Consider the following 111479-nt stretch of genomic DNA (forward strand, 5'->3'; position numbering starts at 1 on the left):
CGCCGCCGGCGTGAAGCAGGTCGAGGACGAGCTGGGCCCGGTCGCGGTCCTGGTGAACAACGCCGGCATCACCCGCGACGCCATGTTCCACAAGATGACCCCCCAGCAGTGGAAAGAGGTGATCGACACCAACCTGACCGGCCTCTTCAACATGACCCATGCGGTCTGGAACGGCATGCGCGAGCGCAAGTTCGGCCGGATCGTGAACATCAGCTCGGTGAACGGTCAGAAGGGCCAGGCCGGGCAAGCCAACTATTCCGCCGCCAAGGCCGGCGACATCGGCTTTACCCGCGCGCTGGCTCAGGAAGGCGCGCGCGCCGGCATCACCGTCAACGCCGTCGCCCCCGGCTATATCGGAACGGAGATGGTCCGCGCCATCGACGAGAAGGTCCTGAGCGAGCGCATCATCCCGCAGATCCCGGTCGGCCGCCTGGGCGAACCGGAAGAGATCGCGCGCTGCGTCGTGTTCCTGGCCGCCGACGACGCGGGCTTCATCACCGGCTCGACGATCAGCGCCAACGGGGCGCAGTTCTTCAGCTGATCGGGACCGCAGGATCCCGCCACCGAAAAGGGCCGGCGCATCGCGCCGGCCCTGCATCGTTCAGGCAAATGGTTTGTCGAACGCGATCAATGGCGGTCAGTGGCTCAGCCGGGCGATCTCCTCTTTCAGCCGCAGCTTCTCACGCTTCATCTCGGTCAGTGTCAGGTCGTCAGTTCCAGGCTGGCGCTGGGCACGTTCCACGGCATCGGACAAGTTCTGGTGCTTCTTGCGCAGTTCCTGGACATGAGAGGCAACGGACATGACACATGCTCCTGTTCTGGTGGTCAGTGTCACAAGTCCATCACATTAGACCCCGCCTGTCACCGGGATTTCGCCGGTCCGCAGGTCCAGTGGCGCGGCGTTGCGCAACACTGCCTGCGCCGCAGGCGTCAGGTCCTCGCCGTCGTGCAGATGGCGCGCCGCCGCATGCAGGACGAGGGGCGCCAGCAGCCGCAGCGGACCACGGGCGCCCTTGCGGGCGGCGACGATCACGCGGCCCGCGGCCCGGCCGGCGCGCGCCGCGATCGGCAGGATCACCACGTCACCCGCCCGTCCGGCAAGCGCCACCAGGATCGCGTCCAGTCGTTCGGCCCGATGGATCAGGGTCAGTCGTCCCCCCGGGCGCAGCCGCCGCAGCCCCGCGTCCACCCAGGCCGGCAACGGCGTGGCCTCGTGGCGGGCCGCGGCGCGATAGGGGTCCGGCGCAGGCGTGCCGGACCCGAAGAACGGCGCGTTGGTCACCACGTGATCGAAGCTTTCCGCCCGCAGCGCCACCGGCATCCGCTCGACCTCGCCGGTGACGATCCGCGCCGGCAGCCCGGCAGCCACCGCATTGGTCCGGGCGAGTTCCGCCACCGTCTCGTCGCGTTCCAGCCCGGTCAGTACCAGTCCCGGCACCCGCACCCCCAGGCACAACAACGCGGCGCCCGCCCCGCAGCCCAGGTCCAGCACCGACTGGCCCGTCCGGGCGGGGCAGGCCGCCGCGAGCAGTACCGCGTCGGTGCCGGCGCGGTATCCGGTGACGGGCTGCGTCAACCGCAGGCGCCCCCCAAGGAAATCGTCGCTCCGCGTCACCCGATCCCGTGATCGCGCAGGATCGCCCGGGCCATGAAGAGGTCGCGATCTGCGACCATCAGCCGCCGGGGCAGGATGCCGATCGAGCCCTCGAGCACGCTCATGTGCTGGTCCAGGGCGAATGCGGTGATCCCTTCGCCGGCCAGCAGGTCGGTGGCGCGAACGATGGTCAGCGGGTCGGTGGTGCGCAGCAATTCCTTCATGGCAGACGCACGGTAAGCCTCGGTTGCTAAACTGTCCACGCCGTGGCAATGGCTCTGCGGAAAGGATGCGCGCATGGGTCTGAACGACAACGTTGCCGAGCCGCTGGAGCGGTTGTCCCGCCTGCTGGAAACGGACATGGCCGCGGTGACCGCCCTGATCCACGCCCGGATGAGCAGCCGGTACGCCCCCCGCATCCCCGAGGTGACCGCGCATCTGATCGAGGCGGGCGGCAAGCGGCTGCGCCCCATGCTGACCGTCGCGGCGGCGCGGATGCTGGGCTATGAGGGCGTGCAGCATCACCTGCTGGCGGCGGCCGTCGAATACATCCACACCGCAACGCTGCTGCATGACGACGTCGTCGACGAAAGCCGGCAGCGCCGCGGCCGGCCCACGGCCAACCTGCTGTGGGACAACAAGTCCAGCGTCCTGGTCGGCGACTATCTGTTCGCGCGCAGCTTTCAGCTGATGACCGAGGCGGGCAGCCTCCGGGTGATGGAAATCCTCGCGAATGCCTCGGCCACGATCTCGGAGGGGGAGGTCCTGCAGTTGTCCGCGGCGCAGGATCTGGCCACCGACGAGGCCGTCTACCTGCAGGTCGTCCGCGGCAAGACCGCGGCCCTGTTTTCCGCGGCAACCGAGGTCGGCGGCGTCGTCGCCGGCGCGACCGAGCCGCAGGTCCGGGCCCTGTATGATTACGGCGATGCGCTGGGGATCGCGTTCCAGATCGTCGATGACGTGCTCGATTATGGCGGCATCGCCGACCGGATCGGCAAGAACACCGGGGACGATTTCCGCGAGCGCAAGCTGACCCTGCCGGTGATCAAGGCGGTGGCGCTGGCGGACGCCGACGAACGCGCCTTCTGGCAGCGCACGATCGAGCGGGGCGACCAGCGCGACGGCGACCTGGACCAGGCGCTGGCAATCCTCGGACGCCACGGCGCCATCCAGGCGGCCCGCGCCGACGCGGTTGCCTGGGCCGCGCGGGCCCGGGCGGCGCTGGCGGCGCTGCCGCCGCATCCGGTGCGCGACCTGCTGGCCGAGATGGCCGACTTCGTCGTCGCCCGCGTCGCCTGAGCGACCGGTTCGAAACGGAAAGGACCCGGCCAGGGGCCGGGTCCGGTTCCAAGTCATCCCACCGGGGGGCGGGGCCGCTCAGTTATAGGCGTTCTCGCCGTGGGTGGTCAGATCCAGCCCCTGCCGCTCGTCGGCCGCATCGACCCGCAGCCCGATAACGGCCCGGACCACGTGGATCGCCACGAACGACACCACCCCCGACCAGCCAATGCAGATCAGCACGCCCAGGGTCTGCGACCAGACCTGCCCGGCCATGTCATACTCCCCGACCGCCCCGGCCGCATAGTCGAACACCCCGCCGCCGCCAAGCGCAGGTGCCGCAAAGACCCCCGTCAGGATGGCGCCGACGATTCCGCCCACGCCGTGGATGCCGAACACGTCGAGGCTGTCATCGATGCCGACCCGGCGCTTCATGGTGACCACGAACCACATGCAGACCAACCCGGCGATCAGACCGATCGCGATGGCGCCCATGGGCCCCACAAAGCCGGCCGCAGGGGTGATCGCGACCAGACCGGACACCGCGCCCGACACCCCGCCCAGCAGCGACGGATGCCCGCGCAGGGCCCATTCGCCAAAGCTCCACGCCAGGGTCGCGGCAGCGGTCGCCACGGTGGTGTTCAGGATCGCCAGCGCCGTCAGGCCGTTGGCTTCCAGGTTCGAACCGGCGTTGAACCCGAACCAGCCGATCCACAGCAGGCAGCCGCCCAGCAACGTGAAGGTCAGGTTGTGCGGGGCCATCACCTCGCGCCCGTAGCCGATGCGCGGGCCGGCGACGAGGGCGGCGACCAGCCCGGCGATTCCGGCGTTGATGTGGATCACCGTGCCGCCGGCGAAATCGAGCGCACCATGCCCGAACAGATAACCGGACGGGGCGTCAAAGGCGCTGGGGCCGCCCCACCACCAGACCATGTGGGCCATCGGCAGGTAGGACAGGAAGAACCAGATGATCACGAACCCGAGCACGGCCGAGAACTTCATCCGCTCGGCGATCGCCCCGACGATCAGCGCGGGCGCGATGCAGGCGAACGCCATCTGGAAGATCACGAAGGCCAGTTCCGGGATGTAGACCCCGGTCGAGAACGTCTCGACCACGGACCCCGTGTCGACGCCGGCGAGGAACGCCTTGGACAGCCCGCCGATGAACGGCGTCAGCGGACCGGCATCGGCCGCGTCGCCCGCCCCGGTAAAGGCCAGCGAATAGCCGAAGGCGACCCACAGGATCGCCATCACGCAGAACGTCGCCATGACCTGCATCAGCACCGACAGGACGTTGCGCGAGCGCACCAGCCCGCCATAGAACAGCGCCAGACCGGGCAGGGTCATCATCATCACCAGAACCGCCGACACCATGACCCAGGTGGTGTCGCCCTTGTCGGGGACCGGCAGGTCAGGGACGGGCGTCGGCGGCACGACATCGGCCGCCGCCTGGGCCAGCGCGACGTCCGCCGTCAGCATCACGATCGTCACGGCTGCAGCCCCCGCCCAGGCGATGCAGGACAGGCGGGGCGTTGCCGGACGGCGTTTCGGAAGGGTCAGAGCGTGTGTCATGGGTCCTCGTCGATCTGCAGCGGGCCGGGGGCGACCCGCACTGACCCTTACTGGCGACGAAAAGGGCAGATCGGGTCCAGTCGCCACAGCACCGTTGCCCCGCCGATTCCGGAACTGCCCGGAAAACGGGCAGCGAACCGGGGCCGATGCCATGAAGATGATCAGGTCACGAGTGGGTCAGCGGCGCGGGCGCAGGTTCTCAATCCGCCCCGATTGCTGTATCCAGCCCGGGAACAAGGCCGACAAACGGCCGCAGGATGCAGGCATGAAGAAACCCAACGGCACCCGGCGCATCGTCGCCGACAAGCGCTTTGCAGACGCGTCGACGGGGGCACAGCCCCCGGCTGCAGACGCTGGCCTGCCGCCGCAGAAGGCGCGGCGCCGCGCTTCGACGAAAAAGGCGCCGCCCAGGCGGCGCGGGAACGTCGTGACGCGCGGGGTGGCAGGGACGGTGTCGCTGATCTGGCGGATCATCTGGGGCAGCTTCTGGCGGCTGGGCCTTACCGTCCTGCTGATCCTGCTGTCTGCCTCGGCCTACTACTACTCCACCCTGCCGGAGCCGCAGGCGCTGTTCGACGGGCGGGCGCGCGGATCCGTCACGATGCTGGACCGCGACGGACGGGTGTTCGCATGGCGTGGCGAAACCTTCGGCACGGTCAGCGCCGACAAGATCGCCCCGGTGCTGAAGGACGCGGTGGTCGCGACCGAGGACCGGCGATTCTACAGCCATCTGGGGGTCGATCCGCGTGGTATCGCCAGCGCCATCAGGATCAACCTGGCCGAAGGGCGCGGACCGCTGGAAGGAAACGGCGGGTCGACCATCACCCAGCAGGTCGCCAAGCTGCTCTGCCTGGGCGAAAGCTTCGACCCGACCCGCTGGAAATCCGAGGCCGAGTTCGAGGCGGAATGCCGCCAATCTTCGCTGTGGCGCAAGGTCAAGGAGGTTCCCTACGCCCTGGCGATGGAGACCAAGTACTCCAAGGAAGACATCCTCAACATCTACATGAACCGCAGCTATCTGGGCGCCGGGGCCCGCGGGTTCGAGGCGGCCAGCCAGCGCTATTTCGGCAAGCCCGCCGCGGATGTCAGCGCCCCCGAGGCCGCGATGCTTGCCGGGCTTCTCAAGGCCCCCAGCTATTTCGCGCCGACCGGGAACCTGACCCGGGCCCGCGACCGCGCGGCAGTGATCCTGGGGCTAATGCACGAGCAGGATTACCTCACCGACGAGGAATTCGCCCAGGCCAAGGCGAACCCCGCCGCGCTCAGCAAGGCGGCGGCGGCCCGCGCGGGCGGCTACTTCGCGGACTGGGTGATGGAATCCGGCCCGGGCTTCCTGACCAGCGAGACGACCGAGGACGTGACGATCACCACCACGTTCGACCAGCGCATCCAGCGCGCGGCCGAGCGCGCGCTGAACAAGGTGTTCGACGAGAAGGTCAAGCCCGGGTCGAAGGCGCAGGCCGCGGTGGTCATCATGTCCGCCGACGGGGCCGTGCGCGCGATGATCGGGGGGCGCGACAGCACGGTGAACGGGGCCTTCAACCGCGCCACCCAGGCGGTGCGCCAGCCCGGGTCGGCGTTCAAGCCGTTCGTGTACGCTGCGGCGCTGGACATGGGCTATGGCCCCGGCAGCACCGTGCTGGACGCGCCTCTGACGATCAACGTTCGGGGGTCGGGCCCATGGTCCCCGCAGAACTATACCCGCAACTATCGCGGCGAGATCACGCTGACCGCGGCGCTATCCAACTCGATCAACACCTCGACCATCCGCCTGCAGGAAGCGGTGGGCCGCGACGCGGTGCGCCGCGTCGCCCGCGATTTCGGCTTTGCCCATGATCTGGCATCCGGGCCGTCGCTGGGGCTGGGCGTGTCCGAATCGACGCTGCTGGAAATGACCGGCGCCTACGCGGGCATTCGCAACGGCGGCACCTCGGTCCGGCCCTACGGGCTTGTCGAACTGCGGATCAAGGGCGACGACACCGCGCTGATGGGGCAGGCCGGGGGTCTGGGCAAGCGGGTGATTTCGCCCAAGGCCGCCAGCGACCTGATCGGCATGATGCGCGAGGTGATCCGGACGGGCACCGGCACTCGCGCCCGCCTGCCCGGCGATCGCGACGTGGCCGGCAAGACCGGCACCACCTCGTCGTACCGCGACGCCTGGTTCATCGGCTTTACCCAGCAATACGTGGCCGGGGTCTGGATGGGTTATGACGACAACACCCAGATGACCGGCGTCACCGGCGGCGGCCTGCCGGCCGAGATCTGGCGCGAGGTGATGGCCCAAATCCACGAGGGCCTGCCGAACGAGCTGCTGGACACCACCGGTCCGGACGGCGGCGGCCCGGTGCCGCAGGTCGTGGCGGTCAGCGACGGCGATCCGCTGGCCGCGGCCCTGGCGCAGGCGGTGGCAGAGGCCGCGCTGGTGCGCAACGTGCCGGGCGGCGGGGCGCAGGCCCCGATGCCCGATCGCGCGGCCGGATCGCTGGATGCGGCGCTGGCCGATGCGATGGTCACCGCACAGGATGGGGCTGACGCCGCCGTGGCCGAGATCCTTGCGGCCGAAAACCTGGCGGCGCAACAGCTTGGCGGACAGGTTCAGATGGCGCCAATCCCCGAACTGCCCGACGCCGGCGCATCGCCGGCCGGCCCGGATGCGGGCGGGTCCGCGCCACCAGCGGACGTTCCGCCCGACGACGCCCTTGCGGCTGCACTGGGCGCGGCGCTGCAGACCAACTGAGCGGACCGACGCCGCCCGCCGCAATCCCGGGAGTGGAACACTCGCTTAACCCTTTCCGTCTAACGCGGACAGGTCTAGGACGCCCGCAGTGAGGGTGAGTCGGATCGCCAGCGCGACTGGCAGGAATGCGGGGCCATGAGGCAGGCGGCACAGGACGGACCATCCGAACTCCGCACGGCGCGCCGGGCCGGATGGCACCTGCTGCTGTCGGTCGGGGTGTTTTCTGCCGCGGTGAACCTGCTCAACCTTACCGGGCCGCTGTTCATGATGCAGGTCTATGACCGGGTGCTGGGCAGCCGGTCGGTCGAGACGCTGACCGCGCTGTTCGTGCTGGTCACGTTTTTGTTCCTGTTGATGGGGCTGCTGGACCTGGCCCGCAACCGGGTCATGGCGCGGATCGCGGCACGGCTGCATGACCGGCTGGAGGGACGGGTGTTCCAGGCGGCCCTGCAGGAAGGCGCGCAGACCGGCAACCGCGCGGCGACCCAGGCGGGGCTCGCCGATCTGGATGCGGTGCAGCGGCTGGTCGCCTCGCCGGTGCTGCTGGCGCTGTTCGATCTGCCCTGGGCGCCGATGTTCCTCGCGGGCCTGTTCATCTTTCACCCGCTGCTGGGGGTGGTGGCCTGCCTGGGCGGGACAGTGCTGGTGATCGTGGCCCTGCTTAACCAACTGATGGTCCGCGAGCCGCTGCAGCAGGCGCAGATCGCCGCGCAGCAGGCCGACCGCGCCGCCACCCTCTACCGCGACGAAGGCGAACTGGTCGGGGCCTTGGGGATGCGGAACGCCAGCTATGCCCGATGGCAGCGGCTGCGCGACGGGGCGATGCTGCACGGGGTGCGCGGCGCCGACCGGGCCGCGACATTCACGGTGTTTTCCCGTACCTTCCGCCTGTTCCTGCAAAGCGCGCTGCTGGCGGCAGGCGCATGGCTGGTCCTGCAGGACCAGATCACGCCGGGCGCGATGATCGCCGCATCGATCCTGATGGGCCGGGCACTTGCGCCCATCGAACAACTGGTCGGCGGCTGGGCGCTGGTGCAGCGGGCGCAGGACGGCTGGCGGCGGCTGGGCGTGCTGCTGTCGCGCCGTCCGGCGCCCGCGGCGCGGACCCCCCTGCCCCGCCCGGTCGGCCGCCTGCAGGTGACCAACCTGACCGTGGTACCACCGGGATCCTCCGCACCGACCCTGCGCGGGGTCAGCTTTACCCTGCAGCCCGGACAGGCGCTGGGGGTGATCGGGTCGTCGGGCGCCGGCAAGTCGACGCTGGCCCGGGCCCTGACCGGCACCTGGGCACCGGCGGCGGGCACGATCCGGCTGGATGGCGCGACGCTGGATCAATACGACCCCGACGTTCTGGGCGGGCTGATCGGGTATCTGCCCCAGCACGTGACCCTGTTCGACGGGACCATCGCGGACAACATCGCCCGGCTTTCCCCCAATCCGGACCCCGACGCGGTGGTGCGCGCCGCGACCCGCGCCGCCGCCCATCAGATGATCCTGGACCTGCCGCTGGGCTACGATACGCCGCTTTCGCAGGCCGGGGCGCGCCTCTCCGGCGGGCAGATCCAGCGGCTGGGCCTGGCACGGGCGCTCTACAATGATCCGGTGCTGTTCGTGCTGGATGAACCGAACTCGAATCTGGACAACGAGGGATCGCAGGCGCTGAACGTCGCGATCCGCACGGTCAAGGCCCGCGGGGGCTCGGTTATCATCATGGCGCATCGGCCGGCGGCCATCGCGGAATGCGACCTGCTGCTGGTAATGGAACACGGCGCCGTCCGGGCCTTTGGCCCCCGCGACGAGATCCTGAAGTCGACCGTGCAGAATGCCGGCGAGATCCGGCGCGCCCAGGGCGCCGCGGGGGGCACGGCATGACTGCGCGGGCGGACCCGTCCCTGCCGCAGCCCGCCGGCGACTCCGCCGCCGCGGCAGCATTGATCCGGCGCGGGGGCAGCGTGCCGCCGCTGGTGGCCGTCGATTCGGTGGCCGAATGGGCCGGTCCGTCCCCCCGTGCCGCCGCGACGCAGCGCCGGCCGCGCCGGTCAGGACCGGACCGTGCCAGCCCGGCCGCCCCAGCCCCAGCCCGGCCGAAATGGCCGGTAGGCAGCGCCTTGGCCTTGGGACTGGTCAGCCTACTGGTCCTGGTGCTGGGATTCGGGGGCTGGGCAATCATGTCGCGCATCTCCGGCGCGGTGGTCGCCCCGGGCCAGGTCGAGGTCGAGCGGCACCGCCAGGTGGTCCAGCACCCGGACGGCGGCGTCGTCGATCGCATCCTCGTGCGCGAAGGCCAGCGGGTGGCCGCGGGTGACCCCCTGATCACGCTGGACGGTCAGCTGCTGCAGACCGAACTGGCGATCGTCGAGGGCCAGTATTTCGAGATCCTCGCCCGCCGGGGACGGCTGGAGGCTGAGCGGGACGAGGCCCCGAGCCCGGTCTTCCCCGACGACCTGCGACGCAGTGCCGAGACGCGTCCGGACCTGCAGTCGCTGATTGACGGGCAGCTGGGCCTGTTTGCGGCCCGCCGCGACACCCTGCGGCAGTCGCTGGACCAGCTGGAGAAGCAGGCCGAGCAGGTCGCCCAGCAGATCGAGGGCATCGACGCGCAGGCGGCCGCCGTCGAACGGCAGCGCGGCCTGATCGAGCGCGAACTTGCCGATCAGCAAAGTCTGCTGGACCGCGGTCTGGCGCAGGCCTCGCGGGTGCTGGCCCTGGAACGCGAGGCAGCCAGCCTGGACGGGCGTCTGGGCGAACTGACCGCGGCGCGGGCGCAGGGCGAGACCCGGCTGACCGAGATCGGCATCACCCGCCTGCAACAGGTCGCCGAACGGCGCGAGAGCGCCGAGACCGAACTGGGAGATCTGGGGTATCGCGAACTGGAACTGGCGGAGCGTCGCCGGTCGCTGTCCGATCAGATCGCCCGGCTCGAGATACGCGCGCCTGTCTCTGGTGTGGTCCACGAGATGCAGGTGACCACACCCCGGTCGGTGATCCGGCCCGCCGACCCGATCCTGCATCTGGTGCCTCAGGACCGGCCGCTTGTGGTTGCCGCGCGCATCTCGCCGATCCATGTCGACGAGGTGCGCGCCGGGCAGGACGTCACGCTGCGCCTGTCCGCGTTTTCATCCCGGACCACCCCGGAAATCCGCGGCCAGCTGCAGCAGATCTCGCCGGACGCGGTGGTCGATCCGGCGACGCAGGTGCCGTATTTCAGGGCCGAGGTGACGATCCCCCGGGCCGAACTCGACCGGCTCGGCGATCTGGACCTGGTTCCCGGGATGCCGGTCGAGGTGTTCGTGCAGACCGGCGAGCGCAGCCCGATGGCCTATCTGCTGCAACCCCTCACGGATTACTTCGCGCGCGCCTTCCGCGAATCGTGAAGGGTTGGTTCCCGCACGGGCGGTGGGCACGCCACCCCAGGCGTGGCGCCGGACCTCCGGTGCCGGCACCTGGCCGCCGCCGGGATTGCCCCGCTCCGCCTTTGTCCCTAAGCCTGACCCAGGACGGAGCGCGGGCATGAAGATCATCATCTGTGGCGCGGGTCAGGTCGGCTGGCAGATCGCCCGGCATCTCGCCAGCGAGCACAACGACATCACCGTGATCGACACCGACCCGGAACTGATCCGGCGCGCCACCGACATGCTGGACGTCCAGGGGGTGACCGGCTTTGCCAGCCATCCCGACGCGCTGGCCCAGGCGGGTGCCGCCGATTGCGACCTGCTGATCGCGGCCACCCATTCGGACGAGGTCAACATCGTCGCTTGCGAGGTGGCCAACTCGGTCTTCCAGGTCCCGCGCAAGATCGCCCGGCTGCGCGCGGCATCCTATCTCGACCCCAGCTATGCCGGCATGTACCGCACCAGCCACCTGCCGGTCGACGTGGTCATCAGTCCCGAGCGCGAGGTCGCGCGCGCCGCCATGCAGCGGCTGCAGGCCCCCGCGACATTCGACGTCGACACGTTCATGCGGGGCAAGGCGTGGATGCTGGGGCTGGCGCTGACCGAGGATTGTCCGATCCTCAACGCGCCGCTGCGTCAGCTGGACGACATGTTCGCCGACAACCGTGCCGTCGTGGTCGGCGTCCGCCGCGCCGGCAAGCTGTTTGCCCCCGAGCCGAACGACCAGCTGTTCGCGGGCGACCAGATCTATGTGGTCTGCCCGGCCGAACAGGTGGAACGCACGCTGGACCGGTTCGGCAAGCCGACCGCCCTGCCCGAACGGGTGATCGTCGTCGGCGCCGGCAATGTCGGTCTGGCCGTCGCGCAGATGATCGAACGGGATGCCCCGCACCTGAACGCCAAGCTGATCGAACGCGACCGCCGCCGGGCCGAGGCGGCGGCCGACGGGTTGCGCCGGGTGGTCGTGCTGCACGGCGACGGCATGTCGGCCGAACTGATGACCGAGGCGGGGGTGTCCGCGGCGGATGCCGTCCTGATGCTGACCGAGGATGACAAGACCAACCTGCTGGGTGCCGTCCGGGCCCGGCAGCTGGGCGCCCGGATGGTCGTGTCGCTGATCAACGATCCCACGCTGATCTCGCTGCGTGGCGCCCTGGGCATCGACGCCTATGTCGACCCTAGGGCCGCGACCGTCAGCACCATCCTGCGGCACATCCGGCACGGCCGGGTGCGCGACCTGTATTCGATCGGCGACGCCGAGGCCGAGCTGATCGAGGCGCAGGTCCTGCCCAGTTCGGGGTTGGCGGGACAGCTGATTGCCGACCTGGCGCTGCCCGCCGGGGCCCTGATCGGCGCGGTGCAGAAGGGCGACCGGCTGGTCAAGCCGGTGCCCAACCTGCGGATCGAGCCGGGGGATTCGGTGCTGATCTTTTCGCTGACCGGCGATCTGGCCGAGGTCGACGGCCTGCTGCAGGTCGGCATCGACTATTTCTGACGCATCGCCGCCCATGCAGCGTCTCGCCCGCCTGCCGATCATCCTGCAACTCGCGTTCCTGGGCGCGATCGCGATGCTGGTGCCGGCAATCCATGCCGCCGTGACGCTGAACTGGCCGCTGGCCCGGATCTTCGTGCAATCAGCGGTCGGCGGGGCGGTCGTGACGGTGCTGATCGGACTGGCGCTGCTGGGGCGCCCCGCCGCCGATCGGGTGCGCGGCGTGCTGCCGACGATGCTGGGCGTGTTCGCGGTCCTGCCGGTGCTGCTGGCCATCCCGATGGCCGCCGCGCTGCCGGACACCGGCCTGTTCAACGCCTGGTGGGAAATGCTGTCCTGCCTGACCACCACCGGGGCCACGCTCTATGCCCCCGACCTGCTGGACCCCAGCCTGCATCTGTGGCGTGCCCTCGTCGGCTGGCTGGGCGGGCTGTTCGTGCTGGTCGCGGCGGTGGCGCTGCTGGCGCCGCTGCATGTGGGCGGGTTCGAGATCGTGGTCGACACCGAGCCGGCCCCCGCCGTTGGACCGGGCGGCCGGACCCGGACCGAACGCCAGGCCCGCCCGGACAGCCGGATCCGCCGCATCTCGGCCGATCCGGCGTTCCGCATGTGGCGGTCCGGGGCGGCGGTGGCCCCGCCCTATGCGGGCCTGACCCTGGCCTTGTGGTTGGGGCTTATGCTGACCGGCGACAGCGGGCTGGTGGCCCTGTGCCGGGCCATGGGCACCTTGTCGACCAGCGGCATTTCCCCGGTCGGCGGGCCCGTGGGGGCGCCGTCGGGAGGGGTTCCCGCCGAAGCGCTGATCGCGCTGTTCCTGCTGACTGCCCTGTCCCGCCGGATGTGGCCGGGCGGCAACGAACTGCGCACCACCCGCAGGCTGCGCCGCGATCCGGAGCTGCGGATGGCCGCGGCGCTAGTCGCCATGGTCACGCTGGTCCTGGTGATCAGGCCGATGCTGGGGGTGCTAGGGGCCGCCGACCCGGTCAGCACCCCGGAACCGGCCGCCTCGGGCCTGGTGGGGGGACTCGCGCGGTCCTTGGCCGCCGCCTGGGGCACGGCGTTCAGCGCGCTGTCGTTCCTGACCACGACGGGCTGGACCTCGGTGCATTGGGAAGGCGCCCGCGCCTGGTCGGGCCTGTCCGCGCCCGGGCTGATGCTGGCCGGCCTCGCCATCATGGGCGGCGGCGTCGCCACCACGGCGGGCGGGGTCAAGCTGCTGCGGGTCTATGCGCTTGCGCGTCACAGCCAGCGCGAGCTTGAACGGATCGTTCACCCGGCTTCTGTCGGCGGGGGCGGCACGCGTGAACGACAGCTGCGCGAGGGCGGCGCCTATCTGGCGTTCATCTTCTTCATGCTGTTCGCGATGTCGATCGCGCTGGTGGTAGTGATGGTGTCGATCCGGCCCATCGCGATCGAGACCGCGACGATGCTGTCGGTCGCGGCGCTGACCAACACCGGGCCGCTGGCCGAGGCGATTCCCCTGATCCCCGCCTATCAGGGCAGCGCCGGCAGCGCGGGCGCACCGTGGGCCGGCTGGGCCGGGCTGTCGGTGTTCACCAAGTCCGTCCTCGCCGGTGCAATGGTCGCTGGCCGGATCGAAACCCTGGCCATCCTGGCGATGTTTGCCCCCGGCTTGTGGCGCCGCTGACCGAGGGTCGGGCACGCTGCGCGGAAAGATGCTGATGCGATGCGCCTGACCGATCAAGCATTTGGCGTCCACTGGCGCCCGGCTTGCGCGAATCCAGCCGCTCGCCTAGATGTGAAATCAGCCCGTCCAGAACAACAACAAAAGGCGCCGCGCATGGCCAGCGACAAGCAGAACCTTCAGGACGCGTTCCTCAATCACGTTCGCAAGGCCAAGGTGCCGGTGACGATCTTCCTGATCAACGGCGTCAAGCTGCAGGGCGTGATCACATGGTTCGACAATTTCTGCGTGCTGCTGCGTCGCGACGGGCAATCGCAGCTAGTCTACAAGCATGCGATTTCGACGATCATGCCGGGCCAGCCGATCAGCCTTTACGAAAGCGAGGAGTGATTGGCCGAGAATCAGCCCACCGAGGCCCGGCCGACCCGCGCGTTCGTCGTCCATCCCGATCTGGGTGACCGCCGCAGCCAGCGTCGCGCGCCTGATCTGGCGCTGGAGGAAGCGGTCGCACTGGCCCGGGCGCTGCCGGCGTTGGAAGTGGTGGGCGCCACCGTCAGCAAGCTGCGCAATCCCTCGCCCGGCACCCTGTTCTCGTCGGGCAAGCTGGCCGAGATCGGGGCGGAACTGAAGGCGGCGGACGCCGAGCTGGTCCTGATAGACGGCCCGGTCACCCCGGTCCAGCAGCGCAACCTGGAAAAGGACTGGGACGTGAAGATCCTGGACCGGACCGGGCTGATCCTCGAGATCTTCGCCGACCGTGCCCGGACCCGCGAAGGCGTGCTGCAGGTCGAACTCGCGGCGCTGTCCTATCAGCGCACCCGCCTGGTCCGCGCCTGGACCCACCTGGAACGTCAGCGCGGCGGGCTGGGCTTCGTCGGCGGCCCCGGCGAAACGCAGATCGAGGCGGACCGCCGGGCGATCGACGACCAGGTGGTGCGCCTGCGCCGGCAACTCGATCGCGTGGTGCGCACCCGCACCCTGCACCGCGCCGCGCGGGCCAAGGTTCCCTACCCCATCGTCGCGCTTGTCGGTTATACGAACGCGGGGAAGTCCACCCTGTTCAATCGCCTGACCGGCGCCGAGGTGATGGCGGAGGACATGCTGTTCGCAACGCTGGACCCGACGATGCGCGCGATCAACCTGCCGAGTGCTGCCGGTGAGGCGCGCGGGCGGCGGGTGATCCTGTCGGACACGGTCGGCTTCATCAGCGACCTGCCCACGGAACTGGTCGCCGCCTTCCGCGCCACACTGGAGGAAGTGCTGGAGGCGGACCTGATCCTGCACGTGCGGGACATCAGCCACCCCGAAACCGAGGAGCAGGCCGCCGACGTGGGCGAGATCCTGGAAAGCCTGGGCGTCGACGAGGACGTCGCGCTGATCGAGGTGTGGAACAAGATCGACGCGCTGTCGCCCGACACCCGCGCGGCCCTGCGCCGCACCGACGCCCGCCGCGCGGATGTCCAGGCCGTCTCGGCGCTGACCGGCGAGGGGCTGGACGACCTGGTGGCCGCCATCGATGCCCGGCTTGCAGAGGTGCTGGACGAGCCGCGCAGCCCGGATGTCGTCACCATCGGATTCGGCGACGGGCGCCGGCGGGCCTGGCTTCATGCGGCCGGTGTCGTCGAACGCGAGGAATCGACCGAGGACGGACAGCGCCTGCATGTCCGGTGGACGGAACGCCAGAAGCTTGCGTTCCAGGCGCTGGACGGGGCCTCGGACGATCCGGCGGACGAGCTGGACCACGACGATGTGGACGAGCGCCTGCCCGGCGGCTGGGACCCCCTCGGACGCGAGACCTAGGCCCGCGGCCCGACCCGAGCTGGTAGTATGCTGCGCCGCGCGACTTCGACAGGAAACACGTGGCTTGCGTCCACGAGATGCGCGCGATTGATTGGGTTCGTAACCCGTTTTCTGTTGCCCTGGGAAGTTTGTCTCATGCGTTCAGTACTCCTGTCAGCCTCGGTTGTCCTCGGTTTGTCGGTCGGCATTGCCGCACGGCAAGCCCGCGCCCAAAGCGCCACAGTCGATCCGGACCACTCTGCGACCTTAAACGTGCTGCCCGAAGGCTATCGCCGCCCTGCCGAGTTCAGTGTCGATCGGAAGCTTAGCTACGACTTCTCGAAATACGACATGTATCTGCCGAACTGGTTCAACGGGGTGCAGACAACCGGCGATCCATCGCTGGTCGAGTGGAATGAGGACGGCTCTGCAACGCTGAATTTCGTCGGCCACCGCAAGGATGGCCGCAGCGGCATGCTGCAGATCATTCGCCCCCGCAAGGCAAAGGGGCGCTGGGGGGCCATCGTACAGGTCACCCGGCCCGAAGCCGTGGCGGCCTTTTTCCTCTACAGCAACGACAACGGGAAGGAAGTCGACTTCGAGCTGACCCGGCGCGATGGGGTTCTGGGCTGGTCACCGAACGTCTACATGCCGTGCGGCGAGGATGACCGCTCTGCCGTCACCTCCGAGCAGGAGCACATGCCGTTCCGCCCCGACGAACTGCAGAAGCTGGAGGTCGAGTTGACCGACACCGAAGCCGTGTTCTACGTCGATGACGAGGAAGCGGGACGGATCACGCCTGCCGACCTACCGGACAACTGCGAATGGGACGTGACGACACCGGTGAACCTCATCCTGTCGGTCGAAAGCCACGGACCCTGGGCCGGTCACCGCTACGAAGGTGGCCATGCGCAGATGATCGTCCACGCCATCCTGCCGTAGCCGGCCGACCTGCAGGGCGCCGGCCGGTCACTTCACCAGCGCCTCGTCGTCCACCCGCATCCCGCCGACTACGCCGAGCGATTTCAGCTTGCGGTGCAGGGCGCTGCGCTCCATGCCGACGAACTGGGCGGTGCGGCTGATGTTGCCCCCGAACCGGTCGATCTGGGTCAGCAGGTACTCGCGCTCGAACAGCTCGCGCGCCTCGCGCAGGGACAGGCCGGTGATCTGCGGTCCCAGCGCCAGCGCCTCGCCTTGGTCGCCGAACGCACTCTGCGGTTCCAGTTCGGCAGGAAGGATCGGCCCGCTGCCCTCGCCAAGGATCAGCACCCGTTCGATCACGTTGCGCAGCTGGCGGATGTTGCCCGGCCAGCGCATCGTCTGCAGGGCCGTCACGGCATCCTCGGGCAGGGTTCGCAGCGGCAATCCCTGCGAGGCATGGAACTGGGCGATGAAGTGCCGGGCCAGCAGGCCGATATCCTCGCGCCGGTCCGACAGGGACGGCACGGCAATCGGCACCACGTTCAAGCGGTCGTACAGCTCCTGGCGGAACCGGCCGGCCTCGATCTCGACCGGCAGGTCGCGTGTCGTCGAGCTGATGACCCGCAGCTCGACCCGCACCTTGTCGGAGCCGCCTGCGCGCTGGAACTGCTGTTCGGTCAGCACCCGCAGGATCTTGGGCTGGGTGCCCAGCGGCATGTCCGCGACCTCGTCGAAATAGATCACGCCCCCATGCGCCTGTTCCAGCAGGCCGGGCTCGACACCGCGCTCCGGGCTTTCGCGGCCGAACAGCACCTCCTCCATGCGCTCGGGTTCGATGGTGGCGCAGGGCACCGTGACAAATGCGGCGTCGGCCCGGGCGCTGTGGGCGTGGATGTAGCGCGCTGCCATTTCCTTGCCCGACCCCGGCTCGCCGGTCAGCAGGACGCGGCCGTTCGACTTGGCGACCTTGTCCAGATTGTCGCGCAGCCGCCGGAACGGCGCCGACTGGCCCAGCATCTCGGCGGCGGCGTTGTCACGGCGGCGCAGCGAGGCGTTTTCCCGGCGCAGCCGGCTGGTCTCCATCGCGCGCCGGATCACCACCAGCAGCTGGTCGATGTTGAACGGCTTCTCGATGAAGTCGTAGGCGCCCTGCTTGATGGCGGCCACCGCGATCTCGATGTTGCCGTGCCCGGAAATGATGACGACCGGGACGTCGGGATTGTTGACGCGGGCGTGCTTCAGGATGTCCAACCCGTCCATGCGGCTGTCCTTCAGCCAGATATCCAGGATCATCAGCCCCGGCTGCTCGGCATTCACCTCGGCCAGTGCCTCGTCGCTGTTCGCGGCGGTCCGGGTCGCGAAGCCTTCGTCCTGCAGGATGTCCGCGATCAGTTCGCGGATGTCGGGTTCGTCATCGACGATCAGAATGTCGCTCATGTGCCTGTGGCCTCCTGCTCGGTTCTGGTTTTGCGCGGCACGCCCATCCGGATCGGCTGGCGTTCGCGAGGTAGCCGAATCTCGGCCCGGGCGCCCCGGTGGCCGGTTGCGTCCGGTTCGGCATCCGTCAGGGTCAGGCTGCCGCCATGCTCCTCGACGATCTTCTTGACGATCGGCAGGCCCAGCCCGGTGCCGCCCTGCTTCAGCGTCACATAGGGTTCGAACAGCCGCGACCGGTCGCCCGGCAGGCCCGCCCCGTTGTCGGTGATGGTGATCGCCACCGCGTCCGGACCGGTCGTCATCGCCACCGCGACCTTGCCGGTCCAGTCACCCGCGGGCCGGTCGCGCACCGCCTCGGACGCATTCTTCAGCAGGTTGGTAAAGACCTGCCCCATCATCCCAGCGTCGCAATCCACGATCACCGGCTGCTCGGGCAGGTCGGCCGTCAGAACCCCCGGCACCGCGTCGCGCTGCAGCATCACCGCCTCGTGCAGCAGTCGGGCGAGGTCGGTTTCCTTGCGATCGGGTTCCGGCATCCGGGCAAAGCGGCTGAACTCGTCCACGATCCGCCGCAGGTCGTTGGTCTGGCGGATGATCACCTCGACATACTGGTCGACGGCCGCGCGCTGCGCGCTGTCGTCCGTCAGCCGGGCCACCTTGCGCCGGATGCGCTCGGCCGACAGCTGGATCGGCGTCAGCGGGTTCTTGATCTCGTGCGCGACCCGGCGTGCCACGTCGCCCCAGGCCGCCATGCGCTGGGCGCTGACCAGTTCGGTCACGTCGTCGAATGCGATGACATATCCCTCCACCTCGCCCGCCGCGCCACGCCGGACGGCGATGCGGACCAGCAGGCTCTCGATGCGACCATCGCTGGTGACGCGGATCTCGTCCTGGATTGATTCCACGACCGAAGCCCGAAGCCGCTGGAACAGCGGGCCGAACCCCGGCACGGCCTGGGTTAGCGGCCGACCGATGTCACGAACCGGATCCAATCCCACGAGCCGGGTGGCCGAGCGGTTCAGGAAGTCGATGCCGCCCGACGGATCCAGGCCGATGACGCCCGGCGTCACCGAGTTCAGCACGTTGTCGAACAGCCGCCGCTGCCCATCCACCAGACGGTAGCTGTCGACCAGTTCGGTGCGCTGCTGCTTAAGCTGCCGCGTCATCCGGTTGAAGCTCTCGCCCAGCGTCTGGATCTCGTCGCCGGTGTCCGGCTCCGGCACCTGCACGTCCAGATCGCCGCGCCCGACCTGTTCGGACGCCGCGGCCAGCCGGCCGATCGGACGGGACAGCCGTTCGGCGAACCACAGGCCGATCCAGATCGCGGCGGCGACCAGCAGCAGCGCGAAACCGAGATATACCAGCGAGAACTCGAACAGCACCTTGCCGCGGGTCTCTTCCAGTTGCTGGTAAAGGCCGACCGTGGCCCGCGTCTCGTCCACCAGCCCCAGCAGGTCGCCGTCGACATCGCGGGTGACGTAGAGGAACCGGTCGGCCAGGCGCGGCAGGGCGACCAGGGCGCGGAACTCGTTGTTGTCCCAGTCCTCGATCAGCATCAGCCCGTCGGACAGGGCGGTGGTGAACTGCGCCGGCGTCGGCTGTTCATACCAGAACAGATAGGACCGGTCGCCGCGCGCCCGGATCGCGCCGCCGCCGTCGATCACATAGGCCTCGCGCAGCCCGCGCTGGATCCGGGCCTGCCCCTGGGCCAGCAGCGCCCGCATGGATCCGTCGTCGATCAGTGGATCCTCGGCGGCCGCGGCATCCAGCAGCCCGGCCAGCATCCGCGCGTCGGCGGTCAGGTCACGCCGGTGCTCGTCCTGATAGGCCTCGGCCGCGGCCAGCGAGGTTGCCACGACCTGCTGCACCCGGTTCGAGAACCAGCCTTCCAGCCCGATATTGATTGTCAGGCCCGCGAACAGCGCCACCAGCACCGTCGGGATCAGGGCCAGACCCGCGAACACCCCGACCAGCCGCATGTGCAGGCGTGATCCGGCAGCGGCGTTGCGCCGCGCGGCGACCATGCGGGCCAGCCGTGCGGCGACCAGACCGGTCAGCAGGATCAGATAGATGAGGTCGGCCAGCAGCACCAGCCGCAGCGCCGTGCTGGCGGTTCCCCCTGCCAGCGGCCCGAGCACGAAGAAGGTCGCCGCCGCCAGAACCGGGCCCAGCAGGACAAGGCCGATGGTGGCCGCGTTCTGGACGCGACGCTGCCGGCGCAGCCGCGCCAGCCGTTCCCAAGGTATGCGCCTTGCCGCCCGCGCCACCGCCACCAATGCCTCGTTCGCCGGCCGCTTGTGTCGCGGCTCCCTGTGGCCTTAGCGTGACTCTGCGCCGGCCATCTGTGGCTGTTTTACATCAGGCGACGGCGGCGTGTCACCTCGATATTCAACTCGTTCACCTTCTTTCGAAGCGTATTTCGGTTGATTCCCAGCAATTCCGCACAGCGAAGCTGGTTTCCAGCCGTCGCGTCGAGCGCGATTTCGATCAGAGGACGCTCAACTTCCCGCAGAATCCGGTCGTACAACCCGGCGGGTGGCAGCTCGCCGCCATGCAGATCGAAATAGCGCTGCAGATGGGTTTCTATCGACTGCGCCAGCCGTTCGGGTGGGGCGCCGACCGAGCTGGTCGGACTGCGCGATGGCGGCGCGGCGGCAGCGGACTTGGCGGCCGGGGCCGCGGGCGCGGCGTCGGTCAGTGCCGCGCGGACCTCGTCCTCGGTGATCTCGGATCCCGTCGCCGTCAGCGCCAGCCGACGCATGGTATTGTCGAGTTCCCGCACGTTTCCCGGAAACGGCCAGGCGCGCAGCACGGCGGCGGCAGGATCGGACAGCGTGCGCGCCGGCAGGCCGAGGGTTGCGGCGCGGGCCAGCAGGTGCCGCGCCAGCGGCGGAATATCGTCGACCCGGGCGCGCAGCGGCGGCACCGTCAGGGTGATGCCCGACAGCTGGTACAGCAGGTCCTGGCGCAGCAGCCCGGCGGTCAGATCCGCGCGTGGATCGGCGGCAGCGGTCGACACCAGCCGGGGCAGACGGGACGGATCAGGGCCGTTTTCGGCCGCCTCGATCAGGCCGACCAGCCGGGCCTGCGCTGCCGGCGTCATCCCCGCCGGATTCTCGATCAGCAAAGTGCCGCGGGCCGCACGGGCAAAGGCATCGGCCATGCCGTCGACCGGATCGGCCGGCGTCAGCACCACAAGCGCGCCGTCCCGACGGTCCGAAAACCCGTGCAGCGCGCGGGCCACCGTGCTGCGGCCGGTGCCCGGCTCGCCGCTGACCAAAACCGACAGGTCGGCGTTGACCACGCGGGCCACGGTCCGGAACAGCGCCTGCATCGCCGGGGCGTGGCCAACCAGCGGCAGGGTGGGATCGGCGACTGTCACGGTCTCCGCCCCCTCGGACCCGGCGGGGCTCCGCACGGCGGGGCGCCGGGCCAACCCGGCCCGCACACGCGCCATCAGGTCGGGCAGGTCGAAGGGCTTGGGCAGATAGTCGAACGCCTCGGCCTCGGTCGCGCGGATCGCCGTCACAATGGTGTTCTGGGCCGAGATCACGATTACCGGCAGGTCGGGCCGGATCCGCCGGATCCCGGGGATCACGTCCAGCCCGTTGCCGTCCGGCATCATGACGTCGGTCACGACCAGTTCGCCGCGCCCCTCCTCCACCCAGCGCTGCAACTGGGCGAGGCTGCCGGTGGCATGCACCTTGCACCCGGCCCGGGTCAGCGCCTGGGTCAGGACCGTGCGGATGCTGCGATCGTCGTCGGCGATCAGGACCGTGCCGTCCATGGCGTCTCCTTTCCGGCAAGGGGCAGTGACAGGCGGATCAGCGTTCGCCCCGGGCGGCTGTCCAGACGCAGGCCGGCACGATGGTCGGCGATGATCTTGCTGACCAGGGCCAGGCCCAGCCCGGTGCCGTTTTCCCGACCCGAGACGAACGGCTCGAACACCTGGTCCGCGATCGTGTCGGGCACGCCCGGCCCGTCATCCTCGATCTCGACCTGCAACGGCAGCGGGGTGTCGTCCTCGGCCCGGCGCGGACCACTGTCATAGAGGGTGCGCAGTCGGATCGTGCCCGGCCCGCGCGGATCGTCGGGGCCACGGCCGTCGCGCAGCAACGCCTCGGCCGCGTTGCGCAGCAGGTTCAGCACCGCCTGCACGACAAGATCGGGGTCGGCCAGCGCGGCTGGCAGCGAGGGGTCATAGTCGGTGACCAGCCGCACCCGGGTCCCGGTCAGCTCGAAGGTCCGGCGCGCGCGGTCCAGCACATCGTGGATGTTGATCGCCTGCAACCGCGGCGGCGAGGTGTCGCCGAACCTTTCGACCTGGTCCAGCAGCGCCACGATCCGGCGCGATTCCGCGACGATCAGGTCGGCCAGTTCCCGATCCTCCGGCCCCAGCCCGTCTGCCAGCAGCTGGGCCGCACCGCGAATCCCGGCCAGCGGGTTCTTGATCTCGTGCGCCAGCATCTCGGCCATCCCCGACGCCGCCCGGGCCGCCTTGCGGTGTCCCGCGACCGGGGCCACCGGCACGATCACCGCCGAGACGCCCCCGCCGGGCAACGGTGCCAAATGCAGCGCCGCGGCGCGGTCGTCGAACCCGCCGGTGCGGTCGCCGATCCCCCAGCGCAACGACGGTCGGTGGATCACCTCGCTGTCCTGCTGCGCGGCCTTCAGCAAGCCGGGCAGGGCCGGATCGACCCGCAGGCGAACGGCCAGGCGCGGATCGTCCGGGGCCAGTCCGGCTGCGGACCGGTCGGACAGGTTCAGCCAGGCCTCTGCCGCGTCGTTCAGTGCGGCAAACCGGCCCGCGGCATCAAACAGAACTGCCGGCAGGGGCAGCGCCATCCACGCCGGATCATGTGCGGTCGTCATGCCGCCGCCTGCAGATCGCCCCGCGCCCCCGCGAACACCGCGGCGATCGCCGTCCGCGCCGCGGCGGGGGACGACGCTGCCATCAGGGCGCGGCGGCCATCAGCGGCGCCCGCGGCCTCGGCATACCAGCCCAGATGCTTGCGCGCGACACGCAGGCCAGGATCGACGCCATAGTGGGACAGGATCTCGTCATGATGCGCGGCGACGGCATCGACCAGCGCGGCGCCCTGGGGCACGACAGGTTCCGGCGTGCCGTAGAGCGCATGGGCGATCTGGCCGGGACGCCAGGGCGCCCCCTGCGCGCCGCGCCCCACCATCACCGCCTGCGCCCCGGACTCGCGCAGCGCCGTGCGCGCGGCCGCCGGGGAAATCACGTCGCCATTGGCAACCAGCGGCAGGTCGGGCACGGCGTCCCGCACCGCCCGGATCGCCGCCCAGTCGGCGCGGCCGGTATAGAACTGCGCCCGGGTGCGACCGTGCACGACCACCATCCGCACCCCCGCGTCGCGCGCCCGCCGCGCAAGCGTCGCCGCGTTCAGGCTGTCGTCGTTCCAGCCCAGTCGCATCTTCAGCGTCACCGGTATGTCGACTGCCGCCACCACCGCCTCGATCAGCCCCAGCGCGTGGTCGAGGTCGCGCATCAGGGCGGCACCGGACATCCCGCCCGTCACCTTGCGCGCGGGGCAGCCCATGTTGATGTCGATGATGCGGGCGCCCATTCCCGCGACGATGCGTGCGGTTTCGGCCATGGCCCCCGCCTCGCGGCCGGCGATCTGGACGCTCACCGGCACGCCCGCGTCGACCATCGCCTTGGCACGCACGGCAGCACGGGTAGAGGGGCGGGGGGTCACCATTTCCGTCGAGGCGACCATCTCGCTGACCACCAGCCCGACCCCGCCCCGGCTGTGCCGCGCCACCGCACGGCGGAACGGCAGGTCGGTGATCCCGGCCATCGGCGCAAGGAACACCGGCGGGTCGAGCGTCAAGTCACCAAGCTGAATCGGGCTGCGCATGGATTACCTCTGGCCGGTCCGTGTCATCGCTGCACGACCGTCGCACGCAGAACCGGGCATGGCCGCGTGAGGTGGCGTCGGAATGATCAGACCGGACATCTTGTGCCCATTTATTGTGCAGAATGCAATCGGCGTGCGGTGGCTTGCACCCGTCGTCCCGACCGCTCAGGCTGGCCCCGATCTGGCAAGGACCACCCGCCATGTTTCTGTCGGTGTTCGACCTGTTCAAGGTTGGTGTCGGGCCATCGTCGTCGCACACGATGGGCCCGATGCTGGCTGCGGCGCGGTTCCTGGACCGGATGCGCGCGGCGCCGTTCCGGCCGCACGGGCTGCGCGCCAGCCTGCATGGCAGCTTGGCATTCACCGGCAGGGGCCACGCCACCGACCGGGCCACCATCCTGGGGCTGGCCGGGTTCACGCCCGAAACGATGGACCGCGATGCCGCCGACACCGCGCTGCAGCAGATCGCCCGTGATTGCCGGGTCGAACCGCCGGGGCTGGATCCGCTGCGTTTCGATCCGGCCGGCGACCTGATCTTCGATCATGATCGTGCGCTGCCCGGACATCCCAACGGCATGATCCTGATGGCCACGGATGCGCAGGGCGACGTGATCGCGCGCGAAACCTACTACTCGATCGGCGGCGGCTTCGTCCTGACCGAGGCAGAGCTGGCCGCCCGCGGCGACGAGACGCGGACCGACGCCGCCCCCTCCGTGCCCTATCCGTTTACCAGCGCGGCAGAGATGCTGGCCATGGCGCAGACATCGGGCCTGTCCATCGCGGCGATGAAACTGGAGAACGAACGCATCCACCGGTCCCGCGCGGATATCGACGCAGGTTTGCGCAGGATCTGGCAGGTGATGCGGGACTGCATGGACCGCGGGCTCGTCACCCCGGGGGTCCTGCCGGGTGGGCTGAAGGTGCGGCGCAGGGCGCCCGCGATCCACGCCTCGCTGCTGGCGGAACGGGGAACCAACATGCCCGCCCCGCATGTCGCCAACGACTGGATGTCGGCCTATGCGATGGCGGTGAACGAGGAGAACGCCGCCGGCGGCCAGGTCGTCACGGCCCCCACGAATGGCGCCGCCGGCGTGGTTCCGGCGGTCATCCGGTACTGGCTGGACCATCTGCCGGGCGCGTCGGACCGGCACCTGCCCGAGTTTCTGCTGACCGCCGCGGCGGTCGGCGGGCTGATCAAGCACAATGCGAGCATCAGCGGCGCGGAATGCGGGTGCCAAGCCGAGGTGGGCAGTGCCAGCGCGATGGCGGCAGCGGGGCTGGCCGCGGTGCTGGGCGGCACCCCCGAACAGGTCGAGAATGCGGCCGAGATCGCGCTGGAACATCATCTGGGGATGACCTGCGACCCGGTCGCGGGACTGGTCCAGGTGCCCTGCATCGAACGCAACGGGGTCGGCGCGATCAAGGCCGTCAGCGCGGCCAGCCTGTCGCTGCGCGGTGACGGGCAGCATGTAGTATCGCTGGATGCGGCGATCGAGACGATGCGCCAGACCGGGCGCGACATGTCGGACAAGTACAAGGAAACCTCGCTGGGCGGCCTTGCCGTGAACGTTCCCAACTGCTGACCATCTCGCGCTGATGCGTAGCGGCGCGGATCGCCGCGGGCGTGGCGCGCGGCCGCTTGTCACCTGCGGACCGCATGGGCTAGTGCTGGATCAGAACATAACGGGACGTGATCACGATGAATCTTCGATTTGCGCTGCTGGCGGTGCCGCTGGCGCTGGGCGCCTGCGACGAGGCGGCGATGGCCGATTTCCGTATGCCCTGGGACAAGCCCGAACCGGTTGTCGTCGAACCCGCCGAACCCGCGAAGCCCACCATTCCCGCGCCGCCCCAGGTCTCGCCCGTCGAGCAGCCTCTGGAACTTGGCGGCAGCGCCACGCCCCGGGCCACGGCGCAGGCGGAAACCGTCAACCTCACCGCCGTCGCCGCAGCGGGCGAGGGCTGGAGCGTCGACATCGCCGACGGCACGGCCCGCTTTGCCCGGCCGGGCGCCAACACCGCGCAGGTCAGGGTCAACCGGCTGGTCTATGTCGGCGGGGTCGAGTTCGTGGGTGAGTTGAATGGCCGGGTCTTCGCGCTGACCGTCAGCGGCGCGGATTGCGGCCCGCTGCCGCTGACCGCAACGCTGCGGGCCAACGGCAACCGCTATCAGGGCTGCGCCCAGCCTGCCGCCGCTGCCCCCGCGTCCACCACGTCGGCCCCGTCAGCCGCGGCACCGGCACGGACACCGGCCTGACCCTGTTGCATCGAAGGCGCAGCGCAGCCCCGATCGCGCCGACCTTCTGGCGCCGTCATCCGGTTGCCCCCTAGACTCGGGCGCGGCGTCACGGCCCGCATACCGCAAGAAAGGACCGCAGGAATGCCCCGTCATTCGACCCTGCTGCGCCAGCTGCTGACCACGGCCCTGCCCGCCGGGATCGCCCTGTGCGCCGCATCCGACCTGGCCGTGGCCGAACCGATGGTCGGCCGCTCGCTGAGGCCCTGTCGGTGAACAAAGATCGCTGATCAAGGGGGCGGAACGGACGCGAGGGCCCGCGCACCTAGGTTACCGAGAATGAACAAGCGCTGATCTTGCGCCGAGGCATGCTGATCTGTACCCTTGGCTTCAACTCCAACTGTCTACAACCAAGGCTGCGCAATCCCAACCCACCGATAATCTGAGGCCGGACGGCTCACGCCAAGAGTTGATTCCTTGACGGCCATCGGACGGAGCGGCCCCTCTCTTCATCTGCAAGTTGGGGTAGTTACCGCCATAAGGTAGGACGGCCGAAGCTCGCGAACGTTTTCGTATCGCTCCACAACAACCAAATGGTGTCCGGGAGCGCGATTACGATATCGCGTCAGCGGACGTGATCGGCCCTGCGCTTTATCACTCCCCGACGCCAACCGCCTGGTACCAATGAACGAAAAAGGGCCGGTCGTTCGACCGGCCCTTGAACGCGATCCGAAAGGATCAATCGGTTTCGTCGGTGCCTTCGTCCTCGTCATCGTCATCCGAAGCAACGGCGGCGATGACGCCCAGCAGCAGCAGCGCCGGGACGACGAGGCCAGCGTTGAAGGTCCCAGCGGGCTGGGTGTCAACGACAACAGGCTCAACGTCGACGACCGGGGCGACATAGCCACCAGCCATGGCGGTCGAAGCGGACAGGCCGACGGCCAGCGCAAAGGTAGCGAATTTGGTCATGATGGTGCTCCGTACTTTTCTTATGAAGGCTGCCGTTCCCGACAGCATCGTAGCGACAGTTGCATAAAGGCCTGATCTTGGGAAGCGAGTCGACTTTCCTCCAAACCTTGCCCCGGTCCACTGTTGCATATTCGCCAACACGTTGACGGCGCGCCGGTTCCGGACACCCGACGCGTGCCGTTCACCTGTGGCGGTTCTGCACCGGTTGGCACCTCCCGGAAAGCGCCTCGGCGCGATGGCGTTCTACGGGGAACGGCACAGGTCCCGCATTGCAAGGGCTGCGCTGGATCGGACAGGTGCCCCGCCTCGCGCGCCTCGGTCCAAATGGGCAAGCCATGGTGCCAGCGACAGGCGGCAATACGGCAAGCGAACGCTGCAGCCACGCATCGAAGAGGACTGGCATCGATTTAGGTAAAATGATCGGACAACGGACTTCGTGTTCGTTCGGCCAATTCAGTAATCCTTAGCCGGTCGTCTTTAGAACGGCAGGTGCGTCGCAAGGTACGATGCGAAACAGGACCCGGTTACCATGATGCTGCGGATCCGATCATGAGGGCAGAATCGTGCCAAGCGGCAGGGACGGCGGAATGGCCCATGCGCACCTCGAGAACCGGGCAGCGGATGCGCTTTGCGCGGCTTGGGGCGACGGATGTGGCTGCCGGAACAGGAAACGACAACCGGGTCACGACCGGCCAGTGCGGAAAGGGGGCGTAGAATGGGCGGACTGGTCATCAAGCTGGCGCCGAACGAACGCATCCTGATCAACGGGGCGGTGATCGAGAATGGCGACCGGCGCACCCGCATTTCCGTTCGCACGCCGAACGCGCATATCCTGCGCCTGAAGGACGCGCTGCACCCCGATGACGTGACCACCCCGGTCAGCCGCGTCTGCTATGTCGCCCAGCTGATCCTGACCGGCGAGGCCGATCCCCGGGACGCTCATCCCGAGCTGCTGGTCGGCCTGGAACAGCTGTCGGAGATCTTTCCGGACCCGGAGAGGGGCGCCATCGTGGACGACGCGATCGAATTTGTACGCAAGGCGAACTACTATCAAGCCCTGCGGCGGTTACGCCAGTTGCTCGCGCACGAAGCGCAGGGGCCGGACGCAGGGCTTTAACCTGTCGCCGCGCGGCTGCCGGCTGCACCGGCTGCCCCCCTGAACCGCGCACACTCGGCGGTTGCGAGCGGTCGGAGAGCGCGTTGTTCCAGGGCCTGCGCTCTGGTATCCTGAAGAAGTGCATCGCGCCCCAGGAGACCGCGCGCATGTGCCCCAGGAGGAAGCGACCGCCGACAAACGGCGGCGATACGAGGAGACAGGATCATGCTCAAACCCGCAGTGGTGACCGCTGCCGTTCTGCTGACGGCGCCCCTGGCCGTGGCCGGCCCGATCGATTCGGCGTGCAGTGGCGCCCAACGCGCCGGATCGGCGCGGCTGTGCGGCTGTATCCAGCAGGTCGCCGACATGACGCTGTCGCGCGCGGACCAGCGGCGCGCCGCCGTGTTCTTTCGCGATGCCCAGCAGGCGCAGGACGTGCGCATGTCCAAGAGTGACGCGGACAACGCGTTCTGGGCCCGCTACAAGAATTTCGCCACGACCGCACAGGCCTATTGCAGCCGCTGAGCGGGGGCCGACATGGGCATCGTCGTCCTGACCGGCGCGGGTCTTTCCGCGGAAAGCGGTCTCGCGACGTTCCGGGACGGCGACGGATTGTGGGAACGACACGCGGTCGAGGACGTGGCGACCCCGGCCGCGTTTCGGCGCGACCCCGCGCTGGTGCACAGGTTCTACAACGCGCGCCGACGGCAGGCGGCGGGGGCACAGCCCAATGCCGCGCACGCCGCGCTGGCCCGGCTGTCCAACCGCGCGGACGTGACCCTGATCACCCAGAACGTCGATGACCTGCTGGAACGCGCCGGGGCGCGCGACGTCGTGCACATGCACGGGGCGCTGAACCGGGCTATCTGTGCGGCCTGCGGCCATGGCTGGCCGGCAAGCGGCGACATGGCGGCGAGTGAGCCCTGTCCGGCCTGCGGGACACCCGCCTGCCGTCCCGACATCGTGTGGTTCGGCGAGATGCCGCAGCACATGGACCGAATCATGCAGGCCTTGGCGGACGCGACATTGTTCGCCGCCATCGGCACCTCGGGGCAGGTCTATCCGGCGGCGGGGTTCGTCGAGATCGCCAGCGGATGCGGCGCCGCCTGTGTTGAACTGAACCTTGATCCGCAGCGCACATCGCCGCTGTTCGAACGGCACATCGTCGGCCCGGCCAGTCAAACGGTTCCGGCTTGGGTCGACGAGATCCTCGGTTGAATCCGGACCGCCACGGCACCCGGCGCGGCCGACCTGACGCGGTCAGTCCCGCGAGCAGGACGCCGCCGGCGCGCGCCCCTGCGATTCCGCCGCCGCAAAGTTCCTGAACCGCGCGCTGTCCAGCACCGCCTCGATCCGGGCAGCCGCCGCGTACTGAGCCGCGGGGTCCAGCGACGGCAGTTCGACCTGCCCGATCTCGGCGGCCTGAAACCTGTCACGATGGCTGCGATAGCGGGGGTCGTAATGCTCTCGCATCAGCGCCTCGGCCAGCGTGGCCCAGTCCTGCTGTCGCACAAGGCCGCGCCATTCGGCGATGCGGGTGGCGGGGTGCAGCCGAGAGAGCGCCTGCACCGCGTCGTCGACGCGGCCGGGTTCGGACACTGTATCCGCATAGACGTCTGCCGTATAGGCGGCCCGCGCGGCCACCGGCACGTCCAGCCGCACGCGAGGCGCCGCGCAGAGCGCCCGCCACATCGCGCGGGGGACAGCGAGGGTGCCGATCCGCGAACTTTCTGCCTCGACAACCACCGGACGGGCCGGGTCGAGCCGGGCAAGCGTCATGGCCAGACGGCTTTCGAACAGCTTCTGCGGCGGCTGGCCACCGGGCATCGCGCCGAACAGGCTGCCCCGATGGTTCGCGAGGCCTTCGAGATCGATCACCTGCACGCCTCGCGCCGCCAGCCGTTCCAGGATGGCGGTCTTGGCCGATCCGGTGTTGCCGTCCACCACCAGAACCGGCGAGCCGGGACCGCGCTGTTCGACCTGGTCCAGCACCAGCCGACGCCAGGTCTTCCATCCGCCGTCCAGGATCGAGACGCGCCACCCGATCTGCGCCAGGATGGTGGCGAACGCGCCCGAGCGTTGCCCCCCGCGCCAGCAATGGACCAGCGGCTGCCAGCTTCCGTCGCGGTCGGCCAGTGGACCGGCGACGTGCCTTGCGGTGTTCGCCGCGACGAGAGCGCCGCCGATCCGCCGCGCCGCGAAGGGGGATTCCTGCTTGTGAATGGTGCCGACCTGGGCCCGCTGGGCATCATCCAGCACGGGCAGGTTGATGGACCCGGGCAGATGGTCGTCGGCATGCTCGGCCGGGGACCGGACGTCGATCACGTCGTCGAACCCCGCAAGGGCGGGGTCCGTCAGCGCGGTCAGCCGGAAAATGCGCGGTGCGGGCAAGCCGTCAGTAGACGTAGACGGGCGTGCCGATCGGAACCCGTTCGAACAGGTCCATCACCGCCTCGTTGCGCATCCGGATGCAGCCGTTCGAGACCGAGCGCCCGATCGAATTCGGCTCGGTGGTGCCATGGATGCGGATCGCGGTGTCGTTGCCGCTTTCGGTATGCAGATACAGCGCCCGGGCGCCAAGCGGGTTCTGGGGGCCGCCCGCCATGCCGTCCTTGTACTTGCCGTACTGCTCGGGCTTGCGCTTGATCATGTCGGGGGTGGGGGTCCACCTGGGCCATTCGACCTTGCGCCCGACCAGCGCCCGGCCGCGCCATTTCAGTTCGTCGGTGCCCACGGCGACACCATAGCGGATCGCGCGCCCGGGCGCGATGACATGGTACAGGAAATAGTCCTGGGACACGACGACGATCGACCCGACCTCGAACCCCTCGCGGATCGGCACCTCGACCGGGGCATAGGGATCTGCCTGGGCCATGGCTTGCGCGACCGGTTTTCCCTGGGCCAGCAGGGCCCCCGGAAGGACCGCCAGCGGCAGGCCGAGCATCAGGATCTGGCGGCGATTCATGTCCGTCCCTTCGATCTGGTTCGTATTTTCCACGCGACTACCGGCATCGGACGCCCCGATCAACTCAAAGCGGCGTGACACGGCGACAGCCCGCTTGCACGGTGCGCAGGCAGGACACATATCTTGCCGCGATAGGAGCGACTCATGTCCTGCTGCCCGCCTGCCTCTCGCCAGCCCCCGGCGCCAGCGCGCCCGCCCCGGCGGGCGGTCGTGCGCGCGGAACATGATTGCAACGGCCGCGGCGGACGGGGCTGCCGCTGTTTCCCCCGCGGGCGGCGACTGACTGCCCGCACCGCGCCCGTGCGTCCACCCGTGCACCTGGCCCCGCCGCGCCCGCACGAAGCCGCGGCCCGTCCCCCGGCCCGGCCGCAGGCGCCGCCGCACTGCCTCTTTGCCCCGAGCGCAAGTTCAGATCAAAGAGGATCTCATGACACAACAATTCGAACTGCAGCTTGACGGACTGAGCTGCGCATCCTGCGTCGGCCGCGCCGAGCGCGCCCTTGCGGCGGTCCCCGGCGTCAGCGACGCCTCGGTGAACCTCGCCACCCAAAGGGCCACGCTGAGGCTGAGCGAGCCGGCAGCCCTGCCCCGCGCCGTCGATGCCGTGGAACACGCGGGCTATCCGGCCGCCGTGCAGACGACCCGGCTGTCGGTGCAGGGCATGACCTGCGCGTCCTGCGTGGGCCGCGTCGAGCGGGGCCTGGCCGCCCTGCCCGGCGTCCTGTCCGTGACGGTGAACCTGGCCACGGAAAGCGCCAGCGTCTCGCATCTGCCGACGGTCACGGCCGACGATCTGGCCCGTGCGGGGACGCAACTGGGCTATCCGATGCAGGCGCTGGATCGGGCCGACGCACCGTCGACCGGTCACGGCGCCGACCACCACGCGGACGATGCCGACCGGATGCGCCGGCGGTTCGTCCTGTCAGCCGCCCTGACCCTGCCGATCTTCGTGGTCGAGATGGGCGGGCATCTGGTGCCCGGCTTCCATCACTGGCTGATGGCCCGGGTCGATATGCAGTGGCTGTGGATTGCGCAGTTCCTGCTGACCCTTGCGGTCCTGGCCGGACCCGGCCGCATCTTCTTCCGTATCGGGATCCCTGCGCTGCTGCGCGGCGCGGCCGAGATGAACAGCCTGGTGGCGCTGGGGTCCGGCGCGGCGTTCCTGTATTCCACGGTCGCCACATTCGCCCCTGCCCTGTTGCCCCCCGGTTCGCGCGCCGTCTATTTCGAGGCTGCGGCGGTGATCGTCACCCTGATCCTGCTGGGCCGCTGGCTGGAGGCGCGGGCCAAGGGGCAGGCCGGACAGGCGATCCGCCGGCTGGTCGAACTGGCGCCAGACACGGCCCGCGTCGAGCGGGACGGACGGCTGGTCGAAGTTCCCGTGGCGGAGCTGGTCGCGGGCGACATCGTGGCGGTGCTGCCGGGCGACCGGCTGCCGGTCGATGGCGTCGTGACCGAAGGTCAGGGGACGATCGACGAATCGATGCTGACGGGCGAGCCGGTTCCGGTGACCAAACGCGCCGGCGACAGGGTCACCGGCGGCACCGTCAACGGCCCGTCGTCCATCAGTTTCCGGGTGACCGCGACGGGTGCGGATACGGCCTTGGCGCGCATCATCAGGCTGGTCGAGGACGCGCAGGCGGCCAAGCTGCCGGTGCAGGCGCTCGTGGACAGGGTCACCCGGGTGTTCGTTCCGGTGGTGATGGGCCTCGCGGTGTTGGCCTTCGTCCTGTGGATGCTGGTGGGCCCCGCCCCGGTTCTGCCGCACGCGATGGTCGCGGCGATCTCGGTGCTGATCATCGCCTGCCCCTGCGCCATGGGGTTGGCCGTGCCGATGTCGATCATGGTGGGAACCGGACGCGGCGCGGAGCTGGGCATCCTGTTCCGTCGCGGCGACGGGCTGCAGCGCCTGGCCGAGGCGCGGAGCGTCGCCTTTGACAAGACCGGCACGCTGACGATCGGGCGACCGTCGCTGGTTGCCCTGCACACCGACGGCATCGAGCGGGCCGAGGCGCTGCGCCTGACCGCGGGCGCCGAGGCCCGATCGGAACACCCGCTGGCCGCAGCCCTGGTCGCCGCAGCGGCCGCCGAGGGGATCGACCCGCCAGCGGCCAGCGACGTGACGGCCATGCCGGGTCACGGCCTGCGCGCCACGGTCGAGGGCCGCGCGGTAGTGCTGGGCAATCTGGCGGCGTTGCAGCAGGCCGGGGTGGCGCCTCAGGCCGCGCTGGTCGATCAAGCCGCGTCGCTGTCGGCCGAGCAGGCCGCCACCCCGATCCACCTCGCGGTCGACGGCCGCCACGTGGCGCTGATGGCGATGGCCGATCCGGTCCGCGACAGCTCGGCCGCGACGGTGGGGCGTCTGCAATCCATGGGGCTGCGGGTCGCCATGCTGTCAGGCGACGTGCAGGCCGCCGCCGACGCGGTTGGTCGCAGGCTGGGCATCGACCGCGTGCTGGGCGGGGTGCTGCCGGCCGGCAAGCTGGACGCGATCCGCGACCTCGGGCCGGGCAGCGTCTTCGTCGGCGACGGGATCAACGATGCTCCTGCGCTTGCTGCGGCCGAAACCGGCATCGCGATCGGCACCGGCACCGACGTCGCCATTGAGGCGGCCGAGGTGGTGCTGGCCTCCGGTGATCCGGACGGGGTCCCGCGTGCCATCGCATTGAGCCGCGCGGTGATGCGGAACATCCGCCAGAACCTGTTCTGGGCCTTTGCCTACAACATCGCCCTGATCCCGGTGGCGATGGGCGCGCTGGTTCCGTTCGGCGGTCCGCAGCTGTCGCCGATGCTGGGGGCGGCCGCGATGGCTCTGTCGTCGGTGTTCGTGGTCACCAATGCGCTGCGGCTGCGGTCGTGGCGCGACTGATCCGGGGCGACCGGGCAGCTGGCTGGCCGCGGGCGGACTGATCCGCCCGCGGCCACGTCGTCTCGCGGCTCAGTTGCCCGGCATGGCATGCCCGGCGTGAGCGCCGGCGCCGCCCTGCATGCCCGCGGGCGCCGCCTGCGCCCGCTGGTTGTCGACCGGGATTGTCACGGGCAAGGTGCCGCAGTCGCCCAGGTCGAGCGTCAGACCGATCTGCTGGCCGTCCGTCAGCGGCTGCTCCAGCGCCAGGAACATCACATGGTCGCCGCCCCGCTGCAGCATGTGCGTGCCACCGGCGGGAATGGTCATGCTGTCCACCGGGACCATCTTCATCACGCCATTCTCCTCGCGATGGGTGTGCAGTTCGGCCCGGCCGACGACATCAGCGGTGACGCCCACCAGCGCGCAGTCACGGTCACCGGCGTTGGCGATCGTCATGAAGGCGGCGCCGGACCGCGGGTTGGCCGAGCGGGCAAACGCGTCGGAAACCGTGAGGCCTGGCGCCTCGGCCAGCGCGATGACGGGGGCCAGGGCCAGCAGCCCGGCAGAGACAAGGGTTTTCATCGATGTGATCCGTTTCATGTGAATGGGGCTGTCAGGCGTGGACGGCGGCATCCACCGGCGGCCCTCTCGGCTGTACGCTGAACCCCCGCGGCCGCGTGTGCTGACCGATCAGAGCGACCCGAGCGGACCGCCCCACCGCAGCCGGCCTCCGCAGGTCGATGTCCTGCGTCGCGAGCCCCACCAGCAGCGACAGCGCCATGTCCGGGCAGAGATGAGGCCGCTGCACCGGAACGCCGTCCCGATCGACATCGATGAGGGTGACGGCACTGCCGGCACACAGGACGACCTGCCCTGCGGCGCGCACCTGACCGCGCGCGGCGCCCAGCGACAGGCCGGTGACAACCAGCACAAGGATCAGGATCAGGTGAAGGCCGCGCCCCATGCCCGTGGATAGGCACGGTTCGCGCCAAAGGCAAAGCACGACAGCGCGCGCGGGAATGGCCGCTGAACAAGACAAAGCGGCCCCATCCGATCGGATGGGGCCGCTACAAATCGTCAGGCAGGAAGGCAGATCAGGCCTTGGCCAGCTCGCGCTTGATCTTCAGGGCACGGGCCGACAACTCGTCTTCCTTGGCCTTGGCAAGAAACGCGTCCAGACCGCCACGGTGGTCGACCGAGCGCAGTGCCGAGGCCGAGATGCGCAGCGAATAGGACTGCCCCAGCTTTTCCGAGATCAGCGTGACATCGTTCAGGTTCGGCAGGAAACGACGTCGGGTCCTGTTGTTGGCGTGGGAGACTTTGTTGCCGGTCATCGGCCCCTTGCCGGTCAGTTCGCACACGCGCGACATGGTCTGTTCCTTCGTTGCAGCGACGGCATCCGCAGGACGAGCCGCGATCCGTCGAAAATGAACAGGCGCCGCATCGCAGCGCCCGGAAATTCGTTGCGCGTGGTTAGTGCGCCGGGACCGGTGCGTCAAGCGCGAATCGCTGCCCTCGCCGGGTCTGCACCCGTTCCGACCGCCAATCGGCGCTCAACTGCGATCAACGCCTGCTTGCGCCAGAGCCCGCCTGCATAGCCGGTCAGGCTGCCGTCGGATCCGATCACCCGGTGGCATGGAATCACGATGGCGATCTGGTTGGCGCCGTTGGCCCGGGCCACCGCGCGGGAGGCCGAGGGCTGGCCTAGCCGGGCCGCCAGGGCGCCATAGCTGATCGTCTCGCCGGGATTCAGGCGGCGCAGTTCGGTCCAGACCCGGCGCTGGAACGGGGTGCCGTGCAGGGTGACCGGGACCTGGAAGTCGGCGGACGTTCCGGCGAAATAGGCCGACAGCTCGGCCTCGACCCGGTCGATCGGCTCGGCCCGACCCAGACCGATCCGACCCCCGGCCGCCCTGGACAGGCGGGTCAGCTCGGTGGCGAGGCCCTTGCCGTCGACGAACTCCAGCAGGTGCAGGCTGTCCGCGTCGGCCACCGCGATCATTCCGCCCAGCGGCGTGTCGATCCAGTCGGCCAGCAGCCCGGCGTCGTGCGTCCGCATGGCGCGGGGTGGATGGCCGAAGAGATCGGCAAAGGCCGCACGGAACCCCGAGGCGCTGTCGAACCCCGCCTCGAGCTGCGCCTGGATGACCGGGGCGCCCTGGGCCAGCGCCCCCACCCCGGCCCGCAGGCGCGTCTGCCGCGCGAGATCCAGGAACGTCAGTCCGTAATGGCGCCGGAACGCCCGGCGGACCGTTGACGGATCCAGCCCCAGCGCCGCGACGTCCGCCTCGCGCCACCGCCGCTCGGGATCGGCCTGCAATTTAGTCAGCATCCGGCCGATGACGGGATCGCCGTCCGCCTGCGGCCCCAGCGGGTGACAGCGCCGGCACGGCCTGAACCCGGCGGCCAGCGCGGCCGCAGGGCCGGCGAACCACCGGCAGTTCTCGGGGCGCGGCTTGCGGGCGGGACAGGTGAGGCGACAGAAGATACCGGTTGTCGTCACGCCCACCAGCGCCCGGCCCTCATAGGCCGGATCGCGGTCGACAAGAGCGCGATAGAGCGTTTGGGCGTCGGCCGGGGAGAACTCGGGGGGGGAAAACAGCGTATCCATGACCTCACCCTAACCGATTCGCAGGATCGCGCAGCCGCAATCCGGGCGTCACATCCGGATCGTGCGGGTGCTGATCAGCGCAGCGTGTCCAGCATCTGCGCTGCGGCGGCGACCGGGTCGGCACGACCGGCGCCCACCTCGTCAGCCAGCGACGCCAGCCGGTCCGCGGCGGGTTGCTGCGACAGGCGGGACAGCAGCCCCGCCCGAACCTCGGCCAGAAACCAGCTGCGCGCCTGCTCGGCCCGCCGGCGGTCGAAATGGCCGTGATCCCGCCGCCACTGCACGAGCTGCTGCATCTCGTCCCAGGATGTGTCCAGGCCGGTCCCTTCGACCGCCGAGACGGGCAGCGCCTTGGGATACCCGGGCGGATCCTGCGGCCGCTTGCGCAGCAGGCGCAGCGCCCCGGAATAATCCGCGACGGTCCGCATCGCGGTCGCCTTCAGGTCGCCATCGGCCTTGTTGACCAGGATCAGGTCGGCCATCTCCATGATCCCGCGCTTGACGCCCTGCAGTTCGTCGCCACCCGCGGGCGCCAGCAGCAGCACGAACAGATCCGACATGTCGGCCACCATTGTTTCGGACTGGCCAACCCCCACGGTCTCAATCAGCACCACGTCGAACCCCGCTGCCTCGCACAGCCGCACCGTCTCGCGCGTGCGGCGGGCGACGCCCCCCAGTTCGGTGCGGCTGGGCGACGGGCGGATATAGGCGTTCGGATCGCGGCTCAAACGCTCCATCCGGGTCTTGTCGCCCAGGATCGACCCGCCGGACCGCGCGGAACTGGGATCCACCGCCAGCACCGCGACCCGCAGCCCCTTTGCGGTCAGCATCAGCCCGAACGCCTCGATGAAGGTCGACTTGCCCACCCCGGGGGTTCCCGACAGGCCGATCCGCAGGGCCTGGCGATCCGGCAGCGCCGCGATCAGGTCGATGGTCCGGGCGCGATGGTCGGGCCGGGTGCTTTCCACCATGGTGATGGCGCGGGCCAGCGCGCGACGGTCGCCCTGGGCAAGCTTCTGGGCCAGATCATGCATCTCGGCCGGTCCTCCGGATCGGGTCGGGTCCCGTGGTGGTAGTCGCCGGCGCCGCTGATGCCAAGATGCGCGGCGTCCCGGGCACCCGCTGTCGCTTGTGCCAGATCGGCCGACCCGGTAGACTCGGCTGGTTTGAGGGTACCCGGACATGCTGCTGCCGCGCCTGCGACCGATCTTCGGCCTGCTGATCGCCCTCGTCCTGGCGACCGGTCCTGCCGACCTGCGCGCCGAGGGGACGGGATTGCAGCTGCTGATGGTCGAGGATCGGGGCTGCCCGGCTTGCCGGCAGTGGCGAGCCGAGGTGCTGCCGGACTACCAGGCACATCCGCAGGGCCGGGCCGCCCCGCTGATGATGGTCGGCGTCGACGGTCCGTGGCCGAACGGCCTGGCGCTGGCCCGGCGGCCCCAGATCACCCCCACCTTCATCCTGCTGCGGAACGGGCAGGAGGTCAGCCGGGTTGAGGGTTATGCGGGTCAGGCCCATTTCTGGCCGGTCCTGGCCAAGATGCTGCAGGATGAAGCTGTGCAGCGCACGAGAGGAGATGGGACATGACCCAGACTGCAATCGAGCAGGCGACGATTGCCCCCGCTCCGCTGGCGGCCCAGGGGCACGTCGACAGCGAGACAGAGCGGATGGTGGCCGCCGCGGCCGAGGCGTCAGCCTTTCTCAAGGCGCTGGCGCATGAGGGCCGGCTGCTGATCCTGTGCCACCTGTCCGCGGGCGAGCGAACGGTCAGCGAGCTGGAAGATCTGCTCGGCCAGCGTCAGGCTGCCGTCAGCCAGCAACTCGCCCGGTTGAGGGCCGAAGGGCTGGTGGCCTGCCGCCGCGACGGCAAGGCGCGGCTCTATGCGATCGCCGACCCGCGCGCGTCAGAACTGGTCGGCACCATGTACAGGCTGTTCTGCGCCCAGGGCTGATCCGACCCGGATCGCCAAGGCGATCACCCCGAGTGGCAGGGCGACCCTTTTGCCCGGCGCAGGGCTGCGCTAATCGTCGCCCGCCTGCTGGTCCCGCACCGGGACGCGCCGACGAAAGGGACCGCCATGCACGACATCCGCGCCATTCGCGAAAACCCCGACCGCTTCGACGCCGGCCTGGCGCGTCGTGGTCTCGCGCCGATGGCGGCCCGGATCCTCGGGCTGGACGCCGAGCGGCGGTCGCGGATCAGCGCCGCGGAAGAGGCCAGGGCGGAACAGAACCGCGCCAGCAAGGAAACAGGCGCCGCCAAGGCCCGGGGCGACGAGGCGGAGTTCCAGCGCCTGCGCGCCCTGATTGGCGACAGCAAGACGCAGACCGCCACCATGATGGCCGAGGCCGACCAGCTGGACCGCGACCTGCGCGACCTGCTGATGACCATCCCGAACATCCCCCTGGACCGCGTGCCGGACGGCGCAGACGAGCGTGACAATGTCGAGATCCGGCGCTGGGGCGAACCGCGGCGGCCCGAGTTTGCGCCACGCGAACATTTCGATATTCCCGGCGTCCGACCCGGCATGGACTTTGCCACAGCCGCCAAGCTGGCCGGGTCCCGCTTCGTGGTGCTGTCAGGGGCGGTGGCGCGTATTCATCGGGCGCTGGCGCAGTTCATGCTGGACCTGCACGTCACGCGCCACGGGCTGACCGAAACCTGGACCCCGGTGCTGGTGCTGCCCGAAATGATGGAGGGGACCGGCCAGCTGCCGAAATTCGGCGAGGACAGTTACCAGACCCGCGAGGGCTGGTGGCTGATCCCCACCGCCGAGGTCACGCTGACCAACACCGTGCATGGTGATCTGGTCGAACACGCCACCCTGCCCCGCCGTCTGGTCGCCCATTCGCAGTGCTTCCGTTCCGAAGCCGGCAGTGCCGGACGCGATACCGCGGGCATGTTGCGGCAACACCAGTTCGAAAAGGTCGAGATGGTGTCGATCACCGACGCGGCGTCCGGACTGGCCGAGTTCGATCGCATGACCCGCTGTGCCGAGGCGGTGCTGGAGGCGCTGGACCTGCCCTATCGGACCGTCGTGCTGTGTGCCGGCGACATGGGCTTTGGCGCCCGGATCACCCACGATCTGGAGGTATGGCTGCCCGGGCAGGACACTTATCGCGAGATATCGAGCGTCAGCTATGTCGGCGAGTTCCAGGCCCGCCGGATGAATGCCCGGTACCGTCCCGCCGACGGCGGAAAGCCCGAATTCGTGCACACGCTGAACGGATCGGGCCTGGCGGTCGGCCGCACCCTGATCGCCGTGCTGGAAAATGGTCAGCAGGCCGACGGTTCGGTCGATCTGCCACCCGCGCTGCACCCCTATCTGGGCGGGGCCTCGCGCCTGGACGCCGACGGACGACTGGGCTGAACCCCGAACCGGTTCCGGGCCGATCATAGAAACCGCACGGGTCCGGCCGGCGTTCGGTGGCATGAAGCTCAAGCGCGACGCATGGTTCCAGATCGGAACGGTCCTGTTCTTTGCCGTCAGCGCCCTGGCGGTCGCAATGCGTCGCAATCACGAGATGCCGGTCTGGAACGCGCCGGGCGACATGCTGTCCGGCCGCTACGGCAGGTCGATGAACAGCGCGCCGATCCTGTGGGATGAACATCTGATCGGGATCATCCAGAACCCGGTCAACTGGGCCCTGACGTCGCTGCTGGTGGCGGTGATCGCCAGCAGCGTGCTGTATCTGGCGCTGCGGTGGCGGTCGAATTTTTCCCCGCCGATGCCGCTGCTCACCATGCTGGGGCTGATCGCCTCTGGCATCTGGCCTTGGGTCGCGCCGACCTCGCCCGCGGCGGCGCTGGTCATCGCGACGCTGGCGCCGGTCGGCGTGGTGGCGGGTATCCTGCAAAGGCGCCGGTCGCAACACAGGGAACCCGGTGACTGGCCGCTGGGCCTGATCGCCGGCTGGCTGACCATGGGCGGGATCGGCGCGGCCTCGGGGCTGGCCCAGATGGAACTGAGCCTGCGGCCAGAGCTGGCCGCCCTGGCCGGGCTGCTCGCCGCCTCGCTGATCGGGGCGCGGGTGCAGCTGGAACTGGGCAGCAACGTGACCTACGCGGCGGCGATCATCTGGGCGATGCTGGGAATCGCGGCAGCGAGCCTTGCCGTCAGCATGACGGTGGCCACGGCCTGCGTGCTGGGCATCGCGACGATGGCGGTGGTGCTGGTGCGGGTGACGACCTGATCGGGACGCAGCGTAATCGCGCCCGTCAGCTGCCCTTGGGGCGCTGCCGGTCCTTGTGCTTGGCCAGCGCGCCGGTCTGACGCTTGTTGACCTTGTCGCGATAGGGGTTCTTGGCGCCCTGATCACGAAAGCTCAGCCGGATCGGAGTTCCGGGCATGTCGAAATCGATCCGCAACCCGTTCACCAGATAGCGCCGATAGCTGTCGGGGATCTGGTCCACATGGGTTGCCATGACCACGAACGCGGGCGGCCGGGTCTTGACCTGGGTGGCATAGCGCAGCTTGATCCGCCGCCCACCGGGGGCAGGCGGCGGATGCGCCTCGGTCATCGCGGCGAGCCACTGGTTCAGCCGCGCCGTGGGGACGCGGCGGTTCCAGACCTCGTGCGCCTTGAGGATCGCGTCGTGGAGACGGTCCAGCCCCTTGCCCGTGCGGGCGCTGACGGTGACCAGGGGCGCGCCCTTGAGCTGCGGCAGCAGCCGTTCGAACGCCTCGCGCAATTCGTTCAGCTTGTGCGGCTTGTCGTCCTCGAGATCCCACTTGTTGGCGGCAACGACGACGGCGCGCCCCTCGGTTTCGGCGAAATCCGCAATCCGCAGGTCCTGCTGTTCGAAGGGGATCGCCACGTCCAGCAGAACGACGACCACCTCGGCGAACCGCACCGCCCGCAGCCCGTCCGCCACCGACAGCTTTTCCAGCTTGTCCGTGACCTTGGCCTTGCGCCGCATGCCCGCGGTATCGAAGATCCGCATGGGCGTGCCCAGGAATTCGGTCGTGACGCTGATCGAATCCCGGGTGATCCCGGCTTCCGGCCCCGTCAGCAGGCGATCCTCGCCGATGATGCGGTTGATCAGCGTCGATTTCCCCGAATTGGGGCGGCCGATCACGGCGAGCTGCAGCGGCCGGCTGGCCGAGGGGCGCCAGTCCTCTGCGCCCTCGCCCGACTCGGCCTGTTCCTCGGTCAGGGTCACATCGGTTTCCGGGGTGATCGGCGCCGGACGCTCGGCCTCGATCTGGTCGGCCAGCGGCGCGAGGACGCGATACAGGTCGTCCAGGCCTTCGCCATGCTCGGCCGAAATCTGCAGGGGCTCGCCCAGCCCCAGCCCGTAGGCCTCGATGACCCCGGTCTCGCCGGCCCGTCCCTCGGCCTTGTTGGCGGCCAGGATGACGTGACGGGCGCGTTTGCGCAGAAGGTCGGCGAAATACTCGTCGGCCGCGGTCACGCCGGCCCGGGCGTCGACCACGAACAGGCAGATGTCGGCCTCGTCCACCGCGCGTTCGGTCAGGCGGCGCATGCGCCCCTGCAGGCTGTCGTCATCGGCCATTTCCAGGCCGGCGCTGTCGATCACCACGAAGCGCAGATCACCCAGCCGCGCGTCGCCTTCGCGCAGGTCGCGCGTGACCCCCGGCTGGTTGTCGACCAGCGCCAGCCGCTTGCCGACCAGCCGGTTGAACAGCGTCGACTTGCCCACGTTGGGACGGCCGACGATGGCGAGCGTGAAGGTCATGTGATCTCGCCTTACCGGAACGCGTGCAGCTGGCCGGCGCGGCTTGCGACATAGAGCGTGCCGCCCGCCACCACCGGTGCCGAGGCGGCCCCGCCGGGGATCGCGCCCTGTCCGACCAGCACGCCGGTCTGCGGATCGAACACCCGCAGGACCCCGTCCGAGGACGCCACGAACAGCCGGCCCCCTGCAAGGATCGGGCCATGGTGGGCGACGATGCTGTCCTGCCTTCGCACCCGCGTATCGGTGTAGTACGGCAGCGGCACCGTATAGATGCGTGCGCCGGTGGTCGCGTCGAGCCGCACCAGTTGCGCCTGGTCGTTGATGGCGAACACGGACCCGCCGACGGCCAGGACCGGTCCGGCCGCGCCCTCGTCCGCCGACCACAGCTGAATTCCGGTGTCACGTTCGAACGCCGCCATCCGGCCCGACGAGGTTCCGGCAATCACCTTGTCGTCCAGGATGACCGGATCGCCGGTCAGGTCACGGATGTAGGCGATCGCCCGCCCGACCCGGGACCCGGCGACCTGCGCGCTCCACAACTCGGCGCCGGTCGCGGTGTCGGCGCTCAGCAGCTGGCCGGAGGCGAATGGAAACACCACGAGGTCTGCCGCGACGGCGGGGGTGCTGGCGCCCGTGACGCCGGCCTGCGCCGCGATCCCGGTCAGCGTCCACAGCACCTTGCCATCGCTTGCGCGGACCGCCCAGCCGGTGGCGTCGCGACCCACGGCATAGACGACCCCGCCGGCGACGGTCGGCGCACCGCTGATCGGGGCGGCGACGCGCTGTCGCCAGCGCACCCCGCCCGTGGCGGCATCCAGCGCCACGATCTCGCCATAGGCCGTCGTCACGAAGACCTGGCCCGCGTCATAGGCCACGCCGCCACCCGAGGCACTGTTCCCCGCCTCGCCGGCGGGGATCAGATCGGTGGCCCAGGCGGTGCCGCCGTTAGGCGCGGTCGCGGTCACGCGGGCGCGGCTGTCGAGCGTGAAGGCCAGTCCGCCGGCCACGACCGGCTGGGCGGTGATCCGGTGGCGCTTGTCGGCGCCCTGTCCGATCGGCGCCGACCAGATTCGACGGGTTCCCTGCCCGAGTTGAGCGTGCCCCATCAGATGCGCGGCGTTGCCCCCGCGCTGCGGCCAGTCGCCCGGCACCGGGGTAGGCAGCAGCAATGCCGTGGAGGTGACCGGGGCGCCATCGACCACCCTTGGTCCGTTCGCGGACAGGACGGCGCGCGGGTCAAGCCGCTCGCCGGGCAGGATGACCTCACGGTCGCCGCAGCCGGCCAGTGCCACCAGACCGGATACGGCGAGGATCACGATCAGCTTGGTCATCGCGGCATCCTTTCGGTGGCGGGTTCGCGGCTGGACCCGATGCGATTGCGGCAGCGCTGGCGCAGAGGGGCCATGAAACTGCGCGTCAGTCAGGAACCAGCGTGGCGCCGACATCGCCCGGCACGTCGGCCGAGGGCTCCGGTTCGGCACCCAGCGTGATCAGCATGTCGGAGAGACGACGGCGCAACGCCTCGGTCAGGCCATCCTTTTGCCGGATCTGCCCGATCAGCGCGATGGCGTCGTCCGGCCGGCCCGCGTCGACCAGCGCCACGACCTTCTGTTCCAGGGCGAGCAGCTCGAACGGCGCCCCCGGTGCGCTGAGCGTGGCCAGCGCCGCATCGCGCGCCGCCGGTTCCATCGCACTTCCCTGCAGCATCACGGTCTTGAGTTGCGCCAGATGCTGCATCACCCGGTCATCTCCGGCTGCGGCGGCAGACGCGGTCAGCCGCTCGGCGGCCTCGGCGCTCTGCCCCGCATCGGTCTGGGCCCCGGCCGCGAGCAAGTCGCGCAGCGCCGTGCGGCCCGCCCCGCCCAGCGGATCGATGACCGTCAGCGCCTCGGCACGCGCCGCCGCATCGCTCTGTTCCTGCGCGGCGAGCAGCGCGTCGCCGAACGCCTGCGCCTGCGCTTCGGCCCGCGAGCGGGCGTATTCGCGCCATGCCGAGGCAGCGACCAGTGCCACGATCAGGGCAATGACGATCCAGCCGTAGCGCCGCATCGCCGCGAACAGACGATCGCGTCGCAGATCCTCGGTCACCTCGTCGATGAAACTGTCGTTCTGATTTGCCATCGGAATCCCGGCAGGGCTGGTTTTGCCCCTTCTATACATCGCCAACGCCGTTTGCCAATGCGGACACGGCGCGGAACCCCCCGGACGGGGGCCGCGTTCGGACTGCAGGGCGCCTCACGAGGCTGCACGATCGCGTCACTCATCCATTCGAAAGGTAACGACATGGCTTTCACGCTCCCCGATCTTCCGTATTCGCATGACGCGCTGGCCGCCGGTGGCATGTCCAGGGAAACGCTGGAGTATCACCATGACAAGCACCACAAGGCGTATGTCGACAAGCTGAACGAACTGATCCAGGGCACCGAGTGGGAGACCGCCTCGCTCGAGGACATCGTCCGCGGCACCTATCAGAAGGGCGCCGTCGCCCAGAACGGCATCTTCAACAACGCCAGCCAGCATTGGAACCACGCCCAGTTCTGGGAAATGATGTCGCCCAACCCGGGGGCCATCCCCGGATCGCTGGAATCCGCCCTGAAGGACAGCTTCGGTTCGGTCGACGCGTTCAAGAAGAAATTCGCCGAGGCCGGGGTCGGCCAGTTCGGATCGGGCTGGGCATGGCTGGTCAAGACGGCCGACGGCCGGCTGGACATCACCAAGACCGAGAATGGCGTCAATCCGCTGTGCTTCGGACAGACGGCGTTGCTGGGCTGCGATGTGTGGGAACACTCCTACTACATCGATTTCCGCAATGCCCGGCCGAAGTACCTCGAGAACTTTCTGAACAACCTGGTCAACTGGGAAAACGTCGCCGCCCGGATGTAGGCGCCGGGTCCGACCAGACTCGCCTGACGGCCCGTCCGCCACCCGCGGGCGGGCCTTTTCCTTGCCGTCTTGCGGCAGCGGTCCCGGTCTGGCAGGTGGGTTGCATCCGTTCGACCGCTTGCCCCCGGGTCAGCCGGATCGGGCGGCGGAGTGGAACTGGTGACGGACAGAACCAAGGGCATCCTGGCGATGATCGCGGTATGCGTGATCTGGGGCACGTCGCCGATCTTCTACCATCTGCTGCGCCATGTGCCGCCGGCCGAGGTGCTGGCCCATCGCACCCTCTGGTCACTGTTGCTGTTCGGCCTGGTCATGGTGCTGCAGGGGCAGTTTGCGGGAATCAGCCTGGCTCTTCGGCCGCCGCATCTTGCGCGGGTCATCGTTGCGGCGGTGATGATCTCGATCAACTGGGGACTGTTCATCTGGTCCGTGCAGAACGGCCACGTCGTGGAAAGCTCGCTGGGCTACTACATGTTTCCGCTGGTCGCGGTCGCAGGTGGCGTGGTGATCTTTCACGAGCAGCTGGGCCCCGCCGGGCAGCTTGCCGTGGCGCTGGCGACTGCGGCGGTCGTCGTGCTGACCTGGGGCCTGGGCGCGACGCCGTGGATCAGCCTGATTCTGGCGTTCACCTTTGGCCTGTACGGGCTGGTCAAGAAGGCCTTGCCGCTGGGGCCGGTGCAGTCGGTCACCGCCGAGGTCGCCATCCTGGCGCCACTGGCGATCGGCTGGCTGGCTGCTGTTCATCTGGGTCTGCTACCCCATCGAACCCGGCCGGGCGCCTTCTGGTCGGACCTGCCGACGACCGTCCTGCTGATCCTGTCGGGGCCGATCACCGCCATTCCGCTGATGCTGTTCGCGCGCGCGGCGCGGTCGGTGGACATGGCGACGGTCGGGCTGATCGGCTATCTGAACCCGACGCTGCAATTCCTGTGCGCGGTGGTTCTGTTTGGCGAGGCATTCACCCGCTGGCACGGCATCGCATTCGCGATGATCTGGACCGCGCTGGCGATCTACACGCTCTCCGCCTACGCGGCGACGCCGCGGCGGGCCTGATCACTTAAGGGCCTGATCACTCCGCCGCGGTGTCGGCGGGGGTTGCCGACAGTTCGGCCGCGCGGCGCTCGACCAGCTCGACGATGTGGTCGATCATCTGGGCGTTCGACATCTTGTGGCTCTGCCGGCCGGCCAGATAGACCATGCCGCTGCCCGCCCCGCCGCCAGTAAAGCCGAGGTCGGTCATCAGCGCCTCGCCGGGACCGTTCACCACGCATCCGATGATCGACAGGCTCATCGGCACCTTGATGTGCTCCAGCCGCTGTTCCAGCGTCTCGACGGTCTTGATGACATCGAAGCCCTGGCGCGCGCAGCTGGGACAGCTGATGATCTGCACGCCACGGGTCCGCAGCCCCAGCGATTTCAGGATCTCGTACCCGACCTTGACCTCCTCGACCGGGTCGGCCGACAGCGACACCCGGATCGTGTCTCCAATCCCCATCCACAGCAGGTTGCCCATGCCGACCGCCGACTTGACGGTGCCGCCGCGCAGGCCGCCCGCCTCGGTGATCCCCAGGTGGATCGGCGCGTCGGTCGCGTCGGCCAGCTGCTGATAGGCGGCGGCGGCCAGAAAGACGTCCGACGCCTTCACGCTGATCTTGAACTCGTGGAAATCGTTGTCCTGCAGCAGCCGGATGTGATCGAGCCCGCTTTCCACCATCGCATCGGGACAGGGCTCGCCATATTTCTCCAGAAGGTGGCGTTCCAGGCTGCCCGCGTTGACCCCGATCCGGATCGAACAGCCGTGATCCCTGGCAGCCTGCACGACCTCGCGGACCCGCGACGGATCGCCGATGTTGCCCGGGTTGATGCGCAGGCAGGCCGCCCCGGCCTCGGCGGCCTCGATCGCCCGCCGATAATGGAAATGGATGTCGGCCACGATCGGCACGGGGGACTCGCGCGTGATCTCGCGCAGGGCGTGGGTGGAGGATTCGTCGGGCGTGGACACCCGAACGATATCCGCCCCTGCCTCGGCCGCGCGGATGATCTGGTCCAGTGTGGCCCGGACATCGGACGAATCGGTGTTCGTCATCGTCTGGACGCTGATGGGCGCGTCGCCGCCGACCGGCACATTGCCCACCATGATCTGGCGTGATTTGCGACGCTCGACGTTGCGCCAAGGGCGGATGGGATTGATGCTCATGCGCCTCGTGCCTTTCGGTGACGCGCCACAGATAGGGCGCCGGGCGCCATACGGCAACCACGCGGGGTCATCCGGCCGCCCCGCGCCGTCGTGGCTGCGCGTCCCCTAGCGGGTCCCGCTGGAAGCCGGCTTCGGCGGGCGCGGGACGCTGACATCCGTGCCACCATCGATGGGGGCAGCGCCGATCAGTTGCGCGGCAGAGGCGAGCGCCACCAGTTCGGCCAGGGCCGGATCGGTGCTGAGGTCCGCGGCGGCGAAACGGTCCACCAGCGCCGCCGGGGACAGTTCGATATTCTTGACCACCTGGGCGCCGGGGGCGGCCGGACCGTAGGTCTGGCCGTTCACGGCGAAGTAGATGCTGCCCGAGTTGCCGGTGCGCAGCAGCGCCGGCTGTTCCAACTGAGGCAGTTCGAAGCGTTCGCCCGCGTCCATCGTCTTTTCCAGGACGATCGTTCCGTCGGGCGAGCTGACGCGGACCCAGGCGGGGCGAACGGCCAGCAGCTCCAGCGCGGGCGAGTCCTGTGCGACAGTGCGGACCGGCAGGTCCGACGATGGCACCAGCCCGACCGTCTCGATCACTGGCTCTTGCTGGTTCTGCGGCGCCGCCGCAACCTGTTCGGGCAGGCCGGGGTCGATCGCCGCGATCGGACCGTCGCGCGGCGTCATCACCGGCACCTCGAGCGCCTGCGGACGATAGATCCGGTCCAGAGCGTCGGGCTGGGGCAGGTCGACGGCCACATCGCGGCCAGCATCCGGGGTCTGCACCTCCTGCACCGGGTCAAGCGCCGCGACGACGGCCGGGGCTTGCTCGGACGGAGTCAGGCGAACCTTCTGCACCTCTTGCAGCACTGCCCAGCCGCCATAGCCGAGCCCGGCGACAATCGCGATCATCACCGCGACGGACCCGAGAGCCCGCGGCTCGACCCCCGACCAGAAGCTTTCGGGCTGGGGGATGAACAGCGCATGCGGATTGGCCAGCGCCTCGACCGGATCGGACGGGCGGCGTTGCGGACGCGGCCCCGACGCTGCCGGGGCCATGCCGTGGATCGGCTGAAAGCCGGACTCCTCGCAGAAACGATAAAACGTCCAGTCTGGGTCCATGCCGAGATAGCGAGCATAGGACCGCACGTAGCCGGAGATGAAGCTGGGGGCGTCGAACGCCAGCACGTCGCAGTTCTCGATGGCCGCAACCTGGCTCGCCTTGATCCGCAACTCGCGCTGGACGTCCAGCAGCGACTTCCCGAGGGTCGCGCGCTCGCCCCGCATGACGTCGCCGAGCCGCATCTCGAAATCATCGAAGCGGGGCGCCGATGGCACCCGAGTCGAATCGTCGCTCGCCGGACGGTCCGTCCGCAACCCGATCATCAGCGCTTGCCCCATGCCCGTATCTGCCAGTCCGCCTTACCGCGAATCTGGCCCATCTTCATTGCAAAAATGTTATCACGAGATCCCGGGTCAACACACCCTCAGATTGATTCAAGCAACCGCGACTGCGCGATTCAGGGCACAGCGCGACCACAGCACGTCCATTGCCTGGACAAGGTGGTCGATCTGCTTCGAATCGTGCACCGGCGACGGCGTGAAGCGCAGCCGTTCGGTCCCGCGCGGCACGGTCGGGAAGTTGATCGGCTGCACGTAGATGCCGAAGTCGTCCAGCAGCATGTCGGACAGCGCCTTGCAGTGGATCGGATTGCCCACATGCACGGGCACGATATGGGTGCCGCGGTCGTCGATCGGCAGGCCCACGCCGCGCAACCGCATCTTGAGGATGCGCGCATGCAGCTGCTGCGCGTTGCGCAGCTTCTGCCCTTCGGCCGTCTTTAGGAAAGCGATCGACGCGGCCGCGCCGGCCGCGACGGCGGGGGGCAGCGACGTGGTGAAGATGAACCCGGGTGCATAGGACCGGATCGCATCGCACATCCGCGCGCTGGCGGCGATGTAGCCGCCGAACACGCCGAATGCCTTGCCCAGCGTCCCGTTGATGATGTCGATCCGGTGCATCAGCCCGTCGCGCTCGGCAACGCCGCCGCCGCGGGGACCGTACATGCCGACGGCATGGACCTCGTCCAGATAGGTCAACGCGCCGAATTCATCGGCCAGGTCGCAGATCTCGGCGATCGGCCCGACATCGCCATCCATCGAATAGATCGATTCGAACGCGATCAGCTTGGGCGCGGCCGGATCGTCGGCCTGCAGCAACTCGCGCAGATGTGCCAGGTCATTGTGACGGAAGATGCGCTTGGCCCCGTCGAACCGCTTGATCCCCTCGATCATCGAGGCGTGGTTCAGTTCGTCCGAATAGATGATCAGCCCGGGGAACAGCTTGCGCAGCGTCGACAGGGTCGCATCGTTCGCGATGTAGGCCGACGAAAAGACCAGCGCCGCCTCCTTGCCGTGCAGGTCGGCAAGCTCACGTTCCAAGCGCTTGTGATAGACGGTGGTGCCGGAGATGTTCCGGGTGCCGCCCGACCCGGCGCCTGTCGCGTCCAGCGCCTCGTGCATTGCGTCCAGAACGACGGGGTTCTGGCCCATGCCCAGATAATCGTTCCCGCACCAGACGACGATGTCCTTTTCGGTTCCGTCCGCCCGGGTCCAGACGGCGCTGGGATACTGGCCCTTGCGCCGTTCGATGTCGATGAACGTCCGGTAGCGCCCTTCGTCGTGCAGCCTGCGAAGCGCCTGATCCAGTGCGTCATCATAGTTCATCGGCTCGATCCCTTGCTTACCTGGCTGGGTGCGATCATCGTCCAATCGCGGGCATGAATGTTTGATAAGCGTCAAGCGCAGCTTTTGCGACCCTGAATTTTCCCGGCTGCGACCAATGGGCGCGCACGAGAACCCGATGAAAACGGTCGGCAAAGGAGGAATGATGACGACAATGTCACGGCTGGAGGACGTGCTTTCGGCGCTGGATGCGGATCTTCCGCAGGCGCTTGAACGACTGAAGGCGTTCATCCGCATTCCGTCCGTCGGCACCGATCCGGCGCACGATGCCGACACCCGGCAGGCGGCCGAATGGCTGTGCGCGCAGTTGCAGGATCTCGGTTTCGCGGCCAGCGTGCGCGAGACATCAGGGCAGCCGATGGTGGTGGCGCATTCGGGCCCCGGCGGCCGGCGCAAGCTGCTGTTCTACGGTCACTATGACGTCCAGCCCGTCGATCCCGTCGACCTGTGGACCGGCGACCCGTTCGACGCGCGGGTCGAGGACACGCCGCAGGGGAAGGTGATCCGCGGTCGTGGCGCCTGCGACGACAAGGGCCAGCTGATGACCTTCGTCGAGGCGATGCGGGCCTGGAAACAGGTCCACGGCACACTGCCGGACGGGCTGGTCATGCTGTTCGAGGGGGAGGAGGAATCGGGGTCGCCCAGCCTGCGCCGGTTCCTGCAGGACAATGCCGACGAATTGCGGGCCAGCCTGGCGCTGATCTGCGACACCTCGCTCTATTCGGACGGGCGGCCGGCGATCACCACCCAGTTGCGGGGCCTGATGGGCGACGAGGTCGTGATCCGCGCGGCTGACCGGGATCTGCATTCGGGCAGCTTTGGCGGGCTGGCCGCGAACCCGATCCAGGTGCTGGCGACCGCGCTGGCTGCGGTCAAGGATGCCGACGGACGCGTGACCCTTGCCGGCTTCTATGACGGGATCGAGGAACTTTCTGCCCAGCTTCGCGCCGACTGGGCCGATCTGGGTTTCGACGCGACCGAGTTTCTGGGCCGCGTGGGGCTGGGCCAGCCGGTCGGCGAAAAGGACCGCACCGGGCTGGAGCTGCTGTGGTCACGCCCGACCTTCGAGATCAACGGCATCGCCGGCGGCTATGCGGGCGAGGGCTTCAAGACCGTCCTGCCGGCCGAGGCGCGCGCCAAGATCAGCTGTCGCCTCGTGGCAGGTCAGGACCCGGACCGGATCCGCGAGACCTTCCGGGACCACGTCCGACGGTTCGTTCCCGCCGACTGCACCGCCGCGTTTCACGCCCATGGCAGCGCGCCGGCCAGCCGGATGGACATCTCGGACCCGGCATTCGCAGCCGTGCGACTGGCGCTGACAGAGGAATGGGGACGCGAGGCCGCATTCATCGGGGCCGGCGGATCGATCCCGGTCGCAGGCGAGTTCCGCGAGGTCCTCGGGATGGATTCGCTGCTCGTCGGGTTCGCGCGCGATGACGACCGCATCCATTCCCCGAACGAGAAATACAACGTGGAGAGTTTCGCAAAGGGCGCCCGCAGCTGGGCGAGGATCATGGCGCGGCTGGTCTGATGGGGCGGCCACCGAATCGCCGTGTGCCACAAAAAAGGCCCGCCTAGGCGGGCCTTCGAAGCGTATCGGGACAGCGGAACTGCGTCAGGCCGCGCGCGAGGTCAGGACCGATTCGACCTGTTTCTGCGCACCGCCCTCGTCGATGCCGCTCACCGCGGCAACCTCGCGGGTCAGCCGGTCCAGCGCCGCCTCGTACAGCTGGCGCTCGGAATAGCTCTGCTCGCGCTGGTCGTCGTTGCGGTGCAGGTCGCGCACGACCTCGGCAATCGACATCAGGTCGCCCGAATTGATCTTCTGCTCGTATTCCTGGGCGCGACGCGACCACATCGCACGCTTGACCCGGGCCTTGCCCTTTAGGGTTTCCATGGCACGGTCGATCTGGTCGGGCGATGCCAGCCCCCGCATGCCGATCGCGGTGGCGCGGGCGGTGGGCACGCGCAGCGTCATCTTGTCCTTTTCGAACGAGATCACGAACATCTCGAGGGACAGCCCGGCGACTTCCTGTTCCTCGATCGATACGATACGACCCACGCCATGGGCCGGGTAGACGACGAAATCATCGGGGCGGAATTCGTTCTTCTTGGTCTTCGACATCGCACTTCCTTCCAGGTGGCGCGGGGCACGCCCGTCGCACAAACAACCCCAGACGGTTAGCCCGCCTCGGGTGCTGATCAGTCTTCAATCCGTTTGTCCCGCTGCAGACCGCATGCAGGATCACAGCATCACTGGCGGCGCGCCGGACAGGTCTGGCCCGCAACCTTATGACGCCTATGTATCACGAATCGGGGCTTTTCACAAAGCCTTTCTGTCAGCCTTTCGTTAATCTTCTCGACGCGCGCCAGCTCCGCAGCTGGCGCCCGACCAACAAGCATCTTGCCGCTGGCAGAGACCCCCGGTTAGCGTTCGCCACCAACCAACCGGGAGATTCCGATGACCCTTCTGCGCTCGACCGCCATGATGCTGGCGCTGACGACCGCACCGGCCCTGGCCGCCGATGCAGAGCTGACCGTGTTCGACTGGTCCGGGTTCGAGGATCCGCGCATCTTCCAGACATACGTCGACAAGCATGGCGCCGAGCCGACCTTTGCGTTCTATGGCGATGACGACGAGGCATATCAGAAGCTGGCCTCGGGGTTCAAAGCGGACGTGGCGCATCCCTGCAGCCAGATGGTGTCGAAATACCGGGATGCCGGGCTGATCGAGCCGTGGGACACGTCGCGCATCCCCAACTTTGCGGACATCGACCCCAAGTTCATGGATTCCCCGATCTTCAAGGATGATCAGGGCGTCTGGTACATTCCGACCGACTGGGGTGCCACGGCGATTGCCTACAACACCGAGACGGTCCCGGCAGAAGACGTGTCCACCCTGCAGGTCTTTGTTGATCCCAAGTACCAAGGGCGGACCAGCCTGCCGGATTCGGCCGACGACGTCTGGGCGCTCGGCTATCTGGCGACCGGCACGACCGACTGGACGCAGGTCACCGACGAACAGTTCCAGGCAGCGGCGGACTGGCTGCGCCAGGCGCATCAGAACGTGTCCGCCTACTGGACCGACCCGGCGTCGCTGAACCAGATGATGGCATCGGGGGCCGTCGACATCGCCTGGTCGTGGAACGACAGCCCGACGCAGCTTGCGGCAGAGGATTTTCCGGTCGGCTTCGAACGCGCACCCAAGGAAGGCAGCTCGACGTTCTTCTGCGGGTTCATCAACCTCAAGGACGGGCCGGGGAGCGAGGACAAGGCGTACGACTTCATCAACGCGTGGCTGGATACCTCGGCCGCCGGGGGGCTGCTGGACGTCGTCGGCTACGGTCATACGACCAAGGCCGGAATGGAATCCATCAAGGACGATCCGCGGGTGACCGCGGGGCTGGGGCCCGTCGACGCCCCCATCCTGGCCCAGACCCCGAACGACGCCGCCCAGCGCGAACGTCAGCTGGCCGAGTTCGAGAAGATCAAGGCCGGGTTCTGATCCACCCGGCCCACGAATTTAAGTCGGAACCAGAGGCGCCCGGTGCGGGCGTCTCTGGCCTTCAGGCCGAACCGCGACACTGCAGGCCTGTTCCGGCCCCCAGCGCCTGGTGTAGCGTGCCCGCATGATTACCGGAGAATGCCCATGAAACGTCGCGATTTCCTGTCTACTGCAGGTGTCGGCAGCGCCGCCACAATGCTCGCCGCCCCGTCCCTTGCGCAGGGCCAGTCCACCATCAACTGGAGGCTGACCTCGAGCTATCCCAAAAGCCTCGAGACGCTCTACGGCATCTCTGACCAGCTCTCGACGCGGATCGCCGAGATGACCGACGGCGGCTTTCGCATCCAGCCCTTTGCGGCTGGCGAGATCGTTCCCGGCCTGCAGGCGATCGACGCGGTCAGCGACGGCACCGTGGAATGCGCCCATTCGCTGGCCAGCTTCAAGATCGGCGCGGACCCGACCTGGGCGTTCGACACCTCGCTGCCCTTCGGCCTGAACACCCGGCAGACGATCGCCTGGCTCTACTATGGCGGCGGCCGCGAACTGGTGGACGAGTTCATGGCGAAATCGAACCTGCGGTCGATCCCCGCGGGCAACACCGGCGCGCAGATGGGCGGCTGGTACCGCAAGCAGATCAATTCGGTCGACGACCTCAAGGGGCTGAAGCTGCGGATCGCCGGCTTGGGCGGCACCATCCTGGCGCGGCTGGGCGTGGTCCCGCAGCAGATCGCCGGCGGTGACATCTATGCGGCGCTGGAACGCGGAACCATCGACGCCGCCGAATTCTCGGGTCCCCTCGACGATGAGAAGCTGGGGTTCCAAAAGGTCGCGCAGCATTACTACTATCCCGGCTGGTGGGAAGGCACGGCGAATGTCGGGCTGTACATCAACCGGGACAAGTGGAACGCCCTGCCGCCGCAGTATCAGGCCGCGCTGGAGGCCGCCTGCGCCGAAACGATGGCGCACTGCATCGCCAAGTACGACAACGGCAACCCCGATGCCCTGATGCGGCTGATCGCGTCGGGCGCACAGGTCCACCCCTTCCCCGACGACGTGCTGGCCGCGGCTTTCGCGGAATCGCGCAAGCTGTACGACGAATACGCCGCCTCGAACGAGGCGTTCCGCAAGATCTACGAAAACTGGTTGGCGTACTGGCAAAAGCAGCAGCAGTGGCTGCGGGTGGCGGAACTGCCCTATGATTTCGTCACCTCGGCCCAGGCATCCGTGCAGGCCACCGCGCAGCCGTCGGCACCCGCCGAACCTGCCGGCGAGCCGGCACAGGACTGACGCAGGCCATTGACCTGCGCGGGCTGGGCTGGCCGGCCCGCGCCCCTTTCCGGAGTGACGCATGGACCGCGCCGAACAGGAACGCATCGCGCTCGACCAGCCCGCCTTTGCCCGTTTCATCGGGAGCCGGATCGTCATGGTCAGCCCCGACGAGGTCGTGGCCGAATTGCAGGTGACCGAGGATCTGGCCAATCGCAATGGCGTGCTGCATGGCGGCGCGATGATGGGCTTTGCCGACAATCTGGGCGGCACTGCCACCGCCATGAACCTGCCGCCCGGCAAGAGCACGACGACCGTCGAGAGCAAGACCAACTTCCTGCGTCCGCTGCGGATCGGCGACGTGGCAACGGCGCGCTGCGTCCCCCTGCACAAGGGGCGCACCACCATGGTCTGGCAGACCACGATCAGCCGCCCCGACGGCAAGGTGGCCGCGATCGTCACGCAGACGCAGCTCGTCCTCGACTGGCAGGCCGGCTGAGGGCGGTCGTTTGGGGTTGCCACGCGCCGGCAAGACGCCAAGCATGCGTGCACGGGATGCAGGAGGACCCCAATCGATGAATCGCTTGACGCTTACCACTGTCGCACTTGTGCTCGGCCTCGCTGGCGTGCCCGCACTGGCCCAGACCGAAACGCCCGCCGCGCCGGCCGATTCAGCGGCAGCACCTGCAGCGCCGTCCGCGACGGATGCGGCGGGGCCGGCCGGCACGGCGGGAGCCACCGGGACTGCCGCGGCAGAGGCGGCGCCGGCGGACGCCGGGAAGCCTGCGGAGATGGCCGAGGCGACGGACTACGGCGAACAGAAGGCCGTCTATCACATGAACTATGCAGGCGGGATCGACGGATCGGGCTATCGCCCGGCGCTCAACAACATGCAGAACCACCTGGATGCCGTGGGCGACGCCAATCTCGACCTGCGGGTGGTGATGCATGGTGACGGGCTGGGGCTGCTCGCCGCCGCCAAGAAGGACCAGGGCCTGCAGGCCATCATCAGCGGCCTGAAGGAACGTGGCGTCGATTTCCTGGTCTGCAAGAACACGCTGGACGGGCGCAACATCGACCCGGAGAAGGACCTCTTCGACGTGTGGCCAGAGGACATCGTCCAGGCAGGCGTGGCCGAAGTCGCGCGGCTGCAGGGCGAAGGGTTCGTCTACATCAAACCGTGAGAAATGGGGCGCGTCGCTGGCGCCCTACAGACCACCCGCGCCAAACACCGGGACCGCGGATCGCTGCGGTCCCGGTCCGATCAGCGTGGCTTGCCGGTGGTCGGGTCCAGATCGACCTCGACCTCACGGTCGTCGGCGGTGCGGTACTCGACCTCCCAGTAGCCGTCGTCGTCCCACTCGACGCTCTCGACATAGGCCAGATCAGCGCCGACGTCGGCTTCCAGAGTCGCGACGAGTTGCGACAGCGGCATCGCGTTCGGTGGCGGCGGCTCGGCCAGGGCAGCTGCGGGGGCAAGCACGGCACAGGCCAGGATCGTCATTCGCATGGGCATTCCCTCCATTTCGCGTCCTGACCAAACGCCGCAACCGCGTCGCCGGTTGCCCGACGGGCGAGATATCTCGCCGGTCCCTCATGCCCTTGCCCGCCCGGCGGCTCGCCCCTATATTCGACCTGTCCGGGTTCGCCCGGACTATGGGCATAAACGCGCTCGTAATAAGCGGATCGGACCCGGGGGCGGTACCCGGCGGCTCCACCAGACATCCCTCGTTGGGGGCGAATGGGGCCGAAACAGGATCGACGAACGTGTAAAGGGGATGGCTTTGCCTCGGTGAGCTACCACCGTTATCGGTGCGAAAAGTACAGTTGCCAACGACAACCGTGCTCCGGTCGCTCTGGCTGCGTAAGCAGCTCGGGTAACCGAAAACTAAGCCCTGTCGCCTAGCAGCGTCAGGCGGGGTTCGCAGGCACCTGGCAACAGAAGCCTGCACTTTACCCTTCATCCGGCGATTTCATCCCCGTCCGTCAGCAATGCTCGGGCGGTGGCTTGATCTTCGCTGTCTTTGCCGTTCTTGTTTGCCCGCATGGTGCAAAAGCCGGGGGTGACGTCGTGAAGATCGGTTACAAGGACCTGCTCGACGCGGCGAGTGCCGAAATCCGCACCATCGCGGTGGACGAGGCGCGAAGCATGGCGGACGATCCGCAGGTAACCTTCGTCGACCTGCGCGACCGCCGCGAGTTGGAGCGCGAGGGGCGCATCCCGGGTGCCTTCCATTGCCCGCGCGGCATGCTGGAGTTCTGGATCGATCCGGACAGTCCCTATCACAAGCCGATCTTTGCCGAGCCGCGGCAGTTCGTCTTTTATTGCGCCAGCGCGTGGCGCTCTGCCCTCGCAACCAAGACGGCGCAGGACATGGGGCTGACGCCGGTCGCGCATCTGGGCGGCGGGTTCACCGCATGGCGGGATGCCGGCGCGCCTGTCGAACAGGTTCCGCACCGCTGAGCCCGGACAGGCGCGGCGGGGTGCCGCGGCTTTCCCTGTCCGCATGTATATGGCACCACCCAACCAACCGATCTGCAAAGCTGCGCCATGCGGCGCAACGGAGATGACGATGGACGCCACCGCCGAATCCGCCGAGGCCCTGATCGCCCGTCTCGGACGCGCTGCCCGCGCGGCGGCGGCCGAGCTTGCCTGTGCGCCCGCCGAGGTGAAGGCGCAGGCGCTGCTGGCCGCCGCCTCGGCCCTGACCGCTGCCGAGGATCGCATCCTGCAGGCGAACGCGCGCGACCTGGCCTTTGCACGGGACAAGGGGCTGTCACCCGCGTTGATCGACCGACTGCGTCTGGACCCGCCGCGGATTGCTGCGATGGCAGAGGGTCTGCGGGCGGTTGCGGCGCAGCCCGACCCTGTGGGCCGCGTGCTGGCCGAATGGGACCGCCCCAACGGGCTGCATATCCAGCGCGTGGCCACGCCGCTGGGCGTGCTGGGGGTGATCTATGAATCGCGCCCCAACGTGACCGCCGACGCGGGCGCGCTGGCGCTGAAGTCGGGTAACGCCGTCATCCTGCGCGGCGGCACCGATTCCATCAATTCGTCGGCCGCGATCCTCGCCTGCATGACGCAGGGCCTGAAAGAGGCCGGGCTGCCCGAGACCGCCATCCAGATGGTGCCGATCCGCGACCGGGCTGCGGTCACCGCAATGCTGCGCGCGCGGGACTATATCGATGTCATCATTCCCCGCGGCGGCAAGGGGCTGGTCGGCCTGGTGCAAGAGGAAGCACGGGTTCCCGTGTTCGCGCATCTGGAGGGCATCTGCCACGTCTACGCCGATGGCGATGCCGATCCGGACAAGGCCCGCCGGGTGGTCCTGAACGCAAAGACCCGGCGCACGGGGATCTGCGGAGCGGCCGAGTGTCTGCTGATCGACCGTGCGTTCCACGCAGCGCACGGGCCCGTCCTGATCGAGGACCTTCTGGCCGCCGGCGTCGAGGTTCGGGCCGAAGGCGAGCTTGCCGACATCCCGGGGACCGTCCCCGCGACACCTGACGATTTCGGGCACGAGTTCCTCGACTCCATCATCGCGGTGCGGCTGGTCGACGGGGTGGACGGCGCGATCGCGCATATCCGCCGCTACGGCTCGAACCACACCGAATCGATCCTGACAGAGAATGATGCAACCGCCGCGCAGTTCTTTGCCCGGCTGGACAGTGCGATCCTGATGCGCAACGCGTCCACGCAGTTCGCGGATGGCGGCGAGTTCGGCATGGGCGCCGAGATCGGGATCGCCACCGGCAAGATGCATGCACGCGGCCCCGTCGGCGCCGAACAGCTGACCAGCTTCAAGTATCTGGTCACGGGCGACGGCACGATCCGCGCCTGAACTGCCGCTGATCCGAATTTCAGAACGAGATTTCTGCCCCGGTCTCGTCAAGCTCTGCCGCGAGCTGCCGGTTGGCGGCCGCGGCATGGATGGCAAGCAGCGGAAACTGTACCTCCGCCGCCGCGGGATCACTGAGCGGCACATCGCCGGTCTGCAGCCACGCCCAAAGCTGCGGTATTGCACGTGTGCGTTCCGCCTCGGCGACCAGCCGCCAGCCCTGCAGTCCGCGGCAGACCAGCACCCGACCACCCCAGGGCAGCGCGGTTTCCAGACACATGACCGCCAGCAGGATCAACCGGGTCTCGACGCGCGGCATGTCGCCCTGGGCATCGACCTGCAGATTCAGCCGGCCGCCAGCCGACAGGTCGCGCAACAGACTTGCGAGATCCGGGACCGAGATCCGCTGTTCGGCCGAGGCTTGGCCGAATGCCACCCGGAAAACGCGAATCCGGGCTCGCGCCGCCTCGACGCTTTCCGACAACAGTTGCAGTTCGGGAGAGGGGCCGTCCTCGACCGGGGGCGCCATTTCGAGCAGTTCCACGCCGTTCCCGATGGCACCAAGGGGTGAGACGAGGTCGTGACACAACCTTGACGCGACCAATGCGGAGAGCCGTTCGGCGGCGATGCGCGGCTGGTGCGGAATTGCCCTTTCCCGCATCAGCCTCTAGCCTTGCTGCGGATGCGAGGGACGCGTGTCGCAATCGGATCAGGGCTGAGCATCATGAACGAGATCCTTGAACCTGGGATGATGGTCCGCCACCCCGGTGCGCCCGAATGGGGAATCGGTCAAGTCCAGTCCCGCATCGGCGACCGCATCGTGGTCAACTTTGCCGAGGCCGGCAAACAGGCCGTCGACGGCAAGCGGGTCGAGTTGCAACTGGTGTCCGAATGAGCGCTCCATGACCGAAGCCTAACTCAACCTATGCGGGCGTCAAGAAAAGTCCCGCACCGCGTCCGCCGGAGCTTGCGGCCGGGGCCAGGTGTGGCCCGGTTGCAATGGGCCGGCTGCCTCCCTAGACCCGCAACGATCCACAGCCTGCGAAAGCGCCGATGACGCCCGATGCCTCCTGGTTCGAGATACGGATTGCCCGCTCCGAAGCGGATCTGCTTGGAGCGCAGCGCCTGCGCTATCGGGTCTTCGTCGAGGAGTTGGGCGGCGACGGACCGATGGTCGATCATCAGACGCGCCTGGAACGCGACGAGTTCGACCCGATCGTCGATCATCTGGTCCTGATCGACAGCCGGCGTGATGCCGCTTCACTGGATCATGTCGTCGGGGCCTATCGCCTGCTGCCCGGTGACCGGGCCGAACGCTTTGGCAGGTTCTACTGCGATGCGGAATACGACCTGTCGCGGCTGAAGGGCTCCGGACGGTCGCTGCTGGAACTGGGCCGGTCCTGCGTGGACGCCGGTTATCGGGGCGGCCCCGGCATGTTCCTGCTGTGGAACGGCCTCGCCGACTACGTGCTCGAGTTCGACATCGAGGTGCTGTTCGGTGTTGCCAGCTTCCGCGGCACCGATCCCGTTCCCCTGGCGCCCGCGCTGTCGTGGCTGCATCACAACCACATGGCGCCCGAAGCGATCCGGCCGATGGCGCTTTCGCAGGGCTACCAGCGCATGGACCTGATCGCGCCCGACGCGCTGGACCGACGGGTGGCGATGCTGAAGATGCCGGCGCTGATCAAGGCCTATCTTCGGCTTGGGGGAATGGTCGGCGAGGGCGCCTTCCTGGATCACCTCTTCAACACCACCGACGTTCTGCTGCTGATGGATACAAAGGCCATGTCGGCGCGGCACCGCCGGTTCTACGAAGAGCGGAGCAGGGACTGACGATGACCCGACGGCTGCAAGCGGCCGGACGGCCCCCGGTCCGATGACCGGGGATCAGGGGCCGGGGCCGGCGCCGGCCCGCCCGTCCGAGGCCACGTGGCGAGGCGCCGCGCCACCGCCCCTGCCCCGCATCGGCCCGCTCGGCTGGGTGCTGGTGGTGCTGCGGGGTACCGGCATCGTGACGGTCCTGCTCGTGGGCGTCACGCTGATCCTGCCGATGCGCGCGGTCGAACGCCTGTTCGTCGGATCCCGACGCCCGCTGACCGGCCCGTGGGTCCAAGCCGTGTGCCGGCTGAGCCTGCTGATCATCGCGTTGCGCTGGCGATGCGTCGGCCGACCGATGCAGGGGCCGGGCGCGGTCGTCGCAAATCATTCCAGCTGGCTCGACATCTTCGCCCTGAACGCGGCCATGCCGGTGTTTTTCGTCAGCAAGGCGGAAGTCGCGGGCTGGCCGGGGATCAACATCCTCACCGCGGTCACGAACACGCATTTCGTCACCCGCGATCCGCGCCTGGCCCGCGCGCAGGCGGCCGAGTTCGGCGCCCGGACCCGGGCGGGTCATCGCCTGCTGTTCTTTCCCGAAGGCACCAGCAGCGACGGCCGTCGCGTGCTGCCATTCAAGCCCACGTTGTTCCAGGCGTTCCTCGACCCTGCCCTGCCGGCTAATATATCGCTCCAGCCCGTCACAGTACGCTATCGGTCACCCCCCGGTTGTGACGCGCGGTTCTATGGTTGGTGGAGCGACATGGAACTGGGACCGCATCTGCTGGCGGTGCTGGCGCAGCCCCGTCAGGGTGAGGTCACGGTCATCCTGCACCCGCGGGTCGCTGTCAGCGGCCACACCCGCAAGTCACTCGCGGCCGCCGCCGAAGCCGCCGTTCGCGCAGGGCTGCAGATCCCGCCAACCGCCTCCAGCTGATCGCACCCCGTCCGCCAATCCGGTCGGTCACAACGGCCAGAACAGCGGGATGGCCAGGCATGCGACCAGACCCGTGATGATATCCAGCGGAATGCCCAGCCGCATGAAATCGCTGAACCGGTAACCGCCGGGCCCATAGACCAGCATGTGGGTCTGATAGCCGATCGGTGTGGCAAACGCGACGGAGGCCGAAAACATCACCGCGACGGCGTAGGCGCGCGGGTCGTGACCCAGCTGCAGGGCAAGTTCGATCGCTATGGGGGTCAGGATCACCGCGACGGCGTTGTTCGACAGAACCTCGGTGAGCGCGAGCCCGAGGAAATAGACACACACCAGGGTCCAGAACGGCGTCAGCCCCTGCAGCAGCGGCGCCACCGTGTCGACGATCAGCTTGACCGCGCCTGTGTGGTCCAGCGCCGCGCCAACCGCCAGCATGGCGAAGATCATCGCCAGCAACCGCGCCTCGACAAAGTCGAAGGCCTCGTCCGCGTCGACGCAGCCGGCCAGCAGCACCACCGCCGAGGCGATCATGGCCAGCGCGACGATCGGCGCGAGGTCCAGGGCGGCAAGCACCACGACCGCCAGCAGCGCCGCGATCGCGACCGGGGCGTGGCGGCGCCGGAACGGCTTGGTCGTCGGGTGGGTCACGCCGACCAGATCCATGTCAGCGGCCAGCCGCGCGATATCCTCGGCCGCCCCTTCCAGCAGCAGCGTGTCGCCGACGCGGATTTCCAGATCGTCCAGCTTGCGGCCGATGTTCTGGTTTCGCCGGTGCGCGGCGATCGGGTAGACCCCGTACCGTCGCCGCAGGCGCAGGTCACCCAGTCGCCGGCCGACCATGCGGGCACCGGGTGAGATCAGCACCTCGACCGTGTCGGTCTGGACCGAGGACAGCTTGTCCAGCGCCCGCAGGTCCTTGTTCTGCTGCATCTCCAGCAGATCGGCCATTTCCGACCGCAACACGACACGGTCCCCGGGACGCAGCACGACGTTTTCCATGTCGCGCCGCAACGAGGCATCGCCCCGCAGCACGTCGATGACACGCACCGCGTCGCGCTTGAACATCTTCACCTCGTTGATGCTCATGCCGACGATCGAGCTTTCCTCCGGGATCGCGACCTCGGTGAAATACTTCATCTCGGCGCGGTTGCTCAGGAACCCTGCCATGCTCGTGCGCTCCGGCAGCAGCCTCGGGCCAAGCACCGCGATCGCAACCGCACCGGCGGCCAGGACCGTCAGCCCGACCGGCGCGACTTCGAAGATGCTGAAGGGCTGCATCCCCCTGTCCTGCACCACCCCGTCCACCAGCAGGTTCGTCGAGGTCCCGATCAGCGTCAGCATCCCGCCCATCACGGTGAAGTAGCTGAGCGGGATCAGCAGCTTGCTGGGCGCGATGCCGGTCCGGCGGGCGACCTGGATGACGATGGGGATCATCACCGCGACCACCGGCGTGTTGTTCATGATCCCGGACGCGACCGCCACGAAGCCCATCAATGCGCAGATGGTCAGGACAGGATGGGCCTCGGCGCGTGCGGCGACCTGCTTCGACAGGGCGTCCAGTGCCCCGGTCCGCAACAGCCCCCCCATGATGATGAACATGAAGGCGATGGTCCACGGCGCCGCGTTCGACAGCACCGCAAGCGCATCCTCATAGGGCAGCAGCCCGAGCGCCAGCATGGCCGCGGCGGCGCCGATCGCCACCACTTCGGGGGGATGGCTCTCGCGGATGAACATCGCAAAGGTGATGGCGATGATGATCAGGGCGGCGATCGCCCCGGTCTGTCCCGCCAGTTCGAATCCCAGCATCAGGACGAACCCTTCATCACGCACCAGGTGCAGCCGTCCCGACCTGCCGGAAAACCCCGACCCGCGCAAGATCGCGTCCTTGTGAGCACGGGGAACTCCGCAAGGCCACCATCCGGACGCGGTCAGGCTGGAATGGACGCCCGCGATCGGCAGTCGCGCGGCGCTCAGTGCCCGGGCCGTGCCTGTGCCAGCCGTCCGCCCTGCCGCACCGGTTCCACGCCGGTCGCAAGGCCCGTCCGATCGTCTGTGGTGACCAGCACCCCCGACAGGGTCGCCTCACCCTCGGCGGGGCGAAACCTCTCCCGCCCCATGCCCGTCAGAAACCGCCGCATCGGCTCGGCCTTGTCCATGCCGATGACGCTGTCATAGTCGCCGCACATGCCGGCATCCGACTGATAGGCGGTGCCGCGCGGCAGGATCTGGGCGTCGGCCGTCGGAACATGCGTGTGCGTGCCGACCACCAGGCTGGTGCGTCCGTCGCAGTAATGGCCCATTGCCGTCTTCTCGCTGGTCGCCTCGGCGTGGATGTCCAGCACCGCGGCCTGCACCATCCCGCCCGCCGGATGCGCCCGCAAGACCGCATCCACCGCGCTGAACGGATCGTCGAAGGGGCGTTTCATGAACACCTGGCCCAGCGCCTGCAGCACCAGGATCTTGCGCCCGCGGACATCGGAAAACACCCCGGCGCCGCGGCCGGGCGCCTCGCGCGCAAAGTTCAGGGGGCGCAGCACGCGCGGTTCCGTGTCGATGAAGCCCAGCATGTCCTTCTGGTCGAAGGCGTGGTCGCCCAGCGTGATGCAGTCCGCGCCCGCATCGAGAAGCAGCCGCGCATGGGCGCCGGTCAGCCCGGCACCACCGCTGGCATTCTCGCCGTTCACGATGGTGAAATCGGCCCTGAGCTGCGTCTTGAGCTCGGCCAGTCGCTCGGTCATCGCGCGCCGGCCGGCCCGGCCCATCACATCGCCCAGAAACAGGATACGCATGGCAGCCGCCTAGATCAGTTGGGTTCTCGCTCCATGTCGGTCCATCGGGGTCACTTGGCAACCCGGCATCTCGCCGCCCGCGCGCCTTGCCCCATCTGCCGCTGCCGCGTAGTAACCGGACCCAACCGACCCTTCCCTTCAGGTGCCGTTCAGATGAGCCATCCGAAACCCGTCGTGCTGTGCATCCTCGATGGCTGGGGAATTTCGGACCGGCCCGAGCAGAGCGCCCCGGACTGCGCCGAAACGCCGACCTATGACCGACTGCGCCGGGACTGCCCGCATGCAACGCTGATCACCTACGGACCGGATGTGGGCCTGCCGACCGGGCAGATGGGCAATTCGGAAGTGGGGCACATGAACATCGGCGCTGGCCGCGTCGTGGCGATGGACCTCGGCCAGATAGACCTGGCCATCGAGAACGGCAGCTTCTACCGCAACGCGGAAATCCAGGCCTTCATCAACCGGATCAAGGCCGCCGACGGGGTTGCCCACCTGATGGGGGTGGCGTCGAATGGCGGCGTCCACGGCCACATCCAGCATGTCGTGGCCAGCGCCCGCGCGCTGGCCGATGAAGGCGTCCCGGTGGTGATCCATGCGATCACCGACGGGCGCGACGTTCCGCCGCAATCGGCGCAGGGCTTTGTCACCGAGCTACAGGGTGCCGTACCGGAGGGGGTGACGATCGGCACCGTCATCGGGCGCTACTACGCGATGGACCGCGACAACCGCTGGGACCGGGTGGCGCGGGCCTATGCGGCCATGGTCCGGGGCGAAGGCCTGGCCGCGGACACGGCGGACGCGGCGGTCAGCGACGCCTATGGCCGGGGCGAGACCGACGAGTTCGTGCAGCCGACGGTTCTGCGTGGCTATACCGGCGCGCGGGACGGCGACGGGTTCTTCTGCCTGAACTTCCGCGCGGACCGGGCGCGGGAAATCATGGCGGCGCTGGCGCAGCCCGATTTCGCGTCGTTCGACACGACGGGCCGGCCCCGCTGGTCCGGTGTTCTGGGCATGGTGGACTATTCGGCCCGACACGGCGGTTACATGACGGCCGCTTTCCCCAAGACGCAGGTGGAAAACACCCTCGCCCACTGGGTGGCCAGCAAGGGTCTGCGCCAGTTTCACATCGCCGAGACCGAGAAATACCCGCATGTCACGTTCTTCCTGAATGGCGGCCGCGAGGAACCCGAGCCAGGCGAGGATCGCTTCATGCCCGCCAGCCCCGGCGTGGCGACCTATGATCTTGCGCCCGAAATGGCGGCGCCCGAGGTGACCGATCGGCTGGTCGAGGCGATCGGGTCCGGCTACGACCTGATCGTCGTCAATTTCGCCAACCCCGACATGGTCGGCCACACCGGCAGCCTGCCCGCGGCCGTTCTTGCCTGCGAGGCAGTGGACCGGGGGCTGGCCCGCATGATCGAGGCGCTGGACCGCACCGGTGGTGCCGCGGTGATCATCGCCGATCACGGCAACTGCGAAACCATGATCGATCCCGAAACCGGCGGTCCTCACACGGCCCACACCACGAACCCCGTGCCGGTGATCGTCTATGGCGGACCATCGGGCGCCACGCTGCGCCCGGACGGACGACTCGCGGATGTGGCGCCCACGGTTCTCGAGCTGATGGGTCTGGATCTGCCGCCGCAGATGACCGGCCGCTCACTGATCTGCCCCGCATGAAAGGCCGGGGATCACGGCTGGCCGCAGGGCTGCTGATACTGCTGACGTCAGGTCCCATGGCGGTGGCCGCCGCCGATCCGGGGCCGACCTCGCCGGCCGAGGCCGCGGCGCGGGACGCCGCCGTCGCGGCGGATCAGCTGCGCGCGGCCCTGGGCGGGATGGATCAGGCGCTGACCGCAACGGACCAGGTCGTGGCACTGACCGGGATCATCCGCGCCTATGAAACCGGGCTGGCCGCGCTGCGTGACGGTCTGCGCCGGGCCAGCCTGCGCGAGGCCGAGATCAGGGCCCGCTTCGATGCCCGCCGCGACCGGCTGGGCCGGGTTCTGGGGGTGATGGCCACCATGCAGCAGTCACCCGAAACGGCGCTGCTGCTGCACCCCGCGGGCCCGGTCAGCACCGCGAGGTCGGGGATGATCTTGAATGCGGTCGCACCCGCCTTGCAGGCCGAGGCCGACGAACTCAGGGCCGGACTGGACGAGATCGCGACGGTTCGGGCCTTGGAAACCAGTGCGGCGAACACCCTGACGGAGGGGCTGCGGCAGGTGCAGGAAGCGCGCCGGCTGCTCGCCTCGGCCGTCAGCGACCGCTCATCCGTCCCCGTGCGGTTCGGTTCGGACCCCGAGGAATTGCGCACCCTGGTCGAGTCGGTCGACACCTTGGACGCATTCGCCAACGGCGTCGTGGGAATGGAGCAGGATGTCGGCGCGCCGATGGCCGACTTCGAGGCAGCGCAAGGCAGTCTGCCCCTGCCCGTCATGGGCGAGGTGCTGCGGGGCTATGACGAGCCCGACGCGGCTGGTGTCGAACGGCCGGGGCTGACCATCGCCACGGCGCCATCGGCGCTGGTTACAACGCCCTGGCCGGCAACCATCCGCTATCGCGGTCCGCTGCTGGATTACGGGAACGTGATGATCGTGGAACCCGCCCGCGACTACCTTCTGGTGCTGGCAGGACTAGATCAGGTCTTTGGCGAGATCGGCGACGTGCTCGCGGCAGGCGAACCACTCGGCCTGATGGGCGGAAAGGACAGCGTGGCAACCGAATTCGGCCTTGCGCCGGCTACGGCTTCGGCGACCGGCAACCCGTCAGGGCTGACCGAGACGCTGTATGTCGAACTGCGCCAAGGCAAGGAAACGCTGGACCCGAGCGACTGGTTCGTGATGAATCCGGTCGTGGGACAGTCAGATCAGATCAGGACATCCGAATGAAGAACTATCTCATTGCAGGGATCGGCGGCACGCTGGCGGGCATCCTGGTCACAACTCAGCTTGCCGGGCCGCTGATCGCACAGGAAAGCGGAAAGAACAGCTCGGTCTATCAGGAGCTCGACCTGTTTGGCAGCGTGTTCGAGCGGGTCCGTCAGGATTACGTCGAGCAGGTCGACGACAAGACCCTGATCGAGTCGGCCATCAACGGGATGCTGACCTCGCTCGACCCCCATTCGTCGTTCCTGTCATCCGACGACTATGCCGACATGCAGACCCAGACGCGCGGCAGCTTTGGCGGGCTGGGGATCGAGGTCGGGCAGGAGGACGGGCTGGTCAAGGTGATCTCGCCTATCGACGAGACCCCGGCCGCGGAGGCGGGGGTCCAGGCCGGCGACTACATCACCCATGTCGATGGCGAGTCGTTGATGGGCCTGACGCTGGACGAGGCGGTCGAAAAGATGCGCGGTCCGGTCGGATCGGAGATCACCATCACCCTGCTGCGCGAGGGCGAGACCGAGCCGTTCGACGTCAAGATCGTGCGCGACACCATCAAGCTGACCGTCGTGCGGACCCGGATCGAGGGCAAGACCATCGTTCTTCGCGTGTCCACTTTCAATGACGAGACGTTCTCGACGCTCGAGACGCAGATGGAAAAGGCGATCGCCGAGGCGGGCGGCATCGACAGCGTCGAAGGCTTCGTGGTGGACCTGCGCAACAATCCCGGCGGCCTGCTGGACCAGGCGATCCTGGTCAGCGATGCGTTTCTGGACAAGGGCGAGATCGTCAGCACCCGCGGCCGCAATCCCGAGGACAGCGAGCGCTGGAACGCCGAGCCCGGCGATCTGGCGCAGGGAAAGCCGATGGTCGCGCTGATCAACGGGGGCTCGGCCAGCGCCTCGGAAATCGTGACCGGTGCCCTGCAGGATCATCGCCGCGCCATCGTGGTGGGCACCAAGTCGTTCGGCAAGGGCTCCGTCCAGACCGTGATGCCGGTCACGTCGGAAAGCGCCATCCGCCTGACCACCGCCCGCTACTACACGCCATCGGGGCGGTCGATCCAGGCGCTGGGCATCAACCCCGACATCATCGTCGAGCAGCCGCCGCCCCAGCCCCCCTCGGAAGAGGGCGAGGAGGATCAGCCCCGCAGCGCGTCGAACTTCAGCACCTTCGAAAGCGATTTGCGCGGGGCGCTGAACAACGACTCGATCAGCGAAGAAGAGCGACAGCAGATGGAGGACGAGGCCAAGCAGGTCGAGGCCACCGCAAAGCTGCGCGAGGAAGATTACCAGCTCGCCTACGCCGTCGACATCCTGAAGGGCCTCGCCGCGGTCGAATACCGGGCCGCCGCCGTCCCCGAGGCGGCCAAGCCCGCGGTGACCGGAGAGGACGCGACCGGCGAGCCCGCGGTCCCGAGCGACGCCGATGAGGACAGCGACGCGGGCGCCGATGCGGGCGATGCCGAACCCGGTGCGGATGCCGGGTCCGCAGATGATGCGGACGCCCCCGCCGAACGACCGACGAGCCGCCCGTGACCGACGAGCGTCTGGGCCCGGGGGACCTGCCCTATCGGGCCTGTGCAGGCGTCGTTCTGGTCAACGACGAGGGCAAGGTGTTCGCGGGACAGCGCATCGACAATCCCGGGGATGCCTGGCAGATGCCTCAGGGTGGGATCGACCCCGGCGAAACCCCCCGTCAGGCCGCCCTGCGCGAATTGGGCGAGGAGACCGGCCTGACCCCTGACCTGGTGCGGATCGAGGCGGAAACCCCTGACTGGATCTATTACGACCTGCCGCCCGACCTGCTGGGCCGGATCTGGAACGGTTGCTTCTGTGGCCAGCGTCAGAAGTGGGTGCTGATGCGCTTTCATGGCCAGGACTCGGACGTCAAGGTGGACACCGAACACGCCGAGTTCAACCGCTGGACGTGGATGGCGCCGGAGCTGCTGGTCGACCGGATTGTCCCCTTCAAGCGCCACGTCTATGATCAGGTCTTTGCCCATTTCGCCGATCTGATAAGGCGCCCTTGAGAGCCGGCCTGCGGAATGGTGTCGCACGCATGATGCGCCCAGCCCCGCAACTCGGTGCGGTTGCCGCTCTGATCCGCCTCGTGATCGCCGTCGTGATCCTCGGCCTGTCGCTCTCCGCCAGCGGGCCGGCCCTTGCGCAGGTCGATCTGCCTGGAGGCGAGGCAGAGACGGGCGCGGGCGAAAACGGGTCGGACAGCGACGAGACCTTTCCCGCGGATCAACCCTTCCGCGGTTTGGCGCCCGCTGCGGACCACGCGGATCTGGCCTATCGCGACACGCCTTTCGGCAGCGTCTCCGAATTCCTGGAACTGGGATCCAACGGCGATTTCCGGTCCGCGGCCTGGATGCTGGACCTGACCGAGATTCCGGTAAGCGAACGCGCAACGCGCGGCCCGGAGCTGGCGGCGATGCTGTATGCCGTGTTGGACCGCAAGGTTCTGATCGACTGGCAGGCCCTCAACGATCGCCCCGACGCGCTGTATGAGCGCGCGTCCGACCAGAATCCGCTGGCCGGGGAAAGCCGGCGCAGCATCGCGATCGGTGTCGTGACGCTGAACGGGCGTGCCCTGAACCTGCGGCTGAACCGCCTTCAGCCGGAAGGTTCGGATGCATCGCCCGTCTGGGTGTTCGCCCGTCAGACCCTGCGCTACGTGCCCGAGATGTACGACGCCTTCGGGCCGACCCCGGTCGAACGTGCCATGCCCGAGGTCCTGCGGCAGAAGGCGTTCTGGGGCCTGCGATGGTGGGAGGCGCTGGTCGTGCCCCTGCTTGTCGGCGCCTCGGTCGTTCTGGCGCGGGTGCTCTACATCGTGATCACCAGCCTGGGCGAGCGCACGGCCGAAGCGACGGCCATGCGGTTCATCGTCCGCTCGCTGCGCTGGCCCATGATCATCCTGACGATCGCAGTCCTGGTCGATCTGATTGCCAGCAACGTCTTTGTTCTGTCGGGCCGGATCGAGGCAGTGCTCCGTCCCGCGGTTCTGGGGGCGTATTCGGTCGCGACCATCCTGTTTGTCGTCACGCTGCTTGACCGGATCGCGTCGTCGGTCGTCAAGACCAGCCCCGACGATCTGGCCGATCAGGAAAATGCCGCCGCCCGAAATGCCGCCACGGCGATCTCCGCCGTCCGCAAGTTCGTGCTGGTCGTGGCCAGCGTCATCGCGATCGGCGTGGTGCTTGCAGGCTCCAACGTATTGCCCTCGCTGGGGTTTTCGCTGCTGGCATCTGCGGGGGTGATCTCGCTGATCTTCGGCTTTGCTGCGCGTGAGGTGCTGTCCAACATCATCGCGTCGCTGCAGATCGCGCTGAACGGGTCGGCCCGCATCGGCGACCAGCTGATCTATGACGGCGAGTGGTGCACGGTCGAGAAGATCAACCTGACCTATGTTCAGTTGCGGGTCTGGACCGACGCCCGGCTGATCGTGCCCGTCGCCGACTTCGTGGCAGAGGCCTTCGAGAACCGGTCGATCGAGAACAAGTTTCTGACCTGGCCGGTCGAGGTCACGCTGGCCCACACGGCCGATGTCGAGGCGCTGCGGAACAGATATGCCGATCTGGTCCGGGAACTGGACGATCCCGACTCGGTGGACATGGACGGCCTTCAGGTCCTCGTCATCGAACACAGCGAATGGGGCCAGCGGGTCCGCTTCTACTTCCCCTCCGACCATCCCTCGACCGGCTGGACGCAGTCCTGCCAGATACGAGAGGCGGTGATCGCCGAAGCGGCGCGGATCGAGGCAGAGACCGGACGCCAGATGCTGCCGCAGATCGACCCGGCGGCCGAGGCGCGCCGCTGAGGCGGCAGCCGCGAGCCTCTCTTGTCAAGCCGGCGTCCTCGTGCGTCCGCACGGCATGCTTGCAGCTGCACCCTAGCTTCGCCATTACCGCCTCGCCAGCGGCACACCCATCCGCCGGGTTCATCAGGAGAGGTTGCATGGACGAACCCGTCGTCCCGTTTGAGCTGGCGCGCATGTTCCTGGGGGATCACGAGCCGCTGTTCTACCTGGAGATCGTGTTCCGCACGGTGCTGATCTACGGCTACACGCTGGCGCTGATCCGCTGGATCGGCGGGCGCAGCGTCGCACAGCTGTCGATGATCGACCTGCTGCTGGTGATCGCGCTCGGGTCCGCGGTCGGCGACGCCACCTTCTATCCGGACGTGCCGCTGCTCGAGGCGATGCTGGTGATCACCGTGATCGTGCTGATCAACAAGGGCCTGGACAAGCTGATCGAACGCTCGGACCGGGCAAAGCGGGTGATCGACGGACGATCGATCGCGCTGGTCCGGAATGGTCGGATCCTGGCGCGCGGACGGGCCGCCCGCGACCTGTCCACGGCCGAGGTCAAGTCGATGCTGCGCGCCCACGGGGTCGCCAATCTGGGACAGGTGGAAATGGCGTTCCTCGAAGCGGGCGGCGGGGTGTCGGTGTTCCGCCGCGAAACCCCTTTCCCCGGGCTGAGCCTCGTTCCCCCCGACGATGTCACCCCGCCGGTGCCGCTGCGGATCCCCGGCGAGGCGATCGACGGGCGCGTCTGCTGCACGGCCTGCGGGGATGCTCGGCAGGCGCACAACGTGCTGCCCGACGTGCCTTGCCGTCAATGTGGCAACCCGCAGTGGACCGCGGCCCGCCTGTTCGCGGACAGCGAGATGCATCAGCTGGACTGAACGGCCTGCGTCCGTCCCGGGAAAGCTGCTCGTTGATGCCTTGCCAGCGCCGGCACGCTGGCCCATGCCCGGATTTCGATTGGGCGCTGATACGGGAGAGAGCAGGATGACCCAGCAGGTCTATACACTGGTGGTCGAGGTCGGCCGCAAGGAGGGCGACGGCCTGCCGGACGGCGCGTCGGGCGCAGGGCTGGTCTGCTATGCTGCCGGCAAGGACCAGGCCGAGGCGGTGCGCGAGACCGTTGCGGTGCTGAAGCAGGCTGATCTCGCCCCCCTGGAGGTGCAGGGTTACGGCAGCCTGGACGAACGGCAGGCCCAGGGTCATGAGATCCCGCCGGGCGAACGCGAGCTGATGGATCGCGCGCTGCGGGAAAACGCCGTCATCGTCGCCCAGATGGAGCCATACTACGACGGAGACCATCCTGCGCCGGTTTCCCGGGAATCAGGCAAGGACTAGCTTTCCCTGTCTTCACGACTGCGCTACCCTGACGGGAAAAGAACATAAACCAACAAGGGCAGACAGTGACATGAACCCAACCCTTTTCCGCCTCGCCGCCTCCGCCGCCGTGATCGGGGCTCTGGGCTCCTGCGGAGTCGCCGTCCAGACCTCGGGCGGGGTGCCGGGTGCCGGCGTCGAACCCGCGGCGATCCCGGCAGCCGCCCCGGCGGACGCGGCCGGGCTGCAGCGCTGGGTGCAGAACTTCCGCCCTCGCGCACTGAGCCAGGGGATCGCGCCCGCCACGTTTGACCGGTCGATGGCGCTGGCCCGCTTCAACCCGGAGGTCATTCGTCTTGATCGGAGGCAGGCCGAGTTCACCAAGCCCGTCTGGCTGTATCTCGACGGCGCGGTGTCGGACACGCGCATCGCCACGGGTCGGGAAATGGCGGCGCGCCATGCCGGCGTGCTGTCGGCCATCGAACGCCGCTATGGCGTGCCGCGGGAAATCGTCCTCGCCGTCTGGGGCATGGAATCGAATTTCGGATCGAACCGGGGCCGGATGCAGGTGATCCCGTCGCTGGCGACGCTGGCCTATGACGGGCGCCGGGCGCAGATGTTCGAGAACCAGCTGATCGCCGCGCTGAAGATCATCCAGGCCGGCGACACCGACCCCGCGCATCTGCTGGGATCCTGGGCCGGGGCGATGGGGCATACCCAGTTCATGCCGACCTCGTTCCTGGAATACGCGGTCGACTTCACCGGCGACGGCCGCCGCGACATCTGGTCGGATGACCCGACCGACAGCCTTGCCTCGACGGCGGCCTATCTGGCCCGCAACGGCTGGGTCCGGGGCCAGCCCTGGGGCACCGAGGTGCAGCTGCCCCAAGGGTTCACGGCGGTGGGCAAGGGCACGCGCCGGTCGTCGGCCGACTTTGCGGCGATGGGTGTCAGGTCGATGGACGGGCGGCCCCTGCCCGCTGGCGCGGGGTCGATCATCCGGCCGGCCGGCGCGCGGGGCCCGGCGTTCCTGATCCTCGACAACTTCCGGTCGATCCTGCGCTACAACAACTCGGACAACTATGCCCTGGGCGTGGCCTATTTGGGCGAGGCGATCGCCGGGCGGCGCGGCATCACCGGCGCGTGGCCCCGCAGCGACCGGCCGCTGAGCCAGGCCGAACGGATGGAGATCCAGCGCCTGCTGGCGCGGCGCGGGTTCTATGCCGACGAGATCGACGGCAAGATCGGGTCCGGCACGATGGAGGCGATCGCCGCCTACCAGCGATCCATCGGCGCGGCCCCCGACGGCTATGCGACCTCGATCCTGCTGGGACAGCTGCGCGGCTGACCGGGCCATGCCCTGCTGCGCGTGATCCGTTCACAGGCAGCAGGGCAGTACCCGTAACATCGCGAGATCGCCCTGTGCAGAACGATCCTGGAGAACCGGGCGAGCGACATTTTGCACCGGAATCGCCGCCGCGTCCGGCCCTCGTGGCAAGCTTCACACGCCGACGGGCCTGACCGGATCAGTCGCGCAGCAGATCGTTGATGGATGTCTTGGAACGGGTCTGCGCGTCCACACGCTTGACGATCACGGCGCAGTACAGGTTGACCCCGTTCTTCGACGGCATCGATCCGGCCACGACGACCGAGCCGGCCGGTACTTCGCCATACATGACCTCGCCGGTCTCCCGATCCACGATCTTGGTGGACTGGCCGATGAAGACCCCCATGCCCAGGACCGAGCCTTCGCGGACGATGCAGCCCTCGACAACCTCGGACCGGGCGCCGATGAAACAATTGTCCTCGATGATCGTGGGTCCGGCCTGCATCGGTTCCAGCACGCCGCCGATCCCGACCCCGCCAGACAGATGGACGTTCTTGCCGATCTGCGCACACGACCCCACTGTGGCCCAGGTGTCCACCATCGTGCCCTCGTCCACCCGGGCGCCCAGATTGACGAAGCACGGCATCAGCACTGCGCCCTTCGCAATGAAGGCCGAGCGCCGGACCACGCAGTTCGGCACGGCGCGAAACCCGGCCTCGCGCCAGCGGGCGTCGTCCCAGTCGGCGAACTTGCTGTCGACCTTGTCCCACCAGGTTCCGCCCTGCGGCCCGCCGCGCTGGATCTCCATGTCCTTCAGCCGAAAACCAAGCAGAACGGCCTTTTTCGCCCACTGGTTGACGTGCCAGTCGTTTCCGCGCTTTTCGGCGACCCGCAGCGTGCCTGAATCCAGGGCATCCAGCGTCGCCTCGATGGCGTCGCGGGTTTCGCCGCTGGTAGCTGGGGTGATGGACTCCCGCTGGTCCCAGGCGGCCTCGATGGCGGTCTCTAGCGCGGCGTCGGTCATGGGGCCTCCTGTGGGCAGCGGGTGGAAACTGTCAGCCCCGGGCTATAAGCGGGGGACCGGGATCACGCAACGCTGCGGGTCCGCGCGCGCGACACGAGGGCATGGATGACCGCCGAAGAAGACCACCGCAACGTGTTCCGCCACAGCGACCAGGATGCCCGGATCACCGCGCACGAGCCAAGCACGCCACAGACGCGGGCGCCTGCCTATCGGCTGGCCTTTACCGACACCGAGTTCATGCTGCGCGACGAGCTGCGCCCGGTGCGGCTGCAGCTGGAACTGCTGAAGCCGCAGATGGTGATGGACGAACGCGGCGTCGAAAGCACCGTGGTGATGTTCGGCGGCGCCCGCATCCCTGCCCCCGCCGTGGCCGACCGTGCGGCAACCCCCACCCTGGCCAGTCTGGCGCGCTACTATGTCGAGGCCGAGCGCTTTGCCCGGCTGATGACCGAACGCAGCATGGAAAGCTATGGCCGGGAATGGGTGATCTGCACCGGTGGCGGGCCCGGCGTGATGGAAGCAGGCAACAAGGGCGCACACGAAGCCGGCGGCCAGTCGATCGGATTGGGCATCGTGCTGCCTCACGAACAGGCGCCCAACCTGTTCGTGACCCCCGACCTGTGCTTCAACTTCCACTATTTCGCCGTCCGCAAGATGCACTTCCTGATGCGGGCGCGGGTGATCACCGTCTTTCCGGGCGGGTTCGGAACGCTCGACGAGATGTTCGAGACGCTGACCCTGATCCAGACCCGGCGGATGCAGCGGGTGCCGGTCCTGCTGTTCGGACGCGACTTCTGGGACGGGATCATCAACTGGGCCGCCCTGGCCGAGGCGGGCACGATCAGCGCCGAGGATCTGGGCCTGATGCGCTATGTCGAGACGGCGGACGAGGCCGTTGCGGTGATCGACAGCTGGCCGGACGACGATTGTGAGCCGGGCGAGGAGACAGGCGCGCTGATGGACGCCGAGCGGCTGGCCGAACTGCCCGGCACCGCGGTCGGGTCGCCTGCTCCCGCCCGCCCGGCCCCGTCCGGAAACGGCGCAGGGCACGGGAAGGACAACAGACCTGCAACGGACACCCCGGGCGGAGCCTGAAGGACTGGACGCGGGAATATGACCCCGGAAATGCAGCTGCTCTTCGGCGGCGCACTTGGGGCCGCGTCGTCAGGTCCGATGATAGGGGCCGCCGGCCAGGATCGTCGCGGCGCGGTACAGTTGTTCGGCCAGCATGACCCGCACCAGCATGTGCGGCCAGACCATCGCCCCCAGCGAAATGACAAGGTCGGCGCGGGCACACAGGGCCGGGTCAAGTCCGTCGGCGCCGCCGATCAGGAACACGGCGTCGGATCGCCCGTCATCGCGGTACCGCGCCAGTTCGGCGGCGAAGTCGGGTGAGGACAGCGACCGCCCCCTTTCATCCAGGGCGATCACCGGCGCGCCGGACGGGATCTGCCGCTCCAGCAGGGCCGCTTCGCCTGCCCTGCCGCCGCGCCGGCGATCCTCGACCTCGACCACCTGCACGGGTCCGAGCCCAAGCGCGCGCCCGGTCTGTTCAAATCGGCCGAGGTAGTCAGTGATCAGCGCCGCTTCGGGGGCGCAGGTCGGCAGGCGCCCGACCGCGGCGATACGCACCCGCAGCACAATCGGGCGCCAGCCCTGCCTACTGGCTCAGCTGCATGCCGGCCTCACGGGCGCGATCCGCCCGCAGGCCGCCCAGGGCATCGGCCGGCATCCACATCTTTTCCAGCTGATAGAAGTCGCGCACCTCGGGCCGGAACACATGGACGATGACGTCGTCGGTGTCGATCAGCACCCAGTCGCCGGTGTCCTTGCCTTCGATCCGAACCGAGCGGCCGGTTTCATGCTTGAGCCGATCGGCGAGCTTTTCGGCGATGGCGCCAACCTGGCGGGCGCTGCGGCCGGATGCGATGACCATGTGGTCGGCCATGGCGGACCTGCCACGCAGATCGATGGTAACGATATCCTCGGCCTTGTCGTCTTCGAGCGAGGACAGGATGCGGCCCAGCAACTGGTCGCTGGATTCCGCGGCGGTCGCGGTCGGCGTTGCGGCCGACGGGACGGTGGTGGACAGGGGACTTCCTCCGGTCAGCGCGCCGAAATGCCCCGGCGCCGGGATAAGGCACAAGATAGCACGATTGCGTCTTGTTTCAACGAAGCTGCGCCGCTTGTGATTACCGGCACCGCCAGACAGGCGATTTCTCACTCGGTCGGGATCATCGCTGCACGCTTTGCAGCCGCGCGGTCGGCCGCGCTGGGTTCGTCGGCCGCGATCGTGGTGCCTGTCTCGCGGTCATGCAGGATGCGAATCTCGCGCTGCGGAAAGGGGATCGTCACGTTGTTGGCCCGGAACGCGTCCCACAGCGCCAGAAACACCTGCCCCCGCACATTCGTCAGCCCCTGCTGCGCATCCGTGATCCAGAACCGCAGCAGATATTCGACCGAGCTGTCACCGAACCCGGTGATCCAGCAGACCGGCTTGCGGTCCGAACTGACCCGGGACACGTGGCTGGCGGCCTCGATGGCCAGCCGGCTGACCACATGGGGGTCGTCGTGGTACGAGGCGCCGAACCGCAGGTCCAGACGCACGAAATCGTTGGTGTGCGACCAGTTCACGACCTGGCCGGTGACCAGATCCTCGTTCGGGATCAGGTACTCCTTGCCGTCGCGCGTGACGACGCTGACATAGCGCGCGCCCAGGCTGTCGATCCATCCAAACGTCTCGCCCAGGCTGATCACGTCGCCGGGCTTGATGGACTTGTCCAGCAGGATGATGATGCCGCTGACCAGGTTCGACACCACCTTTTGCAGGCCAAAGCCCAGACCCAGCCCGATCGCACCGGAAAACACCGTCAGGCCGGTCAGGTCGATGCCCAGCGCCTTGAGCCCCAGCAGGATTGCCAGCGAGAACAGCAGCACCCGGGTCACCATGCCGATCAGCACCCGCACCGATGGCGACAGGTCGGCGTTGCGCGCCAGGCTGCCTGTGATCAGCCGTGACAGCACGCGCACCAGCGAGATGAGCAGTCCCGCCACGATCAGGGTCTGCAGCACCGACAGGATCGACAGGCGATAAGCGCCGATCGTCAGCGCAACGCTGTCCAGCACGGCCGTGGCAGGGTCGAGCAACTGCAGGAAGTACAGCGTCACCCAGATCCATGCGCCCCAGCGCACGATGCGGCGCAGGAAGCGGTTTGTTATGATCCGGACCCCGAACTCGATCACGACCCAAGCGGTGGCGATCGACGCCGCGAGCGCGATAAGCTGGCTGCGCGACGGCCACGTCACCTCGCGCATGACCAGCACGACTACCCAAGCAAGCACGGCAAACAGGATCACGCGAAGCTTGCGCTGGACCAGCAGTCCCAGCCGCAGGCGCCATTTCGGCCATCCCACCTGCGCGCGCAGCCAGCGGTCCAGCTTCGGGCGCAGCCACAGCCGCGACAGATGCGCGATCAGCACCAGGCCCAGGATCACCGCAAGCTGCCGCAACCGCCACGGCAGCAGCATCAGTTCGAAGAACACCCCGATCTGGGACCAGAGGCTTCTGCCGGCGTCGTAGACTTCGGGGGCCAGGCTCTCCATCGGTGCCATCACACCATCGCGCCAGACCTGCCGCAAGTGACGCGTGACGCCGGCGCCCGCCCGGCGGGCCGTCGATGCTTGAAACCGCCGGGGTGGCGACGTAATCTATCGGCCATGTTCCGGTATTTCGACATTCAGGACCGCGTGCGCCTGCCAGGCCGGTTCCACGGCGCCAGGCTGTCGGTGACGGCGCGACTCTAGCGGGCTGCGCCCCACGCCCGTTGACCCTTCTTCAGACCGAGGACGCCATGACCGGCACCACGCACACCACCGGCCCCCGTACGCTTTACGACAAGATCTTCGACGCCCATGTCGTCGAACGGCAGCCGGACGGAACCTGCCTGCTGTATATCGATCGCCACCTGGTCCACGAGGTGACATCGCCGCAGGCCTTCGAGGGGCTGCGCATGGCGGGCCGCAAGGTTCACTCCCCCGAACGCACCATCGCCGTGCCCGATCACAACGTGCCGACCACGCCCGACCGGGTGAACGGGATCGAGAACCCGGAAGGCCGCCTGCAGGTCGCCGAACTTGACAAGAACGCCCGCGATTTCGGGGTGAACTATTACCCCATGAACGACATCCGGCAGGGCATTGTTCATATCGTCGGACCCGAACAGGGCTGGACTCTGCCCGGCATGACGGTCGTGTGCGGCGACAGTCACACCGCGACCCACGGCGCCTTCGGGGCGCTGGCGCACGGCATCGGCACGTCCGAGGTCGAGCATGTGCTGGCCACCCAGACGCTGATCCAGAAGAAATCCAGGAACATGAAGGTCGAGATCACCGGCAAGCTGCGCCCCGGTGTGACCGCCAAGGACATCACGTTGTCGATCATCGGCCACACCGGCACCGCCGGCGGCACCGGCTACGTGATCGAGTATTGCGGCGAGGCAATTCGCGACCTGTCCATGGAAGGCCGGATGACGGTCTGCAACATGGCCATCGAGGGCGGTGCGCGCGCCGGTCTGATCGCCCCCGACGACACCACCTTCACCTACGTCAAGGGACGGCCGCATGCCCCCAAGGGCGCTGCCTGGGAAGCGGCGGTGGCCTGGTGGCGGACGCTGAAATCCGACGACGACGCGCGCTGGGACAAGGTCGTCACGATCCGGGCCGAGGACATCGCGCCGGTGGTGACCTGGGGCACGAGCCCCGAGGATGTCCTGCCGATCACCGCCGCGGTTCCCGCGCCGGAGGATTTCACCGGCGGCAAGGTCGGGGCGGCCCGCAGGTCGCTGGACTACATGGGTCTGACCCCGGGCACCCCGCTGTCCGACATCGCCATCGACGCGGTGTTCATCGGATCCTGCACCAATGGCCGGATCGAGGACCTGCGCGCCGCGGCCGAGATCCTGCGCGGCCGGCATCTGGCAGCCGGCGTTCGCGGCATGGTGGTCCCCGGGTCGGGCCTCGTGCGGCTGCAGGCCGAAGAGGAAGGTCTGGACAAGATCTTCACCGACGCCGGGTTCGAGTGGCGGCTGGCCGGGTGCAGCATGTGCCTGGGCATGAACCCCGACCAGCTTGCGCCGGGCGAACGCTGCGCCGCGACCTCGAACCGCAACTTCGAGGGACGCATGGGGCGCGGCGGCCGCACCCATCTGATGTCGCCGATCATGGCCGCCGCGGCCGGGGTCGCGGGGCATCTGGTGGATGTGCGCGAGATGATGGCGCAACCGGTCTGAAGCAGGGACACATGATGGAAAAGTTCACCACCCTGACCGGCATCGCGGCGCCCATGCCACTGGTCAACATCGACACCGACATGATCATCCCCAAGCAGTTCCTGAAGACCATCCATCGGTCGGGCCTGGGCAAGAACCTGTTCGACGAGATGCGCTACAACCCCGACGGGTCGGAAAACCCCGATTTCGTGCTGAACAAGCCCGCCTACCGGGACGCGCAGATCATCGTGGCGGGCGACAATTTCGGCTGTGGCAGTTCGCGCGAACACGCGCCCTGGGCGCTGAAGGATTTCGGCATACGGGCCGTCATCTCGACCAGCTTTGCCGACATCTTCTACAACAACTGTTTCCAGAACGGCATCCTGCCGGTGGCGCTGCCGCAGGACGCGGTCGACGCGCTGATGCGCGATGCGGAAAACGGGGCGAATGCGCGGCTGACGATCGACCTGGAAAACCAGGTGGTGATCGGCGCCGACGGGACCGAATACCCGTTCCAGATCGACCCGCACCGCCGGCACAATCTGCTGAACGGGCTGGACGACATCGGGCTGACGCTCGAAAAGGCGGCCTCCATCAGTAGCTATGAACAGCAGGCTGCGCAGTCGCGCCCTTGGGTCTGATCCGCGCAACGGCGCTGCTAATCCTGCTGGCCGGCCCGGCTGCTGCCGAGACGTTGCGGGTCGCGACCTGGTCACCCGATCTGAGCCGCAAGGGACCGGGTCTGCTGCTGAAGGACATCCGGTCTGGCAAGGATGACCAGATTGCCGCGGCGGTCCGGATCATCCAGGCGGCCGATGCCGATGTGCTGCTGCTGACCGGTTTCGACTGGGACCACGACGGGATCGCGCTGCAGGCATTCGCGATGCTGCTGGATCAGGCCGGGGCGTCCTATCCCCATCGCTTCGCGGCGCAGCCGAACAGCGGCGTGCCATCCGGGCTGGATCTGGATGGCGACGGGCGCACGGGCACCGGCGACGACGCGCAGGGGTTCGGGCTCTTTACCGGCCAGGGCGGCATGGCGATCCTGTCCCGCCTGCCGCTTGGCCCCGTGACCGACCACAGCGCCGTGCTGTGGCGCGACCAACAAGGCAACCTGATGCCACAGACCCCCGCGGCTGTCGCCGCGGTGCAGCGGCTGTCCTCGACCGCGCATTGGGACGTTCCGGTGACGGTGGGCGCGACGACGCTGCGTCTGCTGGCCTTCTCCGCCACGCCGCCGGTCTTCGACGAGCCGGTGACGGATCGCAACGGCCGTCGCAATCATGACGAGATCGTCTTCTGGGCATCGCACCTGCCCGACGCGCCGTTCGTGATCCTCGGCGACTTCAACCTAGACCCGGTGGACGGCGAGGGCCGGCGCGAGGCGTTCGACCGCCTCTTGCCGCATGTGCAGGATCCCGCGCCGGTCAGCGGCGGCGGACGCCTGGCGCCGCAAACGGGCGCCAACGCGATCCAGAAAGGCGATCCCGCGCGCGACACGGCCCAGTGGGCGGCGGCGGATGGGCCCGGAAGCCTGCGGGTCGACATGATCCTGCCGGCACGCGGCCTGACGGTCACCGACTCAGGCGTGCTGTGGCCGGCACCGGACCAGCCGCTGGCGCAGGATGCCGCTACCGCCTCCCGTCACCGGCTGGTGTGGGTCGATCTGGCCCTGCCGTGAGGCAGTTCGCGCGGGTCACTGCGACTGGTTGATCGGCGTGGTCCCGCCCCCCAGCGCCACCAGCCTGTCGATCAGCTGTCCCGCCGTGGGCCCGACCCGGTCACAGGCGTCCGGATCGTCCAGCAGCTTGAAGGCCGGCCCATAATAGGTGCTGTCGAACGCCTGCGGGTCCAGTCCCAGCCTGGCCGCCAGCCGGTCGCTGGTTCCGGTCACCAGCGTCCATTCCGCATCGCTGATCGGATAACCGGGACAGTTGGACGTGATCACGTTGACCTGCGCCAGCTGGGACAGCAGCGCTTTTGCCTCCTCCTCGGGAAGGCCCGATACATCCGGCAACTGCACCGTCATCCCGCCATCGGCGTGGGCCGGATGCGCGGTCAGGCCCGCGGCGCCTGCACCCACGGCGGCCGTCAGAACCCCTGCAAGGATAGCCCTCATGCCGTTTCCCCTCAGTTCAATCGGGCTGCATCCCGCCCCAGCCTCTGCCGAATCGCAAGCCACTTCGGCGTGAGCTTGACCCGGCGAAACCGCCCGTCTAGGCCGGGGCAACAGCGCGAAAGGACCCAGCATGAACGATGCGTTCTCCCTTCTTCTCCTGCCCGGCGACGGCATCGGCCCCGAAGTCATGGCAGAGGTGCGCAAGGTGATCGACTGGTTCGGCCGCAACCGGGGAATGCGCTTTTCGATCGACGAGGATCTGGTCGGCGGCTGCGCCTATGACACGCATGGCACCCCGCTGACCGACGCCACGATGGCCAAGGCGCAGGCGGCGGACGCGGTGCTGCTGGGTGCGGTCGGCGGACCGGCCTACGACAATCTGGACTTCAGCGTGAAACCGGAACGCGGGCTGCTGCGGCTGCGCAAGGAGATGGACCTGTTCGCGAACCTGCGCCCGGCCCAGTGCTTCGACGCGCTGGCGGATTTCAGCTCGCTCAAGCGTGAGGTCGTGGCCGGGCTCGACATCCTGATCGTGCGCGAACTGACCTCGGGCGTGTATTTCGGCGAGCCGCGCGGCATCCATCCCGACGACAACAACCCGGACAACGAAGGCGGGCGTGTCGGCATCAACACCCAGCGCTATACCTCGGGCGAGATCCGGCGGGTGGCGCGGTCGGCGTTCGAACTGGCCAAGCGGCGCCGGAACCGGGTCTGTTCCATGGAAAAGGCCAACGTCATGGAATCCGGCATCCTGTGGCGGGAAGAGGTCCAGTGGGTCCACGACAACGAATATCCGGATGTCGAGCTGACCCACATGTATGCGGATAACGGCGCGATGCAACTGGTCCGCAATCCGCGCCAGTTCGACGTGATCGTGACCGACAACCTGTTCGGCGACATCCTGTCCGACGCTGCGGCGATGCTGACCGGGTCGCTGGGGATGCTGCCATCGGCGAGCCTGGGCACGCCCATGGCCAACGGCCGGCCGAAGGCGCTGTACGAACCGGTCCACGGATCGGCGCCCGACATCGCCGGGCAGGGCAAGGCCAATCCGATCGCCTGCATTCTGTCGTTCGCGATGGCGCTGCGCTATTCATTCGACAAGGGGGCCGAGGCGGACCTGCTGGAACGCGCGGTCGAACGGGTTCTGGCCAACGGCGTGCGCACCGCGGACCTGATGGGTCCCGAGGGTGGCACACCGGTCAGCACCACCGAGATGGGCGACCGCATCGTAGAGGCGCTCGGCGCACTCGGGTGAGTCCCGTCCGCCGGGGCGCGGGGCGACAGTCGGCAGCATGGCCTCTACGGCACATGACGCGGTCCTGGTGTCACGCGGACCTCTCCGCTGCGTCAGGCCCGCGGCGCCGGCCGTTCACTCCCGTGACGGCCTCAGGCATCGTGGGCAACGTGCCGATCTCGACCGGGGGCGGCGGCCGGTTCCGGATATTGGGGCGACTGCACGGACCACGTCTTGCATTCCGCTGTGCCGCAGGCTACGTGCCCGCCCTAAGGTCGGAGCGTAGCGCAGCCTGGTAGCGCACCTGCTTCGGGAGCAGGGGGTCGGAGGTTCGAATCCTCTCGCTCCGACCAGTATGATTTATCCATAAATATCAAGTGGATAAGTCAGGCAGGCAATTTCGACCGGAACACCCCACCGCCTCTGATTTCCGGAACAGTTTGGCCAGCCGCTGCTGTCCGGATCATCCATCTGTTCCTTCCCGTTCGAATCTGCTTGTTGTCTGCCGGGGCGTGCGATTCGATCGCTTGTCCACATCGCGAACCACTGCATGAGCCTAGGGGCAAGGACGAGCTTGCGACGCCTCCTCGGGACACACCAACAGTCCGGTCGGCACGACAGGCGATGTCGCTGGTGAGAAGCGTTCCGGCCCGTTATGGGTGCTTGCTCAACGAGCGTCAGCCCGCCCTCGCCGCGGGGTGATCACGACGGTGCCGCCAAACGCGCCACGGCGGCAAGTCCGGCTCTGACCACAAGGGACTCTGGCACGATCTCGTAGCTCTGCCCCTCCACCTCGAGGGTGCGACAGTTCGCGTCGCCACATTCGTTGCAGCAGCGGCTGCTGCCAGTCTGGCCGCCGAGCCAGTAATCCAGAGGTTTGTCGGCGATCAGAACCTGGTTCGACTGCAGCGGCTCCTTGGTGAATGCCCCCCGATCGATTTCCCGCTCCTCAAGCAAGGGCAAGATCCCCAAGGGCTCGAGCGCCGCCCGCAGTTACGCGACGGCGCGTCGGACCTCCTCGCCCGTTCCAGGGCACCGTGGACAGGTAGTGCCTTGCGCGCTGACCAGCCGCTGCCAGACAATCGGAAGTGTTCGCATCTTTGCAACCCTTCAATTCGCGGTGGACCGGGAACGCCCCCTCGCGCTCAGTGTCGTGTGTGTGTGTTCAAGTCGGGCGCGGATGCTCCATCCATCAGATCAGCTTTCCAATCTCCTCGGCGCTCAGCACCTTGCCGGTGGACACGACCTTGTCGTCCAGCACCAGACCCGGTGTCGACATCACGCCATAGCGGGCAATCTCCGTCACATCCGTGACCTTGACGATCTCGGCCTGCTTGCCCGCCGCGGCGGCCGCTGCCTTGGCATTCTCGCCAAGTGCGAGACACTTCTTGCAGCCCGAACCCAGGATCTTGATGATCATTGTAAGCCTCCTGTCAGATGAACCAGTGGGTGACCTCGTTGGAGGTGAAGCCGATCGTCAGAATGCCCGCCGTGACGACGCCGACAAACGTCAGCAGCAGCGGCAGCTTCACCACTCGCTTCAGCATGATGATCGACGGCAGTGACAGCGCCGTCACCGCCATCATCAGCGCCAGCACCGTGCCGAGGCCCACGCCCCTGCCCACCAGCGCCTCGGCGATCGGAAGAGTGCCGAAGATGTCGGCATACATGGGAATGCCAATTGTAACCGCCACCGGCACCGCCCACCACTCCGGGTCATCGTCGCGACGTCGCCCGATACCGGAACCGTCCGCACGAATTCGGCCACCTGACCCTCCATCCCAAGTCGACCGATCACCGTCCCGCCGACCACCGCCACGACCAACCCGACCGCGACATAGGCCAGCGCGATCGGCCAGTTGAAGATTGAGGCCAGCAGGATCACCGAGGCAAGGTCCACGAGAGGTGACGAGATCAGGAAGGAGAAGGTGATCGCCAAAGGCAATCCCGCAGCCGTGAACCCGATGAACAGCGGGATCGACGAGCAAGAGCAGAATGGCGTCAGGGTGCCGAGAAGCGCCGCAAGAATGTTGGCGCCGAGACCGGAGCGTCCGCCCAGCATCGCGCGCGTCCGTTCGGGTGGGAAATGGCTTTGAACATAAGAGATGGCGAAGATCAGCACCGACAACAGGATGAAGATCTTGATCACGTCGTAGACGAAGAACTGCACCGACCCGCCGATACGCGACGCAGGATCAAGACCCGTTGCCCCAACGCTGGCCTCGACCAGGTCATCAAGCCAGACCATGCGCAGCAGGTCGTCGTTCATCCAGCTGAAAACGCTCATGCATCAACTTCCATGCGTGGCATCGGCTGTAGACAGTGCCTGCTTTCGTTGCGCCTGCTTGGCATTTCCAGGCGGGACGGTGACGATCATCAGAGCGCCCCTGATCCATGCGCAAGCTTGCATGTCATCTCGTCTGCCGCCTTGTCCTGAATCAAGCCGCTTCTCTGGCGAGTCGCTCTGCTCCAAGGGTAGCAGGTAATGGGACAAATCGGCGGTCGCGCAGGGCGTCTGCTACTTCCCGAAAATTCCCCGGATCGCTGCCCGCGACTTTGTCGTCAGCCGCGGGTCGGTGTGATCGGAGGCGTCCCTCAGTTCCTCCAACCAGCCGAGTTCGTTCGCGCTCACGGGCGTGCCGAAGGTCGCAAGCACGGCAGCGGCCGCCGCGGGACCAATCGACTGTTCGAGCGCCATCCGCATGAGGTAAGCCTGATCGACATCGAGCGCCCGCGCGAGATCGGGCACCCGGTCGAGCGGGATCTTGGAGCCGCCGGATTTCAGGATCGAAAGGAAGTTGGCGTTCCGGAACCCGGCCTGCTTCGCCACCTCGGCCTGGGTCTTGATGCCCCGGAGATCGCGGAGGCGCTCCCTGAGAAGCCGGGCCGCCGCGGTATCGCTGAAGGGTTTGTCCATCGGTGTTCTTTCTTGCTTGGTGATGACACCTCGGTTCTAGCAAGCACCGATGAGCCGGTCGGGTGGGACCTGATCGGGGAGGTCACAGATTTCCCGCCCCACCCGGTCGGGAATAGACGATCATGGGTCATGAGCATGTGTTCCGGTTCCCTGGGAATGCAGGCGACGAGACCGAGAACCGCTCAACGCCCCGAGCCGAAGGCAGCATGACTCAGGACCGACCATACCCCACGCTGGCTGAGGCCACCCGCATCTGGGCCCGTATCGGCCTGCTGAGCTTTGGCGGCCCGGCGGGTCAGATCGCCCTCATGCACCGCATCCTTGTGGAGGAGCAGAAATGGCTGGGGGAGAGGCGGTTTCTGCATGCGCTGAACTATTGCATGCTGCTGCCCGGCCCAGAGGCCATGCAGCTTGCGGTCTATATCGGCTGGCTGATGCACCGCACGCTGGGTGGCATCATCGCGGGGCTCCTGTTCGTGCTGCCGGGCGTCGTTGCGATCATGGCGCTCAGCTGGATCTACGCGCTCTATGGCAATGTCGGGCCGGTCGAGGCGCTGTTCTTCGGGCTCAAGGCCGCAGTGCTGGCGATCGTCGTGCAGGCGGTCATCCGCATCGGGTCGCGCGCCTTGAAGAACGGTGCGATGATCGCAATTGCCGCCGTGTCGTTCATTGCGATCTTCGGTTTCGCGGTGCCGTTTCCGCTCATCATCCTGGTGGCGGGGTTGATCGGGTTCTTCGGCGCCAGAGCGGGTCTCCCCGCGTTCCGGGGAGAGGCCGGGCATAGCAAAGTAGGGAAGCTGCAGATCGACGACGCGGACACGCTGCTGGGCGAGGAGTCGCCCGACCATACGCAGGTCAATCGTGCCTGGGCTTTTCGCATCTCGGCTGTGTTTCTGGCGCTCTGGCTTGCTCCCGTCGCTCTTCTCTTCGCCGTTCTGGGCCCGGCCAGTGCCTTTGCGCAGATCGCCGGGTTCTTCAGCGTCATGGCGGTGGTGACCTTCGGAGGCGCTTATGCGGTTCTGGCCTATGTTGCGCAGGAGGCGGTGCAGAACTTCGGCTGGCTGGGCCCCGGCGAGATGCTGGACGGGCTGGGCATGGCGGAAACCACGCCCGGGCCGCTGATCATGGTGACGCAATTCGTGGGCTTCATGGGTGCCTTCCGTCAGTCGGGTGCGCTATCGCCGCTGGCGGCGGGCACGCTGGGCGGGCTGCTGACCACATGGGTGACGTTCACCCCGTGCTTCCTTTGGATTTTCCTTGGTGCCCCGTTCATCGAACGGCTGCGCGACAATCAGGTGCTCACTGCTGCACTGACCGCGATCACGGCGGCAGTGGTGGGGGTGATCCTCAACCTCGCTGTCTGGTTCGGGCTGCATGTCGTCTTCGAGGAGGCGCGAACGGTCACCACGTTCGGTCTCGACCTCGACGTGCCCGTCGCGACCACGCTGAATATCGCGGCGGCCGGACTCGCTTTGGCAGCACTCGTGGCCGTGTTCCTCCTGAGGCTGGGTGCGGTCGCGGTGCTCAGCTGTTCCGCGCTGGCTGGAGTTGCCCTTGAGTTCGCGGGGCTCGCCTGAAGCAGTCATGCTTGCTGACAGATAATCCTCGCGTCTTGAGACGACATCGCCTTCCGACCCAGTGGATCCGCTCTTTTTCGTATTGACCACAGACTGGCTGCTACCCCTGGCTGTGCAGATCGACGTTGACCCGTCCGCCTTCGACCTACATCCGGTATTCAGTGGTCTGGCCCTCCTCGCTGAATCGCGGACCGCGAGGAGTTGAAGACCATCTGTCGTTATCTTTGAGGCTCCCCTTGCTCGAAATCCTCGCAGATCGAACGTATCGCCATCTCTTCCTCGCACAGGTCGTGGCACTTCTGGGCACGGGACTGGCAACGGTCGCGCTGGGGCTTCTGGCCTATGACCTTGCGGGCGACGGGGCCGCGATGGTGCTGGGCACGGTCTTCACCATCAAGATGGTGGCCTATGTCGGCATCGCGCCCATCGCAGGGGCCTTCGCGGACCGGGTGAACCGCCGCGCCCTGCTGGTCGGCCTCGACGTCGTGCGCGCGGGCGCGGCGCTCTGCCTGCCCTTCGTCACCGAGATCTGGCAGGTCTATGTCCTGATCTTCCTGCTGCAATCCGCCTCGGCCGCCTTTACACCGACGTTCCAGGCGACGATCCCCGACGTTCTGCCCGAGGAGGCGCGCTATACACGCGCGCTGTCGCTCTCGCGTCTGGCCTATGACCTGGAGAACATTGTCAGCCCGACGCTTGCCGCGCTGCTGCTCGCGGTCATGAGCTACAATTCCCTGTTCCTGGGCACCGTGGTGGGGTTCGTGGCCTCGGCGCTGCTCGTGGTTTCGGTGCTGCTGCCGAGCCCCAAGGCGTCGGAGCCGCGGGGCATCTACGATCGCACCACCCGCGGCATCCGCATCTATCTCGCGACACCGCGGCTGCGCGGGCTGCTGGCGCTGAACCTCGCCGCCGCGTCGGCCGGGGCCATGGTGCTGGTCAACTCCGTCGTGCTGGTGCGCAGCACGCTGGGTCTGGACGAGGCCGCGCTGGCCTGGACCCTGTTCGCGTTCGGCGCCGGATCGATGATGGCGGCGCTGGTGCTGCCGCGACTTCTCGACCGCATGCCGGACCGGCCGGTGATGGTCGCCGGCGCCGCGCTCATGGTGCTGACGCTCCTCGTCCTGGCCGGAGAGGTCGCCGCCCTTGGGCTCAACTGGCCCGTCCTCCTCGGCGCGTGGCTGCTGGTGGGGTTGGGCTACTCGGCGGTGCTCACGCCCTCCGGCCGCCTCCTGCGCCGATCTGCGCATGCGGAAGACCGCCCTGCGCTTTTCGCCGCCCAGTTTGCGCTCAGCCATGCCTGCTGGCTCGTCACCTATCCGCTCTCCGGCTGGCTGATGACGCAGTTCGGGCCGGTGGTGGCCCTCGGGACGCTGGCGGCACTGGCGGGCGTCGGCGCCTTGTCAGCACTTTGCCTCTGGCCAAGGAAGGATCCCGAGATCCTCGAGCATACGCATGACAACCTGCCGCTGGACCACCCCCATCTCAAAGGTGAACGGCGTCACGCGCATCCGTTCGTCGTTGACGACCAGCACCCCCGCTGGGCGCGGCAGCTCTGAATCGCTCGTGGATCAGGACACGGGTTCAGTGTCGCCATGACGAGCCAGGCCGACGCCGGCAAGCCGTGCAACCGCAAACAGGATCAAGAGCACCAGCGCGGCCAGCAAGGCGAAATCCTGCGGGACACCCAGGAGGATTGCCGCGCTGCCCCCGACCGCAGCCCAGATACCGGGAAGGATCAGCAGCCATCGCACCACGTGCCAGGAGCCCATCAGCAGGATACCGATCGTGAAGATGGTGGTCGGACAAGGGGCGACACCGAACGCCGGCATCTTCGGCCAGAGATGGCCGGCGAACCAACCCCAAAGGGGATAGAGCACGGCGGCGAAGAGAATCAGGAACAGTCCCACGGCCGTGCGCGCATCTCGTCGCGTCGTGAAGCGCAGATCAGTTTTGCGCAGCGAAACGAAGACGAGCAGAGCGGCCTGCAGCACGAAGATCGCCCCGAATAGGACGGCAGCTGGGTTGATCGCGCGAAAGAAGGTCCAGTGGTAGCCCACGCCGTTGACGAGCCACATGCAGGCAAGTGTGAGCGTGACGAAAGTGGACGCAGCCCTGCTGGGGCGGAACAGCAACCCTACGGAAGCGCCGCCCAGCAAGTAGAAAAGAGCGATCAAGGGCCAGATTGTGGTGTTATACCGACCGAACACCGCAAAGAAGGCGTCCTGCGTGAAGGGCAGTTCCATATGCACCACTTGGCACGGCACGGGGGAGCGCTGCATTGATTTCGATCATCGGGACAGACCTTCGGACATCGTATCTTCGTCATCACGAGCTCTGCGGTCTGGACTAGCCGTTCGGCGCCGCTGCCCTCTCCTTGGGCCGGTCTCTAATCGCAGGTGCAGGAAAAATCCCGTGACAGGTTAGTTGTGACCTGTCTGAAACCTCGTGGGTCCCGTCAGATATCCAGGATCTCATGGAGTCCCTGTTCAAAGCGAGCCTTCTCGACTTGACCTGAGGGCATGCAGGCGCGTCCTTCGACGCAGCACCGAAACGGAGGACCGACCGATGGCCACCAAGCGTCAGTCAACGGATTTGCAAGAGTTCAGCGCGGCGGAGATCGGCGCGCTGGCCCACCTCTACCGGGGCGAGGTCTACCGCTCCACCATCTGGCGCACCCGCCTCGACACCACGACCAACTGGTCGGTGGTCACCCTCGGTGTGGCACTGTCCATCACCTTCTCCACACCTGAGGCCTCGCCCCTGCCTTTGATGCTGGTAGGCATTCTGATCATGCTGTTTCTCACGCTTGAGGCGCGGCGATATCGCTATTTCAACGTCTGGCGAGGACGGGCACGCTGGATCGAAAGACACCTCTTTGTGCCTATACTGCGAGACGGCGACCTGCGCACCGAGGAGGGCTGGCAGGAGATTCTGGCGACGGACTACGACAGGCCCGAATATCACGTGAGTTATCTCACGGCGGTCGCGCGGCGCGTGCGCAACAACTATCTGTGGATCCTGCTCATTCAGACGATCGCCTTTGCCGGAAAGCTGATCGTGCATCCGACCCCAGTGGCGTCGGTCGAGGACTTCGTGGACCGAGCCGACGTTGGACCAATCCCCGGCTTGGTCATCCTGTCCCTGGGAGCGCTCTATCTGCTCTCGTGGGTGGCGCTCGCGCTATGGATCACGCGCGCAGACCGGAAGCGGGCGCAGCGGAGGGGAGTTGCGGCAGCGATGGGATGAGTTCCCTTTATCCTGGGAGGACATCCGGCACAGAGACCAGAACCAATGCTAGAGCGCAGTCTGCGCCAGCGAATCGCTATGCTGGCGATGGCGTGCGACACCGTCGACCAAGCTCAAATTCGAATGTGCCGGCGCCATCAGATGGCCGCGGAAGCTGGTGACCCCGACGATGATCCGAACACAACGACGAGGACCTGCCCATCCAGAGCTACATCGACGCGGCCGCCGCCTGGCCGGGCCGGCATCCTTTGCCGATGCCTCGTCACCCAGAACTGAAGCGCGGAGTTAGCGGCCGCCACCGTGTCGACCGGGCTGCTGTTCCGAAGTGTCACCGGCGGTGCAGCGACGCCTCTTGAGATGCTGGTCGAAGGGTTGGGGACCTCAGCAGCTAGGCCGCTGACGGTCCGCCCTTTCTATTAGAATCCGCACACAACCAAGCCGTCGGTGGCGGCAGGCGCTCGAAACACAGGGGCCGTGCAGCATTCGACATCGCCATCCAGGTCATGACGGCTTGTTTCGCGGGCCAGAACCTCTATCCTCTCGAGGAATGCTCGTTGGGGCGCCCCGTTCGGGGCTGAGATGTGCCAGGCACAGCACCCATCGAACCTGATCCGGGTCATGCCGGCGAAGGGAACGGGCCATGCCGCGACTTGATGCGGCCCCCCTTTTCCTCATGCGTGCATGACCTCCGTCTGGAGGGAGTGAAATGGCGATCGCGCTATCCATCGCGGGGTCCGACAGCGGCGGCGGTGCCGGCGTGCAGGCCGATCTCAAGACGTTCTCGGCGCTCGGCGTCTATGGAGCGAGCGTTCTGACCGCGATCACCGCGCAGAACACCCGCGTCGTCGCGCGTGTTGAAGGCGTCTCGGCCGACATGATCCGCGCCCAGATCGACGCGGTTATGGATGATCTCGACATCGGTGCGGTCAAGATCGGGATGCTCGGGTCGGTCAGCGCGATGCTCGCGGTCGCCAAGGCGCTGGCGGGCTGCGCGGTGCCGATCGTGCTCGATCCGGTGATGGTTGCCAAATCCGGCGACCGGCTGATCGAGGACGAGGCGGTCGCCGCCCTGAAGGAGCGGCTGCTGCCGCTCGCCACCGTGCTGACACCCAACCTGCCCGAGGCGGCCCGGCTTCTTGCCGGCGCGGTCGTAACCGACGCGGCCGGAACCCTCGCGCAAGCGGAGGCGCTGCGGGCGCTGGGTCCGCAGTGGGTGCTGATGAAGGGCGGACATGCCGGCGGGGAGGAATGCATCGACCGGCTGATCGGGCCGGAATACCGCGACTTTGCCGCCCGGCGGATCGCGACTTGCAACACGCATGGCACTGGCTGCTCGTTGTCCTCGGCCATCGCCGCGGGGCTCGCGCAGGGCATGAGCGTTCCCGAGGCCACCGCCCGCGCCCACGGGTGGCTACATGGCGCAATCCTCGCGGCCGACGGGCTTCGTGTCGGTTCCGGCCATGGCCCGGTGCATCATTTTTACCAATGGTGGACGGCGTGACGGTAGGCGCGAAGGGGCAAGCCATTACGGTGCTCGGCGCCGGGGTCATGGGCCTCGCCAGTGCGACCGAGCTGGCGAGCCGCGGCCATGCCGTGGCGCTCGTGGACCCGGCGCTCGGCCCGGGCGAGCAGGGCTGCTCCTGGTGGGCGGGCGGCATGCTCGCGCCCTGGTGCGAGTTCGAGAACGCCGAGGAGCCGGTGCTGCGGCACGGCCGGACCGCCATCGACTGGTGGGAACGCCATGCCGGCGGCGTCACTCGCGCGGGGACACTGGTCCTGACCCTCGGCCGCGATCGGCGCGAACTCCACCGTTTTGCCCGCCGCACCAAGGGCTACGAGGAGATTGGGGGCAACCGCCTCGCCGAGATGGAGGGCGACCTGGCCGGGCGGTTCGACCGGGCGCTGTTTTTTCCGAGCGAAGCGCACCTCGACCCGCGGGCGGTCATGGCCCGGCTGCTTGCACGCCTCGCCGAGCGAGGAGTGTCGCTGACCGCCGAACTGCCCGACGACCCCGGCAGGATCATCGACTGCCGCGGGCTTTCCGCGCGCGACATCCTGCCGGAGCTGCGTGGAGTCCGTGGCGAGATGCTGGTGCTGCGTTGTCCCGAAGTGAAGCTGGCGCGGCCGGTGCGACTGCTGCATCCGCGGGTGCCGATCTATCTCGTTCCTCGTGGCGACGGGGTCTACATGCTGGGCGCCACGATGATCGAGAGCGACCGGATTGGGGCGGTGACTGCGCGTTCGGTGCTGGAGCTGCTCAGCGCAGCCTACGCACTGCACCCGGCTTTCGGCGAGGCGGAGATCCTCGAACTGGGCGCGGACGCGCGGCCGGCATTCCCGGACAACCTGCCTCGGATCGGGCGGATTGGCGACCGCCTCTATGCGAACGGCCTTTACCGGCACGGCTATCTGCTCGCCCCCGCGGTCGCACTGCAGATTGCCGATCACATCGACACTGGGGAAAAACCGGAGTTCTGGCATGAAACTGAAAATTAATGGGCAGCCGCGCGACATCGATGCCGAGAGCGTCGCCGATGCGCTGGCGGTCGAGGGACTTGCCGAAGCGCGGGTGGCAACGGCGCTGAACGGCAACTTCGTGCCGGCGTCAATGCGCACGACGACGCTCCTGTCCCCGGGTGACGCGCTGGAAGTCGTCGCGCCGATGCAGGGGGGCTGAGATGCCGGTCTTCTACGGCACCGAGATTGCCTCGCCCCTCATGCTGGGCACCGCGCAGTATCGCAGCCCGACGATCCTCGCCGAGGCATTCCGGGCCTCGGCGGCTGGTATCGCTACGGTGTCGCTCCGGCGTGAGGCGGGGGGCGGGCAGGCCTTCCTGCGGCTGATCGAAGCATTGGGCGTGCGGCTGCTGCCCAACACTGCCGGCTGTCATTCGGTGAAGGAGGCGGTGACGACGGCGCAGATGGCACGTGAGTTGCTCGGCACCGATTGGATCAAGCTCGAGGTGATCGGCCATGCCGATCTGCTCTCGCCCGACGTCTTCGCGCTGGTCGAGGCCGCCCGGGAACTGACCGGCCAAGGCTTCAAGGTCTTTCCCTATTGCACGGAGGATCTGTCCGTCTGCGAGCGGCTGCTTGCAGCAGGCTGCCAGGTTCTGATGCCTTGGGGGGCGCCGATCGGCTCGGGCCTCGGGCTGAACAACCCGCACGGTCTGAAAGCCCTGCGCGCGACCTTTCCCGATGTGCCGCTGGTGATCGATGCGGGGATCGGCCTGCCCAGCCACGCGGCGGCGGCGATGGAGTTGGGCTTCGACGCGATCCTGCTGAACACCGCGGTCGCGAAGGCGGGCGACCCGGTGATGATGGCCTGCGCCATGGCGCAGGCCGCCGAGGCGGGAAAGGCTGCACACCGCGCCGACCCGATGGAGCCCCGGGAAATGGCCACGCCTTCGACTCCCGTGATCGGCAAGGCGTTTCTGTCGTGACCCTGCCGCGCTTTTATCCCGTCTTTGACAGCGCTGACTGGGTGGCCCGCAGCCTTGTCGCCGGTGCGCGGTTGATCCAGCTCAGGATCAAGGACCACCCGGAGGATCTCACCCGCACCGAGATCGCGCGCGCCCGGGACATGGCGCGCCGTGCCGGCGCGCTGCTGGTCATCAACGACCACTGGCGGATTGCCATCGACCTCGGCTGCGACTGGCTGCACCTGGGGCAGGAGGACCTGGACGGCGCCGATCTTGCCGCCATACGGCGCGCGGGGCTGAAGCTCGGCGTCTCGACCCATGACGAGGCCGAACGGGACCGTGCCCTGTCGGTCGCGCCCGACTATGTCGCGTTGGGCCCGGTCTGGCCGACCATCCTGAAGAAGATGCCCTGGGCGCCGCAGGGGCTGGGCCGCGTCACGGAGTGGAAGCGCCGGACGGGCAATGTGCCGCTGGTCGCCATCGGCGGCCTGAGCCCGGAACGCGGCCGCGCAGCGCTGGCCGCCGGCGCAGACGTGGTCTCAGCCGTGACCGACATCACGCTGAACGCCGACCCGGATGCGCGGATGCGGGAATGGATTGTCGCGACGGCAGCAAACGGAGGTGCCCCGTGACACGCCATGCACGCCAGATTGCGCTGCCGGAGATCGGGGTGCGGGGCCAGGTTCGACTCTCGCAGGCGCATGTGCTGGTCGTCGGCGCGGGAGGGCTGGGGTCGCCCGCGATCATGTATCTGGCGGGTGCCGGAGTCGGTGCGATGACCATCCTAGATCCGGACGGGGTCGAGACCTTGAACCTGCACCGCCAGCCGATCCATGCGGGCCGGGTAGGCCGGGGCAAGGCTGCATCGGCCGCGGCCTTCGTCGCCGCCCTCGACGGCGACATCAGCGTCACCGTGCGGCCTGAGGCGTTGACCCCGGCGAATGCCCGCGCCCTGATCGCCGAGGCGTCGATCGTGCTCGACTGCGCGGACAGCTTCGCAGTCAGCTACATTCTTTCGGATGCCTGCCTCGCGGCAGGCGTGGCGTTGATCTCGGCGTCGGCACTGGGCACGGGGGGCTATGCCGGGGGCTTCTGCGGCGGCGCCCCGAGCCTGCGCGCGATCTTCCCCGACCTGCCGGACCGCGCCGCCACCTGCGCCACCGCCGGGATCATGGGGCCGATCGTCGGCATGCTCGGCGCCATGCAGGCGCAGATGGCACTATCGGTATTGCTGGGGCTTTCGCCCTCACCGCTGGGCCAGCTTGTGACGCTCGCGCCGGGGCTGCGCTGGGGCGGGTTTCGCTTCGACGGCGCCCTCGAGCCGGAGGGCGGGTTCCGCTTCATCGACCCGGACTGGATCGGCCCGGGCGACTGGGTGGTGGATCTGCGCGGGATGGACGAGGCCCCCGTTCCGGTCACGACCGATGCGCTGCGGGGCGACGCGGACGCGCCCCCCGCCCCACCCGTCGGCGCACGCGCGGTCTTCGCCTGCCGCAGCGGACTGCGGGCCTGGCGCGCTGCCCGTGCGACCGCCGCGCATTACCCCAACGAGATCGCCCTGATCGCCACCGGAGACACGACATGACCCCACTGTTCCGCAGCGCCTGCGCCGCCGCGCTGCTGCTGACCGCCAGCCCGGCGCTGGCCGCCGACAAGCTGACGCTGATGCTGGACTGGTTCGTGAACCCCGACCATGCGCCCATCATTCTGGCCGAGGAAAAGGGCTTCTTCGCCGACGCGGGCCTGGAGGTCGAGATCGTGTCCCCCGCCGATCCCGCCGACCCGCCGAAGCTGGTCGCGGCAGGCAAGGCTGACTTGGCCGTCGGCTATCAGCCGCAACTGCATCTGCAGGTCCATGAGGGGCTGCCGCTGGTTCGCGTGGGCACGCTGATCGGAACGCCGCTCAGCTGCCTCATGGTAAGGGAGGACGGACCGGTCAGGACCATGGCAGACCTTCAGGGCAAGAAGATCGGTTTCTCCGTCGGCGGAATCGAGCAGGCCGTCGTCGCCGGGCTGCTGAAGCACGCCGGGCTGACGCCCGGTGATGTCGAGATGGTCAATGTCAACTGGTCGCTGACGCCCGCGCTGATGTCGGGCCAGGTCGATGCGACCATCGGCGGCTTTCGCAACTTCGAACTGACGCAAATGAAGATCGCCGGCGGCGAGGGCAAGTGCTTTTTCGTGGAGGAGGAGGGCCTGCCCGCCTATGACGAGCTGATATTCGTGGCCCATCGCGACAACCTCTACCGTGACCGTATCAACCGCTTCCTCGGGGCGCTGGAACAGGCCACGCAATACATGCTGAACCATCCGGCAGACGCGAAGCGGCTGTTCGCGGGTCACGCTCCTGATCTCGGCGACGCGCTGAACACCGCCGCCTGGGACGACACCTTCGGCCGTTTCGCCACCTCGCCGGCGGCGCTCGATCATGGCCGCTATGCGCGCTTCGAGGCTTTCCTGCAGGAAGCCGGAATGGTCCCCGAGATTCTCCCGGTGGACGAGTTGGCGATCGATCCGGGGGCGGAATGAGCGCGTTGCCTGACGCCCCCCAATACGGTCGGTGCTTCACCGCTTGGCGGGATGCCAGCGCCGGCACATGGCACGACTGCACAACTTATGTCCTCGTCGAAGGGCTGCGCGAGGGGACGCTGTCGCGCGCGGCCTTTCTGACCTGTCTCATGCAAGACTATCCCTTCCTCCTCCACTTCAGCCGTGACTGGGGGTTGTGGGTGGTCAAGGCCGCGACGCTGGACGAGATGCGCGCCTGCCTGGCGACCGTCCACCCCCTCGTGGACGGCGAGATGGCGTTGCATCTGGACGTCTGCGCGTCCGAGAGAATCGACGCCGCCGCGCGCGAGGCCGCGGAGGAATCGCCAGAGAACCTCGCCTATACGCATTTCGTTCTGGAAGCAGGCTATTCGGGCGACTTCCTGACCCTGCTTGCCGTGCTCGCGCCCTGCGTGGTATCCCGGGCCACGCGGCTTGAGGTCTCACTCCGGGGCCAAGACCGGGCATGACGGCGGCCCCGCGTTCGGTCCGCGTTACTGGCGAGGCGCCGGGGTTGTTCGCCCCCGTCGACCTGACCTTGCCTCCTCTGAGCGTGACCTGCCTGCTGGGCGCCTCCGGCGTGGGAAAGTCCACCCTGCTCCGGCTGTTGGCTGGCCTTCCGACTGGTGTCGCGTTCCGCGGCAGGGTTGAACGCTTGCCGGCGGCGCTGATGGGGCAGGACGCGGGGCTATTGCCGTGGCTGACGGTGGCGCAGAACGTCGGTCTCGGCGCAAGGCTGCGGGGCGAGCCGGAGGCTCCTGCCCGGACCGCGAGGCTGATAGAGGCAGTGGGACTGGAGGGTTCCGCTGGCCGCCTGCCGGCGCAACTCTCGGGCGGGCAGAGGCAGCGGGTTGCGCTGGCGCGCACCCTGGCCGAGGACAGGCCGCTGGTGCTTCTCGACGAGCCGTTTTCGGCGCTCGACGTGCGGCTGCGGCTGCTGATCGGCGACATGGCAGTGCGGCTGCTTACGGGTCGCACGGTGCTGATCGTCACCCATGACCCCGCGGAAGCGGCAAGGCTGGGCGACCGGATCGTCGTCATGACGCCCGAGGGACTCTCCGAGCAGCCTCCGCCCCGAGGCCCCATTCCCCGCCGCCACGACGCGCCCGATGTGCTGGCCACACAGGCCAGGCTGACCGGCAGGCTGATCGCGTGACGAGGGCGGCTCTGGGGATGCTTGCAGTGCTGGCGCTGTGGCAGGCGGCGGTGTGGTTGACCGGGCTGCCGACCTATCTCCTGCCGGGTCCCAGGCCGGTGATGCAGGCACTGATCGCCTCGCGAACAGCGATCGCGCAGGCCGCCGCATATACGGCGGGCGAGACGCTGATCGGCTTGGCGCTTGGTGCGACACTGGGGATCGCCCTTGCGCTGGCGATGGCGACGTGGAGACCAGTGGGCCGGGCGCTCGCCCCCGCGCTGATCGTCAGCCAGGCGATCCCGATCTTCGCGTTGGCGCCGATCCTGACGCTCTGGCTCGGCTTTGGCCTCGCGCCCAAGATCGCCATGGTGGTGCTGATCGTGTTCGTGCCTGTGACCCAGGCGCTCTACGACGGGCTGATGGCGCCGCCGGCGGCGCAGATGGACGTGGCTCTCACGATGGGGCCCTCGCGCTGCGCAATGCTGCGCCATCTGCGCCTGCCCGCGGCGCTGCCAAGGCTGGCTTCCGGCGTCAGGTTGGGAGCGATCTATGCTCCGGTAGGCGCCGTCATTGGCGAATGGATCGGCGGCGCGCGCGGGCTCGGCGCGCTGATGCTCCAAGCCAACGGTCGGATGAAGACTGACCTGATGTTCGCCGCTCTCATCGTGGTCGTGGCGCTGTCGCTTGCCCTGTATGCGACGGTCGATCGAATGCTTGCACGGTTTCTGGTCCGCCGCGGATTCTGCTGAAAACCGCCGTGCGAATGAAGCGTCTGGAATCGTGTTGCCGCGGGACGGGCTCTGGTTCAAGGCAGAGATGGCAGGGCAGCGACCACCGTTCTCGTCCGGATGGATCCAGGACAAGCTTCTGGCGCAAGGCGCGCTCGACGGGTTGAACGAAGAGGCGCGGGCGATCCTGCTGGCTATGGTCAACACCGGCGGGCGGCCGTCCGAGATCGCGAACCTGACGGCTGTTCGCAGGCGCGAGACCGCCGCCCGTTCGTGATGACGCGAGATCCTTGTCCTTCAGGACATCTGCGACAGCCTGTGAGACGATGCGGACGAGCCCAATGCTACGCGGGCTGCCTAACGTCACAAACGACGTTGTGACGCCTTCTTGACGAGCAGGTTGCAGTGCTTGTCACAGCGACGCGTGTCTAAGCAGACGGGCAAGGACGAGCTTGATGCGGCTCGCGGGGGAGCCGCATCGACGGTGACTGGTCGGAACCTCGTGGCTAACGAGCGGGGTGGACTGTTCCACACGCAGTGCGATGGGTCCGGCCGGCGACCGATGTGAGGCGGTGCTAAGCGGGGTGGAATAAGCTCCTCTGGCCGGGTCCATGGCGCTGTGGCGCCTCGTCACGCTCCCCCAGAATATGCGCCGGTCACCTTAGCACGTAATCGACCTGCGAGCCGTCTTCGGCGGTGAAGCGGACATGGACAAGGGTTGCACCGTCATACCACAGGTCACGATCCAATCCGCCGCGCAGCGCATAATGGGTGGCCCGGACAGTGCCCGACCCGGTCGTGACGGTGTCGAGCCCCAGGCTGCTGACGCTGATCGCATCGGTGCTGCCGTCTATGGTGTTCAGGACCTGCGATGACTGCACGATATCCGCGTTCCACAGGCTGGCCGGGATCAGCGAGGTGGCACCCAAGGTGATGTCATGGGCGGTGCCGTTGTCATCGGTGCGCGAGGTCAGCCCGGCCAGATGTCCGCCGCGCCACGTCTCGGTGCTGGCCTGCGTGAAGCGATAGGCACTGACGCCGACTACCGGCAGTTTGACCGATACATCGGTGGCGATGCCTACGGTCAGATCATTGCCGGCGCCGCGAAACGTCACGACATAGTCGCCGATGTCGCGGCCCTTGCGGATGACGTCAAAGGCCAGCCGGCCGGAGGCCGGCACGCTGCCGGCGGGGGCGGCGATTGCCGCCGGGGCCAGCGCAGCCAAGGTCAAGCTAGCAATCGTGGTCAGAAGGGGAAGGGTGCGGGTCATTTGCGTCTCCATGTCAGATCATGCCCATGCCGATGAACAGGTTGCGGTTCGCGTCCGCGATGGCGCGGCGGCCATGCATCACGCGGGTGTTGTCCAGAACGGCAATGTCGCCGTCCTGCCAGTTGATCTCGTGGGTGACCTCTTCGGCCCGATCGCGGATCTCCTCGATCTCGTCCGGGGCCACATCGGTTCCGTCGGCCATCGCATAGCGCGGCGGCTGATAGTTGTGGGACGGGCCCAGGATCGCATTGGCAAAGCCGCGAGCCCCGCCGCCGAAAGCTGATGGGCGCACCGGATCGACGGTCAGCCGATAGGTCAGCGTTCCGTCGTCATGCAGGTCGAAGTCCTGGTCGGGGATGGCGGCCTTGAATTGCATGACGTGTTCCAACGTCACCTCGCCCGGCTCCGAGATGGCGGGGTGCTCGTTGGCTAGATAGCGTTTCCACAACGCCTCGGGCAGAAGGCGCTCGACTGTCATGCGCTGCGACCAGCGCGCCCTCAGCTCGTCGTCGAAACGGTCCCAGACGGCGCGCCCGTCGCAGATCGTGGTCTGGGAGCCTTCGAAGGCAGCGTTCTGCGAAAAGAAAGCTACTATGTCGGGGCATCGGGGGCTGTTGCCGTTCTCGATATGCAGGCCGATCGGGCCAAGGCCCGCATCGACCATCTGTGTGGTCGCGGTCGCGTGTTTGCGGGCCGGGTCGAAGGTCACGCGGCGGCAGAGGGTGGTGACGAGGGCCGAAAAGTCCTCCATCTCGGGGTCGAATCCGCGCAGCAGCGTCCAGCCGTCGCGGGCCAGATCGTCGCGGACCCGGTTCAGCAGGGCGGGATCGGCGAGGCCCCCCGGGTGATCTCTGTGGCGCAGGATGTTGTAGGTCATGGATATCCTCATGGTCGGGAAAGGCTGCCGCGGGCGGCGGCAATCACCGTCGGGTCGCGGGCGAGACGGATCAGCACACGGTCGACGATCGACGGACGCAGGCGCTGGATGGCGACGAACAGACGCTCGCGCGAAGCGGGCAACTGTTCGCGCTGACGCGTGGCAATGGCGCGCCACGCATGGGCGGCGACGGCCTCGGGAGTGTCCAGCGCCATGGCCATCGGGCCGACCAGGCGGGCAAAGCCTTGTGCCGCCTGCGTCTGTGTGGCGCGGGGCGCCAGATAGGTGACGGCGATCCCGCGCGGCGCAAGCTCCCGCCGCAGCGCGTCCGAGAAGCCCCGCAGGGCAAACTTCGACGCGGAATAGGCGGCAAAATAGGGGAATGCGATGTCCCCGAACACCGACCCCACGTTGACGACCTGCCCCCGGCTCGCGGTCAAGGGGCCTAGAAGATCGCGCGTCAGTGCAATGGGCGCGGCGACGTTCAGCGCCAAGGTCGCTGCGATGTCGCCGTCCTCCAGCACGTTCAGGGCGCCCGATGGGACGACCCCCGCGTTGTTTATGAGAATGTCCAGCCTGGCTTCCGTAGCCGCCGCCGCGATGGCTGCGCGCCCCTTGACGGTGGTCACGTCGGCGGTCAGGACCCGGGCGTCGCGCAACCCTGTCGCGGTCTGCGCCAGCGGTTCTGGCCGGCGGCCGACCAAGATCACGCGGTGACCATGCCGGTCCGCTTCGACAGCCAGCGCTCGCCCGATGCCCGATCCGGCACCGGTTATCAGGACCGTTCGGCGTGTCATGCTGCTACCCCGGGTGTGGGGACGGGCATCAGCGCGCCGGCGGCACTGGCGATCTGGCGCGCGACCTGCCGGTCGGCCGTGCCCGAGGCTCGGATCAGCCCTGCATGGCGCGGGTCGGCCATGACCAGTGCCTCGGGACGGGCATAGGGCGGTAATTGCACCAGCCGCGCGACAAGCGCCCCCATGTCGGGGGCAGCGGTTGCCGCAAGCACTAGGACCAGCCGGTCGTCGGACAGAAGGACCAGGGCCGCGGCAGGCACGGCCGGGTCGGCCAAGGCCGCGGCCTCGACCCATTCCGGGGCGATGTTGCGCCCCGAGGCGCGAAGAATCATCGCGTCACGGCGTCCCATGACGACCAGGCGGCCCTCCTCGATGCGGCCCAGATCGCCAGTCCGCCATGCCCCCGAATGGGGCGTGCCATCCAGATACCCGGACATGACGGTCGGCCCTCCGACGACGATCTCGCCATCGTCGATCCGCAGATCGACGCCCTCGACAGGCACCATGGCAGACCCGCCTTGCGCGTCGGCAGGCGTCATGGCGACGACCGAGCAGGCCTCGGACAGGCCATAACCTTCGCCCACGGGCAGACCCAGTGTCCGCGCCTCGGCGATCAGGGAAGGCGAGACGGGCGCACCACCTACGGCGACATAGCGCAGACCGTCGGGAGCGCGCACCCCGCCTCGCAGCGCCGCGACCCACAGCGTTAGCTGGCGCGGGGCCAGCACGGTCGCCGTGGGGCGGAACAGGGTCGCCATTCGCGCTAGCTTCCGCCCGTCACCGGTGAACAGGCCAGTAGCGTCCGGGGGGCAGATGATCGTCTCGGCGCCTGCCAGGATCGGCAGGAAAATTCCGCAGATTTGTTCCAGCAGCTGGGCCTGCGGCAGGACCGACAGATAGCGGTCCTCCGGGCCCGCACCGATAACCTGCGCCAGTCCAAAGGCAGAGGCCGTCAGCTGCCGGTCGCCCAGCACGACCCCCTTGGGCCGCCCCGTGGTCCCCGAGGTATAGATGACCCGTTCGGCCCCGCCTGAATAGGCCAGAGGCTGCGAACGGCTCATCCGCGGCAGCCGATCCACAAGGGTCGCGCCGGAATCCCGCAGCAGATGCGCTATCTGGCCGGCCGAGAAGAAGCCCGGCACCGGCACGACGCTGCATCCGGCCAGCGTGGCGGCCAGATCGCCGATCACATAATTAAGGCCCGTCAGGCGCAGCCCCACCCTGCGCGGGCCGGCGGCGAAGCCCGCTGCGGCGCGGGCGATGGCCTCTGCCAGTTCGGCCCAGCTGACGCTGCGTGCGCCATCGCGGAAAGCCCTCGCGTCCGGGCGGTCCTCTGCATGGCGGGCGAGCGCGTTGAAGATCGGTGTCATTCAGGATGCGCTCCGGTCTGGGTGGTGCCCCTGCGGGGCATGAAACGCAGCGGTTCGGCACACTCCTGCAGCGTGCAGACCCAGGGATCGGTCTGGTAATAGCTGCCCCACCGGGCGGCATCGGCTAACCGGCAAGGCTGCGCCGGCGCCAGCGGCAGCAGTGGCACTCCCGTCCGGCGCAACAGCCGCATCAGCGGGCCGGTGGCGGTGAATAGACCCCAGCTTGCCCCGAGGCGGCGCCCCTCGGCGGTGATCGCCTCAATCAGCGGCAGCGTCGCGGCGGGGTTGGGACAAGCCATCGAGACGACCTCGAGGACGTCCTTGGGGGCGACTGCGCATCCCGCCAGACGCGTCAGCACCTCGTCTACGGGGCGGTCGATATAAACCTGCGAGAAGAACCCGCACGCCGCGTCCCGCAGCCCTGCCGCGCCCAGGATACGCCCATCGGCGGCGCGCGCGACAGCGAGACGCAAGGCCGGGACGGTGATCCGCGCGCCATGGGTTGCCCGAAAATGGTCCTCGATCATGGCGGCGGCGGGCTGCCACCCGGGCTCCCGCCAGTCCAGCAGCTCAACCCGCATTATGGCTAACGGTGGCGCTGCAAGGGTCGATGAATGTCATGGGTCACCTGCTGTCTGTCGATGAAACCCGACAAATCCCGCCAAGCTTGCAGCAGTCTTACAGAGGCGCTGCCCTCCCCCACGTTGCCGTGATCAGCAATTTGCGTTGATCCGGCGTCGTCATCCCGTCATCTGGGGGCATAGCTAGAAGGGGAGCGCCATGCGCGTGCTGCTTGTCGAGGACGAGGCCGACATTGCGGATGCGCTGGCGCGCTTCCTACGTGCGCAGGGCCATGCCGTCGATCATGCGCCAGATCTGGGCACCGCGCAGGCCGCACTGGACGTGGCGAAGTTTGACGCAATCCTGCTAGATATCGCTCTGCCGGACGGGTCGGGGCTGACGCTTCTGCGCGACCAGCGGCGCGGGAAGAACCGGGTTCCGGTCATCATCGCGACCGCCCGCGACCAGATCTCCGAACGGATCGCGGGGCTAGATGCGGGGGCCGACGATTATGTCGTCAAGCCCTATGACTTGGCGGAGATCGCGGCGAGGCTGCGCGCGCATGGCCGCCGGGCGTCGGGTGACCCAGCGGCCGAGAGCTATGTGGGCACCCTGAAAGTGGACCGCGCCGGTGCGCGGCTGTTCCGGGGCGCGGACGAGATCCGCCTGACCTCGCGCGAATGGGCGCTGTTTGACGCGCTGCTGTCGGCACGAGGCCGGGTGCTTTCCAAGCAGGTCCTCGAGGATCGGCTCTACGCCTACGGCGACGCGGTCGAGGGCAATGCAGTCGAGGTCTATGTCTCGCGCCTGCGCAGCAAGATAGGGGCTGACGCTATCCAGACCAGGCGGGGCCTGGGATACCTGATCCCGTGACGCGGGCTTGGTCTCTGCGCGGACGGCTGGTGCAGCGCGTCGTGTTGGGGGCCAGCGTCAGCTGGCTGGCGGGCGTCGGGCTGGCTGCCGTGGTCATAGCGCATGAGATGTCCGAACTGATGGACCAGACCCTCGAAGGCTCGGCCCGTCTTACCCTGGCGCTGTATGAGGGCGGGGCGGATATGGGGCCCGTGGCGCAATCCAGCGGCACGATGCGAATTATCGAGGCTGGGGCGCAGGTCGCATCCGCACCCTGGCCGCCCCAGGCGCAAGATGGCGGGCATGATGCCGCGGGCTGGCGGGTGTTTCGCCTGTCCGATCCCGCAGGGGGCGTGATCGTCGAGGTTGGCCAAAGCGACGAATGGCGGCGCGACGAGCTTCTGGAAAGCCTTCTATGGTTGGTAGCCCTGATGCTGCCCGTGCTGCTAGCGGCACTGTGGGCGGTCCGGGGGGCGGTCGCTTCCGCCCTGCGTCCTGCCACAGGCTTTGCGCAGATGCTGCGGGGGCGTTCGGCGCGAGATCTGTCGCCGGTGACCGCGCCGGATCTGCCGGTCGAACTGGCACCCATCCCGCACGCTTTGGACGGCTATCTGGACCAGATCCGCGCACGCATCGAGTCCGAACGCCAGTTCGCCTCGAATGCCGCGCACGAGTTGCGCACGCCGCTCGCCGCCGCTTCCGGCCAGGCACAGCTGATCGCGGCGGGCCTGGCCGATGGCGGTGCTGCCGGACGACTAGCGGGCGCGCTTGGCCGGATGAGCGATCTTGCCACCCGCATCTGCACTCCCTGCACTGGTGCCATGTCGCCAATGGACGTCGGCGCGGCCGAGAAGGCCGTTGCCGCGCTGCCTGGGTGGACGTCCGCCGCTGATGGACGAGCGGTTTCCCGTAGATGGGAATTCAAGGGCTTCGCGCGCGCTGTGCAGATGGCGAACCTGGCCGCATGGCTGGGCGAGAACCAAGGGCATCATCCGGACGTGCGGTTTGGCTGGGGTTACTGCGAAGTGACCTTCACCACTCATGCTGCCAATGGGCTGACCGAAAACGACCTGATCTGCGCCGCACGGCTGAACGCGATCACTGACCAGTAATTCGCCAGCGCCGCCTTCCGCTGCCGGCTTTGGCCGCTGTTGAAGCGACTTTGTGCCTGCAACAGTCCGGATCCGGGCTGCAGGGTCCGCAGCCGGCCTACTCCGCCGCGATGCGCGGCAGCAGAGGCTCTGCCTCGGAGAGCGGTTTCCTGGAGAGGTCGAGGCCAATCGCAGGCAAAAGTTCGCGCAAATCGTCCTCGAGCCGTTGCAGCTGTGAGCGGGCGATGGCCACCTCCACCTCCACCTTCTCGAGCCAGCGCTTGAGGTCCTGGCACACCGAATGCGCGGTCTGCACGCGTTCCTGGAACAACTGCGCCTCTTCCTGACGCTGCCGAAGGAAGCACTTGGCCCGCTCGACCTTTTCGACCGAGTAGACGTCGGCCAGTTCGCGGCTCTCGTGGCTCATCTGGGCCGCCATCTCGAGGATCTCGGACTCGAGATGCCTAAGGTCGGGATGCTTGCGCAGATAGCGCAGCCGGTCGCGCACGCTGTCGAACTCGCTCTGGAGCGCGAATACCCCTTCGCGATCCGCGGCGTGCACCGCCTGATAGGCCCGGGCGACGTCCCCCATCGAGACGCTGAACTCGCGGTGCGAGCGCTCGAGCTGCATCACCCTGGCATTCGTCGGCAGGAAGAAACACAGTCCGACAAGCAGGAGCGACAGCACCGACTGGACCGCGATCCCCGCTTCAACGGCGGTTCCCGAGCCGGTATCGATCTGAAGCTGCAACCACGGCACCAACCCGAACAGCGCGGCTCCCCACCAGACAAGGCTCGAACCTGCGAGCGCCACGATGATAAAGAGCGCGAGCCGCTGCATGATCACCTGCAAAAGAGATATCCATCTCTGACTGGTCTGGGACATGGCGGAACCTCCCAACACGGTGGGAGCAATTCTAGCACAAAACCTGCGGGTTCGAGGGTGAACAATGTCGCGTGATCACTGCGCTCGCAGTGGGTCTGGTATCCCACAGAAATCGACTGGACTCCGGACTGTGGAGTCGAGCCCGGCACGGCTGGTCAATCACAGACCGAAACACCGATAGTCAGCTCTCCCGGACGAGCCGGATCAGCGTCATCAAGCCGAGCGGCGGCAACCTCTGCTCGGCGACGAGGCGGAGACGGGGCTCACTCAGCACCCGTTCGCGATCGAAGTCCGAGTGCCATCCCAGCAGGTTCGCAAAGGGCGAGGCGATGCGTTCGGCCAGGGCGAGCACACCCCGATTGCCCCGAAAGTGGTTGACGATGATCACCGTGCCGCCGGGCCGGACAACACGCGCGATCTCGGCCATGACCCGCTCGGGCTCCGGGACCACGGACATGACGTGCATTGCGGCCACGTGATCAAAGCTGTCGTCGGGAAATGAAAGATCGCGTGCGTCCATCCGGCACAGGGCTGCGACGTTCGCCAGTCGCTCGGCGGCCACCTTGGCACGCGCCTTCGCGAGCATCTCCTCGCTGTAGTCGATGCCGGTGACCGTGACGCGCGGCCCGTAGTGGCGCAATGCCAAGCCGGTGCCCACCCCCAGTTCCAGCACCGCACCGCCAAGCTCGCTGAGCATCGCAGTGGCGCGGCGCCGCCCGACATTGGTGAGGGCGCCGAAGGTGCGGTCATAAACCGGCGCCCAGCGTGCATAGGACTTCTCGACCGCCCGCAGATCCACTCATCCGTCCTTTCGTGCGAAGCGCCGACGAAGCTCTGCCCCAGGCAGCAACATCATCAGATAACCGAGGTCCAGCACGACCAGGGTCAACCAGGGATAGGTCAGCAGGGCGGCCCCCAGCGCCACCGCCGCGAGCAGCAGCAGGCGTGCCTGCGAGACTCGGACGCGCACCGGCCCGAACGCGGGCGTGCGACGGCGGCTCACCATCAGAGCCGCCACGATGACCAGCCAGGCCGCACAGAGCGGCGCCGGCAGGACAGCGCCGGGGATCAGATTGGCGACGAAGATCGGCAGTAGCGCCAGCATGGCGCCCGCGGGGGATGGCACGCCGGAAAAGGTCTTGGGGCGCGGTTCGCCCGTGGACGGGACCCGGCTGTGGATGTTGAAGCGAGCGAGCCGCAGGGCGCAGGCCACCGCAAAGACGAGCGCCGCGATCCAGCCAGCGCCGCCCGCCCCGCCGTAGGCCCAGAGATGGATCACCAGCGCCGGTGCGACGCCGAAATCCACAAAGTCGCACAGCGAGTCGAGCTCCGCCCCCATGGCGCTCTCGCTCCTCAGCAGGCGGGCCAAGCTGCCGTCCAGTCCGTCCAGCACTGCGGCGAGAATGATCAGCCCTGCCGCCGTGTCGAAGGCGCCCTGAACTGCAAAGCGGATCGCGGTGAGCCCCGCGCAGAGTGCGCCGAGCGTCACCAGGTTGGGCAGCAGCTGCTCCAGCGGCAACCGCAACTTGGGATCCGGTCGGGGGGCCAGATCAGTCGACCCGCGCCGGACGGGCCGGGCCAGCTCGCCCGAGCTCGGCGATCACCGTCTCGCCTGCCACCATGGTCTGGCCGATCGCCACCAGGCAGGTCACGCCAGGTGGCAGGTAGACGTCGAGTCGCGAGCCGAAGCGGATCAGACCGAACCGCTCGCCGGTCCGCAGATGCTGCCCGACTTGCGTCCAGCACAATATGCGCCGCGCGACCAATCCGGCGATCTGCACCACGGCGAGCTGCCTGCCGTCCGCCAGCTCCAGGCACAATCCGTTGCGCTCGTTGTCGTCGCTGGCCTTGTCCAGCGAGGCATTGAGGAACTTGCCGGGGCGGTAAACGACGACTGCCACTCGGCCTTCGGCAGGCGCACGATTCACATGACAGTTGAACACCGACATGAAGACGCTGACCCGGGTCAGCGGCACCGGCGCCATGCCAAGCTCCGCAGGCGGAACTGCGGGCTCGATCAGCGAGACCACGCCATCGGCGGGACTCACGACCAGCCCGTCGCCCTGCGGCACCGCGCGGCGGGGATCACGAAAGAAGTAGTAGCACCAGACCGTCAGGCCGACCCCAAGCCACCCGAGAGGTTCCCACACGACGAACAGCACCAGCGTCGCCAGGCCGAAGAACGCCAGAAAGCGGTAGCCCTCGGGGTGCATGGGCTTCAGGAACGTGCCCCACATCGTCATGCGCCCTGTCCTCCGTGCGCCACACCATGGCGGATGTCCCTAGCGGCACCAAACGCGAACTGCAAACATAGGCTGGTAGTAGGCCGCTTCGCGGTCCGCCTCGAGGCCGGGAGGCCCGGCAGCGCACAGCTTCGAGCCTACGGATTCAGCGCTTTGATATGATGTCCAAGGGATTTGGGATTGCGTTCACGGGGTGCGTTCCCTGCCGGGCATCTCGGGGCGGCGCTTTTCTCCCCCTCTTCAAACGTTAGCGGACGAAGCAGATCGTATCCGCAAGCGGTTCGTCGTGCGGACGCCGAAGCGCGCTTTCGGCTCAGCCACGTCCGTCGCCTGAACCAACGAGATGTCCTGATTCGGCCCAATCGACGTCGATGTTTACCGCGCCAGCGCCTCGCGCATCTGACAGGCGGCCATCGAGGCACAAATGAAGCATAGAAGAGCTCGTGCTGTACCGCAAATGTGGGGCGTTCGGGATCAGGAACATGGGCGAGCAATACGGAAGTTCCTGTCGGTCCTATCGCCCAAGCCGATCCTGCAACCGCGACCATGCCACGGTTGCGATCACGGCAGGCTTCCGCATGAAGTGGAACGGGATCGGGATCGGCGGCGTCACGGGGTAGTCCAGCTCGCTCTCTGGCGTGCCGGTTGCCCAGTCGGCGAGAACCTTGCCCATGGCCGACGCGACCGCGACACCACGTCCGTTATAACCCATTGCCGCCATCACGCCCGGCGCGACAAGGCTCAGGTGGGGATAATGATCCGCGGTCATCGCCACGTAACCGCCCCAGGCATAGCGCCAGGGAATGTCCCGCAGGTCGGGGTAGAGCTTGACGGAGGCTTCGCGCAGCACCTGCATCTGGCGTCGGGTCGCCGCGGCCGAGTAGTTGCCGCGTCCGCCCATGACGAACCGGCCCGCCGCGTCCTTGCGGAAATACACGAGCAGCCGACGGCTGTCGGAGGCCGAGTGACCCTGAGGCAGGATGCTTGCCGCGATCTCGGGTGGCAGGACATCGGTTGCGACCTGAACCGAGCGGATCGGCACCACGGTGCGGTCCATCGGCGCCACGACGGAAGACGTGTAGCCATTCGTGCAGACCAGCACCGTGCGGGCCGTGACCTCGCCTCCGGCGGTGCGCAGCAGGTGATCGGAGCCACGTGTTTCATGCGCAGTGACGCGGCTGTTTCCGTGAATGATCGCTCCGGCACCGATCGCGGCGTGGGCCAGACCCAGCGCATAGTCCAGCGGATGCAGGTTTCCGCCGCGTTCGTCGAGCATCGCGCCAAGATAGAGCTCGGTGCCCAGTAGCGCCACGGTCGTATCCCGATCCAGCATCCGCAGCGGAGCACCGCGCCGGGTCCACTGGGCAACCCGTCGGCGCACCACCGCATCCGCCGTGGCGTTGTGCACCGGCTGGATCCATCCGGTCTGCCGGGCATCGCATTCGATTCCCAGACGACCGATCAGATCAAAGACGAACTGCGCTGCACCGCCCGACATGGCGACCATGCGGCCGCCCACATCGGCTCCGAAGCGCGCCTCGATCGTGTCCGGATCCTCCTTCAGGCCCGGGTTGACCTGACCGCCATTGCGCCCCGATGCCCCCCACCCGGGAGCGTGGGTGTCCAGCACGATAACACGCTTTCCCCGCTCGGCCAGGTGAAGTGCAGCGGAAAGACCCGTGAAGCCGGCGCCGATTACTGCCACGTCGCATTCCGCCTTTCCGTGAAGCGGCGGACAGTCTGGAGCTGGGTTGGCGGTCGCCGTCCACAGGGAGTTGGCGATCACGTCCTCTTCGTTCTGAATCATTTCTTGCAATCCCCTCAGTAGACGGCCGGCGTCACGATCCACAGAACCTCGGCTGCCTCGCTGCCCTCGCACCAAAAGCGGATCATGCGTGTCGCGTCGAAGGCAAAGCTGTCCCCCGTGTCCAGGCGCCGGCTGTCACCATCGACCTCGAGCATCAGCTGGCCCGACAGAACGGTGCCGCATTTCGCACCACTGGGGTGATTATAGGGGGTGTCGCCTGTCGAGCCGCCCGGGCGGATCACCAGCCGCATCATCTGGATGCCGGTGCAGCTGTCGGGTGTCATCAATTCCTTGACCATGCCCTTCGCGCCAAGGTCCAGAACCCGTCTTTGATGCCGCCTTACCACGAGGTCGTCGGCGGCACCCCCATCGCTCGTCTCGAACAGCCAGCCGACCGGCATTTCCAGCGCGCCGCAGATCGCCCCGAGTGACCGGACAGAGGGCATCGTCAGCCCGCGCTCGACCTGGCTCACCAATCCGATCGAGACGTCGGCCCGCTGCGCAACCTCTTTCAGTGAAAGCCCCCGAACCTTGCGTCGCCGCCGCAGCCGCGCGCCAAGATCGTCCTGGTCTGCTGCGTCCGGGGGCAGGGCTTTGACGGCGTGGCTCATAGGCGGAACATGCGTTGACAACCCGATGCTTGTCTCGTCAGACTGAAACAAGCGGCCACGAATTTCAATGCTGATGAACAACAATCAGATCTGGGAGGATCAACATGAACCAAGTGACTCGGACGATGCGTGGTGCCGTGCTGGCGCTCGCGGCCAGCGTTGCCCTGTCCGGGCAAGCTCTGGCCCAGGAAACCCTCAAGGTCGGCTCGACGCCGTCAGGCGTGCCCTTCACCTTCCTCGACGTGCAGACCAACGAGATCGACGGGGTTATGGTCGATATCATCAATGCGATCGGAGAAAGCGAGGGCTTCACGCCGGATGTCCAGGCAACGCAGTGGAGCGCCCTGATCCCGTCGCTGACCTCAGGCAAGATCGACGTGATCGCGGCGGCGATGTATGCGACCGAGGAGCGCGCCAAGGTCGTCGCCTTCAG

General features: G+C 68.0%; 111 protein-coding genes, 1 tRNA gene, 1 other RNA gene, 2 pseudogenes and 1 riboswitch (2 of these 116 cut by a window edge). Of the genes and pseudogenes, 65 read left to right on the top strand and 50 right to left on the bottom strand.

Going from position 1 to position 111479, the window contains the following annotated elements:
• A protein-coding gene (gene phbB, locus Q0938_RS10345) for an acetoacetyl-CoA reductase (protein WP_299361809.1) crosses the window boundary here: on the top strand, positions 1-541 show its 3' portion. 185 nt of this gene lie to the left of the window's left edge; the window shows 541 of its 726 coding nt (coding positions 186-726); its start codon lies off the left edge, out of view; it ends in the stop codon at positions 539-541.
• Between the two features lie 96 nt (positions 542-637).
• On the opposite strand, the gene Q0938_RS10350 is transcribed toward phbB, so the two are convergent.
• The 3 genes from Q0938_RS10350 to Q0938_RS10360 are packed head-to-tail and all read right to left on the bottom strand — an operon-like array spanning position 638 to position 1818.
• Complete coding sequence (locus Q0938_RS10350) at positions 638-802, bottom strand: YdcH family protein (protein ID WP_299361812.1); 165 nt, start codon at positions 800-802, stop codon at positions 638-640.
• Positions 803-847: 45 nt separating this feature from the next.
• A complete protein-coding gene (locus Q0938_RS10355) occupies positions 848-1615 on the bottom strand; it encodes a methyltransferase domain-containing protein (RefSeq protein ID WP_299361816.1) in 768 nt (255 codons plus the stop codon).
• On the bottom strand, positions 1612-1818 hold the full coding sequence (locus Q0938_RS10360) for a DUF2007 domain-containing protein (protein WP_299362089.1): 207 nt from the start codon (positions 1816-1818) through the stop codon (positions 1612-1614). The genes Q0938_RS10355 and Q0938_RS10360 overlap by 4 nt, the downstream gene beginning before the upstream one ends.
• A gap of 73 nt (positions 1819-1891) precedes the next feature.
• Here Q0938_RS10360 and Q0938_RS10365 point away from each other — a divergent pair, with 73 nt between their 5' ends.
• On the top strand, positions 1892-2893 hold the full coding sequence (locus Q0938_RS10365) for a polyprenyl synthetase family protein (protein ID WP_299361819.1): 1002 nt from the start codon (positions 1892-1894) through the stop codon (positions 2891-2893).
• A 78-nt stretch (positions 2894-2971) separates the two neighbouring features.
• On the opposite strand, the gene Q0938_RS10370 is transcribed toward Q0938_RS10365, so the two are convergent.
• Positions 2972-4444 (bottom strand): ammonium transporter, encoded by a 1473-nt coding sequence (locus Q0938_RS10370; RefSeq protein WP_299361821.1) that lies wholly within the window; start codon positions 4442-4444, stop codon positions 2972-2974.
• Positions 4445-4709: 265 nt separating this feature from the next.
• Here Q0938_RS10370 and Q0938_RS10375 point away from each other — a divergent pair, with 265 nt between their 5' ends.
• From Q0938_RS10375 to Q0938_RS10410, 8 genes are all read left to right on the top strand, one after another.
• On the top strand, positions 4710-7181 hold the full coding sequence (locus Q0938_RS10375) for a transglycosylase domain-containing protein (RefSeq protein WP_299361823.1): 2472 nt from the start codon (positions 4710-4712) through the stop codon (positions 7179-7181).
• Positions 7182-7316: 135 nt separating this feature from the next.
• Positions 7317-9053: a type I secretion system permease/ATPase gene (locus Q0938_RS10380; protein ID WP_299361825.1), complete on the top strand. Its 1737-nt coding sequence runs from the start codon at positions 7317-7319 to the stop codon at positions 9051-9053.
• Positions 9050-10555 (top strand): HlyD family type I secretion periplasmic adaptor subunit, encoded by a 1506-nt coding sequence (locus tag Q0938_RS10385; protein WP_299361828.1) that lies wholly within the window; start codon positions 9050-9052, stop codon positions 10553-10555. The genes Q0938_RS10380 and Q0938_RS10385 overlap by 4 nt, the downstream gene beginning before the upstream one ends.
• A gap of 136 nt (positions 10556-10691) precedes the next feature.
• The gene (trkA, locus tag Q0938_RS10390; RefSeq protein ID WP_299361830.1) at positions 10692-12068 is read left to right on the top strand and encodes a Trk system potassium transporter TrkA; all 1377 of its coding nucleotides are present in this window, start codon (positions 10692-10694) and stop codon (positions 12066-12068) included.
• 13 nt (positions 12069-12081) lie between these two features.
• On the top strand, positions 12082-13713 hold the full coding sequence (locus Q0938_RS10395) for a potassium transporter TrkG (protein WP_299361832.1): 1632 nt from the start codon (positions 12082-12084) through the stop codon (positions 13711-13713).
• Between the two features lie 153 nt (positions 13714-13866).
• Complete coding sequence (gene hfq / locus Q0938_RS10400; protein WP_299362091.1) at positions 13867-14100, top strand: RNA chaperone Hfq; 234 nt, start codon at positions 13867-13869, stop codon at positions 14098-14100.
• Positions 14101-15510, top strand: a complete 1410-nt coding sequence (hflX, locus tag Q0938_RS10405) for a GTPase HflX (RefSeq protein WP_299361834.1) — start codon at positions 14101-14103, stop codon at positions 15508-15510.
• A gap of 135 nt (positions 15511-15645) precedes the next feature.
• Positions 15646-16431 (top strand): glycoside hydrolase family 16 protein, encoded by a 786-nt coding sequence (locus Q0938_RS10410; RefSeq protein ID WP_299361837.1) that lies wholly within the window; start codon positions 15646-15648, stop codon positions 16429-16431.
• Positions 16432-16458: 27 nt separating this feature from the next.
• Here the strand turns inward: Q0938_RS10410 and Q0938_RS10415 are convergent, their stop codons facing one another.
• The 5 genes from Q0938_RS10415 to dusB all read right to left on the bottom strand — a co-directional run bounded on the left by Q0938_RS10415 (position 16459) and on the right by dusB (position 23732).
• The gene (locus Q0938_RS10415) at positions 16459-17847 is read right to left on the bottom strand and encodes a sigma-54 dependent transcriptional regulator (protein WP_299361840.1); all 1389 of its coding nucleotides are present in this window, start codon (positions 17845-17847) and stop codon (positions 16459-16461) included.
• Complete coding sequence (locus tag Q0938_RS10420) at positions 17844-20114, bottom strand: ATP-binding protein (RefSeq protein WP_299362092.1); 2271 nt, start codon at positions 20112-20114, stop codon at positions 17844-17846. Before Q0938_RS10420 ends, Q0938_RS10415 begins: the two co-directional genes overlap by 4 nt.
• 86 nt (positions 20115-20200) lie before the next feature.
• A complete protein-coding gene (locus Q0938_RS10425) occupies positions 20201-21634 on the bottom strand; it encodes a response regulator (protein ID WP_299361842.1) in 1434 nt (477 codons plus the stop codon).
• A complete protein-coding gene (locus Q0938_RS10430) occupies positions 21616-22719 on the bottom strand; it encodes an ATP-binding protein (RefSeq protein WP_299361845.1) in 1104 nt (367 codons plus the stop codon). Before Q0938_RS10430 ends, Q0938_RS10425 begins: the two co-directional genes overlap by 19 nt.
• Positions 22716-23732, bottom strand: coding sequence for a tRNA dihydrouridine synthase DusB (dusB, locus tag Q0938_RS10435; protein WP_299361847.1), 1017 nt, complete (start codon positions 23730-23732; stop codon positions 22716-22718). Before dusB ends, Q0938_RS10430 begins: the two co-directional genes overlap by 4 nt.
• Positions 23733-23932: 200 nt before the next feature.
• On the opposite strand from dusB, the gene Q0938_RS10440 reads away from it, so the two are divergent.
• The 3 genes from Q0938_RS10440 to Q0938_RS10450 all read left to right on the top strand — a co-directional run bounded on the left by Q0938_RS10440 (position 23933) and on the right by Q0938_RS10450 (position 26244).
• Positions 23933-25315: an L-serine ammonia-lyase gene (locus Q0938_RS10440; protein ID WP_299361850.1), complete on the top strand. Its 1383-nt coding sequence runs from the start codon at positions 23933-23935 to the stop codon at positions 25313-25315.
• A gap of 116 nt (positions 25316-25431) precedes the next feature.
• Positions 25432-25989, top strand: coding sequence for a hypothetical protein (locus Q0938_RS10445; protein WP_299361852.1), 558 nt, complete (start codon positions 25432-25434; stop codon positions 25987-25989).
• Positions 25990-26112: 123 nt separating this feature from the next.
• Positions 26113-26244 (top strand): hypothetical protein, encoded by a 132-nt coding sequence (locus Q0938_RS10450; protein ID WP_299361854.1) that lies wholly within the window; start codon positions 26113-26115, stop codon positions 26242-26244.
• 462 nt (positions 26245-26706) lie between these two features.
• On the opposite strand, the gene Q0938_RS10455 is transcribed toward Q0938_RS10450, so the two are convergent.
• Positions 26707-26937 carry a hypothetical protein gene (locus Q0938_RS10455; protein WP_299361856.1) on the bottom strand — a complete coding sequence of 77 codons (231 nt, stop codon included), beginning with the start codon at positions 26935-26937 and terminating at the stop codon, positions 26707-26709.
• Positions 26938-27652: 715 nt separating this feature from the next.
• On the opposite strand from Q0938_RS10455, the gene flbT reads away from it, so the two are divergent.
• From flbT to Q0938_RS10470, 3 genes are all read left to right on the top strand, one after another.
• Entirely contained in the window at positions 27653-28054 is a 402-nt protein-coding gene (gene flbT / locus Q0938_RS10460) for a flagellar biosynthesis repressor FlbT (RefSeq protein ID WP_299361859.1), read from the top strand.
• Positions 28055-28258: 204 nt separating this feature from the next.
• Positions 28259-28558 (top strand): hypothetical protein, encoded by a 300-nt coding sequence (locus Q0938_RS10465; protein ID WP_299361862.1) that lies wholly within the window; start codon positions 28259-28261, stop codon positions 28556-28558.
• Positions 28559-28570: 12 nt separating this feature from the next.
• Complete coding sequence (locus tag Q0938_RS10470) at positions 28571-29251, top strand: NAD-dependent deacylase (protein WP_299361865.1); 681 nt, start codon at positions 28571-28573, stop codon at positions 29249-29251.
• 42 nt (positions 29252-29293) lie between these two features.
• Here the strand turns inward: Q0938_RS10470 and mnmH are convergent, their stop codons facing one another.
• Complete coding sequence (mnmH, locus tag Q0938_RS10475; protein WP_299361869.1) at positions 29294-30424, bottom strand: tRNA 2-selenouridine(34) synthase MnmH; 1131 nt, start codon at positions 30422-30424, stop codon at positions 29294-29296.
• Positions 30425-30428: 4 nt separating this feature from the next.
• The gene (locus Q0938_RS10480) at positions 30429-30998 is read right to left on the bottom strand and encodes a L,D-transpeptidase (protein WP_299361871.1); all 570 of its coding nucleotides are present in this window, start codon (positions 30996-30998) and stop codon (positions 30429-30431) included.
• Positions 30999-31425: 427 nt separating this feature from the next.
• On the opposite strand from Q0938_RS10480, the gene Q0938_RS10485 reads away from it, so the two are divergent.
• A complete protein-coding gene (locus Q0938_RS10485) occupies positions 31426-33867 on the top strand; it encodes a heavy metal translocating P-type ATPase (protein ID WP_299361873.1) in 2442 nt (813 codons plus the stop codon).
• 69 nt (positions 33868-33936) lie between these two features.
• On the opposite strand, the gene Q0938_RS10490 is transcribed toward Q0938_RS10485, so the two are convergent.
• The 5 genes from Q0938_RS10490 to meaB all read right to left on the bottom strand — a co-directional run bounded on the left by Q0938_RS10490 (position 33937) and on the right by meaB (position 37491).
• Complete coding sequence (locus Q0938_RS10490; RefSeq protein WP_299361876.1) at positions 33937-34428, bottom strand: copper chaperone PCu(A)C; 492 nt, start codon at positions 34426-34428, stop codon at positions 33937-33939.
• A gap of 31 nt (positions 34429-34459) precedes the next feature.
• Positions 34460-34810 carry a hypothetical protein gene (locus Q0938_RS10495; RefSeq protein WP_299361879.1) on the bottom strand — a complete coding sequence of 117 codons (351 nt, stop codon included), beginning with the start codon at positions 34808-34810 and terminating at the stop codon, positions 34460-34462.
• A gap of 130 nt (positions 34811-34940) precedes the next feature.
• Positions 34941-35216 (bottom strand): 50S ribosomal protein L28, encoded by a 276-nt coding sequence (gene rpmB / locus Q0938_RS10500; protein WP_299361881.1) that lies wholly within the window; start codon positions 35214-35216, stop codon positions 34941-34943.
• Between the two features lie 125 nt (positions 35217-35341).
• A complete protein-coding gene (locus tag Q0938_RS10505) occupies positions 35342-36457 on the bottom strand; it encodes a bifunctional transcriptional activator/DNA repair enzyme AdaA (protein WP_299361882.1) in 1116 nt (371 codons plus the stop codon).
• Between the two features lie 74 nt (positions 36458-36531).
• On the bottom strand, positions 36532-37491 hold the full coding sequence (gene meaB / locus Q0938_RS10510) for a methylmalonyl Co-A mutase-associated GTPase MeaB (RefSeq protein ID WP_299361884.1): 960 nt from the start codon (positions 37489-37491) through the stop codon (positions 36532-36534).
• Between the two features lie 148 nt (positions 37492-37639).
• Here meaB and Q0938_RS10515 point away from each other — a divergent pair, with 148 nt between their 5' ends.
• From Q0938_RS10515 to Q0938_RS10530, 4 genes are all read left to right on the top strand, one after another.
• On the top strand, positions 37640-38044 hold the full coding sequence (locus Q0938_RS10515) for a SoxS protein (RefSeq protein ID WP_299361886.1): 405 nt from the start codon (positions 37640-37642) through the stop codon (positions 38042-38044).
• An 80-nt stretch (positions 38045-38124) separates the two neighbouring features.
• Positions 38125-38409 (top strand): metalloregulator ArsR/SmtB family transcription factor, encoded by a 285-nt coding sequence (locus tag Q0938_RS10520; protein WP_299362095.1) that lies wholly within the window; start codon positions 38125-38127, stop codon positions 38407-38409.
• Between the two features lie 126 nt (positions 38410-38535).
• A complete protein-coding gene (gene serS, locus Q0938_RS10525; protein ID WP_299361889.1) occupies positions 38536-39828 on the top strand; it encodes a serine--tRNA ligase in 1293 nt (430 codons plus the stop codon).
• A gap of 61 nt (positions 39829-39889) precedes the next feature.
• On the top strand, positions 39890-40651 hold the full coding sequence (locus tag Q0938_RS10530) for a hypothetical protein (protein WP_299361891.1): 762 nt from the start codon (positions 39890-39892) through the stop codon (positions 40649-40651).
• A 25-nt stretch (positions 40652-40676) separates the two neighbouring features.
• Here Q0938_RS10530 and der read toward each other — a convergent pair whose 3' ends face one another.
• The 3 genes from der to Q0938_RS10545 form a co-directional block, all read right to left on the bottom strand.
• The gene (gene der / locus Q0938_RS10535) at positions 40677-42158 is read right to left on the bottom strand and encodes a ribosome biogenesis GTPase Der (RefSeq protein ID WP_299361893.1); all 1482 of its coding nucleotides are present in this window, start codon (positions 42156-42158) and stop codon (positions 40677-40679) included.
• Between the two features lie 11 nt (positions 42159-42169).
• Complete coding sequence (locus tag Q0938_RS10540) at positions 42170-43489, bottom strand: PQQ-binding-like beta-propeller repeat protein (RefSeq protein ID WP_299361896.1); 1320 nt, start codon at positions 43487-43489, stop codon at positions 42170-42172.
• Positions 43490-43574: 85 nt separating this feature from the next.
• The gene (locus Q0938_RS10545; RefSeq protein ID WP_299361898.1) at positions 43575-44279 is read right to left on the bottom strand and encodes a tetratricopeptide repeat protein; all 705 of its coding nucleotides are present in this window, start codon (positions 44277-44279) and stop codon (positions 43575-43577) included.
• Positions 44280-44441: 162 nt separating this feature from the next.
• On the opposite strand from Q0938_RS10545, the gene Q0938_RS10550 reads away from it, so the two are divergent.
• Both Q0938_RS10550 and rarD read left to right on the top strand, forming a co-directional pair.
• On the top strand, positions 44442-45041 hold the full coding sequence (locus Q0938_RS10550; protein WP_299361901.1) for a superoxide dismutase: 600 nt from the start codon (positions 44442-44444) through the stop codon (positions 45039-45041).
• Between the two features lie 159 nt (positions 45042-45200).
• Entirely contained in the window at positions 45201-46094 is an 894-nt protein-coding gene (gene rarD / locus Q0938_RS10555) for an EamA family transporter RarD (RefSeq protein WP_299361903.1), read from the top strand.
• A 16-nt stretch (positions 46095-46110) separates the two neighbouring features.
• On the opposite strand, the gene ispG is transcribed toward rarD, so the two are convergent.
• The 3 genes from ispG to hemA all read right to left on the bottom strand — a co-directional run bounded on the left by ispG (position 46111) and on the right by hemA (position 49944).
• Positions 46111-47238 (bottom strand): flavodoxin-dependent (E)-4-hydroxy-3-methylbut-2-enyl-diphosphate synthase, encoded by a 1128-nt coding sequence (gene ispG / locus Q0938_RS10560; RefSeq protein ID WP_299361905.1) that lies wholly within the window; start codon positions 47236-47238, stop codon positions 46111-46113.
• A gap of 105 nt (positions 47239-47343) precedes the next feature.
• Positions 47344-48603, bottom strand: coding sequence for a helix-turn-helix domain-containing protein (locus Q0938_RS10565; RefSeq protein WP_299362097.1), 1260 nt, complete (start codon positions 48601-48603; stop codon positions 47344-47346).
• 111 nt (positions 48604-48714) lie between these two features.
• Positions 48715-49944, bottom strand: a complete 1230-nt coding sequence (gene hemA / locus Q0938_RS10570; protein ID WP_299361907.1) for a 5-aminolevulinate synthase — start codon at positions 49942-49944, stop codon at positions 48715-48717.
• A gap of 163 nt (positions 49945-50107) precedes the next feature.
• Here hemA and Q0938_RS10575 point away from each other — a divergent pair, with 163 nt between their 5' ends.
• Positions 50108-51493 carry a M20/M25/M40 family metallo-hydrolase gene (locus Q0938_RS10575; protein ID WP_299361909.1) on the top strand — a complete coding sequence of 462 codons (1386 nt, stop codon included), beginning with the start codon at positions 50108-50110 and terminating at the stop codon, positions 51491-51493.
• 84 nt (positions 51494-51577) lie between these two features.
• On the opposite strand, the gene Q0938_RS10580 is transcribed toward Q0938_RS10575, so the two are convergent.
• Positions 51578-52087, bottom strand: a complete 510-nt coding sequence (locus Q0938_RS10580) for a CarD family transcriptional regulator (protein WP_299361912.1) — start codon at positions 52085-52087, stop codon at positions 51578-51580.
• A gap of 336 nt (positions 52088-52423) precedes the next feature.
• Between Q0938_RS10580 and Q0938_RS10585 the strand changes: the two genes are divergently transcribed.
• The 4 genes from Q0938_RS10585 (at position 52424) to Q0938_RS10600 (ending at position 55917) form a co-directional block, all read left to right on the top strand.
• Positions 52424-53467 carry an extracellular solute-binding protein gene (locus tag Q0938_RS10585; RefSeq protein ID WP_299361914.1) on the top strand — a complete coding sequence of 348 codons (1044 nt, stop codon included), beginning with the start codon at positions 52424-52426 and terminating at the stop codon, positions 53465-53467.
• 144 nt (positions 53468-53611) lie between these two features.
• Positions 53612-54754: a TRAP transporter substrate-binding protein gene (dctP, locus tag Q0938_RS10590; protein ID WP_299361916.1), complete on the top strand. Its 1143-nt coding sequence runs from the start codon at positions 53612-53614 to the stop codon at positions 54752-54754.
• Between the two features lie 61 nt (positions 54755-54815).
• A complete protein-coding gene (locus Q0938_RS10595; RefSeq protein ID WP_299361918.1) occupies positions 54816-55232 on the top strand; it encodes a PaaI family thioesterase in 417 nt (138 codons plus the stop codon).
• A 76-nt stretch (positions 55233-55308) separates the two neighbouring features.
• Positions 55309-55917: a DsrE family protein gene (locus tag Q0938_RS10600; protein WP_299361920.1), complete on the top strand. Its 609-nt coding sequence runs from the start codon at positions 55309-55311 to the stop codon at positions 55915-55917.
• 80 nt (positions 55918-55997) lie between these two features.
• Here the strand turns inward: Q0938_RS10600 and Q0938_RS10605 are convergent, their stop codons facing one another.
• Positions 55998-56243, bottom strand: a complete 246-nt coding sequence (locus tag Q0938_RS10605) for a PepSY domain-containing protein (RefSeq protein ID WP_299361922.1) — start codon at positions 56241-56243, stop codon at positions 55998-56000.
• Between the two features lie 88 nt (positions 56244-56331).
• Between Q0938_RS10605 and ssrA the strand changes: the two genes are divergently transcribed.
• From ssrA to Q0938_RS10620, 3 genes are all read left to right on the top strand, one after another.
• Positions 56332-56686, top strand: a transfer-messenger RNA (tmRNA) gene (ssrA, locus tag Q0938_RS10610).
• A gap of 118 nt (positions 56687-56804) precedes the next feature.
• Positions 56805-57197, top strand: coding sequence for a rhodanese-like domain-containing protein (locus Q0938_RS10615; RefSeq protein ID WP_299361924.1), 393 nt, complete (start codon positions 56805-56807; stop codon positions 57195-57197).
• A 103-nt stretch (positions 57198-57300) separates the two neighbouring features.
• Positions 57301-58575, top strand: coding sequence for a glutamate-5-semialdehyde dehydrogenase (locus Q0938_RS10620; protein ID WP_366942747.1), 1275 nt, complete (start codon positions 57301-57303; stop codon positions 58573-58575).
• A 19-nt stretch (positions 58576-58594) separates the two neighbouring features.
• On the opposite strand, the gene Q0938_RS10625 is transcribed toward Q0938_RS10620, so the two are convergent.
• Positions 58595-59233 (bottom strand): histidine phosphotransferase family protein, encoded by a 639-nt coding sequence (locus Q0938_RS10625; protein WP_299361928.1) that lies wholly within the window; start codon positions 59231-59233, stop codon positions 58595-58597.
• Between the two features lie 63 nt (positions 59234-59296).
• On the opposite strand from Q0938_RS10625, the gene Q0938_RS10630 reads away from it, so the two are divergent.
• The 3 genes from Q0938_RS10630 to Q0938_RS10640 all read left to right on the top strand — a co-directional run bounded on the left by Q0938_RS10630 (position 59297) and on the right by Q0938_RS10640 (position 61324).
• Entirely contained in the window at positions 59297-59467 is a 171-nt protein-coding gene (locus tag Q0938_RS10630) for a DUF3553 domain-containing protein (RefSeq protein ID WP_299361930.1), read from the top strand.
• 158 nt (positions 59468-59625) lie between these two features.
• Entirely contained in the window at positions 59626-60405 is a 780-nt protein-coding gene (locus Q0938_RS10635) for a GNAT family N-acyltransferase (RefSeq protein WP_299361932.1), read from the top strand.
• A gap of 43 nt (positions 60406-60448) precedes the next feature.
• Positions 60449-61324: a 1-acyl-sn-glycerol-3-phosphate acyltransferase gene (locus Q0938_RS10640; RefSeq protein ID WP_299361934.1), complete on the top strand. Its 876-nt coding sequence runs from the start codon at positions 60449-60451 to the stop codon at positions 61322-61324.
• A gap of 27 nt (positions 61325-61351) precedes the next feature.
• Here the strand turns inward: Q0938_RS10640 and Q0938_RS10645 are convergent, their stop codons facing one another.
• Positions 61352-63130, bottom strand: coding sequence for an SLC13 family permease (locus Q0938_RS10645; protein WP_299362099.1), 1779 nt, complete (start codon positions 63128-63130; stop codon positions 61352-61354).
• A 164-nt stretch (positions 63131-63294) separates the two neighbouring features.
• Complete coding sequence (locus Q0938_RS10650; protein ID WP_299361936.1) at positions 63295-64113, bottom strand: TIGR00282 family metallophosphoesterase; 819 nt, start codon at positions 64111-64113, stop codon at positions 63295-63297.
• A 153-nt stretch (positions 64114-64266) separates the two neighbouring features.
• On the opposite strand from Q0938_RS10650, the gene gpmI reads away from it, so the two are divergent.
• The 8 genes from gpmI (at position 64267) to Q0938_RS10690 (ending at position 73479) form a co-directional block, all read left to right on the top strand.
• Positions 64267-65793, top strand: a complete 1527-nt coding sequence (gene gpmI / locus Q0938_RS10655; RefSeq protein ID WP_299361938.1) for a 2,3-bisphosphoglycerate-independent phosphoglycerate mutase — start codon at positions 64267-64269, stop codon at positions 65791-65793.
• Positions 65790-67004 carry a peptidase M23 gene (locus Q0938_RS10660; protein ID WP_299361940.1) on the top strand — a complete coding sequence of 405 codons (1215 nt, stop codon included), beginning with the start codon at positions 65790-65792 and terminating at the stop codon, positions 67002-67004. Before gpmI ends, Q0938_RS10660 begins: the two co-directional genes overlap by 4 nt.
• On the top strand, positions 67001-68536 hold the full coding sequence (locus tag Q0938_RS10665) for a S41 family peptidase (RefSeq protein WP_299361943.1): 1536 nt from the start codon (positions 67001-67003) through the stop codon (positions 68534-68536). The genes Q0938_RS10660 and Q0938_RS10665 overlap by 4 nt, the downstream gene beginning before the upstream one ends.
• Positions 68533-69030 (top strand): RNA pyrophosphohydrolase, encoded by a 498-nt coding sequence (locus tag Q0938_RS10670; protein WP_299361945.1) that lies wholly within the window; start codon positions 68533-68535, stop codon positions 69028-69030. The genes Q0938_RS10665 and Q0938_RS10670 overlap by 4 nt, the downstream gene beginning before the upstream one ends.
• Before the next feature lie 29 nt (positions 69031-69059).
• The gene (locus Q0938_RS10675) at positions 69060-70826 is read left to right on the top strand and encodes a mechanosensitive ion channel domain-containing protein (protein ID WP_299361948.1); all 1767 of its coding nucleotides are present in this window, start codon (positions 69060-69062) and stop codon (positions 70824-70826) included.
• A 137-nt stretch (positions 70827-70963) separates the two neighbouring features.
• Positions 70964-71695, top strand: coding sequence for a DUF421 domain-containing protein (locus Q0938_RS10680; protein WP_299361951.1), 732 nt, complete (start codon positions 70964-70966; stop codon positions 71693-71695).
• A 106-nt stretch (positions 71696-71801) separates the two neighbouring features.
• The gene (locus Q0938_RS10685) at positions 71802-72152 is read left to right on the top strand and encodes a hypothetical protein (RefSeq protein WP_299361954.1); all 351 of its coding nucleotides are present in this window, start codon (positions 71802-71804) and stop codon (positions 72150-72152) included.
• A gap of 70 nt (positions 72153-72222) precedes the next feature.
• A complete protein-coding gene (locus Q0938_RS10690; RefSeq protein ID WP_299361957.1) occupies positions 72223-73479 on the top strand; it encodes a lytic murein transglycosylase in 1257 nt (418 codons plus the stop codon).
• A gap of 178 nt (positions 73480-73657) precedes the next feature.
• Here Q0938_RS10690 and dapD read toward each other — a convergent pair whose 3' ends face one another.
• The gene (dapD, locus tag Q0938_RS10695; protein WP_299361960.1) at positions 73658-74482 is read right to left on the bottom strand and encodes a 2,3,4,5-tetrahydropyridine-2,6-dicarboxylate N-succinyltransferase; all 825 of its coding nucleotides are present in this window, start codon (positions 74480-74482) and stop codon (positions 73658-73660) included.
• Positions 74483-74587: 105 nt separating this feature from the next.
• Here dapD and Q0938_RS10700 point away from each other — a divergent pair.
• Positions 74588-75397 (top strand): annotated as a pseudogene (locus Q0938_RS10700) (LOG family protein); the annotation flags it as partial.
• A 249-nt stretch (positions 75398-75646) separates the two neighbouring features.
• Here Q0938_RS10700 and rlmH read toward each other — a convergent pair.
• From rlmH to Q0938_RS10715, 3 genes are all read right to left on the bottom strand, one after another.
• Positions 75647-76120: a 23S rRNA (pseudouridine(1915)-N(3))-methyltransferase RlmH gene (gene rlmH / locus Q0938_RS10705; protein ID WP_299362100.1), complete on the bottom strand. Its 474-nt coding sequence runs from the start codon at positions 76118-76120 to the stop codon at positions 75647-75649.
• 22 nt (positions 76121-76142) lie between these two features.
• Entirely contained in the window at positions 76143-76574 is a 432-nt protein-coding gene (rsfS, locus tag Q0938_RS10710; RefSeq protein WP_299362103.1) for a ribosome silencing factor, read from the bottom strand.
• A gap of 128 nt (positions 76575-76702) precedes the next feature.
• Positions 76703-78094 (bottom strand): mechanosensitive ion channel domain-containing protein, encoded by a 1392-nt coding sequence (locus tag Q0938_RS10715; RefSeq protein ID WP_299361963.1) that lies wholly within the window; start codon positions 78092-78094, stop codon positions 76703-76705.
• A 239-nt stretch (positions 78095-78333) separates the two neighbouring features.
• Between Q0938_RS10715 and leuC the strand changes: the two genes are divergently transcribed.
• Genes leuC through Q0938_RS10730 form a run of 3 tightly spaced genes read left to right on the top strand, consistent with a single transcriptional unit; the run spans position 78334 to position 81430 of the window.
• Positions 78334-79770: a 3-isopropylmalate dehydratase large subunit gene (gene leuC, locus Q0938_RS10720; RefSeq protein WP_299361965.1), complete on the top strand. Its 1437-nt coding sequence runs from the start codon at positions 78334-78336 to the stop codon at positions 79768-79770.
• Between the two features lie 14 nt (positions 79771-79784).
• Positions 79785-80390 carry a 3-isopropylmalate dehydratase small subunit gene (gene leuD, locus Q0938_RS10725; RefSeq protein WP_299361967.1) on the top strand — a complete coding sequence of 202 codons (606 nt, stop codon included), beginning with the start codon at positions 79785-79787 and terminating at the stop codon, positions 80388-80390.
• Positions 80381-81430 (top strand): endonuclease/exonuclease/phosphatase family protein, encoded by a 1050-nt coding sequence (locus Q0938_RS10730; RefSeq protein ID WP_366942748.1) that lies wholly within the window; start codon positions 80381-80383, stop codon positions 81428-81430. Before leuD ends, Q0938_RS10730 begins: the two co-directional genes overlap by 10 nt.
• A 15-nt stretch (positions 81431-81445) precedes the next feature.
• Here the strand turns inward: Q0938_RS10730 and Q0938_RS10735 are convergent, their stop codons facing one another.
• On the bottom strand, positions 81446-81868 hold the full coding sequence (locus Q0938_RS10735) for a hypothetical protein (protein ID WP_299361969.1): 423 nt from the start codon (positions 81866-81868) through the stop codon (positions 81446-81448).
• Between the two features lie 130 nt (positions 81869-81998).
• Here Q0938_RS10735 and leuB point away from each other — a divergent pair, with 130 nt between their 5' ends.
• Together leuB and Q0938_RS10745 are read left to right on the top strand one after the other, a co-directional pair.
• Positions 81999-83126: a 3-isopropylmalate dehydrogenase gene (gene leuB, locus Q0938_RS10740; RefSeq protein WP_299361971.1), complete on the top strand. Its 1128-nt coding sequence runs from the start codon at positions 81999-82001 to the stop codon at positions 83124-83126.
• A 255-nt stretch (positions 83127-83381) separates the two neighbouring features.
• A tRNA-Pro gene (locus Q0938_RS10745) sits at positions 83382-83458 on the top strand.
• Between the two features lie 349 nt (positions 83459-83807).
• Here the strand turns inward: Q0938_RS10745 and Q0938_RS10750 are convergent.
• The 5 genes and pseudogenes from Q0938_RS10750 to Q0938_RS10770 form a co-directional block, all read right to left on the bottom strand.
• A pseudogene (locus Q0938_RS10750) lies at positions 83808-84203 on the bottom strand (DUF2703 domain-containing protein).
• Between the two features lie 94 nt (positions 84204-84297).
• A complete protein-coding gene (locus tag Q0938_RS10755; RefSeq protein WP_299361974.1) occupies positions 84298-84525 on the bottom strand; it encodes a thioredoxin family protein in 228 nt (75 codons plus the stop codon).
• 13 nt (positions 84526-84538) lie between these two features.
• Positions 84539-84775 (bottom strand): permease, encoded by a 237-nt coding sequence (locus Q0938_RS10760; protein ID WP_299361977.1) that lies wholly within the window; start codon positions 84773-84775, stop codon positions 84539-84541.
• On the bottom strand, positions 84691-85392 hold the full coding sequence (locus tag Q0938_RS10765) for a permease (protein ID WP_299361979.1): 702 nt from the start codon (positions 85390-85392) through the stop codon (positions 84691-84693). Before Q0938_RS10765 ends, Q0938_RS10760 begins: the two co-directional genes overlap by 85 nt.
• Positions 85393-85623: 231 nt before the next feature.
• Positions 85624-86022 carry an XRE family transcriptional regulator gene (locus tag Q0938_RS10770; RefSeq protein ID WP_299361982.1) on the bottom strand — a complete coding sequence of 133 codons (399 nt, stop codon included), beginning with the start codon at positions 86020-86022 and terminating at the stop codon, positions 85624-85626.
• A gap of 206 nt (positions 86023-86228) precedes the next feature.
• Between Q0938_RS10770 and chrA the strand changes: the two genes are divergently transcribed.
• Together chrA and Q0938_RS10780 are read left to right on the top strand one after the other, a co-directional pair.
• On the top strand, positions 86229-87599 hold the full coding sequence (chrA, locus tag Q0938_RS10775; protein ID WP_299361985.1) for a chromate efflux transporter: 1371 nt from the start codon (positions 86229-86231) through the stop codon (positions 87597-87599).
• A 236-nt stretch (positions 87600-87835) separates the two neighbouring features.
• Positions 87836-89155: an MFS transporter gene (locus tag Q0938_RS10780; RefSeq protein ID WP_299361988.1), complete on the top strand. Its 1320-nt coding sequence runs from the start codon at positions 87836-87838 to the stop codon at positions 89153-89155.
• Between the two features lie 12 nt (positions 89156-89167).
• Here Q0938_RS10780 and Q0938_RS10785 read toward each other — a convergent pair whose 3' ends face one another.
• The gene (locus Q0938_RS10785; RefSeq protein ID WP_299361990.1) at positions 89168-89842 is read right to left on the bottom strand and encodes a DUF6064 family protein; all 675 of its coding nucleotides are present in this window, start codon (positions 89840-89842) and stop codon (positions 89168-89170) included.
• A gap of 322 nt (positions 89843-90164) precedes the next feature.
• On the opposite strand from Q0938_RS10785, the gene Q0938_RS10790 reads away from it, so the two are divergent.
• From Q0938_RS10790 to Q0938_RS10845, 12 genes are all read left to right on the top strand, one after another.
• A complete protein-coding gene (locus tag Q0938_RS10790) occupies positions 90165-90845 on the top strand; it encodes a DUF2270 domain-containing protein (RefSeq protein WP_299361993.1) in 681 nt (226 codons plus the stop codon).
• 545 nt (positions 90846-91390) lie between these two features.
• A riboswitch (TPP riboswitch) is annotated at positions 91391-91495 on the top strand.
• 56 nt (positions 91496-91551) lie between these two features.
• The gene (gene thiD, locus Q0938_RS10795; protein ID WP_299361995.1) at positions 91552-92346 is read left to right on the top strand and encodes a bifunctional hydroxymethylpyrimidine kinase/phosphomethylpyrimidine kinase; all 795 of its coding nucleotides are present in this window, start codon (positions 91552-91554) and stop codon (positions 92344-92346) included.
• Positions 92331-93341 carry an FAD-dependent oxidoreductase gene (locus Q0938_RS10800; protein ID WP_299361997.1) on the top strand — a complete coding sequence of 337 codons (1011 nt, stop codon included), beginning with the start codon at positions 92331-92333 and terminating at the stop codon, positions 93339-93341. Before thiD ends, Q0938_RS10800 begins: the two co-directional genes overlap by 16 nt.
• Positions 93325-93522: a sulfur carrier protein ThiS gene (gene thiS, locus Q0938_RS10805; RefSeq protein ID WP_299361999.1), complete on the top strand. Its 198-nt coding sequence runs from the start codon at positions 93325-93327 to the stop codon at positions 93520-93522. Before Q0938_RS10800 ends, thiS begins: the two co-directional genes overlap by 17 nt.
• A gap of 1 nt (position 93523) precedes the next feature.
• Positions 93524-94288: a thiazole synthase gene (locus tag Q0938_RS10810; RefSeq protein WP_299362002.1), complete on the top strand. Its 765-nt coding sequence runs from the start codon at positions 93524-93526 to the stop codon at positions 94286-94288.
• Positions 94285-94899, top strand: a complete 615-nt coding sequence (locus Q0938_RS10815) for a thiamine phosphate synthase (RefSeq protein WP_299362005.1) — start codon at positions 94285-94287, stop codon at positions 94897-94899. Before Q0938_RS10810 ends, Q0938_RS10815 begins: the two co-directional genes overlap by 4 nt.
• Complete coding sequence (locus tag Q0938_RS10820; RefSeq protein WP_299362007.1) at positions 94896-95852, top strand: ThiF family adenylyltransferase; 957 nt, start codon at positions 94896-94898, stop codon at positions 95850-95852. The genes Q0938_RS10815 and Q0938_RS10820 overlap by 4 nt, the downstream gene beginning before the upstream one ends.
• Positions 95849-96796, top strand: a complete 948-nt coding sequence (locus Q0938_RS10825; RefSeq protein ID WP_299362009.1) for an ABC transporter substrate-binding protein — start codon at positions 95849-95851, stop codon at positions 96794-96796. Before Q0938_RS10820 ends, Q0938_RS10825 begins: the two co-directional genes overlap by 4 nt.
• Positions 96797-96801: 5 nt before the next feature.
• Positions 96802-97284, top strand: a complete 483-nt coding sequence (locus tag Q0938_RS10830) for a hypothetical protein (protein ID WP_299362011.1) — start codon at positions 96802-96804, stop codon at positions 97282-97284.
• On the top strand, positions 97281-97970 hold the full coding sequence (locus Q0938_RS10835) for an ATP-binding cassette domain-containing protein (RefSeq protein WP_299362014.1): 690 nt from the start codon (positions 97281-97283) through the stop codon (positions 97968-97970). The genes Q0938_RS10830 and Q0938_RS10835 overlap by 4 nt, the downstream gene beginning before the upstream one ends.
• A gap of 17 nt (positions 97971-97987) precedes the next feature.
• Positions 97988-98701, top strand: a complete 714-nt coding sequence (locus tag Q0938_RS10840; protein WP_299362113.1) for an ABC transporter permease — start codon at positions 97988-97990, stop codon at positions 98699-98701.
• Between the two features lie 67 nt (positions 98702-98768).
• On the top strand, positions 98769-98957 hold the full coding sequence (locus Q0938_RS10845) for a hypothetical protein (RefSeq protein WP_366942749.1): 189 nt from the start codon (positions 98769-98771) through the stop codon (positions 98955-98957).
• 379 nt (positions 98958-99336) lie between these two features.
• Here the strand turns inward: Q0938_RS10845 and Q0938_RS10850 are convergent, their stop codons facing one another.
• Genes Q0938_RS10850 through Q0938_RS10870 form a run of 5 tightly spaced genes read right to left on the bottom strand, consistent with a single transcriptional unit; the run spans position 99337 to position 103576 of the window.
• Positions 99337-99951, bottom strand: coding sequence for a DUF6134 family protein (locus Q0938_RS10850; RefSeq protein WP_299362017.1), 615 nt, complete (start codon positions 99949-99951; stop codon positions 99337-99339).
• A gap of 13 nt (positions 99952-99964) precedes the next feature.
• The gene (locus Q0938_RS10855; protein ID WP_299362020.1) at positions 99965-100828 is read right to left on the bottom strand and encodes a TauD/TfdA family dioxygenase; all 864 of its coding nucleotides are present in this window, start codon (positions 100826-100828) and stop codon (positions 99965-99967) included.
• Positions 100829-100836: 8 nt separating this feature from the next.
• Complete coding sequence (locus Q0938_RS10860) at positions 100837-101625, bottom strand: SDR family NAD(P)-dependent oxidoreductase (RefSeq protein WP_299362023.1); 789 nt, start codon at positions 101623-101625, stop codon at positions 100837-100839.
• On the bottom strand, positions 101622-102995 hold the full coding sequence (locus Q0938_RS10865; RefSeq protein WP_299362025.1) for an AMP-binding protein: 1374 nt from the start codon (positions 102993-102995) through the stop codon (positions 101622-101624). The genes Q0938_RS10860 and Q0938_RS10865 overlap by 4 nt, the downstream gene beginning before the upstream one ends.
• The gene (locus Q0938_RS10870) at positions 102992-103576 is read right to left on the bottom strand and encodes a thermostable hemolysin (RefSeq protein WP_299362027.1); all 585 of its coding nucleotides are present in this window, start codon (positions 103574-103576) and stop codon (positions 102992-102994) included. Before Q0938_RS10870 ends, Q0938_RS10865 begins: the two co-directional genes overlap by 4 nt.
• 199 nt (positions 103577-103775) lie before the next feature.
• Here Q0938_RS10870 and Q0938_RS10875 point away from each other — a divergent pair, with 199 nt between their 5' ends.
• Positions 103776-104429: a response regulator transcription factor gene (locus Q0938_RS10875; RefSeq protein WP_299362030.1), complete on the top strand. Its 654-nt coding sequence runs from the start codon at positions 103776-103778 to the stop codon at positions 104427-104429.
• Between the two features lie 29 nt (positions 104430-104458).
• Complete coding sequence (locus tag Q0938_RS10880; protein ID WP_299362033.1) at positions 104459-105520, top strand: 4a-hydroxytetrahydrobiopterin dehydratase; 1062 nt, start codon at positions 104459-104461, stop codon at positions 105518-105520.
• Between the two features lie 97 nt (positions 105521-105617).
• Here Q0938_RS10880 and Q0938_RS10885 read toward each other — a convergent pair whose 3' ends face one another.
• From Q0938_RS10885 to Q0938_RS10910, 6 genes are all read right to left on the bottom strand, one after another.
• Positions 105618-106385 carry a DNA repair protein gene (locus tag Q0938_RS10885; protein WP_299362035.1) on the bottom strand — a complete coding sequence of 256 codons (768 nt, stop codon included), beginning with the start codon at positions 106383-106385 and terminating at the stop codon, positions 105618-105620.
• 181 nt (positions 106386-106566) lie between these two features.
• The gene (locus Q0938_RS10890; protein WP_299362037.1) at positions 106567-107184 is read right to left on the bottom strand and encodes a methyltransferase domain-containing protein; all 618 of its coding nucleotides are present in this window, start codon (positions 107182-107184) and stop codon (positions 106567-106569) included.
• Positions 107185-107910, bottom strand: a complete 726-nt coding sequence (locus Q0938_RS10895; protein ID WP_299362039.1) for a phosphatidylcholine/phosphatidylserine synthase — start codon at positions 107908-107910, stop codon at positions 107185-107187.
• 25 nt (positions 107911-107935) lie between these two features.
• On the bottom strand, positions 107936-108628 hold the full coding sequence (locus tag Q0938_RS10900) for a phosphatidylserine decarboxylase (RefSeq protein ID WP_299362041.1): 693 nt from the start codon (positions 108626-108628) through the stop codon (positions 107936-107938).
• Between the two features lie 514 nt (positions 108629-109142).
• Complete coding sequence (locus Q0938_RS10905) at positions 109143-110435, bottom strand: FAD-binding oxidoreductase (protein ID WP_299362043.1); 1293 nt, start codon at positions 110433-110435, stop codon at positions 109143-109145.
• A 14-nt stretch (positions 110436-110449) separates the two neighbouring features.
• Positions 110450-111046, bottom strand: coding sequence for a helix-turn-helix domain-containing protein (locus Q0938_RS10910; RefSeq protein WP_299362045.1), 597 nt, complete (start codon positions 111044-111046; stop codon positions 110450-110452).
• 137 nt (positions 111047-111183) lie between these two features.
• Between Q0938_RS10910 and Q0938_RS10915 the strand changes: the two genes are divergently transcribed.
• Positions 111184-111479, top strand: partial view of an ABC transporter substrate-binding protein gene (locus Q0938_RS10915; RefSeq protein ID WP_299362047.1) — the start only. 433 nt of this gene lie beyond the right edge of the window; 296 of the gene's 729 nt are visible here — the first part of the coding sequence; its start codon is at positions 111184-111186; its stop codon lies beyond the right edge, outside the window.

Origin of the sequence: uncultured Paracoccus sp. (assembly GCF_947496875.1) — a bacterium.
Taxonomy (GTDB): domain Bacteria; phylum Pseudomonadota; class Alphaproteobacteria; order Rhodobacterales; family Rhodobacteraceae; genus Paracoccus.

Excerpts from the sequence above, each read along its gene's own strand:
- Q0938_RS10840 (WP_299362113.1), top strand. The coding sequence starts at position 97,988 with ATGCTTGCAGTGCTGGCGCTGTGGCAGGCGGCGGTGTGGTTGACCGGG.
- Q0938_RS10790 (WP_299361993.1), top strand. The coding sequence starts at position 90,165 with ATGGCCACCAAGCGTCAGTCAACGGATTTGCAAGAGTTCAGCGCGGCG.
- Q0938_RS10595 (WP_299361918.1), top strand. The coding sequence starts at position 54,816 with ATGGACCGCGCCGAACAGGAACGCATCGCGCTCGACCAGCCCGCCTTT.
- Q0938_RS10825 (WP_299362009.1), top strand. The coding sequence starts at position 95,849 with ATGACCCCACTGTTCCGCAGCGCCTGCGCCGCCGCGCTGCTGCTGACC.
- Q0938_RS10465 (WP_299361862.1), top strand. The coding sequence starts at position 28,259 with ATGCTCAAACCCGCAGTGGTGACCGCTGCCGTTCTGCTGACGGCGCCC.
- Q0938_RS10620 (WP_366942747.1), top strand. The coding sequence starts at position 57,301 with ATGACGATGGACGCCACCGCCGAATCCGCCGAGGCCCTGATCGCCCGT.
- Q0938_RS10835 (WP_299362014.1), top strand. The coding sequence starts at position 97,281 with ATGACGGCGGCCCCGCGTTCGGTCCGCGTTACTGGCGAGGCGCCGGGG.
- dctP (WP_299361916.1), top strand. The coding sequence starts at position 53,612 with ATGAAACGTCGCGATTTCCTGTCTACTGCAGGTGTCGGCAGCGCCGCC.
- Q0938_RS10380 (WP_299361825.1), top strand. The coding sequence starts at position 7,317 with ATGAGGCAGGCGGCACAGGACGGACCATCCGAACTCCGCACGGCGCGC.
- Q0938_RS10810 (WP_299362002.1), top strand. The coding sequence starts at position 93,524 with ATGCCGGTCTTCTACGGCACCGAGATTGCCTCGCCCCTCATGCTGGGC.
- Q0938_RS10520 (WP_299362095.1), top strand. The coding sequence starts at position 38,125 with ATGGTGGCCGCCGCGGCCGAGGCGTCAGCCTTTCTCAAGGCGCTGGCG.
- Q0938_RS10480 (WP_299361871.1), bottom strand. The coding sequence starts at position 30,998 with ATGAATCGCCGCCAGATCCTGATGCTCGGCCTGCCGCTGGCGGTCCTT.
- Q0938_RS10410 (WP_299361837.1), top strand. The coding sequence starts at position 15,646 with ATGCGTTCAGTACTCCTGTCAGCCTCGGTTGTCCTCGGTTTGTCGGTC.
- Q0938_RS10450 (WP_299361854.1), top strand. The coding sequence starts at position 26,113 with ATGCCCCGTCATTCGACCCTGCTGCGCCAGCTGCTGACCACGGCCCTG.
- Q0938_RS10845 (WP_366942749.1), top strand. The coding sequence starts at position 98,769 with ATGGCAGGGCAGCGACCACCGTTCTCGTCCGGATGGATCCAGGACAAG.
- Q0938_RS10430 (WP_299361845.1), bottom strand. The coding sequence starts at position 22,719 with ATGACGACCGCACATGATCCGGCGTGGATGGCGCTGCCCCTGCCGGCA.
- Q0938_RS10415 (WP_299361840.1), bottom strand. The coding sequence starts at position 17,847 with ATGAGCGACATTCTGATCGTCGATGACGAACCCGACATCCGCGAACTG.
- ispG (WP_299361905.1), bottom strand. The coding sequence starts at position 47,238 with ATGAGCATCAATCCCATCCGCCCTTGGCGCAACGTCGAGCGTCGCAAA.
- gpmI (WP_299361938.1), top strand. The coding sequence starts at position 64,267 with ATGAGCCATCCGAAACCCGTCGTGCTGTGCATCCTCGATGGCTGGGGA.
- Q0938_RS10860 (WP_299362023.1), bottom strand. The coding sequence starts at position 101,625 with ATGACACGCCGAACGGTCCTGATAACCGGTGCCGGATCGGGCATCGGG.
- Q0938_RS10850 (WP_299362017.1), bottom strand. The coding sequence starts at position 99,951 with ATGACCCGCACCCTTCCCCTTCTGACCACGATTGCTAGCTTGACCTTG.
- Q0938_RS10665 (WP_299361943.1), top strand. The coding sequence starts at position 67,001 with ATGAAGAACTATCTCATTGCAGGGATCGGCGGCACGCTGGCGGGCATC.
- Q0938_RS10735 (WP_299361969.1), bottom strand. The coding sequence starts at position 81,868 with ATGAGGGCTATCCTTGCAGGGGTTCTGACGGCCGCCGTGGGTGCAGGC.
- thiD (WP_299361995.1), top strand. The coding sequence starts at position 91,552 with ATGGCGATCGCGCTATCCATCGCGGGGTCCGACAGCGGCGGCGGTGCC.
- Q0938_RS10690 (WP_299361957.1), top strand. The coding sequence starts at position 72,223 with ATGAACCCAACCCTTTTCCGCCTCGCCGCCTCCGCCGCCGTGATCGGG.
- Q0938_RS10370 (WP_299361821.1), bottom strand. The coding sequence starts at position 4,444 with ATGACACACGCTCTGACCCTTCCGAAACGCCGTCCGGCAACGCCCCGC.
- Q0938_RS10395 (WP_299361832.1), top strand. The coding sequence starts at position 12,082 with ATGCAGCGTCTCGCCCGCCTGCCGATCATCCTGCAACTCGCGTTCCTG.
- Q0938_RS10870 (WP_299362027.1), bottom strand. The coding sequence starts at position 103,576 with ATGCGGGTTGAGCTGCTGGACTGGCGGGAGCCCGGGTGGCAGCCCGCC.
- Q0938_RS10785 (WP_299361990.1), bottom strand. The coding sequence starts at position 89,842 with ATGGAACTGCCCTTCACGCAGGACGCCTTCTTTGCGGTGTTCGGTCGG.
- Q0938_RS10905 (WP_299362043.1), bottom strand. The coding sequence starts at position 110,435 with ATGATTCAGAACGAAGAGGACGTGATCGCCAACTCCCTGTGGACGGCG.
- Q0938_RS10900 (WP_299362041.1), bottom strand. The coding sequence starts at position 108,628 with ATGACGATGTGGGGCACGTTCCTGAAGCCCATGCACCCCGAGGGCTAC.
- Q0938_RS10800 (WP_299361997.1), top strand. The coding sequence starts at position 92,331 with ATGGTGGACGGCGTGACGGTAGGCGCGAAGGGGCAAGCCATTACGGTG.
- Q0938_RS10765 (WP_299361979.1), bottom strand. The coding sequence starts at position 85,392 with ATGAGCGTTTTCAGCTGGATGAACGACGACCTGCTGCGCATGGTCTGG.
- Q0938_RS10715 (WP_299361963.1), bottom strand. The coding sequence starts at position 78,094 with ATGGCACCGATGGAGAGCCTGGCCCCCGAAGTCTACGACGCCGGCAGA.
- Q0938_RS10625 (WP_299361928.1), bottom strand. The coding sequence starts at position 59,233 with ATGCGGGAAAGGGCAATTCCGCACCAGCCGCGCATCGCCGCCGAACGG.
- Q0938_RS10650 (WP_299361936.1), bottom strand. The coding sequence starts at position 64,113 with ATGCGTATCCTGTTTCTGGGCGATGTGATGGGCCGGGCCGGCCGGCGC.
- Q0938_RS10545 (WP_299361898.1), bottom strand. The coding sequence starts at position 44,279 with ATGGCAAATCAGAACGACAGTTTCATCGACGAGGTGACCGAGGATCTG.
- Q0938_RS10885 (WP_299362035.1), bottom strand. The coding sequence starts at position 106,385 with ATGTCCCAGACCAGTCAGAGATGGATATCTCTTTTGCAGGTGATCATG.
- dusB (WP_299361847.1), bottom strand. The coding sequence starts at position 23,732 with ATGCGCAGCCCGATTCAGCTTGGTGACTTGACGCTCGACCCGCCGGTG.
- Q0938_RS10875 (WP_299362030.1), top strand. The coding sequence starts at position 103,776 with ATGCGCGTGCTGCTTGTCGAGGACGAGGCCGACATTGCGGATGCGCTG.
- Q0938_RS10485 (WP_299361873.1), top strand. The coding sequence starts at position 31,426 with ATGACACAACAATTCGAACTGCAGCTTGACGGACTGAGCTGCGCATCC.
- Q0938_RS10440 (WP_299361850.1), top strand. The coding sequence starts at position 23,933 with ATGTTTCTGTCGGTGTTCGACCTGTTCAAGGTTGGTGTCGGGCCATCG.
- flbT (WP_299361859.1), top strand. The coding sequence starts at position 27,653 with ATGGGCGGACTGGTCATCAAGCTGGCGCCGAACGAACGCATCCTGATC.
- Q0938_RS10375 (WP_299361823.1), top strand. The coding sequence starts at position 4,710 with ATGAAGAAACCCAACGGCACCCGGCGCATCGTCGCCGACAAGCGCTTT.
- Q0938_RS10645 (WP_299362099.1), bottom strand. The coding sequence starts at position 63,130 with ATGCTGGGATTCGAACTGGCGGGACAGACCGGGGCGATCGCCGCCCTG.
- serS (WP_299361889.1), top strand. The coding sequence starts at position 38,536 with ATGCACGACATCCGCGCCATTCGCGAAAACCCCGACCGCTTCGACGCC.
- Q0938_RS10425 (WP_299361842.1), bottom strand. The coding sequence starts at position 21,634 with ATGGACGGCACGGTCCTGATCGCCGACGACGATCGCAGCATCCGCACG.
- Q0938_RS10360 (WP_299362089.1), bottom strand. The coding sequence starts at position 1,818 with ATGAAGGAATTGCTGCGCACCACCGACCCGCTGACCATCGTTCGCGCC.
- leuD (WP_299361967.1), top strand. The coding sequence starts at position 79,785 with ATGGAAAAGTTCACCACCCTGACCGGCATCGCGGCGCCCATGCCACTG.
- Q0938_RS10685 (WP_299361954.1), top strand. The coding sequence starts at position 71,802 with ATGACCCAGCAGGTCTATACACTGGTGGTCGAGGTCGGCCGCAAGGAG.
- Q0938_RS10540 (WP_299361896.1), bottom strand. The coding sequence starts at position 43,489 with ATGACCAAGCTGATCGTGATCCTCGCCGTATCCGGTCTGGTGGCACTG.
- Q0938_RS10495 (WP_299361879.1), bottom strand. The coding sequence starts at position 34,810 with ATGGGGCGCGGCCTTCACCTGATCCTGATCCTTGTGCTGGTTGTCACC.
- dapD (WP_299361960.1), bottom strand. The coding sequence starts at position 74,482 with ATGACCGACGCCGCGCTAGAGACCGCCATCGAGGCCGCCTGGGACCAG.
- Q0938_RS10660 (WP_299361940.1), top strand. The coding sequence starts at position 65,790 with ATGAAAGGCCGGGGATCACGGCTGGCCGCAGGGCTGCTGATACTGCTG.
- meaB (WP_299361884.1), bottom strand. The coding sequence starts at position 37,491 with ATGCATGATCTGGCCCAGAAGCTTGCCCAGGGCGACCGTCGCGCGCTG.
- leuC (WP_299361965.1), top strand. The coding sequence starts at position 78,334 with ATGACCGGCACCACGCACACCACCGGCCCCCGTACGCTTTACGACAAG.
- Q0938_RS10350 (WP_299361812.1), bottom strand. The coding sequence starts at position 802 with ATGTCCGTTGCCTCTCATGTCCAGGAACTGCGCAAGAAGCACCAGAAC.
- Q0938_RS10575 (WP_299361909.1), top strand. The coding sequence starts at position 50,108 with ATGACGACAATGTCACGGCTGGAGGACGTGCTTTCGGCGCTGGATGCG.
- Q0938_RS10640 (WP_299361934.1), top strand. The coding sequence starts at position 60,449 with ATGACCGGGGATCAGGGGCCGGGGCCGGCGCCGGCCCGCCCGTCCGAG.
- Q0938_RS10585 (WP_299361914.1), top strand. The coding sequence starts at position 52,424 with ATGACCCTTCTGCGCTCGACCGCCATGATGCTGGCGCTGACGACCGCA.
- Q0938_RS10580 (WP_299361912.1), bottom strand. The coding sequence starts at position 52,087 with ATGTCGAAGACCAAGAAGAACGAATTCCGCCCCGATGATTTCGTCGTC.
- thiS (WP_299361999.1), top strand. The coding sequence starts at position 93,325 with ATGAAACTGAAAATTAATGGGCAGCCGCGCGACATCGATGCCGAGAGC.
- Q0938_RS10365 (WP_299361819.1), top strand. The coding sequence starts at position 1,892 with ATGGGTCTGAACGACAACGTTGCCGAGCCGCTGGAGCGGTTGTCCCGC.
- Q0938_RS10550 (WP_299361901.1), top strand. The coding sequence starts at position 44,442 with ATGGCTTTCACGCTCCCCGATCTTCCGTATTCGCATGACGCGCTGGCC.
- Q0938_RS10865 (WP_299362025.1), bottom strand. The coding sequence starts at position 102,995 with ATGACACCGATCTTCAACGCGCTCGCCCGCCATGCAGAGGACCGCCCG.
- Q0938_RS10505 (WP_299361882.1), bottom strand. The coding sequence starts at position 36,457 with ATGGATACGCTGTTTTCCCCCCCCGAGTTCTCCCCGGCCGACGCCCAA.
- rpmB (WP_299361881.1), bottom strand. The coding sequence starts at position 35,216 with ATGTCGCGCGTGTGCGAACTGACCGGCAAGGGGCCGATGACCGGCAAC.
- Q0938_RS10760 (WP_299361977.1), bottom strand. The coding sequence starts at position 84,775 with ATGTATGCCGACATCTTCGGCACTCTTCCGATCGCCGAGGCGCTGGTG.
- trkA (WP_299361830.1), top strand. The coding sequence starts at position 10,692 with ATGAAGATCATCATCTGTGGCGCGGGTCAGGTCGGCTGGCAGATCGCC.
- Q0938_RS10470 (WP_299361865.1), top strand. The coding sequence starts at position 28,571 with ATGGGCATCGTCGTCCTGACCGGCGCGGGTCTTTCCGCGGAAAGCGGT.
- leuB (WP_299361971.1), top strand. The coding sequence starts at position 81,999 with ATGAACGATGCGTTCTCCCTTCTTCTCCTGCCCGGCGACGGCATCGGC.
- Q0938_RS10675 (WP_299361948.1), top strand. The coding sequence starts at position 69,060 with ATGATGCGCCCAGCCCCGCAACTCGGTGCGGTTGCCGCTCTGATCCGC.
- Q0938_RS10755 (WP_299361974.1), bottom strand. The coding sequence starts at position 84,525 with ATGATCATCAAGATCCTGGGTTCGGGCTGCAAGAAGTGTCTCGCACTT.
- chrA (WP_299361985.1), top strand. The coding sequence starts at position 86,229 with ATGACTCAGGACCGACCATACCCCACGCTGGCTGAGGCCACCCGCATC.
- Q0938_RS10385 (WP_299361828.1), top strand. The coding sequence starts at position 9,050 with ATGACTGCGCGGGCGGACCCGTCCCTGCCGCAGCCCGCCGGCGACTCC.
- Q0938_RS10635 (WP_299361932.1), top strand. The coding sequence starts at position 59,626 with ATGACGCCCGATGCCTCCTGGTTCGAGATACGGATTGCCCGCTCCGAA.
- Q0938_RS10565 (WP_299362097.1), bottom strand. The coding sequence starts at position 48,603 with ATGATCGGGTTGCGGACGGACCGTCCGGCGAGCGACGATTCGACTCGG.
- Q0938_RS10770 (WP_299361982.1), bottom strand. The coding sequence starts at position 86,022 with ATGGACAAACCCTTCAGCGATACCGCGGCGGCCCGGCTTCTCAGGGAG.
- Q0938_RS10515 (WP_299361886.1), top strand. The coding sequence starts at position 37,640 with ATGCTGCTGCCGCGCCTGCGACCGATCTTCGGCCTGCTGATCGCCCTC.
- Q0938_RS10680 (WP_299361951.1), top strand. The coding sequence starts at position 70,964 with ATGGACGAACCCGTCGTCCCGTTTGAGCTGGCGCGCATGTTCCTGGGG.
- hemA (WP_299361907.1), bottom strand. The coding sequence starts at position 49,944 with ATGAACTATGATGACGCACTGGATCAGGCGCTTCGCAGGCTGCACGAC.
- Q0938_RS10600 (WP_299361920.1), top strand. The coding sequence starts at position 55,309 with ATGAATCGCTTGACGCTTACCACTGTCGCACTTGTGCTCGGCCTCGCT.
- Q0938_RS10490 (WP_299361876.1), bottom strand. The coding sequence starts at position 34,428 with ATGAAAACCCTTGTCTCTGCCGGGCTGCTGGCCCTGGCCCCCGTCATC.
- Q0938_RS10455 (WP_299361856.1), bottom strand. The coding sequence starts at position 26,937 with ATGACCAAATTCGCTACCTTTGCGCTGGCCGTCGGCCTGTCCGCTTCG.
- der (WP_299361893.1), bottom strand. The coding sequence starts at position 42,158 with ATGACCTTCACGCTCGCCATCGTCGGCCGTCCCAACGTGGGCAAGTCG.
- Q0938_RS10630 (WP_299361930.1), top strand. The coding sequence starts at position 59,297 with ATGAACGAGATCCTTGAACCTGGGATGATGGTCCGCCACCCCGGTGCG.
- Q0938_RS10910 (WP_299362045.1), bottom strand. The coding sequence starts at position 111,046 with ATGAGCCACGCCGTCAAAGCCCTGCCCCCGGACGCAGCAGACCAGGAC.
- Q0938_RS10445 (WP_299361852.1), top strand. The coding sequence starts at position 25,432 with ATGAATCTTCGATTTGCGCTGCTGGCGGTGCCGCTGGCGCTGGGCGCC.
- Q0938_RS10530 (WP_299361891.1), top strand. The coding sequence starts at position 39,890 with ATGAAGCTCAAGCGCGACGCATGGTTCCAGATCGGAACGGTCCTGTTC.
- Q0938_RS10605 (WP_299361922.1), bottom strand. The coding sequence starts at position 56,243 with ATGCGAATGACGATCCTGGCCTGTGCCGTGCTTGCCCCCGCAGCTGCC.
- hfq (WP_299362091.1), top strand. The coding sequence starts at position 13,867 with ATGGCCAGCGACAAGCAGAACCTTCAGGACGCGTTCCTCAATCACGTT.
- Q0938_RS10855 (WP_299362020.1), bottom strand. The coding sequence starts at position 100,828 with ATGACCTACAACATCCTGCGCCACAGAGATCACCCGGGGGGCCTCGCC.